111 protein-coding genes (2 of these 111 cut by a window edge) are annotated in these 112,919 nt (G+C 61.6%); 64 read left to right on the top strand and 47 right to left on the bottom strand.

What is annotated here, in order from left to right:
• The 7 genes from ABID19_RS01355 to ABID19_RS01325 form a co-directional block, all read right to left on the bottom strand.
• Positions 1 to 143, bottom strand: partial view of an ImmA/IrrE family metallo-endopeptidase gene (locus tag ABID19_RS01355; protein ID WP_354487384.1) — the 5' end (the start) only. It extends 958 nt beyond the left edge of the window; 143 of the gene's 1,101 nt are visible here — the first part of the coding sequence; the start codon lies at positions 141 to 143; its stop codon lies off the left edge, out of view.
• Positions 143 to 466 (bottom strand): hypothetical protein, encoded by a 324-nt coding sequence (locus ABID19_RS01350; protein WP_354487381.1) that lies wholly within the window; start codon positions 464 to 466, stop codon positions 143 to 145. Before ABID19_RS01350 ends, ABID19_RS01355 begins: the two co-directional genes overlap by 1 nt.
• Positions 467 to 540: 74 nt before the next feature.
• Complete coding sequence (locus ABID19_RS01345) at positions 541 to 906, bottom strand: hypothetical protein (protein ID WP_354487380.1); 366 nt, start codon at positions 904 to 906, stop codon at positions 541 to 543.
• Between the two features lie 278 nt (positions 907 to 1,184).
• Positions 1,185 to 1,775: a DUF447 domain-containing protein gene (locus ABID19_RS01340; protein WP_354487379.1), complete on the bottom strand. Its 591-nt coding sequence runs from the start codon at positions 1,773 to 1,775 to the stop codon at positions 1,185 to 1,187.
• A 3-nt stretch (positions 1,776 to 1,778) separates the two neighbouring features.
• The gene (locus ABID19_RS01335) at positions 1,779 to 3,173 is read right to left on the bottom strand and encodes a DUF6513 domain-containing protein (RefSeq protein WP_354487377.1); all 1,395 of its coding nucleotides are present in this window, start codon (positions 3,171 to 3,173) and stop codon (positions 1,779 to 1,781) included.
• Positions 3,166 to 3,717, bottom strand: coding sequence for a flavoprotein (locus ABID19_RS01330; RefSeq protein ID WP_292637872.1), 552 nt, complete (start codon positions 3,715 to 3,717; stop codon positions 3,166 to 3,168). Before ABID19_RS01330 ends, ABID19_RS01335 begins: the two co-directional genes overlap by 8 nt.
• A gap of 3 nt (positions 3,718 to 3,720) precedes the next feature.
• Positions 3,721 to 5,559 (bottom strand): (5-formylfuran-3-yl)methyl phosphate synthase, encoded by a 1,839-nt coding sequence (locus ABID19_RS01325; protein ID WP_354487374.1) that lies wholly within the window; start codon positions 5,557 to 5,559, stop codon positions 3,721 to 3,723.
• Between the two features lie 223 nt (positions 5,560 to 5,782).
• On the opposite strand from ABID19_RS01325, the gene ABID19_RS01320 reads away from it, so the two are divergent.
• From ABID19_RS01320 to ABID19_RS01295, 6 genes are all read left to right on the top strand, one after another.
• Positions 5,783 to 7,033, top strand: coding sequence for an ABC transporter substrate-binding protein (locus ABID19_RS01320; protein WP_354487372.1), 1,251 nt, complete (start codon positions 5,783 to 5,785; stop codon positions 7,031 to 7,033).
• On the top strand, positions 7,002 to 8,027 hold the full coding sequence (locus ABID19_RS01315) for a YVTN family beta-propeller repeat protein (protein WP_435528672.1): 1,026 nt from the start codon (positions 7,002 to 7,004) through the stop codon (positions 8,025 to 8,027). Before ABID19_RS01320 ends, ABID19_RS01315 begins: the two co-directional genes overlap by 32 nt.
• 52 nt (positions 8,028 to 8,079) lie before the next feature.
• Positions 8,080 to 8,583 (top strand): cupredoxin domain-containing protein, encoded by a 504-nt coding sequence (locus tag ABID19_RS01310; RefSeq protein ID WP_354487370.1) that lies wholly within the window; start codon positions 8,080 to 8,082, stop codon positions 8,581 to 8,583.
• 139 nt (positions 8,584 to 8,722) lie between these two features.
• On the top strand, positions 8,723 to 9,511 hold the full coding sequence (locus ABID19_RS01305) for an ATP-binding cassette domain-containing protein (protein ID WP_354487368.1): 789 nt from the start codon (positions 8,723 to 8,725) through the stop codon (positions 9,509 to 9,511).
• Positions 9,512 to 9,543: 32 nt separating this feature from the next.
• The gene (locus ABID19_RS01300; RefSeq protein ID WP_354488262.1) at positions 9,544 to 10,383 is read left to right on the top strand and encodes an ABC transporter permease; all 840 of its coding nucleotides are present in this window, start codon (positions 9,544 to 9,546) and stop codon (positions 10,381 to 10,383) included.
• Positions 10,383 to 11,018, top strand: coding sequence for a hypothetical protein (locus ABID19_RS01295; RefSeq protein ID WP_354487366.1), 636 nt, complete (start codon positions 10,383 to 10,385; stop codon positions 11,016 to 11,018). Before ABID19_RS01300 ends, ABID19_RS01295 begins: the two co-directional genes overlap by 1 nt.
• Before the next feature lie 27 nt (positions 11,019 to 11,045).
• Here ABID19_RS01295 and ABID19_RS01290 read toward each other — a convergent pair whose 3' ends face one another.
• Together ABID19_RS01290 and ABID19_RS01285 are read right to left on the bottom strand one after the other, a co-directional pair.
• A complete protein-coding gene (locus tag ABID19_RS01290) occupies positions 11,046 to 11,246 on the bottom strand; it encodes a hypothetical protein (RefSeq protein ID WP_352931147.1) in 201 nt (66 codons plus the stop codon).
• 172 nt (positions 11,247 to 11,418) lie between these two features.
• Positions 11,419 to 12,375, bottom strand: a complete 957-nt coding sequence (locus ABID19_RS01285) for a LysR family transcriptional regulator (protein WP_354487365.1) — start codon at positions 12,373 to 12,375, stop codon at positions 11,419 to 11,421.
• Positions 12,376 to 12,498: 123 nt separating this feature from the next.
• On the opposite strand from ABID19_RS01285, the gene ABID19_RS01280 reads away from it, so the two are divergent.
• Genes ABID19_RS01280 through gph form a run of 10 tightly spaced genes read left to right on the top strand, consistent with a single transcriptional unit; the run spans position 12,499 to position 22,520 of the window.
• Positions 12,499 to 13,560, top strand: coding sequence for a class 1 fructose-bisphosphatase (locus ABID19_RS01280; protein WP_354487364.1), 1,062 nt, complete (start codon positions 12,499 to 12,501; stop codon positions 13,558 to 13,560).
• A 5-nt stretch (positions 13,561 to 13,565) separates the two neighbouring features.
• On the top strand, positions 13,566 to 14,438 hold the full coding sequence (locus tag ABID19_RS01275; protein WP_354487363.1) for a phosphoribulokinase: 873 nt from the start codon (positions 13,566 to 13,568) through the stop codon (positions 14,436 to 14,438).
• Between the two features lie 10 nt (positions 14,439 to 14,448).
• Complete coding sequence (gene tkt, locus ABID19_RS01270) at positions 14,449 to 16,470, top strand: transketolase (RefSeq protein ID WP_354487361.1); 2,022 nt, start codon at positions 14,449 to 14,451, stop codon at positions 16,468 to 16,470.
• A 30-nt stretch (positions 16,471 to 16,500) separates the two neighbouring features.
• Positions 16,501 to 17,580: a class II fructose-bisphosphate aldolase gene (gene fba, locus ABID19_RS01265; protein ID WP_095489014.1), complete on the top strand. Its 1,080-nt coding sequence runs from the start codon at positions 16,501 to 16,503 to the stop codon at positions 17,578 to 17,580.
• A gap of 21 nt (positions 17,581 to 17,601) precedes the next feature.
• Positions 17,602 to 19,095 (top strand): ribulose-bisphosphate carboxylase large subunit, encoded by a 1,494-nt coding sequence (locus tag ABID19_RS01260; RefSeq protein ID WP_127209844.1) that lies wholly within the window; start codon positions 17,602 to 17,604, stop codon positions 19,093 to 19,095.
• Between the two features lie 18 nt (positions 19,096 to 19,113).
• Positions 19,114 to 19,548 carry a ribulose bisphosphate carboxylase small subunit gene (locus tag ABID19_RS01255; protein WP_127206186.1) on the top strand — a complete coding sequence of 145 codons (435 nt, stop codon included), beginning with the start codon at positions 19,114 to 19,116 and terminating at the stop codon, positions 19,546 to 19,548.
• 7 nt (positions 19,549 to 19,555) lie between these two features.
• Positions 19,556 to 20,494: a CbbX protein gene (cbbX, locus tag ABID19_RS01250; RefSeq protein ID WP_354487359.1), complete on the top strand. Its 939-nt coding sequence runs from the start codon at positions 19,556 to 19,558 to the stop codon at positions 20,492 to 20,494.
• A 60-nt stretch (positions 20,495 to 20,554) separates the two neighbouring features.
• Positions 20,555 to 21,241: a ribulose-phosphate 3-epimerase gene (gene rpe, locus ABID19_RS01245; RefSeq protein ID WP_354487358.1), complete on the top strand. Its 687-nt coding sequence runs from the start codon at positions 20,555 to 20,557 to the stop codon at positions 21,239 to 21,241.
• 23 nt (positions 21,242 to 21,264) lie between these two features.
• Positions 21,265 to 21,822, top strand: a complete 558-nt coding sequence (locus ABID19_RS01240; RefSeq protein ID WP_354487356.1) for a thioredoxin family protein — start codon at positions 21,265 to 21,267, stop codon at positions 21,820 to 21,822.
• On the top strand, positions 21,819 to 22,520 hold the full coding sequence (gph, locus tag ABID19_RS01235; RefSeq protein WP_354487354.1) for a phosphoglycolate phosphatase: 702 nt from the start codon (positions 21,819 to 21,821) through the stop codon (positions 22,518 to 22,520). The genes ABID19_RS01240 and gph overlap by 4 nt, the downstream gene beginning before the upstream one ends.
• Before the next feature lie 86 nt (positions 22,521 to 22,606).
• On the opposite strand, the gene ABID19_RS01230 is transcribed toward gph, so the two are convergent.
• Positions 22,607 to 22,987 (bottom strand): c-type cytochrome, encoded by a 381-nt coding sequence (locus ABID19_RS01230; protein WP_354487352.1) that lies wholly within the window; start codon positions 22,985 to 22,987, stop codon positions 22,607 to 22,609.
• Between the two features lie 263 nt (positions 22,988 to 23,250).
• On the opposite strand from ABID19_RS01230, the gene ABID19_RS01225 reads away from it, so the two are divergent.
• The 6 genes from ABID19_RS01225 (at position 23,251) to ABID19_RS01200 (ending at position 28,406) form a co-directional block, all read left to right on the top strand.
• Positions 23,251 to 23,493 carry a hypothetical protein gene (locus ABID19_RS01225; protein ID WP_354487350.1) on the top strand — a complete coding sequence of 81 codons (243 nt, stop codon included), beginning with the start codon at positions 23,251 to 23,253 and terminating at the stop codon, positions 23,491 to 23,493.
• 373 nt (positions 23,494 to 23,866) lie between these two features.
• Positions 23,867 to 24,871, top strand: coding sequence for an ABC transporter substrate-binding protein (locus ABID19_RS01220; protein ID WP_354487348.1), 1,005 nt, complete (start codon positions 23,867 to 23,869; stop codon positions 24,869 to 24,871).
• The gene (locus ABID19_RS01215) at positions 24,868 to 25,689 is read left to right on the top strand and encodes an ABC transporter permease (RefSeq protein WP_354487346.1); all 822 of its coding nucleotides are present in this window, start codon (positions 24,868 to 24,870) and stop codon (positions 25,687 to 25,689) included. The genes ABID19_RS01220 and ABID19_RS01215 overlap by 4 nt, the downstream gene beginning before the upstream one ends.
• Positions 25,658 to 26,416 (top strand): ABC transporter ATP-binding protein, encoded by a 759-nt coding sequence (locus ABID19_RS01210; protein ID WP_354488260.1) that lies wholly within the window; start codon positions 25,658 to 25,660, stop codon positions 26,414 to 26,416. Before ABID19_RS01215 ends, ABID19_RS01210 begins: the two co-directional genes overlap by 32 nt.
• Before the next feature lie 37 nt (positions 26,417 to 26,453).
• Positions 26,454 to 27,425, top strand: a complete 972-nt coding sequence (locus ABID19_RS01205) for a quinoprotein relay system zinc metallohydrolase 2 (RefSeq protein WP_354487344.1) — start codon at positions 26,454 to 26,456, stop codon at positions 27,423 to 27,425.
• Between the two features lie 117 nt (positions 27,426 to 27,542).
• Positions 27,543 to 28,406: a quinoprotein dehydrogenase-associated SoxYZ-like carrier gene (locus tag ABID19_RS01200; RefSeq protein ID WP_354487343.1), complete on the top strand. Its 864-nt coding sequence runs from the start codon at positions 27,543 to 27,545 to the stop codon at positions 28,404 to 28,406.
• Positions 28,407 to 28,432: 26 nt separating this feature from the next.
• On the opposite strand, the gene ABID19_RS01195 is transcribed toward ABID19_RS01200, so the two are convergent.
• Positions 28,433 to 28,786 (bottom strand): hypothetical protein, encoded by a 354-nt coding sequence (locus tag ABID19_RS01195; protein ID WP_352931115.1) that lies wholly within the window; start codon positions 28,784 to 28,786, stop codon positions 28,433 to 28,435.
• Positions 28,787 to 29,474: 688 nt separating this feature from the next.
• On the opposite strand from ABID19_RS01195, the gene ABID19_RS01190 reads away from it, so the two are divergent.
• The 4 genes from ABID19_RS01190 to ABID19_RS01175 all read left to right on the top strand — a co-directional run bounded on the left by ABID19_RS01190 (position 29,475) and on the right by ABID19_RS01175 (position 33,526).
• Complete coding sequence (locus ABID19_RS01190) at positions 29,475 to 31,376, top strand: methanol/ethanol family PQQ-dependent dehydrogenase (RefSeq protein ID WP_354487341.1); 1,902 nt, start codon at positions 29,475 to 29,477, stop codon at positions 31,374 to 31,376.
• A 174-nt stretch (positions 31,377 to 31,550) separates the two neighbouring features.
• Positions 31,551 to 32,075 carry a c-type cytochrome, methanol metabolism-related gene (locus ABID19_RS01185; protein ID WP_354487339.1) on the top strand — a complete coding sequence of 175 codons (525 nt, stop codon included), beginning with the start codon at positions 31,551 to 31,553 and terminating at the stop codon, positions 32,073 to 32,075.
• Between the two features lies 1 nt (position 32,076).
• Positions 32,077 to 32,940: a quinoprotein dehydrogenase-associated putative ABC transporter substrate-binding protein gene (locus tag ABID19_RS01180; protein ID WP_354487337.1), complete on the top strand. Its 864-nt coding sequence runs from the start codon at positions 32,077 to 32,079 to the stop codon at positions 32,938 to 32,940.
• A gap of 28 nt (positions 32,941 to 32,968) precedes the next feature.
• Positions 32,969 to 33,526: a PQQ-dependent catabolism-associated CXXCW motif protein gene (locus tag ABID19_RS01175; protein WP_354487335.1), complete on the top strand. Its 558-nt coding sequence runs from the start codon at positions 32,969 to 32,971 to the stop codon at positions 33,524 to 33,526.
• 58 nt (positions 33,527 to 33,584) lie between these two features.
• Here the strand turns inward: ABID19_RS01175 and ABID19_RS01170 are convergent, their stop codons facing one another.
• A complete protein-coding gene (locus tag ABID19_RS01170) occupies positions 33,585 to 33,722 on the bottom strand; it encodes a hypothetical protein (protein ID WP_164547143.1) in 138 nt (45 codons plus the stop codon).
• A 220-nt stretch (positions 33,723 to 33,942) separates the two neighbouring features.
• On the opposite strand from ABID19_RS01170, the gene pqqB reads away from it, so the two are divergent.
• Genes pqqB through pqqE form a run of 4 tightly spaced genes read left to right on the top strand, consistent with a single transcriptional unit; the run spans position 33,943 to position 37,047 of the window.
• Positions 33,943 to 34,881 carry a pyrroloquinoline quinone biosynthesis protein PqqB gene (pqqB, locus tag ABID19_RS01165; protein ID WP_354487333.1) on the top strand — a complete coding sequence of 313 codons (939 nt, stop codon included), beginning with the start codon at positions 33,943 to 33,945 and terminating at the stop codon, positions 34,879 to 34,881.
• Positions 34,878 to 35,636: a pyrroloquinoline-quinone synthase PqqC gene (gene pqqC, locus ABID19_RS01160; protein ID WP_354487331.1), complete on the top strand. Its 759-nt coding sequence runs from the start codon at positions 34,878 to 34,880 to the stop codon at positions 35,634 to 35,636. Before pqqB ends, pqqC begins: the two co-directional genes overlap by 4 nt.
• The gene (pqqD, locus tag ABID19_RS01155; RefSeq protein ID WP_352931103.1) at positions 35,633 to 35,929 is read left to right on the top strand and encodes a pyrroloquinoline quinone biosynthesis peptide chaperone PqqD; all 297 of its coding nucleotides are present in this window, start codon (positions 35,633 to 35,635) and stop codon (positions 35,927 to 35,929) included. Before pqqC ends, pqqD begins: the two co-directional genes overlap by 4 nt.
• Positions 35,926 to 37,047, top strand: a complete 1,122-nt coding sequence (gene pqqE, locus ABID19_RS01150) for a pyrroloquinoline quinone biosynthesis protein PqqE (protein WP_354487329.1) — start codon at positions 35,926 to 35,928, stop codon at positions 37,045 to 37,047. Before pqqD ends, pqqE begins: the two co-directional genes overlap by 4 nt.
• Before the next feature lie 9 nt (positions 37,048 to 37,056).
• Here the strand turns inward: pqqE and folP are convergent, their stop codons facing one another.
• Positions 37,057 to 37,890 carry a dihydropteroate synthase gene (gene folP / locus ABID19_RS01145; RefSeq protein ID WP_354487327.1) on the bottom strand — a complete coding sequence of 278 codons (834 nt, stop codon included), beginning with the start codon at positions 37,888 to 37,890 and terminating at the stop codon, positions 37,057 to 37,059.
• 104 nt (positions 37,891 to 37,994) lie between these two features.
• On the opposite strand from folP, the gene ABID19_RS01140 reads away from it, so the two are divergent.
• Positions 37,995 to 38,471, top strand: coding sequence for an SRPBCC family protein (locus ABID19_RS01140; protein WP_354487325.1), 477 nt, complete (start codon positions 37,995 to 37,997; stop codon positions 38,469 to 38,471).
• A gap of 23 nt (positions 38,472 to 38,494) precedes the next feature.
• Positions 38,495 to 38,911, top strand: a complete 417-nt coding sequence (locus tag ABID19_RS01135; protein ID WP_354487323.1) for a GFA family protein — start codon at positions 38,495 to 38,497, stop codon at positions 38,909 to 38,911.
• A gap of 185 nt (positions 38,912 to 39,096) precedes the next feature.
• On the opposite strand, the gene ABID19_RS01130 is transcribed toward ABID19_RS01135, so the two are convergent.
• The 8 genes from ABID19_RS01130 to ABID19_RS01095 all read right to left on the bottom strand — a co-directional run bounded on the left by ABID19_RS01130 (position 39,097) and on the right by ABID19_RS01095 (position 48,169).
• Positions 39,097 to 40,284, bottom strand: a complete 1,188-nt coding sequence (locus tag ABID19_RS01130; protein WP_354488258.1) for a DUF930 domain-containing protein — start codon at positions 40,282 to 40,284, stop codon at positions 39,097 to 39,099.
• A gap of 271 nt (positions 40,285 to 40,555) precedes the next feature.
• Positions 40,556 to 41,299 carry an aspartate/glutamate racemase family protein gene (locus ABID19_RS01125; RefSeq protein WP_354487322.1) on the bottom strand — a complete coding sequence of 248 codons (744 nt, stop codon included), beginning with the start codon at positions 41,297 to 41,299 and terminating at the stop codon, positions 40,556 to 40,558.
• A gap of 65 nt (positions 41,300 to 41,364) precedes the next feature.
• Complete coding sequence (locus ABID19_RS01120; protein WP_354487320.1) at positions 41,365 to 42,336, bottom strand: ABC transporter ATP-binding protein; 972 nt, start codon at positions 42,334 to 42,336, stop codon at positions 41,365 to 41,367.
• On the bottom strand, positions 42,333 to 43,352 hold the full coding sequence (locus ABID19_RS01115) for an ABC transporter ATP-binding protein (protein ID WP_354487318.1): 1,020 nt from the start codon (positions 43,350 to 43,352) through the stop codon (positions 42,333 to 42,335). Before ABID19_RS01115 ends, ABID19_RS01120 begins: the two co-directional genes overlap by 4 nt.
• A gap of 4 nt (positions 43,353 to 43,356) precedes the next feature.
• The gene (locus ABID19_RS01110; RefSeq protein ID WP_354487316.1) at positions 43,357 to 44,553 is read right to left on the bottom strand and encodes an amidohydrolase family protein; all 1,197 of its coding nucleotides are present in this window, start codon (positions 44,551 to 44,553) and stop codon (positions 43,357 to 43,359) included.
• Between the two features lie 10 nt (positions 44,554 to 44,563).
• The gene (locus tag ABID19_RS01105) at positions 44,564 to 45,520 is read right to left on the bottom strand and encodes an ABC transporter permease (protein WP_354487314.1); all 957 of its coding nucleotides are present in this window, start codon (positions 45,518 to 45,520) and stop codon (positions 44,564 to 44,566) included.
• The gene (locus ABID19_RS01100) at positions 45,510 to 46,493 is read right to left on the bottom strand and encodes an ABC transporter permease (RefSeq protein WP_354487312.1); all 984 of its coding nucleotides are present in this window, start codon (positions 46,491 to 46,493) and stop codon (positions 45,510 to 45,512) included. Before ABID19_RS01100 ends, ABID19_RS01105 begins: the two co-directional genes overlap by 11 nt.
• Positions 46,494 to 46,588: 95 nt before the next feature.
• The gene (locus ABID19_RS01095; RefSeq protein WP_354487311.1) at positions 46,589 to 48,169 is read right to left on the bottom strand and encodes an ABC transporter substrate-binding protein; all 1,581 of its coding nucleotides are present in this window, start codon (positions 48,167 to 48,169) and stop codon (positions 46,589 to 46,591) included.
• A 255-nt stretch (positions 48,170 to 48,424) separates the two neighbouring features.
• Here ABID19_RS01095 and ABID19_RS01090 point away from each other — a divergent pair, with 255 nt between their 5' ends.
• The 3 genes from ABID19_RS01090 (at position 48,425) to ABID19_RS01080 (ending at position 51,431) form a co-directional block, all read left to right on the top strand.
• Positions 48,425 to 49,150, top strand: a complete 726-nt coding sequence (locus ABID19_RS01090; protein WP_354487310.1) for a GntR family transcriptional regulator — start codon at positions 48,425 to 48,427, stop codon at positions 49,148 to 49,150.
• Between the two features lie 99 nt (positions 49,151 to 49,249).
• Complete coding sequence (locus tag ABID19_RS01085) at positions 49,250 to 49,906, top strand: flavin reductase family protein (RefSeq protein WP_354487309.1); 657 nt, start codon at positions 49,250 to 49,252, stop codon at positions 49,904 to 49,906.
• A 22-nt stretch (positions 49,907 to 49,928) separates the two neighbouring features.
• Entirely contained in the window at positions 49,929 to 51,431 is a 1,503-nt protein-coding gene (locus ABID19_RS01080; protein WP_354487307.1) for an amidohydrolase family protein, read from the top strand.
• 90 nt (positions 51,432 to 51,521) lie between these two features.
• Here ABID19_RS01080 and ABID19_RS01075 read toward each other — a convergent pair whose 3' ends face one another.
• Positions 51,522 to 52,427, bottom strand: a complete 906-nt coding sequence (locus ABID19_RS01075) for a LysR family transcriptional regulator (protein WP_352931050.1) — start codon at positions 52,425 to 52,427, stop codon at positions 51,522 to 51,524.
• 135 nt (positions 52,428 to 52,562) lie between these two features.
• Here ABID19_RS01075 and ABID19_RS01070 point away from each other — a divergent pair, with 135 nt between their 5' ends.
• The 10 genes from ABID19_RS01070 (at position 52,563) to ABID19_RS01025 (ending at position 61,761) form a co-directional block, all read left to right on the top strand.
• The gene (locus tag ABID19_RS01070) at positions 52,563 to 53,285 is read left to right on the top strand and encodes a LamB/YcsF family protein (RefSeq protein ID WP_354487305.1); all 723 of its coding nucleotides are present in this window, start codon (positions 52,563 to 52,565) and stop codon (positions 53,283 to 53,285) included.
• A gap of 66 nt (positions 53,286 to 53,351) precedes the next feature.
• Positions 53,352 to 53,585, top strand: a complete 234-nt coding sequence (locus ABID19_RS01065) for an acetyl-CoA carboxylase (protein WP_013533152.1) — start codon at positions 53,352 to 53,354, stop codon at positions 53,583 to 53,585.
• Entirely contained in the window at positions 53,585 to 54,949 is a 1,365-nt protein-coding gene (locus ABID19_RS01060; RefSeq protein ID WP_354487303.1) for an acetyl-CoA carboxylase biotin carboxylase subunit, read from the top strand. Before ABID19_RS01065 ends, ABID19_RS01060 begins: the two co-directional genes overlap by 1 nt.
• A gap of 9 nt (positions 54,950 to 54,958) precedes the next feature.
• Positions 54,959 to 55,834, top strand: a complete 876-nt coding sequence (locus ABID19_RS01055; protein ID WP_126103558.1) for a 5-oxoprolinase subunit B family protein — start codon at positions 54,959 to 54,961, stop codon at positions 55,832 to 55,834.
• Positions 55,824 to 56,795: a 5-oxoprolinase subunit C family protein gene (locus ABID19_RS01050; RefSeq protein ID WP_354487301.1), complete on the top strand. Its 972-nt coding sequence runs from the start codon at positions 55,824 to 55,826 to the stop codon at positions 56,793 to 56,795. Before ABID19_RS01055 ends, ABID19_RS01050 begins: the two co-directional genes overlap by 11 nt.
• A 242-nt stretch (positions 56,796 to 57,037) precedes the next feature.
• Complete coding sequence (locus ABID19_RS01045) at positions 57,038 to 57,790, top strand: ABC transporter ATP-binding protein (RefSeq protein WP_354487300.1); 753 nt, start codon at positions 57,038 to 57,040, stop codon at positions 57,788 to 57,790.
• Complete coding sequence (locus ABID19_RS01040) at positions 57,787 to 58,521, top strand: ABC transporter ATP-binding protein (RefSeq protein ID WP_027036290.1); 735 nt, start codon at positions 57,787 to 57,789, stop codon at positions 58,519 to 58,521. Before ABID19_RS01045 ends, ABID19_RS01040 begins: the two co-directional genes overlap by 4 nt.
• 1 nt (position 58,522) lies before the next feature.
• A complete protein-coding gene (locus tag ABID19_RS01035) occupies positions 58,523 to 59,428 on the top strand; it encodes a branched-chain amino acid ABC transporter permease (protein ID WP_095483664.1) in 906 nt (301 codons plus the stop codon).
• A 4-nt stretch (positions 59,429 to 59,432) separates the two neighbouring features.
• Positions 59,433 to 60,524, top strand: coding sequence for a branched-chain amino acid ABC transporter permease (locus ABID19_RS01030; RefSeq protein ID WP_354487298.1), 1,092 nt, complete (start codon positions 59,433 to 59,435; stop codon positions 60,522 to 60,524).
• Positions 60,525 to 60,567: 43 nt separating this feature from the next.
• Positions 60,568 to 61,761 carry an ABC transporter substrate-binding protein gene (locus ABID19_RS01025; protein ID WP_354487297.1) on the top strand — a complete coding sequence of 398 codons (1,194 nt, stop codon included), beginning with the start codon at positions 60,568 to 60,570 and terminating at the stop codon, positions 61,759 to 61,761.
• A gap of 156 nt (positions 61,762 to 61,917) precedes the next feature.
• On the opposite strand, the gene ABID19_RS01020 is transcribed toward ABID19_RS01025, so the two are convergent.
• From ABID19_RS01020 to ABID19_RS00930, 19 genes are all read right to left on the bottom strand, one after another.
• Entirely contained in the window at positions 61,918 to 62,586 is a 669-nt protein-coding gene (locus tag ABID19_RS01020) for a nuclear transport factor 2 family protein (protein WP_354487295.1), read from the bottom strand.
• Positions 62,583 to 63,965, bottom strand: coding sequence for an aspartate aminotransferase family protein (locus ABID19_RS01015; RefSeq protein WP_354487293.1), 1,383 nt, complete (start codon positions 63,963 to 63,965; stop codon positions 62,583 to 62,585). The genes ABID19_RS01020 and ABID19_RS01015 overlap by 4 nt, the downstream gene beginning before the upstream one ends.
• A gap of 94 nt (positions 63,966 to 64,059) precedes the next feature.
• Positions 64,060 to 64,791 (bottom strand): LamB/YcsF family protein, encoded by a 732-nt coding sequence (locus ABID19_RS01010; RefSeq protein WP_354487292.1) that lies wholly within the window; start codon positions 64,789 to 64,791, stop codon positions 64,060 to 64,062.
• Positions 64,792 to 64,803: 12 nt separating this feature from the next.
• Positions 64,804 to 67,152 (bottom strand): xanthine dehydrogenase family protein molybdopterin-binding subunit, encoded by a 2,349-nt coding sequence (locus tag ABID19_RS01005; RefSeq protein ID WP_354487290.1) that lies wholly within the window; start codon positions 67,150 to 67,152, stop codon positions 64,804 to 64,806.
• The gene (locus ABID19_RS01000; RefSeq protein ID WP_354487289.1) at positions 67,145 to 67,642 is read right to left on the bottom strand and encodes a (2Fe-2S)-binding protein; all 498 of its coding nucleotides are present in this window, start codon (positions 67,640 to 67,642) and stop codon (positions 67,145 to 67,147) included. Before ABID19_RS01000 ends, ABID19_RS01005 begins: the two co-directional genes overlap by 8 nt.
• Complete coding sequence (locus ABID19_RS00995; RefSeq protein ID WP_354487287.1) at positions 67,639 to 68,490, bottom strand: FAD binding domain-containing protein; 852 nt, start codon at positions 68,488 to 68,490, stop codon at positions 67,639 to 67,641. Before ABID19_RS00995 ends, ABID19_RS01000 begins: the two co-directional genes overlap by 4 nt.
• 155 nt (positions 68,491 to 68,645) lie before the next feature.
• Positions 68,646 to 70,613, bottom strand: a complete 1,968-nt coding sequence (locus ABID19_RS00990) for a hydantoinase B/oxoprolinase family protein (protein ID WP_354487285.1) — start codon at positions 70,611 to 70,613, stop codon at positions 68,646 to 68,648.
• Positions 70,614 to 70,616: 3 nt separating this feature from the next.
• Positions 70,617 to 72,644: a hydantoinase/oxoprolinase family protein gene (locus ABID19_RS00985; protein WP_354487283.1), complete on the bottom strand. Its 2,028-nt coding sequence runs from the start codon at positions 72,642 to 72,644 to the stop codon at positions 70,617 to 70,619.
• A gap of 104 nt (positions 72,645 to 72,748) precedes the next feature.
• A complete protein-coding gene (locus tag ABID19_RS00980; protein ID WP_354487282.1) occupies positions 72,749 to 73,729 on the bottom strand; it encodes an AraC-like ligand-binding domain-containing protein in 981 nt (326 codons plus the stop codon).
• A gap of 707 nt (positions 73,730 to 74,436) precedes the next feature.
• Positions 74,437 to 75,198, bottom strand: coding sequence for an SDR family oxidoreductase (locus ABID19_RS00975; RefSeq protein ID WP_354487281.1), 762 nt, complete (start codon positions 75,196 to 75,198; stop codon positions 74,437 to 74,439).
• Positions 75,195 to 76,208 (bottom strand): zinc-dependent alcohol dehydrogenase, encoded by a 1,014-nt coding sequence (locus ABID19_RS00970; protein WP_354487279.1) that lies wholly within the window; start codon positions 76,206 to 76,208, stop codon positions 75,195 to 75,197. The genes ABID19_RS00975 and ABID19_RS00970 overlap by 4 nt, the downstream gene beginning before the upstream one ends.
• A 79-nt stretch (positions 76,209 to 76,287) precedes the next feature.
• Positions 76,288 to 76,998 (bottom strand): PIG-L deacetylase family protein, encoded by a 711-nt coding sequence (locus tag ABID19_RS00965; protein WP_354487277.1) that lies wholly within the window; start codon positions 76,996 to 76,998, stop codon positions 76,288 to 76,290.
• Positions 76,995 to 77,759 (bottom strand): SDR family NAD(P)-dependent oxidoreductase, encoded by a 765-nt coding sequence (locus tag ABID19_RS00960; RefSeq protein WP_354487275.1) that lies wholly within the window; start codon positions 77,757 to 77,759, stop codon positions 76,995 to 76,997. The genes ABID19_RS00965 and ABID19_RS00960 overlap by 4 nt, the downstream gene beginning before the upstream one ends.
• A 47-nt stretch (positions 77,760 to 77,806) precedes the next feature.
• Entirely contained in the window at positions 77,807 to 78,643 is an 837-nt protein-coding gene (locus ABID19_RS00955) for an amidohydrolase family protein (RefSeq protein ID WP_354487274.1), read from the bottom strand.
• On the bottom strand, positions 78,640 to 79,479 hold the full coding sequence (locus ABID19_RS00950) for a sugar phosphate isomerase/epimerase family protein (RefSeq protein WP_354487272.1): 840 nt from the start codon (positions 79,477 to 79,479) through the stop codon (positions 78,640 to 78,642). Before ABID19_RS00950 ends, ABID19_RS00955 begins: the two co-directional genes overlap by 4 nt.
• 5 nt (positions 79,480 to 79,484) lie before the next feature.
• Positions 79,485 to 80,270, bottom strand: a complete 786-nt coding sequence (locus ABID19_RS00945) for an ATP-binding cassette domain-containing protein (RefSeq protein ID WP_354487270.1) — start codon at positions 80,268 to 80,270, stop codon at positions 79,485 to 79,487.
• Positions 80,267 to 81,178: an ABC transporter permease gene (locus ABID19_RS00940; protein ID WP_354487268.1), complete on the bottom strand. Its 912-nt coding sequence runs from the start codon at positions 81,176 to 81,178 to the stop codon at positions 80,267 to 80,269. Before ABID19_RS00940 ends, ABID19_RS00945 begins: the two co-directional genes overlap by 4 nt.
• Before the next feature lie 152 nt (positions 81,179 to 81,330).
• Entirely contained in the window at positions 81,331 to 82,404 is a 1,074-nt protein-coding gene (locus ABID19_RS00935) for a sugar ABC transporter substrate-binding protein (RefSeq protein ID WP_354487266.1), read from the bottom strand.
• A 63-nt stretch (positions 82,405 to 82,467) separates the two neighbouring features.
• Complete coding sequence (locus ABID19_RS00930; RefSeq protein ID WP_354487264.1) at positions 82,468 to 83,157, bottom strand: RraA family protein; 690 nt, start codon at positions 83,155 to 83,157, stop codon at positions 82,468 to 82,470.
• Positions 83,158 to 83,313: 156 nt separating this feature from the next.
• Here ABID19_RS00930 and ABID19_RS00925 point away from each other — a divergent pair, with 156 nt between their 5' ends.
• The 12 genes from ABID19_RS00925 to ABID19_RS00870 all read left to right on the top strand — a co-directional run bounded on the left by ABID19_RS00925 (position 83,314) and on the right by ABID19_RS00870 (position 96,935).
• The gene (locus tag ABID19_RS00925) at positions 83,314 to 84,348 is read left to right on the top strand and encodes a LacI family DNA-binding transcriptional regulator (protein ID WP_354487263.1); all 1,035 of its coding nucleotides are present in this window, start codon (positions 83,314 to 83,316) and stop codon (positions 84,346 to 84,348) included.
• 185 nt (positions 84,349 to 84,533) lie between these two features.
• The gene (locus ABID19_RS00920; RefSeq protein ID WP_354487262.1) at positions 84,534 to 85,565 is read left to right on the top strand and encodes a LacI family DNA-binding transcriptional regulator; all 1,032 of its coding nucleotides are present in this window, start codon (positions 84,534 to 84,536) and stop codon (positions 85,563 to 85,565) included.
• A 96-nt stretch (positions 85,566 to 85,661) separates the two neighbouring features.
• The gene (locus ABID19_RS00915; RefSeq protein WP_354487260.1) at positions 85,662 to 87,425 is read left to right on the top strand and encodes an IlvD/Edd family dehydratase; all 1,764 of its coding nucleotides are present in this window, start codon (positions 85,662 to 85,664) and stop codon (positions 87,423 to 87,425) included.
• Between the two features lie 30 nt (positions 87,426 to 87,455).
• Positions 87,456 to 88,337, top strand: a complete 882-nt coding sequence (locus ABID19_RS00910) for an amidohydrolase family protein (RefSeq protein ID WP_354487258.1) — start codon at positions 87,456 to 87,458, stop codon at positions 88,335 to 88,337.
• A 109-nt stretch (positions 88,338 to 88,446) separates the two neighbouring features.
• Positions 88,447 to 89,121: an RraA family protein gene (locus ABID19_RS00905; protein WP_354487257.1), complete on the top strand. Its 675-nt coding sequence runs from the start codon at positions 88,447 to 88,449 to the stop codon at positions 89,119 to 89,121.
• 124 nt (positions 89,122 to 89,245) lie between these two features.
• Entirely contained in the window at positions 89,246 to 90,820 is a 1,575-nt protein-coding gene (locus ABID19_RS00900) for an ABC transporter substrate-binding protein (protein ID WP_354487255.1), read from the top strand.
• Between the two features lie 56 nt (positions 90,821 to 90,876).
• Entirely contained in the window at positions 90,877 to 91,830 is a 954-nt protein-coding gene (locus tag ABID19_RS00895) for an ABC transporter permease (protein ID WP_354487253.1), read from the top strand.
• Positions 91,831 to 91,904: 74 nt separating this feature from the next.
• Positions 91,905 to 92,717, top strand: coding sequence for an ABC transporter permease (locus ABID19_RS00890; RefSeq protein WP_354488256.1), 813 nt, complete (start codon positions 91,905 to 91,907; stop codon positions 92,715 to 92,717).
• Positions 92,714 to 93,703, top strand: a complete 990-nt coding sequence (locus tag ABID19_RS00885; protein WP_354487251.1) for an ABC transporter ATP-binding protein — start codon at positions 92,714 to 92,716, stop codon at positions 93,701 to 93,703. The genes ABID19_RS00890 and ABID19_RS00885 overlap by 4 nt, the downstream gene beginning before the upstream one ends.
• The gene (locus ABID19_RS00880; RefSeq protein ID WP_354487249.1) at positions 93,700 to 94,704 is read left to right on the top strand and encodes an ABC transporter ATP-binding protein; all 1,005 of its coding nucleotides are present in this window, start codon (positions 93,700 to 93,702) and stop codon (positions 94,702 to 94,704) included. The genes ABID19_RS00885 and ABID19_RS00880 overlap by 4 nt, the downstream gene beginning before the upstream one ends.
• A 9-nt stretch (positions 94,705 to 94,713) precedes the next feature.
• Positions 94,714 to 95,901, top strand: coding sequence for a mandelate racemase/muconate lactonizing enzyme family protein (locus tag ABID19_RS00875; protein WP_354487247.1), 1,188 nt, complete (start codon positions 94,714 to 94,716; stop codon positions 95,899 to 95,901).
• Positions 95,898 to 96,935: a M14 family metallopeptidase gene (locus tag ABID19_RS00870; RefSeq protein ID WP_354487246.1), complete on the top strand. Its 1,038-nt coding sequence runs from the start codon at positions 95,898 to 95,900 to the stop codon at positions 96,933 to 96,935. Before ABID19_RS00875 ends, ABID19_RS00870 begins: the two co-directional genes overlap by 4 nt.
• Before the next feature lie 135 nt (positions 96,936 to 97,070).
• Here ABID19_RS00870 and ABID19_RS00865 read toward each other — a convergent pair whose 3' ends face one another.
• A complete protein-coding gene (locus ABID19_RS00865) occupies positions 97,071 to 97,541 on the bottom strand; it encodes a winged helix-turn-helix transcriptional regulator (RefSeq protein WP_354487244.1) in 471 nt (156 codons plus the stop codon).
• Between the two features lie 137 nt (positions 97,542 to 97,678).
• Here ABID19_RS00865 and ABID19_RS00860 point away from each other — a divergent pair, with 137 nt between their 5' ends.
• Together ABID19_RS00860 and ABID19_RS00855 are read left to right on the top strand one after the other, a co-directional pair.
• Positions 97,679 to 99,085, top strand: coding sequence for an MFS transporter (locus ABID19_RS00860; RefSeq protein ID WP_354487243.1), 1,407 nt, complete (start codon positions 97,679 to 97,681; stop codon positions 99,083 to 99,085).
• 99 nt (positions 99,086 to 99,184) lie between these two features.
• Positions 99,185 to 100,051 (top strand): alpha/beta hydrolase, encoded by an 867-nt coding sequence (locus ABID19_RS00855; protein WP_354487242.1) that lies wholly within the window; start codon positions 99,185 to 99,187, stop codon positions 100,049 to 100,051.
• 740 nt (positions 100,052 to 100,791) lie between these two features.
• On the opposite strand, the gene ABID19_RS00850 is transcribed toward ABID19_RS00855, so the two are convergent.
• Positions 100,792 to 101,598 (bottom strand): helix-turn-helix transcriptional regulator, encoded by an 807-nt coding sequence (locus ABID19_RS00850; protein ID WP_354487240.1) that lies wholly within the window; start codon positions 101,596 to 101,598, stop codon positions 100,792 to 100,794.
• A 94-nt stretch (positions 101,599 to 101,692) separates the two neighbouring features.
• On the opposite strand from ABID19_RS00850, the gene ABID19_RS00845 reads away from it, so the two are divergent.
• The 5 genes from ABID19_RS00845 (at position 101,693) to ABID19_RS00825 (ending at position 108,650) form a co-directional block, all read left to right on the top strand.
• Positions 101,693 to 102,058: a DUF1127 domain-containing protein gene (locus tag ABID19_RS00845; RefSeq protein ID WP_354487239.1), complete on the top strand. Its 366-nt coding sequence runs from the start codon at positions 101,693 to 101,695 to the stop codon at positions 102,056 to 102,058.
• A gap of 42 nt (positions 102,059 to 102,100) precedes the next feature.
• On the top strand, positions 102,101 to 102,835 hold the full coding sequence (locus ABID19_RS00840) for a class I SAM-dependent DNA methyltransferase (RefSeq protein WP_354487238.1): 735 nt from the start codon (positions 102,101 to 102,103) through the stop codon (positions 102,833 to 102,835).
• A gap of 240 nt (positions 102,836 to 103,075) precedes the next feature.
• A complete protein-coding gene (locus ABID19_RS00835) occupies positions 103,076 to 103,321 on the top strand; it encodes a hypothetical protein (protein WP_354487236.1) in 246 nt (81 codons plus the stop codon).
• A 161-nt stretch (positions 103,322 to 103,482) separates the two neighbouring features.
• On the top strand, positions 103,483 to 106,635 hold the full coding sequence (locus ABID19_RS00830; protein WP_354487234.1) for a Calx-beta domain-containing protein: 3,153 nt from the start codon (positions 103,483 to 103,485) through the stop codon (positions 106,633 to 106,635).
• A gap of 1,490 nt (positions 106,636 to 108,125) precedes the next feature.
• Entirely contained in the window at positions 108,126 to 108,650 is a 525-nt protein-coding gene (locus tag ABID19_RS00825; protein ID WP_354487233.1) for a hypothetical protein, read from the top strand.
• Between the two features lie 200 nt (positions 108,651 to 108,850).
• Here ABID19_RS00825 and ABID19_RS00820 read toward each other — a convergent pair whose 3' ends face one another.
• The 4 genes from ABID19_RS00820 to ABID19_RS00805 all read right to left on the bottom strand — a co-directional run.
• The gene (locus tag ABID19_RS00820; protein ID WP_352938689.1) at positions 108,851 to 109,138 is read right to left on the bottom strand and encodes a hypothetical protein; all 288 of its coding nucleotides are present in this window, start codon (positions 109,136 to 109,138) and stop codon (positions 108,851 to 108,853) included.
• A gap of 399 nt (positions 109,139 to 109,537) precedes the next feature.
• Entirely contained in the window at positions 109,538 to 111,754 is a 2,217-nt protein-coding gene (locus ABID19_RS00815; RefSeq protein ID WP_354487231.1) for a glycosyltransferase family protein, read from the bottom strand.
• The gene (locus tag ABID19_RS00810; protein ID WP_354487229.1) at positions 111,751 to 112,206 is read right to left on the bottom strand and encodes a hypothetical protein; all 456 of its coding nucleotides are present in this window, start codon (positions 112,204 to 112,206) and stop codon (positions 111,751 to 111,753) included. The genes ABID19_RS00815 and ABID19_RS00810 overlap by 4 nt, the downstream gene beginning before the upstream one ends.
• Positions 112,207 to 112,859: 653 nt before the next feature.
• On the bottom strand, positions 112,860 to 112,919 hold the end of the coding sequence (locus ABID19_RS00805; RefSeq protein WP_435528671.1) for a caspase family protein. Its footprint extends 2,121 nt past the window's final position; the window shows 60 of its 2,181 coding nt (coding positions 2,122-2,181); its start codon lies off the right edge, out of view; it ends in the stop codon at positions 112,860 to 112,862.

The following is a 112,919-nucleotide window of genomic DNA, read 5'->3' as shown; positions in this document are numbered from 1 at the left end:
TCTATGAGGCTGCGGACAGCGTCAAGTCCATCGTCGAAGCGCTCAGCGAGGTCATACGCGGAAATATTGCGTCGTTGCATTATCGCGCGGATCGAGTCGCCGGGTTTCGAAAACCAGTTGGCTGTGGCGTGCTCGTCGATCATCATACTTCCGATATGGCTGTCAGCTTCACGAATTCAACGCTGGCCCAGTCAATCCGTCCAGCGTCCGTCAGTGTGACGTTCTGATCCACGCTTACGAAGGTTGCCGTATAACTCGAACCGATGGCGACTTCAAAGCTGTCATCGTTATTGATGGTCACGTTCCCCCCCAGGATCTCATGCCACTCATGGACATTCTCGAAAGCTTCCGCGTCCGCAAGCTCAGTGACCAGGCGGTCCGCATATGTTCTTCCAAACCGTTGTTCCGCCACGTCACGGTTGAGGCAACAATGCTTTAGGTCGGCCGTCCCATACGAAATCTGCATCCGCGCGAGTCAGCGTCCGCTTGCGCGATACTGCGTGGCAAGGCTTGCGCCACGCTGATCGGCTAAGTTTGTTTTCATTGAGGAAGAGCCGATCCCTGAGGTTTGGCGGCTTGCTTGGCGCGGATTCGATTAATGCGGGACCAGTTCCTGTCCAGTTCCTGTTCGGCGGCCTCATTCATGTCGACGCCGGTGGCGTTGCACAGAGCTGCGAGCGTCACGAGGACACCCCCAACTTCGTAGCGCACGTCACCTTTCGCCCTACCGAACACGTATTCCACCAGTTCAAGTGCCTCCGCCTTTGTGCAGGAGTTCGCCTGAGCGAGTTCGAGCGCCTCCTCAAGGAATCGATGATTACGCTCCTGTACATTGAGATGCGCCGATGTCGGAAAGCACGCCACAACCCATTGCCACACGCGGTGTTGAAAAGAGCCTGAAGACATGTCTACTCCCAGCAGTTGCCCTCAGAAGACACTGAGTCTGAGATTGGTTCAAGTTCCAGGGAAACAACTAAGCCTGCTGGCCAACAAAGGCTGTGCATAAGCCGTGGCTTGTCTTGCGGCCGGCGTAGTTCTCGTCCGGCAGAAATCTCAATCTCGTCACGATTCCCTCCAGACCGGATGCTGAATGACAGCTTGTCGCCAACAACAATCGAAAAGCGGACAGACCGCTCCGGCCCACGCGTCAGCCTGGACGCTTACCCAGGTTCAACCTATCCGGTTCAGCCCCGCGCATCCTCGCCGCTGGCATCCTCGCTCGCCAGGTGATCGCCGACGCGCTGCATCAGCCAGCCCCAGGCTTCCTTTTCGCCCTCGCCTGCGGTCTTTTCGACGGCAATGGAAAGATAGGCGATTTCCGCCTCGATCTTGTCGCGTGGCAGCATGCCGAGCCGGCTGACCAGGATGGCCAGTTCCAGCACCGCCGCCTTGGCGCGGTTGAGGCCGGTGAACGGCGCATGCGTTTCCTCCCGCACCACGCGGCAGAAATGGCGAGGTCGCATAGCGTCGTCATCGACACTTTCGACTTCGAGAACCGAATGCGCCAGCGCCGCTGCGAGCCGCGGCACCGCATACCCGTCGACCGCAACCGTTGGCCAATGCTTGCGGCCGGTCAGGCAGCCGGCAAAGATACGCACGTCGTCGGTGTAATTGGCGATGGCGAACGGCACTTCGGCGAGATTGTCGAGCGTCACCGACGGCCGGAACGGCGCGATGACCCAGCCGTCCTTCTCGGCGATGATGCCGATCGGCGCGATGTGGACGTCGCCGGTCTTGTTGACGGTGGTGATGATCGATTCGCGAATGAAGGGCATGGTTTAGCGCTCTTTCTTCGCGCGAAGCGTGTGGCCCGCTTCGGCAAGGCGGGTGCGGTCGGTTTCGGGAGCCGGCGTGGCCACGCCCCATGCGAGCGGCTCGTCCTGCACATAGCGCTTGCCGAGGCGCCACGCGATCTCGGCCTTCATCAGTTCCGCGCCGAGATAGAACGCGTGCGCGCCATCCGCCTCAACGCCAAGCCCGGCAAAGAGTTCGAACGCATCCGTGGCAACCGCATGCCCCTTGCTGTTGAAGACATGGATGCCGTCGTCGGCGGTCATGATGCGGAAGTTGGCGTCGCGCACCTCGGCCGCCAATGCATCGATATCCCCGGTCGAGGCCGTGAACGGCTTGCGGTCGTGAACCTGCAGGAGCCCCGGATGGTAACTCCGCGGCAGCGCACCGTCGTTCTTCGCGGCAAACAGGATGCGGCGGGCAATATCGTGCTCCTCGATCGTTCGCAGCGTGTGCGGGCTGACATGCACGGCAAGCACGTTTCGGATCTGAAGTTCCGAGCAAAGCCCGGCCAGAACGGCGGTAACGCCGGAACTGTCGGCGTCGGTCAATTCAGTGAGATTGCCGGTGCCCATCAGCAGTTCGACCTCGGGCCAGCGGCGGCGCGCCTCGATGAAGCGCCCGAGCGAGGCGGCAAAGCCGAAATGGATCGGGTCGAGCACGGGATCGGCGATGAAGGCGATGCCGGCCTTTTGCGCAGCTTCGATGGCCCGGCCGAGCGAATCCAAATCGCCTGGCGTGGAAGGGATCAGCACCGGTACAGCCTTGTGGTCGAAGGCCAGCGGCAGCGTGTTCTCATCGAGGCTGAGAAGATAGTCCGCGCCGGCGCGTGCGCCGATCGACAGTTCGTCCATGCTGGCGGAATCGACGCTGACCCGGAATCCCTGTGCTTTCAGCTCGAGCACGGCCTGTTCCAGCAATGGAAACGGCGTTTCCGGCAGGCAGCCAAGATCGATGACGTCGGCCCCGGCCGCAGCCAGCGTCCGTGCCCTCGCCACCAGCGCCTCGACCGACAGCATCGGTGCATCGACGATTTCGGCGAAGATGCGCATGTCGTGACGCGAAAGATCAGGCGGCTCGCCCGCCCGGCCGAGAAAGCCCGGCAGATCGGCGATCTCGTCGGGGCCGCGCACGAAGGGCACGCCGAAATGGTTCGACAGATGCTCGATGTCCCCGCGATAGCGGCCGGGCAGGATGACGCGGTCGGTGCCGCCGGTCAGGGTGAGCCGCCGCTTGATGATGTCTTCGCTCATCAGCGCCGCGACCTTGACGCCGATGTCGATGATCTCCCACGCAAATTCGGTTTCGCCCAGTCCGGCCAGCAGCCTTTCCAGCCGGACCTTGGCCAGATGGCCGGTAAGAAAGGCCAGCCGCTCAGCCATGGCTTGCGAGTTCGGCGTGGCGCCGTCTGACCGAGGCTTCGAGTTCGGCGAGCGACTCGACCACCTCGGTTCGCTCGAAGCTCTTCAATTGTCTGGTATTCTCCAGGTCGATGCTGCGCGGATAGACCTTGACCAGCCCATGCGGCGCCATGGTTTCGAGCTCCGGCGCGGTGTCGCAGGCAAAGACGATGGCCGGCACCCGGCATTTTCCCGCCTGGGCAAAGACGTTGGTGGCGAGCGTGTCGGAAATGCCGTGCACGCATTTGGCGACCGTGTTGGAACTGGCCGGCGCCACCACGACCGTGTGATAGACGCCGTGATAGAATTCGCCGACCGGGATCGCGCTCGCCGTCTTGTCGTGCAGCACGCGCGTCGTCTCCGGAAAATCGAGCTTGAGCTTGTACATGCGCAGCACTTCGTTGGCGGCTTTCGACACGAAGACATCGCAATGTTCGAGTTGGTGAATGAGTGCGAAGCTCTCCGTAAAAAAATGACCGGAACCGGTCAGAACCCATGCCCAGCGCGGCGTATGCAGCTTCGCCATCGCCTACCCTGCTTTTCTTGCCGGCCGGGCCGGGGCCGCGATCGCCATGCCGGGCAGATTGCCCGCCGCGAGCAGCGCCCCGGCTTCGGCGGCATCTTTCGGACCGGCGAGATGGACATCGACGCCGTCGGGCAGCATGGCGGCAAAGCCGGCGTCGACGATGCCTCTGACTGCCAGGCTGTCGATCGTGTCGCTGCCGAAGAACGCGCCGGTCTGCTTGATCAGCAGCAGCGCCTTCGCGCCGAGCTTGCCGGCAAGCCAGGCGGCAAGGGAATCGGAGGTAATGTCCCAGGACGCCGGAATGTCCGGCGCCGGCAGGGCCAAGGATGACGGCAGCCACACCGGGTTCTGCCCGGCGTCCAAGGCTTGCACCAGTTCTTCCAGCGACCGAGCCGGCACCAGCCTATCGTCCCGGTCGAGGATGACTTGGCCGAACTGCTCCATGGCGAGAATCGCCATGGCGTGGGCGGCGGTGTCGGAAAAATCCATGCGCATCTGCGTCTCGCGCACCTGGTCGGCGAAGAGGCCGCCGCCGGGCACGATGACGATCGGCAGCGTGGAACCCGCCAGCGCCGCGATCCAGCGCGCCATTTCCGCCGCATGGACCGTGCTGCCGCCCAATTTGACGACGATCGGCTTGACCACGGCACGCCTGGCCTCGGGCCTTTCCTGTCGCGGCTGGGAAACAGCGCTTTGGTCTTTTCGGCTGGCGGGGCCGGAAGCAACGCCGCGGCCTGCCGACTGGCGCTTGCGTTCGATCTCGACGCCGACGCCGCCGGGGCCGAGTTCGAGTTTTTCAACCCTGACCGTGACGCGCACGACACGCGGGTTCTCCAGAATGTACGTCGCCACCTGCTCGGCCAGGGCCTCGCTAAGCTGGATGTGGCCCCGCGCGACGATGGCGCGAATGCCGTCCATGATGATGTCGTAGGAGAACACATGGCGCATGTCTTCGGGATGGTCGGTGACCTGCAGCACGTCGGCGGTCACATCGAAACGCACCTTCTGCGTATGGCCGTGCTCGAAGCTGTAAGCGCCGATCTGGACCGGCAGGACAAAGTCCCGCACGAAGATCTTGTCGGTGCCCAGCGTCGGGTCGGTGCCCGGCGAATAGCCTCTCGCCGCCAGCAGCCGGTAGTCGACGCTCGACGGCCCGCCGGCGCGGGATTCTTCCGGAACCAATTCGCGGATCTGCGAAACCGCCTCGGCGCTGATCGAACCCGCGCGGCCGGAGTGACCGCACAGCGCCCCGCGAAAACCGAGAAAATCGGGAGCGAAAGGCAACAGGCGCGGAATGTCGGGGGCTTCCAGCGATCCGCTCAGGCCAACCATCAGACCGAGCGATTTGGCTCGATCGACGAAGGCAGGGATATGCTCGGGCGGCAGATGGTCGAGCAGCCGGCCGTTTGCCTTGTTCGCGGTATCGACCATGGCGCCATGGAAGCGATGTTTGGCAAACACCGGCAAAAGCTCGAAATCCGGCGCCAGATCGGCGAAAAGCACGGCGATCAGCTTCGTTCGCGCGGCGAGCGGCGCCAGCGCTTCCGCACAGGCGGCGGCATTGGCCGACGGAAAGAAGCCTATCTTGACGTAATCGACGCCGGTGGCAGCGATCTCCTCGGCCTTGGCGCGGATCGTCTCGGGTTCCATCGGCAGATCGCCGCAGACCGCGCTGACCGGCGCCCGGCCGGCAATCAGCGAAATCGTCCGGCGGATGGTTTGGGTGGGTACCGCACCCAGCGCTCCCGCCTTCGGATTCTTCAGGTCGACGATATCGACGCCGCCTGAAAGCGCGATCTCCGCCTCGTCGGCGCCGGTGACGCTGCCCAGCATTCTGGTCATTGGATTTTCTCCGGCAGGAGGGATAGGACGCTTTCGGGCCCGAATACCGAAATCCGCCCGGTTGCCGTTCCGGCGACAAGGCATGGCACTAAAGCAGACGCGAAAAGTCCACTTTCGGGGTTTGATAAATTTTGCCGGTCAGCTAAGCTCATCACGGGCACCTTGACTTCGCGCCGGTCCGACAACAATCGGACTTTAGCGCAAGAACGGGTAATTTTTATCGATGACGAGCGCGGTGCCGGGCACTCTCGCGGCCTTTTTGTGCTTTTTTTCCCTGACCGTCAACGTTCCGGGGGCGCTAGCCCAGGAGGCGACCGGCGAGCAACCGGCAGCAACGGCCAAGCCGGAAAAAAAGATTACCGAAATCAAGATAGGCTATTTGCGCGCCTATGCGCCGCAGCTGGCCTTGTCGGTGCTCGACGTCCCGCCGCGCGATGAGGGCGTTGCCGGCGGCAGTGTGGCGATTGCCGACAACAACACGACCGGCAGCTTCCTCGGCCAGAAATTCAGCCTCGACGTAACCGAGGTAAAGCCGGATGCGGATGTCGTTCCGGCCTTTAAGGACATGATCGCCAAAGGCGACCGCTATGTGGTCGCGGACCTCTCGGCCAGGCAATTGCTGTCGATCGCCGATCTGGCCCGCGACAACGGTGTGTTGATCTTCAATGCCGGCGCCACCGACGACAGTCTTCGCGAGGAGGAATGCCGCGCCAACATCTTCCACACCATCCCGACGCGCAGCATGCTGGCCGACGGGCTGGCGCAATATCTCATCTGGAAGCAATGGCGGCGCTGGGTGCTGATCTACGGCTCGCACGAGCGCGACCAGCTTTTTGCCGAGGCGCTGCGCCGGGCAGCGACGCGCTTCGGCGGCGAGATCGTCGGCGAAAAGGAATTCAAGGACACCGGCACGGCACGGCGGACCGATTCCGGCGTCGTCCAGATCCAGCGGCAGATGCCTGTCTTCACCCAGGACCTGCCGGAGCACGATGTGTTGCTGGTCGCCGACGAAAGCGAGGTGTTCGGCACCTACGTGCCGTTCCGCACCTGGATTCCGCGGCCGGTCGCCGGCACCGCCGGCCTCACCCCGTCGGCCTGGCATCCGGCCAGCGAGCAATGGGGCGGCACCCAGATCCAGAACCGCTTCGCCAAGGCAAACGGCCGCCGCATGGTGTCGAAGGATATGGCGGCATGGACCGCGGTGCGCATCCTCGGCGAGGCGGCGACCCGCACGCAGGGCGCCGACCCCAAGAAGATGGCCGACTTCATCCGCTCCGACGGTTTTTCGATCGCTGCCTTCAAGGGGCAGAAACTGACCTTCCGCAAGTGGAACCAGCAGTTGCGGCAGCCGATCTTCCTCGGCGACAACAGGTCGGTCGTCTCGACATCACCGCAGGAAGGTTTTTTACACCAGGTCTCCGAGCTCGATACGCTCGGGGTCGATGAGCCGGAAACGAAATGCGTGCTTAAGTAGAACCAATCGGGAGGGAATTTCAGTGCACAGAGGAGCTTACGCGCTCGCCATTCTGGCGACCGGCTTCATGGCCGGTCCAGCGTCGGCCTACATGGCCTATGTCTCGAACGAGAAAGACAACACGATGACCGTCGTCGACACTGCGACGATGCAAGTTGTGAAGACCGTCAATGTCGGGCAGCGTCCGCGCGGCATCACCATCTCGCATGACGGCAAGCACATTTATCTCTGCGCCAGCGACGATGATTCGATCGAGGTGATCGACACGGCAACTCTAGAGATCGTCGATACTTTACCTTCCGGGCCCGACCCGGAGCTCTTCGTGCTCTCGCCTGACGGCAAGACGCTCTACGTCGCCAATGAGGACGACAATCTCGTCACCGTCATCGACATAGAAGGCAAGAAGGTGCTGGCCGAAATCCCGGTCGGCGTCGAACCGGAAGGCATGGGCATCAGCCCGGACGGAAAGACCATGGTCAACACGTCGGAAACGACGAACATGGCGCATTTCATCGATACGTCGAGCCACGAGATCACCGACAATGTGCTGGTGGATGCGCGCCCGCGCTTCGTCGAGTTCACGCCCGACGGCAAGCAGGCCTGGGTGAGTGCCGAGATCGGCGGCACGGTTTCGGTGATCGACAATCAAACGCGCGAAGTCGTCCAGAAGATCACCTTCGAGATATCAGGCCTGAGGGCAGAATCCATCCAGCCGGTCGGTGTGCGCATCACCGCCGACGGCAAGAAAGCCTATGTGGCGCTCGGACCGGCCAACCGCGTCGCGGTGATCAATACGCAGACATACGAGGTCGAGAAATACGTGCTGGTCGGCCAACGCGTCTGGCAGCTCGCCTTCACCCCGGACCAGAAGACCATCATCTCGACCAACGGCGTGTCGAACGACATCACCTTCATCGACGTGGCGACGGACGAGCCGGTGCAGTCGGTCACCGTCGGCGCGCTACCGTGGGGCGTCGTCGTCTCGCCCAATTGAATCAACCCGATTGAATCAAACAGACAGAAAAGCAGCAGAAGGGCAGGAAATCATGCGGAAATTTCGGGCAGTCGCTTTCGCGGCATTGGTGGGCATGGCACTCACGCAGGGCCAGGTCTGGGCACAGGATAACGACGGCGATGACGATGACGCAGCCGCCGCCACGGCGACCAAAACAGAGGCCAGCCCCGAAGCCGAGAAGGCGACCCGGGCCAGCAAGGACGTGCCGGAACTTATCCTCGGCACCAAGGAAGACCAGTTCACCGCCAACCAGAAGGATTTCCAGCTGATCGCCGGCCAGGGCTATCGTTGGAAGATCACCGCGGCGGGCGGGCTGGAGTACAAATTCCATACCGACCTGTTCCGCAATGTTTGGAACAACCAGATCGTCATCAATGACCTCGAGGTGCACATGAACGGCGCGCCCGCATGGCTCGAATTCGATGCTGACGGCACCATCCAGGTACAGTTCACCACCGTGCGGCCCGGCATCTACACATGGTCGGTACCCGACCTCGCCGACAAAGGCATGAAAGGCACGATCACGATCAAGTAGGGTGACCGGAAAGCAGGACCTGCGCGATCGAGGCCGGTGCGCCAGACTGTCGGTGTGCCCGACTCCCAGTGTGCCAGACTTCCGGTGTGCCAGATTTCCGGTGTGCTAGACTATCGTCGACGATAAGGAGCGAGCCGGCGTGCAGCATGTGAGGACAAGCGGACAAGGAGATGGGGTGGCGGCGCTCGAAATTGCTGGCGTCGGCCATTCCTATGGTCCGAAGCGGGCGCTCGCCGACGTCTCGTTCTCGATCGCGCCGGCGACCTTCACCGTTCTTCTCGGCCTCAACGGCGCCGGCAAGACAACGCTGTTCTCGCTGATCAGCCATCTCTACGACACGCGCCGCGGATCGATCCGCATCTTCGGCCATGACGTCAGCCGCGCTTCGGGCGAAGCGCTCAGGCGTGTCGGCATCGTGTTCCAGGCCCGCACGCTCGACCTCGATCTCAGCGTCCACCAAAACCTCTCCTACCACGCCTCGCTGCATGGCATCGGCGGACGCGAGGCGAGGCAGCGCATTGCCGCGCTGCTCGACATAGTCGACATGCCGGGCCGTCAGCATGACAAGGCACGCAGTCTTTCCGGCGGCCAGATGCGACGCATCGAGATCGCCAGGGCGCTGCTCCACCGCCCTGCCCTGCTGCTGCTCGACGAGGCGACCGTCGGTCTCGACATCCAGTCGCGCGCCGGCATTCTCGCCACCATCCGCAAGCTCGTCGAAACCGAGGGCATCGGCGTGCTGTGGGCGACGCACCTGATCGATGAGGTTGACGACGGCGACCATGTCGTCGTCTTGCGGCAGGGCGAGCTGGTCGCCAAGGGCAAGGTGGCCGATGTCGTCAGAACGAGCGGCGCCAATTCGATCCGCGACGCCTTTTCGAGGCTCAGCCGCATCGAGGCGGCCGGCGCCGCGGAGATATCGCCATGAGCGCTCCCGCAATGCCTGGAAAAGTCGCCGCCATGATGCCGGTGAAGTTCGAAAAATTCGGCCTTCGCCACTATCTCATCTGCCTCAAAGGCGTCGTCCTGCGGGAGTGCCTGCGTTTCCTGCATCAGCGCGAGCGCTTCATATCCTCGCTGGTTCGGCCGCTCATCTGGCTGTTCATTTTTGCAGCCGGATTCCGCCAGGTGCTCGGTGTATCGATCATCCCGCCCTACAAGACCTACGTGCTCTACGAGGTCTACATCACGCCGGGCCTGTGCGGTATGATCCTGCTGTTCTCGGGCATGCAGTCTTCGCTGTCGATGGTCTATGACCGCGAGATGGGCAATATGCGCACCCTGCTGATCAGCCCCTTCCCACGCTGGTTCCTGCTGGTCTCTAAGATGCTCGCCGGCGTCGCCGTATCGATCGCTCAGGTCTACGCGTTCCTGATCGTTGCCTGGTTCTGGGGCGTCAAGGCGCCGCCGATCGGCTATCTCATGGTGCTGCCGGCGCTGTTCCTGTCGGGCATGATGCTTTGCGCGCTCGGCATGCTTTTGTCCTCGATGATCAAGCAGCTCGAGAACTTCGCCGGCATCATGAACTTCGTCATCTTTCCCGGCTATTTCGCCTCTCCGGCGCTCTATCCCTTGTGGCGTATCCAGGAGGCGAGCCCGCTGCTTTACAAGATCTGCCTCGCCAATCCGTTCACCTATGCCGTCGAACTGATCCGCTTCGCCTTTTACGGCCAGATTGACTGGCTGTCGCTGGGCGTCGTTGCCGGTTGCACGGTTCTGTTCCTTGCCGCCGCCATCATCGCCTACGACCCTTCGCGCGGCCTGATAAGCCGAAAACAGGACACGGGAGGAAATGCCTGATGGCACGAATGAGCCTTGTTCGCAGCCTGGCTGTGGCTGCCATGCTCGCGCCGAGCATGAACGCCAAGGCGGCGGCGAATACCGATCCGGACTGGCCCTGCATACAGCGCAAGGTGCCGCAACTCTCGCTCGGCCAGATATGGAACGGGCCGGAACTACCCCCAGCGGCGAAGGATTTGTCGAAGGATCCCGCCGTTTCCGCTCTGGTCGCGGAGGTGGCGGCTCGGCGGTTGCCGATTGCCGAAGCCCAGAAAAAGATTAGGGATTTCGCCGCCGCCCTGCCGGCCGAACAGCTTGCGCCGAAAATGGCGATGCTGGTGCAAGGCATGTTCGATCACATGGACACCGAGCGTTCGCACGTGATCTCAGGCATTGCCCGCTACGCCCACAAACAGCTCGAAATGGCCGCCGCCTTGCGCAAGGAAGCGTCCGACGTCGATGCGTTGCGGGAAAAACCGGGTGCGGATCCCGACGAGGTCGAGCGGCGAACCGAGCAGCTGAAATTCGCAACGCGAATTTTCAACGAACGGGTCCAATCGCTGACTTACGTCTGTGAGGTGCCGACGATAATCGAGCAGCGGCTTTATCAACTGTCCAAGGTCGTCTCGGAAACGCTCGCCGCGACGAAGAAGTAGAACCTCATTCGATCTCCGCGGCGGATCTCACGATTCCCGGCCGGGCAGCACGCGCCAGCGCCGCACGAAATAACCGGGATGCGTCTCGATCCACTGGGCGACCAGCGGCTGCGCCTGCATGAAGGCGGTCCCAGGATTCATCGCCAGGCCGTCCACCATCTGTTCGCGTTGTTCGCAGCTCTGCGGCACATCCGTCAGGCAGACCATCATAACGAGCGTGTAAAGCATTACCCCTTGTCCCCATCGAATTCCCGAACCCCATGCCCGGGAGGTTTCCGAAATACCGACCAGTCTGCAGGGGTCGCACATACAGATCGCTTACGGGTGGAAAGGACGTGGCCCCTGTTCTTTCGCACTGCAACATAACATGTTCTTTTCGCACTGCAACATAACAGATCGCTTATCTAACGCCAACGATCTCCGGCTCGTCGTGCGGGTAGAGCTTGCCGAACAGGGGCAGGTACATCGCTCCCTTGCGCATCAGGAAATCGTGGAACGTCGCCATAGCCGGCGAGATCGCGTGATCGCTGCGCATTACCGAAAACCATTGCCGGCGGATCGGCATGCCGACGACGTCGAGAATGACAAGCCGGCCGGCTTCGGTTTCGGCGGCGATGGTGTGGGCAGAGATGAAGGCGATGCCGAGCCCGGCCATAACCGCCTGCTTGATGGTTTCGTTCGAGCCCATCTCGACGCCGAGATCGTCGATGCGGCCGGGCACGTCGCTCAGGAATATTTCCAGCGAGATGCGCGTGCCGGAGCCGGGCTCGCGAATGAGGAAATGCTCTTCGGCGATCCGCTCCTTGGATATCTCGCGGGCCGATGCCAGCGGATGGTCGGGCGGCGCGATGATGACCAACGGGTGATCGCCGAAGACCGAGGCCCGCACCGGGACTTCCTTCGCCGGGCGTCCCATAAGCGCGATGTCGATGTCGTGGTTCTTCAGCCTGTCGATGGTTTCGGCGCGGTTGCCGATGGCAAGCCGCATGTCGATGTCGGGATGCTCCTTCATGAAACCGGCCATGAGCCGCGGCGCGAAATATTTGGCGGTGGAAACGACGCCGAGCCTCAAGCTGCCGATGCGCACGCCTTTGATCGCATCCATCTTGTCTTCGAGCAGACGAAGCCGCTCTTCGATCGCCTGCGCCGTCTCGACGAAGGCCAGGCCTGCGGCAGTGGGACGCATGCCATCAGAGGTCCGGTCGAACAGGGCCAGCTGGAACTCCTCCTCCACCTGCCGCAACTGGATCGTCACAGCTGGAGGAGACAGGCCTAACACCTTGGCCGCACTGACGATTTTCCCATGGCTGATGATTGCTTGAACAGTCTTGAACTGCTTGAGCGTGAGGTTTCTCATATGCCATACTAAAATTTTTTTATCGAGGAAGTAAAGTTATTGAATTTTACTTATCCGGTGTCGTTTGTTCTCATTCCCCAATCCGGCCGATCCGAGGAGATGCGGCTGGATCGGGAGGTTACGATGCCAGCGGCAACGCTCGACGCTTTTCTGAATTCCTATCTCGGCCCACCGGACGAACTGCGCTCGGCAGTTGTAGCAACCATCCGTCAGCTGACGCAGGCTGCCACCAAGATCCGCAACACCATCAATCAAGGGGTGCTCGGCACCGCCTTTGCCGGGACCCGCGGCGCCAATGCCGACGGCGACATCCAGAAGGATCTCGACATCTTCGCGGACGACATTTTCCTCGACGCCATGCGCCACGCTCCGGTCGCGTTCTACGCGTCCGAGGAACTGGAGCAGCCGGTCCTGCTCGACAGCAAAGCGCCTCTCGCCATCGCCATCGACCCGCTCGACGGCTCTTCGAACATCGACACCAATGTGTCGATCGGAACGATCTTCTCGCTCCTCCCAGCAACTGGCCTCCCTGCAACTGGCGCGCCGGACGGAAATCCGGCCGCCTCTTTTTTGCAGGCAGGCGTGAACCAGCTGGGCGCCGGCTTCTTCATCTACGGGCCGCAGCTGGCGCTGGTTCTGTCGCTCGGCAGCGGCACGCATGTTTTCGTTCTCTCGACCAGGCTCGGCACCTTCGTCCAGGCCTATGAGAGCCGGATCATCCCGCAGCGCACCCAGGAATTCGCCATCAACGCCGCCAACTACCGGCACTGGGACGAGGCGGTGCGGCTCTACATCGACGACTGCCTCGAAGGCACCGAAGGCCCACGAGAGAAGGACTTCAACATGCGCTGGATCGCTTCCCTGGTCGCCGACTGCTACCGCATACTGATGCGCGGCGGTGTGTTCCTGTATCCCGGCGACAAGCGCAAGGGTTACCGCCAGGGACGGCTGCGCCTCGTCTATGAGGCCAACCCGATCGCCTATCTCATCGAACAGGCGGCCGGCGCCGCCACCGATACGATCACCCGCATCCTCGAAATCGAACCCGAGAGCCTGCATCAGCGCGTGCCGATGGTGTTCGGATCGGCGCGGGAAGTCGCGCGCATCACCCGCTATCACACCGAGCCCAGCGCCATCGGCGAGCGTGCGCCGCTGTTCAGCCGCCGCGGCCTGTTCAGGGCCTGAGCACCATGTCGGCAAAGCACCCCATCATCACCATCACCGGGTCGTCGGGCGCAGGCACCACTTCGGTCAAGCGCATCTTCGATCTGATCTTCCGGCGCGAGAATATCGAAGCCGCCTTCATCGAAGGCGATGCCTTTCACCGCTACGACCGCGCCACGATGAAGACAAAGGTGGCCGAGCAGGAAAAGGCCGGCAATCCGAACTTCACCCACTTCAATGCCGAAGCCAACGAACTCGCAATCCTCGAAGAGGTGTTTGAGGAATATGGCCGCCGGGGAACCGGAAAGACCCGCACCTACATCCATGACGAGGACGAGGAGAAGCAGTACGGCACGCCGCCGGGGCATTTTACCGAATGGCGCGAATTCCCGCCGAGCGACCTGCTCTTCTACGAGGGGCTGCATGGCTGCGTCGTCACCGACAAGATCAACCTGGCCAGGCACGCCGACCTCAAAATCGGCGTGGTGCCGGTGATAAACCTCGAATGGATCCAGAAGATCCACCGCGACCGTGCAACGCGCGGCTATTCCACCGAGGCGGTGATGGACGTGATCCTGCGGCGCATGCCGGACTATGTCCGCTATATCGTCCCGCAATTTTCGCAGACCGCCATCAACTTCCAGCGCGTGCCGATCGTCGACACGTCCAACCCATTCATCGCGCGCTGGATTCCGACGCCGGACGAATCGATGCTGGTCATCCGCTTCGCCAATCCGCGCGGCATCGATTTCCCCTACCTGCTTTCGATGATCCACGACTCGTTCATGTCGCGGCCGAATTCCATCGTGGTGCCAGGCAACAAGCTCGACCTTGCCATGCAGCTGATCCTGACGCCGCTGATCCTGCAATTGATCGAACGCAAGAACCGTGTGTCGTGAGGAGGACGCCATGAACAGCCAAGCCGCAGCTTTGAAGCCTGTCGCCGCCGTCTCGGAGCGCGACATGGCCAATGCCATTCGCGCACTGGCGATGGACAGCGTCCAAAAGGCCAATTCCGGCCATCCGGGCATGCCGATGGGCATGGCCGATGTCGCGACGGTGCTGTTCAGCCGCTTCATCAATATCGATCCGTCGGCGCCCAGCTGGCCCGATCGCGACCGCTTCGTGCTTTCGGCCGGGCACGGCTCGATGTTGCAATACGCGCTGCATTACCTGCTCGGCTTCGAAGACATGCCGATCGAGGAATTGCAGCGGTTTCGCCAGCTGGGCAGCCGCACCGCCGGACATCCCGAATATGGCCATGCGCTCGGCATCGAGACGACGACCGGCCCGCTTGGACAGGGCATTTCGACCGCCGTCGGCATGGCGCTGGCGGAGCGTATGCTTGCTGCCCGCCACGGCGCCGATCTCGTCGACCATTTCACCTACGTCATCGCCGGCGACGGCTGTCTGCAGGAAGGCATCAGCCACGAGGCGATCGACCTTGCCGGTCACCTGAAGCTCTCCCGGCTGATCGTCTTCTGGGACGACAATGCGATCTCGATCGACGGACCGACCTCGCTGTCGACATCGATGGACCAGCCGGCCCGGTTCAAGGCCGCCGGATGGCATGTCCAGTCGGTGGACGGTCACGACATGGAGGCCGTCGCTGCGGCAATCGAAGCAGCACAGCAGTCGGATCGGCCGTCCCTGATCGCCTGCCGCACGGTGATCGGCAAGGGCGCGCCCAATCTGGGCGGTTCGGAGAAGACGCATGGCGCACCGCTGGGCGATGCCGAGATCGCCGCGACGCGCGAGAACATCGGCTGGGCCCATGCGCCGTTCGAGGTGCCTGACGACATCCTTTTCACCTGGCGCGAAATTGCCGGCCGCGGGCAAGCCGCACGACGCGCCTGGGAGCAGCGGCTTGCCGCCTCGCCGCAACGTGAGGCCTTCGAGCGCGCGGTCGCCGGCAACCTGCCCGACGCGGTCTTCGAAGCGCTCGGCGCCTTCCGCAAGGAGCATGCCGAGAAGGCGACCAAGGTCGCAACGCGAAAGGCCTCCGAAATGGCGCTCGGCGCCATCAACGCCGCAACCGACCTGACAGTCGGCGGCTCCGCCGATCTGACGCATTCGAACCTGACGATCACCAAGCGCATGGATCGCATAGCGCCTGATGACTATGCGGGCCGCTACATCCACTACGGCATCCGCGAGCACGGCATGGCCGCGGCCATGAACGGCATCGCACTGCATGGCGGCTTCGTGCCTTATGGCGGCACGTTCCTGTGCTTTGCCGACTATGCGCGCGGCGCGATGCGGCTCTCGGCGCTGATGGGCCAGCGCGTGATCTATGTGATGACGCATGATTCCATCGGTCTCGGCGAGGACGGCCCGACCCACCAGCCTATCGAGCACCTGGCGATGCTGCGGGCCACGCCGAACCTCAATGTCTTCCGTCCGGCCGACATCATCGAAACGGCCGAGTGCTGGGAACTGGCGCTGAAGAGCAAGAACCGCCCGAGCGTGCTGGTGCTCTCGCGCCAGAACCTGCCGATGCTGCGCCAAGTACACAACGAGGAGGCACACAGCGACGAGAACCGGTCGAGCCAGGGCGCCTACATCCTACGTGAGCCGGCCGAGCACCGGGCCGTGACGCTGATCGCCACCGGCTCGGAGGTCGAGATCGCGATTGCCGCCGCCGAACGGCTGGAGACCGAGCACGGCGTCGCCACCGCGGTCGTCTCGATGCCGTGCTGGGAGCTATTCGAGGAACAGGATGCGGACACCCGCAAGGCCGTCCTTGGCTCGGCGCCGCGCATTGCCATCGAAGCCGCAGCACGGCTCGGCTGGGACCGCTGGATCGGCGACACCGGCGCTTTCGTCGGCATGGCCGGTTTCGGCGCCAGCGCCCCTGCCCCGGATCTCTACCGGCATTTCGACATCACGCCCGAAGCCGTCGCCGCAGCGGCGCTGAAGCTCATCATCTAGCCCAACTTCCGCAGCTAAGAGGACCCGACAATGGCCCGCATCACCCTTCGCCAGCTTCTCGACCATGCCGCCGAGCACGGTTACGGCGTGCCCGCATTCAACATCAACAACATGGAACAGGGCCTCGCCATCATGGAGGCGGCCAAGGCCTGCGACGCGCCGGTCATCATCCAGGCCTCGCGCGGCGCCCGCTCCTATGCCAACGACATCATGCTGGCCAAGATGATGGAGGCGTTGACCGAAATGCATCCAGCCATTCCGCTATGCATTCATCAGGATCACGGCAACAACGAAGCCACCTGTCTTTCGGCGATCCGCCACGGCTTCACCTCGGTGATGATGGACGGCTCGCTGATGGCGGACGCCAAGACGCCGGCGAGCTACGATTACAACGTCGCCATCACCGAGCGTGTCGCACGCATGGCGCATTGGGTCGGCGCTTCCGTCGAAGGCGAGCTCGGCGTGCTCGGCTCGCTGGAAACCGGCCAGGGCGAGGCCGAGGACGGCCACGGCGCCGAAGGTGCGCTTTCCCACGACCAGCTTTTGACCGATCCCGATCAGGCGGTCGACTTCGTCACCGCCACCCAGGTCGACGCGCTGGCGATCGCCTGCGGGACCTCGCACGGCGCTTACAAATTCAGCCGCAAGCCAGACGGCGGCATTCTCGCCATGCAGGTGATCGAGGCGATCCACGAAAAGCTGCCCAACACGCATCTGGTCATGCATGGCTCTTCTTCGGTGCCGCAGGAATTGCAGGACATCATAAACAAATATGGCGGCGAGATGCCCCAGACCTTTGGCGTTCCGGTCGAGGAGATCGAGCGCGGCATCCGCTACGGCGTGCGCAAGGTCAACATCGACACCGATTGCCGTATGGCCATGGCCGGGCAGTTCCGCCGTGTCGCGACGGAGGACCCGCGCGAATTCGATCCGCGCAAATTCCTGAAACCGGCCATGGACGCCTTGCGCGACCTCTGCCGCGATCGTTTTGAGCGCTTCGGCACCGCGGGCAACGCTTCGAAGATCAGGGTCATCGCCATGGACGAGATGGCCAAACGTTACGCCGCGGGAAAGCTCGACCCGCAAATCGCAACCGCGAAAGCCGCCTGAGCGGCAAACAGGAGACCTGTCATGAACAAGATCGACATGCCGTCAGCGGGCACGCTCAAGGAAGGCAAGGAACGCTACAAGTCGGGCGTCATCCCCTACAAAAAGATGGGCTATTGGGAGCCGGACTATCGGCCCAAGGAAACCGACCTGATCGCCATGTTTCGGATCACGCCGCAGCCCGGCGTCGACCACGAGGAGGCGGCCGCCGCCATCGCCGGTGAATCCTCGACCGCGACATGGACCGTGGTGTGGACCGACAGGCTGACCGCCTGCGAGCTCTACCGCGCCAAGGCGTTCAGATCCGAGCCGGTGCCGAACACAGGTCCCGGCACCAAGACCGAGCAGCAATACTTCGCCTACATCGCCTACGACCTCGACCTGTTCGAGCCGGGCTCAATCGCCAACCTGACGGCATCGATCATCGGCAACGTGTTCGGCTTCAAGGCGGTCAAGGCCTTGCGGCTCGAGGACATGCGCATCCCGGTGGCTTACCTCAAGACCTTCCAGGGCCCCGCAACCGGCATCGTGGTGGAGCGCGAGCGGCTCGACAAGTTCGGCCGGCCGCTGCTCGGCGCGACGACGAAGCCGAAGCTTGGCCTGTCAGGCCGCAATTACGGCCGCGTCGTCTACGAGGCGCTGAAGGGTGGCCTCGACTTCGTCAAGGACGACGAGAACATCAACTCGCAGCCCTTCATGCACTGGCGCGACCGCTTCCTCTACTGCATGGAGGCCGTGAACAAGGCGTCGGCCGCCACCGGCGAGGTCAAGGGCCATTATCTCAACGTCACCGCCGGCACGATGGAGGAGATGTACGAGCGCGCCGAGTTCGCAAAACAGCTTGGCTCCTGCATCATCATGATCGACCTGGTCATTGGCTACACGGCGATCCAGTCGATGGCCAAATGGGCACGCCGCAACGACATGATCCTGCACCTGCACCGCGCCGGCAACTCGACCTATTCGCGCCAGAAGAACCACGGCATGAATTTTCGCGTCATCTGCAAATGGATGCGGATGGCCGGCGTCGATCACATCCATGCCGGCACGGTGGTCGGCAAGCTGGAAGGCGACCCGCTGATGATCAAGGGGTTTTATGACACGCTGCGCGAGGAGCGCACGCCGCAGAACCTCGAAACCGGGCTGTTCTTCGATCAGGAGTGGGCCTCGCTCAACAAGGTGATGCCCGTCGCCTCCGGCGGCATCCATGCCGGCCAGATGCACCAGCTGATCCATTATCTCGGTGAGGATGTCATCCTGCAGTTCGGCGGCGGCACGATCGGCCATCCGGACGGCATCCAGGCAGGCGCGACGGCCAATCGCGTCGCGTTGGAGGCGATGATCCTCGCCCGCAACGAGGGCCGCGACTATCTGCGCGAAGGGACCAAAATCCTCGAACAGGCGGCCAGATGGTGCACGCCGCTGAAGGCGGCCCTGGAGACCTGGAAGGACGTCACCTTCAACTACGAATCGACCGACACGGCCGACTTCGTGCCAACCGCAACGCCCAGCTTCTAGACGAAAGGAACCGTCGCCATGATGACCAATCCGGGAAACAAGGTCACGCAGGGACAGTTTTCGTTCCTGCCCGACCTGACCGATGAGCAGATTTCGGCGCAGATCAAATACGCGCTGAAAAACCACTGGGCGGTCAGCGTCGAATACACGGACGATCCGCATCCGCGAAACACCTATTGGGAAATGTACGGCAACCCGATGTTCGACCTGAAGGACCCGGCGGGCATCCTGCTTGAAGTCAACAATTGCCGCAAAGCCATGCCCAACATGTATGTTCGGGTCACCGCCTTCGATTCGACCAAGGGCTGGGAAGCGCCGCGCATGTCGTTCATCGTCAACCGGCCGCCCAACGAACCCGGCTTCCGGCTGCTGCGCCAGGAGCGCGACGGCCGCAGCCAGGGCTACTCGATCGTGCCTTATGCGACCGACAGGCCCGAAGGCGAGCGGAGCTAGGCGAACCATGCTGGACGCGATAGCAAAGGGCGCTGCCGCGCAGGACGAATCGGTCGATCTGCAGGCCGAGTTCGAGGCGTCCAACATCGACGAGGTGATGGACAAGCTCGACCGCGAACTCGTTGGCCTGAAGCCAGTCAAGACCCGCATCCGCGAGATCGCGGCGCTGCTCCTGGTCGACCGGCTTCGCCGCAGGTTCGGGCTGACCTCGGGCGCGCCGACGCTGCACATGAACTTTACGGGAAATCCCGGCACCGGAAAGACCACCGTGGCGCTGAGGATGGCCGAAATCCTGCATCGTCTCGGCTATGTCCGTGAAGGCCACATGGTTGCGGTGACGCGAGACGATCTCGTCGGCCAGTATGTCGGCCACACCGCGCCGAAGACCCGCGAAGTGATCAAGCGGGCCATGGGCGGGGTACTTTTCATCGACGAGGCCTACTACCTCTACAAGCCCGAGAACGAACGCGACTACGGTCAGGAATCGATCGAAATCCTGCTGCAATGCATGGAAAACAACCGTGACGACCTGGTTGTGATCCTCGCCGGCTACAAGGACAAGATGGACCGCTTCTTCGACAGCAATCCCGGTATGCGCTCGCGCATCGCCCACCACCTCGACTTTCCCGACTACGGCGTCGGCGAGCTCAAATCGATCGCCGAGATCATGCTGGCGGAACAGAATTACCGTCTCAGCGAGGCGGCGGCCAAGGCGCTCGAAGAGTATTTGCCGATCCGCATGCGGCTGCCGCATTTCTCCAACGCGCGCTCGGTCCGCAACGGGCTCGACCGAGCGCGGCTTCGCCAGGCCAACCGGCTTTTCGCGTCGCGCGACCGGGCGTTGACGAAGACCGACCTTATCACCATTGAAGAATCCGATATTCGCGGCAGCCGCGTGTTCGCGGAAGGCAAGCTCGAAGGCGAACCGGAGACGAAGGCGCGCTGACAAGAGAGCCGGTTGGCGTGCAGCGACTGCAAACGGAAGACAGAATGGGAGCCGACGACCATGGGTACTAAGACAATCATCGCGCCCTCGGTGCTTTCTGCCGACTTCTCGCGGCTCGGCGACGAGGTCGAAACGGTCGTCCGGGCCGGTGCCGACTGGATCCATCTCGACGTGATGGACGGCCATTTCGTGCCCAACATCACCTTCGGTCCGCCAGTGATCAAGGCGATCCGTGACCGGACGGACAAGGTCTTCGACTGCCATTTGATGATCGCGCCGGCCGACGCCTATCTCGCCGCCTTCGCCGATGCCGGCTGCGACATCATCACGGTGCATGCCGAGGCCGGGCCGCACCTAGACCGTTCGCTGCAGGCAATCAGGAATCTCGGCAAGAAGGCCGGCGCATCGCTGAACCCATCGACGCCGGAAAGCGTCATCGAATATGTGCTCGACCGGCTCGATCTGGTGCTTCTGATGACGGTCAATCCGGGCTTCGGTGGCCAGGCGTTCATTCCAGCGGTCGTCGATAAGGTCAGGCGGGTCAAGGCATTGATTGGCAACCGCCCGATCGACATAGAGATCGACGGCGGCGTCACGCCGGAAACCGCTCCGCTGGTCACCGCGGCCGGCGCCAATGTGCTGGTCGCCGGCTCGGCCATCTTTAGGGGTGGCATCGAGGCTGCCTATCGCGCCAATATCGGCGCCATCAGACAGGCGGCCGACGGAGCGATCCGGAAAGCCGCGTAAAACCATCTCATCGGAGGGCAAATATGGCGGCAATCCCACCTGTCTGCGATTTCGGCTGGCAAGCCGTCGATGCCGTTTTGCCCGGCGTCGACGGCAAATCGCATTCGATCTTCAGTCACGCCGGCCCGAACGGGCTGGTCGTGGCCTTCATCTGCAACCACTGCCCTTATGTGAAGGCGGTGATTTCACGCATCGTCCGCGACGCCAACGACCTCAAGGCGCAAGGCATCGGCTTTGTCGCGATCAACGCCAACGATGCCGACGCCTATCCGGATGATTCCTTCGACAACATGAAGCTCTTTGCCAGGACGAACGGCTTCTCGTTCCCCTACCTCCACGACGAGCGCCAGACGGTGGCGCGTGCCTATGGAGCCGTTTGCACCCCGGATTTCTTCGGGCTCAACAGCGAGTTGACGCTGCAATATCGCGGCCGGCTGGACGCGGCGCGGCGCGAGGCCGGACCGCCCGGACTGAGACGCGACCTGTTCGAGGCGATGAAGCAAATTGCCCGAACCGGCGACGGACCGCTCGACCAGATCGCTTCGATCGGCTGCTCGATCAAATGGAAGGACGCCGCATGAACGTTGGCATGGGCAGGCCGTTTCGATCGCCCAAGGCGATCCTGTTCGACCTCGACGGCACGCTGGTCGATTCGGCGCCTGATATAACGGCCGCCGTTAACGAGTTGCTGGCCGGCCGCGATCTGCCGCCGCTGCGCCTGGAACAGGTCAAGGCCATGATCGGCGGCGGTGTCAGGAAACTGATCGAGCGAGCCTTCGCGGCTTCCGGAACGCCGCTCCTCGGCAGCGCACTTGATGAGGCCAACCGCGTCATGGCGCCGATCTACCGCAGACATCTGACCGGCCTGACGAGGCTGATGCCTGGCGTCAGGGAGGCTCTCACGCATTTCCACTTGAGCGGGATAGCCATGGGCGTGGTGACCAACAAGCCGCAGCTGGCGGCTCGCGAAATCCTGCTGCATTTTGGGTTGACGGACTATCTCGGCGCGATCGTCGGCGGAGACGCGGTGACATCATTGAAACCGGCGCCCGACGCTTTGCTGCTGGCGCTCGACCAGCTTCAGGTCGAACCTCGCGACACGCTGATGGTCGGAGACAGCAGCGCCGATGTGGCCGCCGCGCGCGCCGCCGGCATGCCCGTCATCCTGCTGCGTGGCGGCTATACCCAGATTCCCGTCGAGGAGCTTGGCGCCGACCTTGTTTGCGACAGCCTGTTCGACCTGCCTTCCGCGATGCAGAGACTGCAAGACGCCGCTTGACCGGCGCCAACCACCAGGGCGGGCGCCGGCCGAACGCAGTTTCGAACGGCCGGCGAAGCCGGGTTATATCCTGCGGAAAAACCGGGTTATTTGGAGAATTGCTTCAGATAGGCGATGACGTTGGCGAGATCCTCGTCCTTCTTGAGGCCGGCAAACGCCATCTTCGTACCTTTGATCATGGCCTTGGGGTCGCGAAGATAGGTCGTCAGGGTGGCTTCATCCCATTTGACGCCGGATCCACCCGCCTCGGTCATGGGTTTGGAATATTTGAACCCCGGATGCGTGCCGGCCGTCCGGCCGATAACGCCGCTCAACGACGGACCGATCTTGTTCTGGTCCTTGTCTACGACGTGGCAGGCCTTGCATTTGGCGAAGACCTTCTCACCCGCAGCGGCATCCTGTGCCTGGGATTGGTTCGTGATGAACGTCGCAGCGGACACGACGGCGAAAAATGCGATTGCACGCATGGCATTTCCTCATTGATCGTCAAGGTGCCCTAGACGATTTGCGCAGGCCGTTGTTTGTTCATCGGCATGCGTCGTTTTATGGCAGAGCGAGAACTTCTCCCTTGTGGAGTTGCGGCGCCTGCATGATGGAAGCTACCCGGCAGACGAGGGATGTCAACCATACTGAAGTCCGGAGAGCGCAATCGCTTCAGACCAATTGCCGATGGTGGCGCCTTAGGCGCAGTCGGCGAAGCTGCCGATCTCCCACCTTGCGGAGAGATTGGATGCCGCTTCGGCTTTCGCCAACCACCAACGCTGGAAGACTGGGCAAGCGGCAGGCAACCGAAGCGATCGCCCTCATATTTTCATTGCTTTGTGACGGCAGTTATGCTAGGAATTTATTCATGGTGCTGATTTGCGCCACCGACCCGCCCGCCGAGGCGGGTTTTTGTTTTCGGCGGATTGGCTCCGGTAGAACGCCGTCTTGTCCGTTCGCCTTTGTTGACGGCCATCAGGCGAACGCGTAGCCTCGAACCATTCCGGTTTTCCATGGGCACCTCGGGACTCCGGCAATCGGCGATTTTGTCCAGGCTCGCAGAGCGGGCCGGATCTCGCCGAAGCGGGCGTCTTCAAGCGCGCAAGAGGTGCTGAATGGATATGGTCGACCTCATATTGACGGTTTGCCTGATTGCCAATCCGGGCAACTGCCGAGACGAACATCTCTATTTCGAGAGCCGTGGCTCTCTCGTCCAATGTATGGTCTTGGCGCCCAGCGAAATCGCAAAATGGTCGCAGGAACACCCAAACCTCAAGGTCAAGCGCTGGAAATGCGCTTTCCCGAACAAGGACCGTGCGATCTGACCGGCGCCCTGGCTTGTTACGGCTCCGGGAGGAGACATCATGATGATTTCGCGTCGAGGAACGCTTCGTCTGGCAGTTCTTGGAGCAGCCGCGGCGCTTGTCTCAAGACCCTCCTTCGTCACGACCCCCTCCTTCGCTATGGGCAAAGTCCGCATCGGCGTGCTGAAATTCGGCACCGTGAGCTGGGCGCTTGACACCATGAAGCATCACCAATTCGACGCAGCCAACGGCATCGATGTGGAGGTCATCGATTTCGCCGGCGAGGATGCAACCAACGTCGCCATGCTGGCCGGCGCGATCGACATGATCGTGACCGACTGGCTGTGGGTCTCGCGCCAGCGCTCGGAAGGCGTCGACCTCGCATTGGTCCCCTATTCGACCGCTGTCGGGGCGGTCATGGTGAAAGAGGGAGCGCCGATCCGCACGATCGCCGACCTCGAGAGAAAAAAGATCGGTGTCGCTGGCGGCCCCCTCGATAAAAGCTGGCTGCTGATCCAGGCGCTGGCCAGGCGCGATCACGGCCTCGACCTGCCGGTAACCAGCGACATCGTCTTTGGCGCGCCGCCGCTGATTTCGGAAAAAGCGATGCAAGGCGAACTCGATGCGGTGCTCAATTTCTGGCATTTTTGCGCCCGGCTCGAGGCCAACGGCTTTCATCGGCTGATCGGCGCGGATGATGCGGCGAAAGCGCTCGGGGCCTCGGGCGCGGTCTCGGCGCTCGGCTATGTCTTTCACGACAAATGGGCGAACGAGAATCCGGACGCTATCAGGGGCTTCATCAAGGCTTCCGCGCAGTCCAAGGACTTGCTGGCCAGATCCGACGATGAGTGGCTGCGCCTTGCGCCGATCATCCGTGCGCAAGGCCAGGAATTGGCAAAGCTGCGTGACCGCTATCGCGAGGGCATTCCCAGACGCCCCGTCGCCGAGGATGCGGCCGACGCGGGCAAGCTCTATCGCGTGCTGGCCGAGATCGGCGGCGAAAGGCTGGTCGGCCGCGCGCCGGAGATGGCGCCCGGTACGTTCTGGCGGGAACTCCTGAAATGAGCGCCCCTGACACTGGCGATCGCACGCCTGGCGCGGTGGCCGACGGCCAATCCAGCTTTGCGACGGTGCTGACACCTGCGCTGACGGTCGCGGTCTCTCTGCTCGGGCTTTGCCTGCTGTGGGGTTTTGCAGCAAATGCCTGGCCGAGCCGCGCCTTTCCAGGGCCGGGACAGGTCTGGCAGGTGTTGCTCGCGGAGGCGGCGAGCGGCGACCTTTTTTACCATCTCGGCGCCACACTCGGCCGGGTTGCCGCGGCATACGTCATTGCCATGGTCGTCGGCTCGGTCATCGGCGTTGCCCTCGGCAGTTACCGCAGCGCAGACCGATTCTTCAGTCCCTGGGTGATCCTGTTTCTCAACATTCCCGCGCTGGTGGTCATCGTGCTTGCCTATATCTGGTTCGGCCTCAACGAAGCGGCCGCGATTGGAGCGGTTGCCGTGAACAAGATCCCGAACGTCGTGGTGACGATGCGCGAAGGCGCCAGGGCGCTTGATCCGAGTTATGCCGAAATGGCCGCCGTCTACCGCTTCGGTCTCCTCGACCGCATCCGCCACGTCCTGCTGCCGCAATTGCAGCCCTATCTTGCCGCCGCCTCACGATCCGGCATCGCCCTCATCTGGAAGATCGTGCTGGTGGTCGAACTGCTCGGCCGCTCCAATGGTGTCGGCTTCCAGATCTATCTCTATTTCCAGCTCTTCGACGTCGCCGCCATTCTAGCCTACACCTTGGCTTTCGTGGCGGTGATGCTTGTCATCGAACTCCTTCTGGTGCAGCCCGTTGAACGACATGCAACCCGTTGGCGCCGTCGTCCCGCTTAGGGTCGACATCGCCGAAAAGACTTTCAGGTCCGCGCAGGGCGTCTCGATTACGGCGCTCCAAGACCTTTCCTTCGAGGTCCGGCAAGGCGAGTTCGCCTGCTTGCTGGGACCGTCGGGCTGCGGCAAGACCACGACGCTGCGCATCCTGCTTGGGTTGGACAAAGACTTTTCCGGCTCCTTCCAATTGCCTGAAGGCGGCCAGTTACCGGAGGGAAGCTTGAGCCGCATCGCCGCCGTATTCCAGGAACCGACCTTGCTGCCGTGGCGGACGGTGGAACAGAATGTCAGGCTGGCGTTGCCGAAAAGCCTGAGAACGAAGAACCTCGACGGGCTGTTCGACACGCTCGGTCTCGCCGGCATGCGCTCGCTCTACCCGGCGGAGCTTTCGCTCGGCCTTGCGCGCAGGGCAGCACTCGCCAGGGCCTTCGCCACCGAGCCGGCGGTGCTTTTCCTGGACGAACCCTTTGCCTCGCTCGACGAACAAACCGCCGAGCGGCTTCGGCACCTGCTTTTGACCGTGTGGTCGGCGCGGCCTACGACCGCCCTCATGGTGACGCACAATCTACGCGAGGCCTTGATGCTGTCGGATCGCATCATCGTACTCGCGCAGCGGCCGGCCCATGTGCTCGGCATGTTCGACGTAAGGCTGCCGCGGCACTATCGCAATCCACAGGTGATGAGCGACCTCTCGCGGTCGTTCCATCAAAAATTTCCGGGCGTGGCCTGATCGCCCAACAATTCGCAACGCATATCGGGGGAACGCCATGCCGATCGACAGGATACGACGCAAGCTTGTCAGCGGCTTCGCCTGCACCGCAGTCAGCGCCGCGATGCTGCCCTGTTGCCTCGGGCGGGCAGCTCTCGCCGCTGCCGGTGACCTTGAATTCAAGGTCAGGAAAGTCGCCGACGGCGTCTTCGCCCTCCAGGGCGTGGATGAATTGATGAACGCCGCCAACCAAGGCGCGATCTCGAATCTGGGCGTCGTCGTCGGCACCGACGCCGTTGCCGTCATCGACAGCGGCGGCAGCCTGGTCGAGGCGAACGCGCTCATCGCCGCAATCGGCAAAATAAGCACCAAGCCGGTTCGCTACCTGATCAACACCCACATGCATCCCGACCACATCTTCGGCAATGCGGCGTTTCGGGAGATCGGCGCGGCCATCGTCGGCCATCGCAATCTGCCGCGTGCGCTCGAGGCGCGCGGCGCGTTCTACCTGCAAAGCTTTCGCCAACAGATCGGCGATACGCTCATGAAAGGGGTCGAGATCATACCGCCGACGATGCTGGTCGATGATCGTCTGCAGCTCGACCTCGGCGGGCGCGTGCTCGAATTGCGGGCATGGAAGGCGGCGCACACCGACAACGACCTGACCGTTTTCGACAGCGCGACCCAAACGCTGTTTGCCGGCGATCTCGTTTTCATCGGCTCCTTGCCAACGCTTGACGGGTCGCTGCTCGGCTGGCTGCGCCAGATGGATGCACTTGCCGCGATCGGCGCCGCGCGCGTCGTGCCGGGCCATGGCCCGGTGCCGGCCGACTGGCCGGAAGCGCTGACGGCTGAACGGCGCTATTTCGAGGTTCTGGCGGGAGATCTTCGCAAGGCGATCGCCGACGGGATGCCGCTCAGCGAGGCAGTCAAGACCGCCGGCGCAAGCGAACGGGGCAATTGGCGTCTGTTCGACGACTATAACGAGCGCAATGCGACGGCCGCTTTTGCCGAACTCGAATGGGAATAGACCCCACCGACAAGCGCTGGACGCGACGAGGTGGATCGATTTGCCAAGGCATCGTCAAAGGCTTATCCTCGACGCCAGCCTGGGCACCACCTCTCTGACATTGGTGGAGGCATTGGAATGCAAGACCACGCTTATCGGAGCCGGCAGCTCGCCTTGCCGCTCGCAGCTATCTTTGCCGCGATCATCCTGTCCGTCGGTACGCTCCTCGGTTCCTCTGGAACCGCCAACGCACAGCAGACAACCGCGTCTTCCGACAGGGTCTGGCAGGATCTGAAAGGCGACGTGTTCGGCGATCGGGCAATTCTGGTCGATAGCGGCGTCGTCAGGATCGAGGCGCCGAAGCGGGCGCAGGATGCCGCCATCGTCCCCGTCGACATCTATATCGACCCCGCCAAGGCGCCCGACGGCATCAAATCCGTCACCTTGATCATCGACGTCAATCCGGCGCCGGTGGCTGCGACGTTCCAGATCGGCAAGGATGCCGGCGTGACGCATCTGTCGACGCGCGTGCGCGTCAACGACTATTCCTATTTGCGCGCCATTGCAGAAACGCAGGGCGGCGAACTCCATATGGCTCAGACCTTCGTCAAGGCGTCAGGCGGATGCTCGGCTCCGGCGGTCAAGAACCAGGATGAGGCGAAGGCGACGATGGGGCAGATGAAGCTGCGCCAATTCCCGCCTCAAGAGACGATGACGAAGGCACAGGAATTGCAACTGATGATCCGGCACCCGAACAATTCGGGCCTGCAGCGAAATCCGCTGACCCAGTATTTCATCCCCGCGCATTTTGTTCAGAAACTGTCGATCTCGCAGGCAGACCGGCCGATCCTCTCGATGGAGGGTGGAATATCGATTTCGGAAGACCCCAATTTCCGGTTCGATTTCAAGGCGCACGGCGACGGCGAAATCCAGGTCGAAGCGATCGATACGGATGGCAAGGTGTTTCGCAATCAATGGCCGCTAGAGGCTACGGGACTCTGAAGTCTCGAAGCCGTGCGCAACGCATTTTAAAAGCAGCGCACGTCGGCTTCCGCCTGCGCGCGCTTCAGTTCAGTGCCGGCGGCTTTCGCCGGCGCGCTTTCGCGAAACAGTCCCGAACGCTCCCCCGTCGTCAGGGACATGCTCTTGAAGGTCTCGGCCCTTTCATAATGCTCGAAGGGAACGATCGAGGCGATGACATCGATCGAGCAGGAACAGCTCTCCAGCGCCCGACGGGTCTGGCCGTTCGTCTGCATGCAGCCGAGTACATATTCGACAACCGTCGCTGTCGGATAATCGCCGGCGGCGCCGGCCGGATTTGCGAATGCCAGGGCCGATGTAAGCAATAGCGGCAAGGCCGAAAAGCCGACATGTCTGATCATGAGGAATCCTCCGCTTGGCCTGGACGCGATTTATCGAGCCCGATGGATCGGCCCCCATCGGTCGAGACAGATCCACCACACCAGTTGGCCTCGTACCACCACCCCGGTCAAGCTCTCATGCCCGGCGTATAGTACCAAAGGAGCAATGCCTTGCCGGCCGGCAAAAGGCCTCTCAGATGACGCGTTCATCCGCTCCGAATCCTGGTGTTGGCGTTCATTTCATGCCGCTCTTACTATCGCCACCCGGAGCGACGGGCGCATACTTAACGCCATAGGCTCTAGTGAATATTACTAAATAAAAATCGATACATTTGGCCAAAAAAATACGCAAAACATGGCAAGTTATATAAATCCTCCCTTTGTCACAGTCGATCAATAGCTTTATGTATGAGTTTTTTTATATTTATTTCTCTATATTGCAGTGCAACATAGACGGAAGTGATTTTTCTTGCCATCCGCCTGGGGATGACATAGCTTCATCCTGTTTCCGGCTTCAAGGGCGTCACCGTCATTAGGGAGCGGCGACAGTCTTTCGTAGGCCAAGTGGGATGGGCAGTAACGGTGCCCTCTGCTCATTCGGCTTAGGTCGTGACACGCTGCCGGAAATACTTCCCCCACATGAATCGCTTGGGCAAGCCCTCGTGGGCTCAACGGACGATTCGTCATTGTGAACCCTGGGAGGACTTTGATGCGTGTATTTGCGAAAACTGCCTACCTACTAACGACCGCGGCGCTCATGTCGTTCGGCGCGGTCCACATGACTTCGGCCAACGAAGAACTAATGAAAATGGCCGAAAATCCCAAGGACTGGGTGATGCAGACGGGTGACTACGCCAACACCCGTTTTTCCAAGCTTAACCAGATCACCAAGGACAATGTGAAGAACCTGCAGGTCAAGTGGAGCTTCTCCACTGGCGTGTTGCGCGGCCATGAAGGCGGGCCGCTGATCATCGGCGATGTGATGTATGTCCACGCGCCGTTCCCCAACACCGTCTACGCTCTCGATCTCAACAATGACGGAAAGATCCTCTGGAAATACGAGCCCAAGCAAGACCCCAATGTTATTGGAATCATGTGCTGCGACACGGTCAATCGTGGCGTCGCCTATGGTGACGGCAAGATCATTCTCAACCAGGCAGACACCACCGTCGTGGCGCTCGATGCCAAGACCGGCAAAGTTGTCTGGTCGGTCAAGAACGGCGAGCAGACCGATGGTGGAAAGGGCGAATCCGGTACGTCAGCACCCGTAGTCATCAAGGACAAGGTGCTCGTCGGCGTCTCCGGCGCTGAATTCGGCGTTCGCGGCTGGTTGGCCGCCTACAATCTGGCAGATGGCAAGCTCGCCTGGAAAGCCTATTCGGAAGGTCCGGACGCAGACACCCTGATCGATCCCGAAAAGACCACCCATCTCGGCAAACCTGTCGGAAAGGATTCCGGCACGAACACCTGGGAAGGCGAACAGTGGAAGACAGGCGGCGGCACGACATGGGGATGGTATTCCTATGATCCCAAGCTGAACCTGGTTTATTATGGTACCGGCAATCCCTCGACATGGAACCCGGTTCAGCGCCCAGGCGACAATCGCTGGTCGATGACGATCATGGCTCGCGATGCGGATACTGGTGTTGCCAAATGGCTCTACCAGATGACCCCGCATGACGAGTGGGACTTTGACGGCATCAACGAAATGATTCTCGTTGATGGCATGGAGGTCGGCGGCGCCAAGCGCGACGTGCTGGTGCATTTCGACCGCAACGGCTTTGCCTACACCATGGATCGCGCCACTGGCGAGCTTCTCGTCGCCAAGAAATACGATCCGGCAGTGAACTGGGCGACGGAAGTCAACATGGACCCCAGCAGCGACCAATATGGCCGCCCGCAGGTCGTGGCCAAATATTCGACCCAGCAGAACGGCGAAGACACCAACACGACGGGCATCTGCCCGGCGGCGCTTGGAACCAAGGACCAGCAGCCGGCGGCCTATTCGCCGAAGACCGGCCTGTTCTACGTACCGACGAACCATGTCTGCATGGACTATGAGCCTTACAAGGTGAGCTACACCGCCGGCCAGCCCTATGTGGGCGCCACCGTGTCGATGTATCCTCCCCCTGGAGGTGAAGGCAACATGGGCAACTTCATTGCCTGGGATGCTGCCAAGGGCGAGATCGTCTGGTCGAAGCCCGAGCAGTTCTCGGTATGGTCGGGCGCGCTGGCAACCGACGGCGATGTCATCTTCTACGGCACGCTCGAAGGCTACATCAAGGCGGTCGATCATGACGGCAACGAACTCTACAAGTTCAAGACCCCGTCCGGCATCATCGGCAACGTCACGCCCTACGAGCATAACGGCAAGCAGTACATCGCCGTTCTGTCCGGCGTCGGCGGATGGGCCGGTATCGGTCTGGCAGGTGGACTGCTGTCGCCTGATAACGCCGCTGCCTGGCATGGCGCCGTCGATCAGGGCCGTGCGCAAGGCGACGAGGCCGCGGTTGTTGGGACCGCTGGTCTGGGTGCGGTCGGTGGCTATGCAGCACTTGCCGACTACACGACGCTGGGCGGCCAGCTCACCGTCTTCGGTCTCCCGGACTGATACACGGGAACCTTAGGCATGCCTCGGGTCATCGACCCAAAGGCTTGAAAACCGAGAGCCCGGATCACCGGGAAGCCAGGACCGGGCTCTCGATTTCGCCGCGCCCCAAACATCGATCAATGCTGCTTCACGACAGAAAAATCCGTGTGCGTGGCAAATGAAGGAAGACACTGAATGTCCGTTCGCATTGTAATTTCCGCTCTCGCCCTGACTCTGCTGCCTCTTGCAAGCTCAAATCTCGCACAGGCCCAGGACAGCGCGGAAAAGGCCAAGGTGGTGACGGAAGAGAACGGCAAGTATTTCGACGCGGAGGGAAATCCGACTTACAAGATCGAAAACGGAACCGTGGATTGGTACACATTCAGCGGTTACCGCCGCTATCATTCCGATTGCCATGTCTGTCACGGACCGGACGGTACAGGTTCAACCTATGCGCCGGCCTTGGTCAACAGCCTGAAAACCATGGATTACGCCACGTTCCTCTCGATCGTTGCCGAAGGCCGCAAGAATGTCGGCGGCGGCAAGGAGAATGTCATGCCTGCCTTTGGCGACAACAAGAACGTCTATTGCTACATGGACGATCTCTACGTCTATCTCCGTGCCCGCGCCGACGGTGCGGCGCCCCGCGGCAGGCCACCGAAGAAAGCAGACAAGCCACAAGCAGCGAAGGATGCCGAAGCATCCTGTATGGGTGGATGATATGATTGGCCGTGACGCGTTGAAGCTGCGTTTTGTCCTGCCGGTCCTCGGCGCGCTCGCCTTGCTGCCTTCGAACGCCCAGGCGCAAGGCGCCGGGCTTGGTGCGGCGGGAGAACTGGTCGATCCCGACATTCTTCGCGTCTGCGCCGATCCTTCGAACATGCCCTTCACCGACAAGAGCGGCGAAGGCTTCGAAAACAGGCTGGCCGAACTGGTTGCCGCGAAAACCGGTCGGAAGTCCGTCGCCTACACATGGTTTCCTCTTGTTGCCGGCTTCGTGCGCAACACGCTGGCCGCCAACCGATGCGACATCATCATGGGCTATGCCCAGGGCGATGAACTGGTGCAGAACACCAACGCCTACTATCGCTCCTCCTATGTGCTGGTGCACCCGAAGGGCAACGGCATGGAAGGCGTCGAGACGATCGAAGATCCGAAACTCGCCGGCAAGAGGATCGGCGTCGTCGAAAGCACGCCGCCGACTGCCAACATGGCCGCCAACAAGCTCTTGCGAACGGCAAAAATATATCCGCTGGCCGTGGATACACGCCTCACCCCTTCCATGGGCGAGGTCATGATCAAGGACATGCTCGCCGGCAAGATCGACGCGGCGGTCATTTGGGGACCGATGGCAGGCTACTATGCCAAGCAACTCGGCGCCGATCTCACGATCGTTCCGCTGGTGAAGGAAAAGACCGGCTCGCGCATGTCCTACCGCATCACCATGGGCGTGCGTCTATCCGACCAGGAATGGAAGCGGACGCTCAACCGGGTGATCCGGGAAAACCAGGCGGAGATCACGAGGATTCTACTGGACTACAATGTGCCGCTGATCGACGAACACGACAATCCGATCACGCAATGACGATACCGGTATAGGGGACGATATCGGTATGAAGGGAAAGGAGACGATTTTGCTGGTCGCTGCGGGCCTCCTGGGTCTGACCCAACCGATGTGGGCTGGCGATATCGCCGAGCCCGGCGGCTATCGGATGGACGATTATCGGGCGCCGGTGCCGCGGACGCTGCAAGGCGCAAGGGTAGTGACGACGGCAGAGGCGGAGGCGCTGTGGCGGGAGAAGAAGGCGGTGTTCTTCGACGTCATGCCGAACACGCCGAAGCCGACCAATTTGCCGGCAGGAACGATTTGGAGAGAGGCGACCAGAAAGGACATCCCGGGCAGCATCTGGCTGGCCAATGTCGGTTACGGCGCTATTTCCGAGGAGACCGCCAGCTATTTTCGCCAAGGCCTCGCGGCCGAAGCCGGCGCCGACAACTCGCGCGCTATTCTGTTCTATTGCATGACGAATTGCTGGATGTCCTGGAATGCCGCGAAACGGGCCATCGAATGGGGCTACAGTTCGGTAATCTGGTATCCGCTCGGCGCCGATGGATGGGAACGCGCAAACCTTCCGCTGGAGGAGAAGAAGCCTTACGTGATTAGCAATTGAAGCATGAACATTGTTATTTTCGATCGTCTTGTTTTTCGACTTTTCAGAACCTACCGTTTCATTTGTCCATTTTGAGAGCTGATGGACGAGCCATTGCAATGGTGCCCAGCAATGGTTGACTGAGAAAAGGATCGGCCCCTTCGGGCTGGTAGAAGAGGAGAAATGCCATGAAGAAGAGCTGGACGAAACCGACCATGTGCCAAGTTGCTGCGGGCTTCGAAATTTCGCGGTATCTGCCTGCTGAAATTCCTCCCAAGAAGTAGGCCGCAGAGGTGCGTGCCCCTGGCAACAGGGGCACGCACTCCCTTGCCGCGCGAGGCCTTCGTGAAAGGCTTTGACGCGTTCAATGCGGGTGCGAAGCGATTCGCAGCCGAGGATTTCCTGCCGGTTGAACGAGCCGCAGAGCGGGCATTGCAATGCGCTTGAAGATCATCGGCTCGGCGGCAGGCGGCGGCTTTCCGCAATGGAACTGCAATTATCGCCTGAGCCGCGCGGCTCGCACCGGGATGGGTGGCGTACATTCGCGAACCCAATCGAGCATCGCCACGTCAGTGGATGGGGCCGGCTGGGTTCTGTTCAACGCCTCGCCCGACATTCGCCAGCAGATTGCGCAAACGCCTGAATTGCAGCCCGCGCACGATGCGCCGCTGCGCTCGACGCCTATCCGTGCGGTGGTGCTGACCAATGCCGATGTCGATCATGTCGCCGGCCTGCTCAGCCTCCGCGAGCGGCAGCCTTTCGCTATCTATGCAACGACACAGGTTCTGGCGACGCTGGAGGCGAACACGATCTTCAATGTTCTCGATCCGGCGCTCGTGCCGCGGCGCATCTTGCCGCCGGCGGAAGAACTGGCGATCCGCGACGCGGACGGCCACGACACCGGCGTGGCTGTCGAGAGCTTTCCCGTGCCCGGGAAGATCGCCCTCTATCTCGAGGAAAGAAGCCGGCCAGATGCCGATTTCAGCTCCGACGCCGGCGACACGATCGGCGTCCGTATCACCGGCGCCGGCAGTCGCGGCTCCGTCTTCTATATCCCGGGCTGCGCGCGCATCGATGCGACGCTACGCACGCGTCTAGCCGATGCCGCCTGCCTTCTGTTCGACGGCACGGTCTTCACGGACGACGAGATGATTGCTGCCGGCGTCGGCCAGAAAACCGGTGCGCGCATGGGGCACCTAGCAATGTCGGGAGACGAGGGCTCTATCGCCGGCTTGGCCGATGTGAGGATCGGCCGCCGTGTCTTCGTCCACATCAACAACACCAACCCTGTCCTGGACGAGAGTTCCGCCGAACACGCAGCGGTCAAAGCGGCCGGCTGGGAAGTCGCCCACGACGGGATGGAGATGGAATTTTGAGTGATTTCCACGACGCGGCCAGGAACGGCCTGTCCTCCAGCGAGCTCGAAGCCGTGCTGCGTCAGGTCGGTGCCGAACGCTATCACAACCGCCATCCTTTCCATCACAGGATGACCAGCGGTGCGCTGTCGAGGACCGAGATGCAGGCCTGGGCGCTGAACCGCTATTGCTACCAGGCCGTCATCCCGCGCAAGGATGCGATGATCCTCGCACATGCCGAGGACCCCGCGTTTCGCGCCGCCTGGCGCAAACGCATCGAAGACCATGACGGCGAGGACGGCTGGAGCGGCGGTATTGCGCGCTGGCTGCATCTGGCAACCTCGCTCGGTCTCGACGCCGATGCGGTGAAGAGCGAAAGGCTGGCGCTGCCGGCGACGCGTTTCGCTGTCGGCGCTTACCTCTCCTTCTGCACCAACCGGACACTGTTCGAGGCGGTCGCGTCGTCGCTGACCGAGATGTTCTCGCCGCTCATCATCGGTGAGCGGGTGCCGGCGATGCTGGCCAAATACGATTACATCACCGAGGATACGCTGGCCTATTTCACCCGCCGGCCCGAACAAGCCTCGCGCGATGCCGACTTCGCCCTCGCCTACGTGCTCGGCCATGCCGACACGGCGGAACGCCAGCAGCAGGCGATCGATGCGCTGGTGTTCAAATGCGATATACTGTGGACCATGCTCGACGCGCTTCAACACGCCTATGCCGAGCCGGAGAACATCCCGCCCGGCGCCTTCCGTCCGGAGGCTGCCCCATGATGGCGCTGCGCGAAAGAGTTTTAGTGTCGCAGCAGTCGGTGCCTTCGCTGCCGAAACACGTGCGCATACAGTACGACCCCGTGCGTCAGGCCTTCGCCGTGCTTTCGCCGGAAAAGGTATTTTGGCCGAACGACATCAGCCTCGACATATTGCGCCGCTGCGACGGACGGTCCACGGTCGGCCACATCATTGCCGACCTTGCCGCGGAATATGACGCCGAACAGGAGGCCGTGGCCGCCGACGTCGTCGCCTTCCTGCAGGAATGGTCGGACAAGCTGCTGGTGAAGCTATGAGCGAGCCCCTTCTCCCTCCGATCGGCATGCTGGCGGAATTGACGCATCGCTGCCCGCTGCAATGCCCCTATTGCTCCAATCCGCTCGAATTGCTGAAGGCCAATCGCGAACTCGATACGCAGACCTGGCTCGACCTGTTCTCGCAGGCCGCCGATCTCGGCGTTCTCCAGGTGCATCTATCCGGCGGTGAACCGACGCTGCGCCGCGACCTCGAACAATTGATCGCCGGGCTCTCGGCGCGCGGCGTCTACACCAACCTGATCACCGCCGGCGTCGGCATTGCCGAAGGCCGCATCGAGGCGTTTGCCGAAGCCGGGCTCGACCATCTGCAACTGAGCTTTCAAGGCGCACGGCCGGCGACCACCGACCGCATCGGCAACCACAAAGGCGGCCATGAAAAGAAGCTGGAGACGGCACGCCGCGCCCGCGCGGCCGGCCTGCCGCTCACCATCAACGCGCCGATTCATCGCCACAACATCGAGGAAGTGCCTGAGTTCATCGATCTGGCGCTTTCGCTGGGCGCGGAGCGGCTTGAGATCGCCAACGTGCAGTATGCCGGCTGGGCGCTGACCAATCGCGATCAACTGATGCCCGAGCGTGATGCGGTCGACCGGCAGGCGGAGATCGTCGCGGCGGCGCGCGAACGGCTCACCGGCATCATGAACATCGATTTCGTCACGCCGGATTATTTCGCTATCTATCCCAAGCCGTGCATGGGCGGCTGGGCCCGAGACGCCTTCATGGTGACGCCGGACGGCACCTTGCTGCCATGCCATGCCGCACAGACCATCCCATCGCTCAGCTTCGAGCGTTTCGGCCAACGCAGCCTGGCCGAGATCTGGACCGATTCGCCGGCATTCAATGCCTTTCGTGGCACCGACTGGATGCAGCAGCCTTGCCACAGCTGCGAACGGCGTGAGATCGACTGGGGCGGCTGCCGTTGCCAGGCGATGGCGATCGCCGGCGACGCCGCCGCGACAGACCCGGCTTGCGCGAAATCGCCGATCCATGCGCGCATGGCAATGCTGATCGACGAAGCCCAGCGTGCCGCGGCAGTTCCTTCGCAGGACGAGCCATTCGTCTACCGGCGGATCGGTGTCGTGACCGAGCCCGCCTGACGCGCTTTTCTATTCCACGGTCTCGCGCTCGCGCACCGCGTCGGCGAAAGCCAGCGCATCACGATTGACCGCGACGTTGTGCACGCGAAAGATCGAAGCGCCCTTCAACCGCAGGATGACGCTGGTCGCCGCTGTGCCGACGTCGCGCCCCTCGTCACTTTCGCCGACCAGGTGACGGGCAAGACGCTTGCGCGACGTGCCGACGAGCAGTGGAAAACCGAGAGCGCGCAATTCACCGAAGCGAGCCATCAGCTCGAGGTTTTCCTCACCGTCCTTGGCAAAGGCGAAGCCCGGATCCAGCACGATCCGGTCGTCCGGAATGCCGGCGCCCCGCGCGATCTCCAGCGATCTGTTCAGGAACAGGAACTGGTCGGCGATCACATCCGCCAGTTTTTCGCGGCCGCGCCCGGTGTGCATGATGACGAGGCCGGCGCCGGTTTCCGCCGCGACATGCGCGATGTCGGGTTCGCGCTGCAGACCATGCACGTCGTTGACGATATGGGCGCCGGCCGCGACCGCCAGCCGCGCCGTCTCGGCCCGGTAGGTGTCGACCGAAACGAGGCTGCCGCCCTCGGACGACAGCGCCTCGATGACCGGGAGGATGCGCGACTGTTCCTCGCGCGCCGAAACAGCGCCGGCGCCGGGCCGGGTGGACTCGCCGCCGACGTCGATGATCGCAGCGCCCTCGCCGATCATGCGCCGCGCCTGCTGGAGCGCCCGCTCCGGCCGATCGAATTCTCCCCCGTCGGAAAAACTGTCCGGCGTAACGTTCAAGATCCCCATCAGCAGCGATCTCGCGCCAAGATCGAGATGCCGTCCATGGGCAAGCTGCCAGCGCGTCATGCATCAACCTTTCGTCTACTAGAAACCATTCGCGACACGATTGTCACTCACACGGGTACTGTTTTCCCATTTACCTACACCCATGAACAAAAAGGAACGCAGCAATGACCAAGGAACGGACCAGCTTTACTTATACTACCTATATCGCCTCGACCCCGGCAAAGGTGTTCGAGGCCATAACGAAACCAGACCTCGCACGGCGCTACTGGGGCCACGAAAACGTCTCCGACTGGAAGCCCGGTTCGAGATGGGAGCACATCCGCGCCAACGATGAACGGACCGTCGAACTTGTCGGCGAGGTGGTCGAGGTCTCCTCGCCGACCCGTCTCGTCATCACCTGGGCAAACGCCTCGCAGGCGTCCGATCCGGCGAGCTACAGCCGGGTAACCTTCGAGCTCGAGGCGTATGAGGCCATGGTCCGGCTGACCGTCACCCATGACGAACTCGAAGCCGGCAGCGGCATGGCGAACGGTATCAAAAAAGGGTGGCCGGTCGTCCTCTCCAGCCTGAAATCCTTCCTCGAAACAGGCCAGGCGATCGATGTCTTCGCGAAGCCGCGCGCGTCCGAACTGGCGGCCTGATCCGCGAATAAGGAACCAAGCAGATGAGCACTCTCTACACCGGCGGATGCGCATGCGGCGCGGTTCGCTACGAGGCAAAGGCAGCCCCGATCTTCGAGAACCACTGCCACTGCCGCGATTGCCAGAAAAGAAGCGGCACCGGTCATGGATCCTATCTGACGTTTTCGTCGCGAGCGGACGTGACGATCACCGGCACGACGACGGAATGGCGTGTCGCGGCGGACAACGGAAACGTGAAAATCCATTCCTTCTGCCCGGTCTGCGGAACCCCGGTCTACCTGACTTACACCGCGATGCCGGACCCGATCACGGTCCATGCCGCAAGTCTCGACGATCCGGGCCGGTTCAATCCGACCGTGGTGACCTACGGTATCCGAGCCCTCCCCTGGGACAAGATGGAGACCGGCCTGAAGACCTTCGAGAAGATGCCATCAGGCTGACCGGCATCGGAGCTGACGGCTCCACGGCAATTCCGGTGGAGACCACCGGTCCGCGACTGGCCACACTCGAATCACGGTGACAGTGCATTTTTGCCATGCTTGCTCGGCTGTGTTGGTGAGCGGAGCGTCGACAATGCGAACGACCCTGTTCCCCGGGAATGCTCTAGTAGCTTCCCCGGAATGCTCTAGTGGCGAATAGGTAGTCCAAGGCGGGCCCATTCGTCAGGCGGGATAGCAGGTCCGACACGGAAGGTGAAGGACGAGACACTTGTCGCATTGGTGTCGACCTCACACCGGAAGCTCAGACGGTACCATGTTGTTCGCGCGTGGAAAGCGGCTTTCGGGACGTCGAGGACATTACCCTTCTTCAGCGGAACAAGTGGCACGAGGTCGGGAACATAAGAGGCGTCCAGCAGTTGCTGCTGCAACGCGCTGGCGCAAAGTTTGGCGGCCCGCTGATCGCGAGGCACGTCGGCCATCGAGGTCGTGGCGATTGCATCGCCTGTAGCGCCTTGCGAATAGAGCCTGCGGACGCCCGGAAGGTCCGAAAACGCCCGCGATGCAGCAACGGCCACGTCTGTGGAGCTTGGCCTCCTGGCGCTCCCGCTTCCGGACCTCGATGCCTTTGCAGGATTGGATTTCGGCGTATTTTCGGGTCTGGGCTTCGGCGCTTCCGCCAACGCGGGAAGCTCGATCTCGCCGTTGCCGCCGGAAGCAGCCAACGGCGTCGCGGCCGCGGCTGTTTGTTTGTCAGCGTCGGAAGCTCCCGCCTTCTGTTTGTCTGCTTGCTGGTTGTCCTGGCTTGAAGTTGCCTGCTTTCCCACATCCTGTGTGGGCTCCGTGTCCTTCGCTGCAGTTACCGACTTCTCGCCGACCTTGGTTGAATTTGCCCGTTCGTCGGAGTTTGCCGACCCGGCAGATTTGTTCTCTGCATCCTTAGGCACGACAGGCGGCTTCGAATCGTTATCCTTGGCCGGCGGTGGAGAGTTGTCTTGAGCGCTGCCGCCATCCAGAGATTTCCTGGGGCCGGTATCCTTGTCGCCGAACTGAAAAACAGGCTTCAGCACCTCGATTGTCGACGGCTTTTGCGGCGGAGGTGGCTTTTCAACATTCTGCTCGGGCGGTTTTTCTACCTTCGCTTCCGGCGGCTTTTTGGCCTCGGGCTTCTTTGGAGACGGCGCGGGAGCAAGTTTCGGTTTTGGCTGATCGGGCGGAGGCACGAGTGCGACATTTACCGCTTGCTCCTCCTGCGGCTGTTGGGGGTAACTGGGCAGGCCGTAGACCAAGAGCGCGGTGATGAGCGCATGCAGGATCAGCGATGCGGGAAACCCCCACAGCAAAGTCCAACGCCGCTCACCTATCTCGTCCTTCATCCTGACCGATGTGGGATAAAATAGCGGCGGCATCAAGCATAGCCGCCGGATAGGTGCAATTTAGCCGCTGGACAGGTTAGTCAACCACGCGCAGGCCGTCAAAGCGCGCGCACGGTCGGACTTAGGTTGTGTCCATGAAGCTGCCACTGTTGCGACACGCGCACCCTCGAGGAAAACTTCTGGCACCAAGCTCGATCCAGGCGAACCCGGGTTGCGGCCGAACGTCGAGCCGCCATACTGTCCAGTGGGGAGTGCTCCGTCTCTGTGTCCATCACAGAGCCAAAACTGCCGGCGCAAAGGACGCAAGCGCACCAATATAGGGTTTCGCCAAGGGATAGGCATATGCCCCTCGTTTTGACGTGCTCAACCCCAATGCCACCAAGGCCTCGGCCTGTTTCACAGCAGCCGCCACCCCATCGATCACAGGCACGCCGAATTCATGGCTAAGTTCCGATACAAGGTCGGCCATACCGGCGCAGCCGAGCACGATCGCCTCAGAACGATCCTCTGAGAGTGCGCGGGCGATCTCGCTCCTGAGTTTCGATGCTGCGCCCGATGTGGGATCCTCAAGCGACAGCACCGGAATGTCGGCTGCGCGCACCTTCGCTTTGCCATGCATGCCGTAGCGCTGCACCAACCCTTCGAGCGGTATTCGAGAACGCTCCATGGTTGTCACCACGGTAAAACGCTGGGCAATGAAAGCTGCGGTCACCAAGGCGGCTTCGCAGATGCCGATAGCGGGAATGGTGGCGAGTGCTCGTGCAGCATCAAGGCCGGTATCGTCGAAACAGGCGATCACCGCGGCGTCGGCGCCATTGCGCTCACCATGTGCGATTTCCGCGAGCAGACCCGGCACCGCAAGTGCCTCGTCGTAATAACCTTCGATCGAAGCTGGGCCCATGCTGGACGTGGCGGCCAGTATTTCGGTCGGACCGGCTGCGACCGCGGATGCAGCCCTGGCGATCGTCGCGGTCATGCTGGCGGTGGTATTGGGATTGACGATAAGAATACGCAAGGCGTTACCCCACTTCCATGCGGCGACAGTCCAGGCGGCTTTGGTCCTGCTGAGCGCGCATCATGCTAGGCGATTGCATGATGGCAGCGCACCAAAGTGGAGCCGACGGGTCGCGGCTCAGGTGCGGCAGCCCGGCAGATATCCGTAACCAGCGGACAGCGCGGATTGTAGGCGCAGCCAGGCGGCGGATCGATTGGGCTCGGCAGGTCGACTGTCGCCGGCACGCGATCGCGGTTTGGGCGATCGAGATTGGGCACGGTATCGAGCAGGAAGCGCGTGTAAGGATGTTGCGGCCGTTCGAAGATCTCATCGGTTGCGGCTTCCTCCACGATCCGGCCGAGATACATGACGGCAACGCGGTCCGACACGTGGCGCACGGCCGCCAGATTGTGGCTGATGAACAAATAGGTGAGGCTGAGTTCGCGCTGCAGATCTTTGAGCAGATTGAGGATCTGTGCCTGCACCGACACGTCGAGAGCCGAGGTCGGCTCGTCGCAGACCAGAAACTCCGGTTCGGCGGCCAATGCCCGGGCGATCGAGATGCGCTGGCGCTGGCCGCCGGAGAATTCGTGCGGATAGCGGTTGGAATCTTGCCCGGAAAGTCCGACCGTCTCCAGCAATTGTCTGACGCGTGCCTGCGTCTCGGCGCCCGAGCGGCGCAACCCCATTTGTTTGATTGGCTCGGCGATGATAGCGCCGACGCGCCAACGCGGATTGAGACTGGCGAACGGATCTTGGAAGATCATCTGAGTGCGCACGAAGCCATCGCGCCCGCTGCCGCTCGCAAACGAGAGCGCGCCGCGCGTCGGCTGGTACAGCCCGACCACCAGGCGCGCCAATGTCGATTTCCCACAGCCGGATTCGCCGACGATCGAAAACGTAGTGCCGCGCTCGATGAGGAAACTCAGGCCGTCGACGGCCTTCAGCGTGCGTCTGGGTTTGCGCATCACCGTACGGTCGAACCAGGAGGGCGAGACATCGAAGAAGCAGGCGACGTCATCGACGCACAGGGTTGGTTTGGCGAGCGCGTTTGTCATGCTGCCTCCACGGCATTGCCGGCAGCGAGGTTCCAACAGGCTGCCATGCCGGAGCCGTTTTTCTGCAAAGGCGGCAGATCAGTACGGCAGCGCGTATCCGCCAGAACGCAGCGTGGATGGAAAGCACAACCGGGCGGCATGGAATTCAGCCGCGGCATCGCGCCGTCAATCTGAACGAGACGCTCACGGCGCGTCACCAGGCTCGGGATCGAGCCGATCAATCCGCGCGTATAGGGATGTTGCGGCCGGCGGATGATGTCATCGACTGGGCCGATTTCGACGATGCGGCCGGCATACATCACCGCGACGCGGTCGGCGGTTTCGACGATCACGCCCATATCGTGGGTGACCAGCATAACGGCTGTTCCCCTGTCGCGGCAGATGCGTTTCAGAAGCGCGGTGATCTGTGCCTGGATCGAGATATCCAAAGCTGTGGTCGGCTCATCGGCGACGACAAGGTCCGGCTCGCCGGCGAGCGCCAGCGCGATCACCACGCGCTGCCGCATGCCGCCTGAAAACTGGTGCGGATACTGCTGGAGCCGCAGTTCCGCGGAAGGGATGCCGACCTCGTTCAGCAGATCGATAGCGCGCCTGGCGGCCTCGGCTCGCGACAATGGCAGGTGGCAGCGTATCGTCTCGACCAACTGGTCACCGACGGTGAGCAATGGGTTAAGCGAGGTCAGCGGATCCTGGAAGATCGCGCCGATGGTCTTGCCGCGCAGTGCCATCATGTCGCTTTTCGGCAGATTGTCGATGCGGCGACCGCCGACGCGGATTTCGCCGCTGGCAATGCGGCCTGGCGGCTCGAGAAGACCGATGACGGCAGCGCCGGTGAGCGACTTTCCAGCGCCGGATTCGCCGACGATACCCAGAATCTCACCGCGTCCAACCGTAACAGACACCCCGCGGATCGCGGTCAGAACACCATGGCGCGTGGGGAACTCCACGACGAGATCGCGAATGTCGAGCACTGGTCCGGTGCCCGGCCCGTCATTGGGAAGCGGCGCGGCGTTCATCTTGCTACTCCATTGCGAAAAGTATCGCGCCGTCGCGGGCGACGACTTTGCCGCGCTTCATGACCAGCGGCCGGGTTCGGCGCGAAACCACGGCCTCGGCCAGCGTTTCACCGTCGATCAGCACGAGGTCGGCGTTATCGCCGACGCCAAGTCCATAGCCTGCTATGTTCATGACGCTAGCGCCGCCGGTGGTGACCACTTCAACGGCGCGGCGAAGGTCCGCGTCGCGGTCGAGATCATTGCGCATGCCAAGGAACATTGCGCGCTCCAGCATGTCGGCATTGCCATAGGGGCTCCAGCAGTCGCGGATGCCGTCCGAGCCGGAGCAAACCGCAATGCCGGCATCGAGCGTGCGGATCAGGGGCGGGCATGGATAGCCGGACGGGCCGGTTGTCATGATGGCGATGCCGGCCTCGGCCAGTTGGTCAAGCAGCCTGCCAACGGCAAGGTAATCATTGTGGCCGAGGCAGAAAGCGTGGCTCACCGTCACCTTGCCGCTCATCGCATGCGCGCGCGTGCGGTCGATGATGAGCCGCATGGAGAACGCGCCGAGCTCGCCAAGCTCATGCAGATGGATGTCGATCGGCTTGCCGTGCTTTTCGGCAAGGCCGAAAATTACGTCGAGGTGACCCTTCGGGTCGAGGTCCATCGAACAGGGATCGAGGCCGCCGACGACTTCGGCGCCAAGCGACAGCGCCTCGTCCATCAGTTCCTTGGTGCCTTGCCGGATCAGCATGCCCGACTGCGGAAAGGCTACGATCTCGAGGTCGATGACGTCGGCATATTTTTCGCGCGTTTCCATCACGCCGAGCACGCCCTTCAGACCATGTTCGGTGTCGATGTCGACATGACTGCGGATGTGGGTCGAGCCATGTGCGACCGACAGCGCCACCTGCCTTGCCGACTGGCGCGCCGGGTCAAGGCCAAGCCGGCTCTTCGAATGGCGCTCGTTGGTGATCTTCTCGACCAGCGTCGAGCCGACGTTGTTCGGATTCCACGCCATGCCGTAAAGCGTTTTGTCGAGATGGGTGTGCGCCTCGACGAAGCCCGGCAGCAGGATCGCGCCGCCACCGTCGACGGCCTTCGCGCCGTTCCAAACCGTTGCTGGCCCAACTTGCGCAATGCGGCCGGTGGCGACCGTCACGTCGGTTGCTGCCTCGCCCCACGGCCGGACATTCTTCAGGATGGTGGTTTCGGTCATGTCGGGCCTTTCAGCGAAGTTTCGGGTTGAGGGCGTCGCGCAACCAGTCGCCGAGCAGATTGACGGCTAGAATGATCAGGCTGAGTTGCAACGCCGGGAAAAGCACCACCCACCAGCTTCCCGAGAAGAAGTACTGGTTGCCGATGCGGATCAGGGTGCCGAGGGAGGGCTGCGTGACCGGCATGCCGACGCCCAGGAAGGACAGGGTCGCCTCGGCGAGGATGGCAAGGCCGAGATTGAGCGTCGCCGTCACCAGCACCGCCGTCATCACGTTTGGCAAGATGTGCGAGATCATGATCTTGCTGGAAGGCAATTGGAGGATACGGGCCGCAAGCACGTATTCCTTTCGCGCTTCCACCATTGTCGATGCCCGCACGATCCGGGCGTATTGCACCCACGATGTGATGGCGATCGAGGTCGTCAGGATGGCCGGTGTGAAGGCATCGCGCATAGAAACAGGCAGCAGCTGACGAAAGATCGCGCTGACCAGGATGGCGACGAGCAGTGTCGGGATCGACAGGACGAGGTCGCCGAGGCGCATCAGGAAATTGTCGATGCGGCCGCCGATATAGCCGGAGATGAGCCCAACGGTGATACCGATAACCACTGAAACGACGACGCTGGCAAAACCGATCATCAGCGAGATTCGCGAGCCGTAGAGGATGGCGGAGAAGATGTCGCGTCCTTGCACGTCGGTGCCGAGCAGGTATGGCACTTCGCCCCCGGCCGACCAGATCGGCGGCAGTTCGGCCTTGTCGAGATAGAGCTGCGTCAGGTCGTAGGGGTCTTGTGGCGACAGCAGCGGTGCGGCAATCGCAGTCAGCGCAATGGCCAGAAGCACCAGCGCGGAGATAACCGCCGATGGTGTGTGGAAAAAGCCGTGGGCAAGGTCGCCATTTAGAAAGGCCCTCACGCGCGCAAATCGTGGCACATCGGGCGTTTTCGTCATCTGCGTTTCAACGGACATGGCTACCCCCTCCGCTTCCCGCCTGCCGCAAGCGTGGATCGACGGCGAGATAGACGAAATCGACAATCGTGTTCAGCGTGATGAAGATGACGGAGACGATCATCAGATAGGCCGCCATGACCGGGATATCGATGAACATGACGGCCTGCACGAACAGCAACCCCATGCCCGGCCACTGAAAAACGGTTTCCGTCACCAGCGCGAAGGCGATCAGGTCGCCGATCATCATGCCGGTCATGGTGACCACCGGCATCATGCAGTTCTTCAATGCGTGGCGGAAATACACGCGGCGGTCGGGCAGGCCGCGTGCCCGGGCGAATTTGATGTAGTCGGTCCGCAGGACTTCGAGCATTTCGGCGGTGACCAGCCGCATGATGAAGGAGATCTGGAACAGCGCCAGCGAGATGCTCGGCATGATCAGTGCGAGCCGTCCCGATGGCGTCAGCAATCCGGTCGACCAGGTGCCGAACTGCACCACCTCGCCCCTGCCGAAGGCGGGCAACCAACCGAGTTGGACCGAGAAGATCAAAATGAGCACGATGCCGATGACAAAGGCCGGGACCGAGATGCCGATCATCGAGACCACGCGCGCTGCCAGGTTCTTCGGTTTGATCGCGGCAAATACCCCAAGCGGAATGCCGATGAGGAGCGCCAGAACGGTTGACACCATGACCAGCTCGAAGGTTGCCGGGAAGCGCTCGGCGATCAGCGACATCACCTCTCGCTGGTTGCGAAAGGAGACGCCGAAGTCACCCTGCAAGGCGCGAACGACAAAGGTGAAGAACTGCATGATGACCGGCTGGTCGAGGCCAAGCCGGATACGCAACGCATCGCGATCTTCCTGTGTCGCCTGGGAGTTCAGCATCAACTGCACCGGGTCACCCAGGAACTGGAAGATCATGAAGGCGATGAAAGCGACCACGAGCATGACCAAGGCCGCGTTGCCGATGCGCTTGACGATGATGGCGAACATGACTGCCGTCTCCCGACGCGGTTTAGGAAACTCCGGGCACAGCCCGGAGTTTTCTATGCACGATCCATGCCGGATTCCCGGCGAGGCGCTTCAGATCACTTCATCATCGTCAGCCAGAAGCGCGGCTTGTTGTCGGTGAGTTGGACGATGCTCTCGATGTTGGGACCCATCGCCCATGCCATTGGCTGCTGGTGCAGCGGCATGAAGGCGATGTCTTCCTTGACCTTCATCAGAGCTTGCGTCTGGAATCCGAGACGTTTTTCGCGATCCAGTTCCTTGCCGGCGCTGTCGATCAACGCGTCGACCTCAGGGTAATTCCACCCACCCCAGTTGAACACGCCCGAAGTGCCGACTTTGGAATGGACCACCTGCACGAGGATCGAGAAGCTGTCGATCATCGGCTCGTTGGCCCAGCCGAGAATGCCGACATCGAACTTGCCGCTTTCGAATTTCGCGGTCTGCAGGCTAGTCGGTGCGACGTCGAGATTGGCCTTCAGGCCGACGCGGGCCCACATTGAAGATACCGCCTGGCAGATTTCCTCCTCGTTGACGTAGCCGTCATTCTCGCAGACGAAGGAGAAAGAAAAGCCGTTCGGATACCCGGCCTCCGCCAGCAGTTTCTTGGCGGCATCCGGATCATAAGGCAGGCGCGAATCCAAGGCATCGGCATAGCCGGGAATGGCAGGCGCCACCATCGACCCGGTGTTGCGCGACAATCCGCGCATCACCTTCTTCTGCAAGGCGTCGATGTCGATCGACTGGTACATCGCCTGACGAACCTTGATGTCGTTCATCGGATTCTTGTCGGTGACGTCGGATGCGATCGTCTTGTCGGTCCGGTTGAAGACGAAGAACACGGTCCGCAATTCATTGCTCGCCAGCACCTTGATGCCTGACGATGCCTGCAAACGGGGAATGTCCTGCAGAGGAGCCGAGTTGGTGAAGTCGATCTCGGCCGACAGAAGGGCGGCCACGCGCGTCGCCGAAGACGCAATCGGGGTGAAGATAATCTTGTCGATATTGTGCTTCGGCTTGTCCCACCAATCCTTGCTGACCTCAAACACGGTCTCGGCGTCAGGCTTGCGCGACACGACCTTGAAGGGACCGGTGCCGTTTGCATGGGATGTCGCATAGCCCTCGACACCCTTGCCTACATCCGTCGGTGCTTCGGCATGGTTGGAGACCAGCCACTCCTTGTCGAAGATGACGATGTTTGTGAGATCGTTCAGTAGCAGCGGATAGTTCGGCGTCGTGTTGATCTCGACCGTATGGTCGTCGACCTTGGTCGCCCCCTTGTAAGCAGGCAGGTTGCCGCGCAGCGGCGAGGCCGGATCGCTGACACGGGTCAGCGAGGCTATTACGTCGTCGGCCGTGAACGGCGCGCCGTCGTGGAATTTCACCCCATCGCGCAGGTGAAAGCGCCAGACGGTCGGCGACACGACTTCCCATGACGTGGCGAGCGCCGGCGCGATCTGCAGCTTCTCGTCGTACCGCACCAGCCCTTCGTAGACGTGGTTCAGCACGGCAATGGTGAAGGTGTCACCATATGAATAGGGGTCGAGCGAAACGACGTCGCGCTGCGCGCCCCACTTCAGCACGTTTTCGGCGGCTGCCGAGAAGGTCGTCAGCGTCAGCGCCACGACTGCGGCGACCGACGCCCTCAAAAGCGATTTCATGCGGGCCTCTCCATTTTTTATCCGGAACTTTTCTGTTCACGAATTCCGTTGATGCCAATTCTCTTGGCGTTTCCCTCGATTGCACTCGCTTTAGGCAGCTTGTGATTATTTAATATGCAATCTGTATCCACTTGATTTACGGTAGTGTATACTGTTTAGTGGCGCAAGAGAAAACATCTCAGGCTCTCTTCTGTCCCGACTTCGAGAAAACCATGATTGACACCCACTCATGCCAAGTTGATAAATCGGCCGGCCATGACCATTCAGAATTCCCTGCCAATCAAGCGCCCCAGCCGTGCCGGCAACCTCGCGGACGGCGTCTATCAGGCGCTGCGGCGCGCGATCATCGAGCAGGCGTTGGCGCCGGGAACGAAGCTTCCCGAGGATTCGGTCGGCGAGAGTTTTGGGGTCAGCCGTACGGTGGTGCGCAGCGTTCTTGGCCGGCTGACCGTCGAAGGCCTTGTTTCGCAGCAGCCGAACAAGCGCGCGGCCGTGGCCTCGCCAAGCATCGGCGAGGCGCGTGGGGTCTTTCAAGTAAGGCGCGGCCTGGAGCGGACGGTGATCGAAACGCTGGCGGGTCGTTTGACCTTGGCGCAGGCGGAGAAGTTGCGTACCCATGTCGCGGCCGAGGAGCAGGCCCAGAACCGCGACGGGCCGGAGTCGATCCGGTTGGCCGGCGAGTTCCATGCCTTGCTGGCAGACATGACCGGAAACGAACTCCTCATCCGCTACGTGGCCGAAGTTACCTCACGCTGCTCGCTGATACTCGCGCTTTATGGCCGGCCGCATTCGTCGGAGTGCGCGGTCAACGAACACCAGATGATCATCGACGCACTGGTGCGCGGCGACGAAGCGACTGCTGTAAGGATTATGGACGAACACTTGATGGCAGTGGCAACCCGCGGCCTGCTCGACCTCAAGCCGGCGCGCGAGCGCGATCTGAAGGATCTCCTTTCCGGCTACCGGGCGGCGGCGAAATAGACAAAACGCCCGGCGCACCTGCCAGCATGTTGCGCATCCACGCCGGATGGCCGGGTTTCGGCCCTGCCGCCACCCTCTTCCCATGCCGTGAGAACCGTCATGACAACTGAGACGACGTTCGATTTCACGCGCCTCACGGAGCGCGAGAAATACAAGATCCTCATCGGCGCCGTGGTGCCGCGGCCGATAGCGCTGGTAACCACCGTCGATGGTGAAGGGCGTATCAATGCGGCTCCGGTCAGTTTCTTCAATTGCCTTTCCGCTGAACCGGCAATCCTCGCGTTAGGCGTCGAAAACCACGACGACATGTCCTTCAAGGACACCGCATGGAACGTCAGGGCGACCGGTGTCTTCACCGTCAACATCGTATCGAGTGCCATGCTGGGCGCCATGAACGTCTGCGCGGTGCCATTCGCCCCCAATGTCGACGAACTCGCCGAGGCCGGGCTGACAGCCATCGCCGGCACGAAAATCGCGGCACCGCGCATCGCCGAATCGCCGGCCGCGTTCGAGTGCCGGCGGCACACGACGTTAGGCTTCGGGAACTCCCGCGAAATCATACTCGGTGAAGTCGTCGCAGCCCACATCCGCTCCGACATCATCAACCAGCGCCTGCACATCGATCCGATGGGTCTCGACGCCATCGGCCGCATGGGCGGACACGGATATTGCCTGTCGCGCGAAACCTTCGACCTTCCGACCATGACCGTCGCGCAATGGGAAGGGCGCAAACGCATGCCCGGGGCCGCCGAATGAGACCGACAACGAGGTGTCAGCCATGACCGCAGCCGGGAAACGCACGCTGATGACTGCCGACTGGGTGGTCGGCCACGAAGCTGGCCGGCACACTCTGTTGCCATCGGGACAGGTGGTCTATGAAGGCGGAACGATCCTGTTCGTCGGCCATGATTTTCCGGGCGAGATCGACGAGCGCGTGGACTGCGGAGAGGCGCTAATCGCGCCGGGTTTCATCGATCTCGACGCGCTGTCGGACCTCGATACGACGATCCTGTCATTCGACAACCACCCGGCCTGGCGCAAGGGCCGTGTCTGGCCCAAAACCTACATGGATGCCGGCCCTTACGAGATGTACTCGCCGGAAGAGCTGGTGTTCCAGAAACGCTACGCCTTTGCGCGGCTTATCCGAAATGGCATCACGACGGCGCTGCCGATCGCTTCGCTCTACTACCGCCAATGGGGCGAGACGGTGGAGGAGTTCGAGGGCGCCGCCGACGCTGCGGCAGATCTTGGGCTGCGCGTCTATCTCGGCCCCGCCTACCGCACCGGCAATCCCTTCATCGTAGAGGAAGGCAAGATCGAGCTTTTCTTCGACGAGCCGCGTGGCCTTGCAGGCTTCGATGGCGCGGTCGCCTTTTGCGAGCGGTTCGAAGGCCGGCATGGAGGCCTTGTCCGCACCATGCTTGCGCCCGACCGCATCGAGACCTGCACCGCTGAACTTCTGCGGCGTACCGCTGCCGCCGGCCGCGATCTGGGCGTGCCTGTCCGGCTGCATTGCTGCCAGGGCGGCTTCGAGCGCGAAACCGTGCGCCGCCTGCACGGCATGAGTTCGATCGAATGGCTGCAAAGCCTCGATTTCCTCACCGAGAAGACACTGCTGCCGCATGGCACGTTCGTCAGCCCATCGCGTTTCGTGCAGGAACCGGGCCGTGATCTCGATATCATCGCGCAAGCCGGCTCAGTCGTCGTGCATTGCCCGCTGGTCGCGTCGCGTTTCGGCGACGGTCTTGAAAGCTTCAAGTCATACCGTAAGCGCGGCCTCCGCATTGGACTGGGCACAGACACGTCCCCACCGGACATGCTCCTCAACATGCAGACGGGCCTGATGATCTGCCGTTTCATCGAAGGCGAGGCGGAGGCGTGCCGTGCCGAGGATTATTTCGATGCCGCCACACTGGGCGGCGCGGATGCGCTTGGGCGCGCTGATCTAGGCCGGCTTGCACCCGGCTGCCGTGCTGACATGGCGGTATGGGACCTCTCCAATCCCGATCTCGGCCAAGTGATCGACCCCATTCAGACCCTGATGATTTCGGGCTCCGGACGCGATGCGCGAACGGTGGTCATCGACGGCCGGACGGTGATGAGTGATCGCGAGATTCCAGCCATGGATTTCACCGCTGGGGCAATTCGCGCGCAGCGCCAGTTCAATGGATTGATGGCGAAATATCCGGAGCGGACGCTCGGCAATCCGCCGGCCGATGAAATCTTTTCATCCGCGTACCGGGTGGTCCCGAGTGCGCCCCAAGGTCTTGGCAAAGGATAGTTTTTTGGGATCGGCCCGCTGCTGCAACCTAGGCTACCCGCTGCTCAACCAGCCAGCCTGAGGTAAAGCGCCTGTCTGACGGGCCGGCGGTTAGCCGCCGCCGCCCATGGTCACTGACATGAAGGCTCGAAAGGCCGCCGCCGCCGGGTCGATTGGTCTGTCACGCGACCAGGCCAGGCCAACATCCATAGTGGGGATCGGCTCGACAAGCCCGCGCACTTCGATGCGCTGCCCCTCCAAGGACCAGGGGCGGTAAACCATGTCGGACAGGACAGTGACCCCCATGCCGGCAGCCACGAGCGACCGCACGGCCTCGACCGAACTGGTGGCAAGGACGGCGCGGAGCGAAAGGCCCGCGGCATCCCAGTAACGGGCGGCCGTCGTGCGTGCCTCGTCCACCGTCAGCATCACATAATCTTCCGCCGCCACATCGGCGAGGCTGATTTCCTGTCGCGCAAGTAGGTGATGATCAGCCGAAAGCCAGAGCCGGCGGTTCGACCGCATCAAGACCTCCTGCGCCAATTCCTCGGTGTGCTCCAGGTTGGACACCAGCATCACGGCCATATCGATGTCCCCGCACATCAAGCCGCTTTCGAGAGCGTCTCGGGGCAGTTCCAGCACCTCGACCTCGATCTCGGGATAGGTCTTTCGAAACCGCGCGTAGTGGCGCGACATGTAGTAGCCGACGACCGTGTAGGTCATGCCCAGCCGCAGCTTGCCCGCCAGGCCTTTCCTATCGCGCAACGGGCTTCGGACGGCGGCTGCGACGGCTCCGGTGATAACACGCGCATGTTCAAGAAACCGCGCGCCCTCCATCGTCAATCTGACGCCAGCGTGGTTCCGCTCCAAAAGCCGTACGCCCAGGTCAGCTTCAAGCGTCTTTATCGCCGCAGTGACCGCCGATTGTGAGATGTTGAGTTCCACCGCGGCATGACTGACCTGTCCGCTCTCGGCGGTCGCGATAAAATAATCAAGCTGTTTCAAGGTGATGGTCATGGTGCGCTCCGGCCCAGAACCATTATCTGTTTTTTTGATATGACAATCAATAAACTACTATTTCACAAATGGCCTCGCATGCGCAAAAAATGCTGCAACGCCGCAAAGACGGCAGCTTCGAGGGGTAACAATGCGATGGCGGTAACGCTAAACTGTGACATGGGCGAGAGCTTTGGCCTCTACAAGGTCGGCGATGATGTAGGCATGATGCCGATCATCGACGTTGCTAATGTCGCATGTGGTTTTCATGCCTCCGATCCGGATCACATGCATGCCGCCGTCCGCAGCGCCAAGGCGAGTGGCGTAAAGATCGGCGCCCATCCAGGCTTGCCGGACATTCAGGGTTTCGGCCGGCGCGAGATGCGGCTGACCCGCGACGAAGTCAGGAACACCATCATTTACCAGGTGGGAGCGCTTGCCGGCTTCCTCAAGGCCGAGGGTGTGGAACTCCACCATATCAAGCCGCATGGCAGCCTTTACTTCATGGCCATGCAGCAGGAGGCAATCGCCCATGGCGTGTGCGACGCGGCAGAGGTTTTCGGCGTACCCCTCTTCGGCATGACGGGCACCTTGCACGAGAAGATCTATCAAGAGCGCGGTATCCCATTCGTCGCCGAGTTCTATGCCGATCTCGACTACGATGCCTCCGGCAAGCTGATCTTGACACGCGTTCATGACGCCAAGGACCCCGCAGAGATGGCCGAGCGTTGCGTCCGCGCCATCAGCGAGGGCGAGGGCACGGCAGAGGACGGCAGTTTCTTCCCCGTACGCTGCGAAACCATCTGCGTGCATTCCGATACGCCGAACGCCATCGAAATAGCCAGGGCCGTGCGCACCGCAATCGCCCCTTGGCACTGAACTCGACCGAACCCGCCTGCGCAGGCGGTTCCAAAATAGTCCGCCTGCAGTTTTCCGGAGCTTTTTATGGCCCAGATTCTTTCGCCTCTTCCCGGCACTTTTTATCGGAGCGCTTCGCCCGACCAGCCGCCCTACAAGGCGGATGGCGACGCGGTTTCCGCCGGAGACGTAATCGGTCTCATCGAAGTGATGAAGTCGTTCCACGAAGTGAGGGCCGAGACGGCCGGTACGAACATCCGCTTCATTGCCGACAATGAGGACCCCATCATGGCCGGCGCACCTATTGCGGACCTCGACTGATGCTGAAAAAGCTTCTGGTTGCCAACCGGGGCGAAATAGCGGTCAGGATCATCCGGGCCGCACAAGATCTGGGCATCCCTACCGTGGCGGTGTACTCGGCCGCAGACGCGGGATCGCTCCACGTCCAGCTTGCGGACGAAGCGGTCAACATCGGCCCACCAGCAGCAAAGAAGTCCTATCTCAACGTCGAAGCAATTCTGAGGGCTGCCGGCGACACCGGTTGCGACAGCGTTCATCCTGGCTATGGTTTCCTTGCCGAGAATGCCGTGTTTTCCGACGCGGTAACAGGCGCTGGATTGGTCTTCGTCGGCCCGTCGGGAGATGCGATCCGGATGATGGGAGACAAGGTCTCGGCGCGATCGGCCGCTGCCGCTGCAGGTGTCCCTGTGGTGCCTGGCTCGGCTGGCCGGGTCGAGGGCCTCAAGGCTGGCCACGAGGTGCTGACCGAAACCGGTTTTCCGGTGATGATCAAGGCTGCGGCGGGCGGCGGCGGGCGGGGCATCCGCATTGCGAACTCGCTCGCCGAGTTCGAACAAGCCTTTCCTCAGGCCGAAGCAGAAGCCCTCGCCGCCTTTGGCGACGGTGGTCTCTACATGGAAAAGGTTATCGGTAAGGCCCGCCACATCGAGGTGCAGGTGCTGGCGGACGGAAGCGATGCCATCCACTGCTACGAGCGGGAGTGCTCGCTGCAGCGGCGACGCCAGAAGGTTTGGGAGGAGGCGCCGTCGCGCGCACTTTCCGACAGGCTGCGCGAGGAGCTCTGCGCTTCGGCGGTCGCTTTGGCCAAGGCGGTCAAATACTCTGGTGCCGGCACGGTGGAGTATCTTTATGACGATGAAGCAGACCGCTTTTACTTCATCGAGATGAACACCCGTATCCAGGTTGAGCACCCGGTCACCGAGGCGATCACCGGCATCGACCTCGTTGCGGAGATGCTTCGCATCGCCGGCGGCGAGAAGCTGCGGATTCGGCAAGGCGATGTCTCCGTCAAGGGGCATGCGATCGAAGTCCGGCTCAATGCCGAAGACCCGGCGAAGGAGTTCGCTCCATTCCCCGGGCAGGTGGCCGAGCTTCGCATTCCCGGCGGTCCGGGCGTACGCTTCGATTCGATGCTCTACCAAGGCTATCAGGTGCCGCCCTTTTATGACTCGCTGCTTGCCAAGCTGATCGTGCATGCAGAGACGCGCGAGGCGGCGATAGTGCGCCTGATCCGCGCGCTCAACGAGTTGAAGATCGGCGGGCTCAAGACCACCAAGCCGCTGTTTCTTGCGCTGGCCGCCGATCCGGCGGTGCGGGCGGGAGACGTGCATACCCGCTGGCTGGAAGGCTGGCTCATCGAAAACGCCGCAGCATTAGCGGCTTAAGGAGGACCGATGTCGATACGATTCAACTTCGGCGGTGACGAACATATCTTCGGCGAGGTGTCCGAGGAAATGTCGCTCACCTCCTTCTTTACCGGCCTTTCGATGACCAACGCGGTGCGTACGGCAGGCATTCGAGGTGTCACCGAGATCTGCCCAGCCAACGCCAGCTTCCAGATTCGCTTCAACCCCGACATCGTCAAGCCGCAGGATTTGCTCAGCGAACTGAAGTCGATGGAAGAGGCGGCCTCAAAGGCGGACCCGGTGCTGAAGACCCGGATCATCGAACTGCCGGTTTATTTCCAGGATCCGTGGACGCGTGAAACCTGCTTGCGCTTCCGCGAGCGCCATCAGGACCCGTCCTCCACCGATCTTGAATATTCGGCACGCATCAACGGCTACGCCACGGTGGAAGAGTTTATCGCGGCCTATTCCGGCCAGCCCTGGTTCGTATCCATGGTCGGCTTCGTCGCTGGACTGCCCTTCCTGTACCAGATGGTCGAGCGCAAGAAACAGATTCAGGCGCCGAAATACTTGCGCCCACGCACCGACACTCCCAAGCTCACCATTGGCCATGGCGGCTGCTTTGCAGCGATCTATTCGGTGCGCGGCGCTGGCGGCTACCAGATGTATGGCATAACCCCGGCCCCGATCTACGACCCGACCAGGAAGGTGCGCTACCTCTCCGATGACATGTGCCTGTTCAAGCCAGGCGACATCGTCAAGTTCAAGGCCATTGGCCGCGATGACTACGACGCCACGCTGGAGGAAATCGAAGCTAATCGGTGGCAGCCGACGGTTCGCGAGTGCACCTTCAGCCTGAAGGACTTCAACAGCGATATTTACGGCACCAATGCAAAGCTGATGGAGCTCATCAATGGCCGTTAAGGTAATCTCTCCCGGCCTCTCCACTTCCGTGCAGGACCTTGGCCGACCAGGCCACTATCATGTTGGCATTCCCGAAGGCGGTGGCATGGACCGCTTTGCCACACGCATCGCAAACCTGCTTGTCGGCAATGATCCGGGTGCTGCGGTGCTCGAAGCCACCTTCATGGGCCCCGAACTCGAATTCACCCAATCCGCAGTCGTCGCCGTCACGGGAGGAGAACTCCCACCCAAACTTAATGGCGAGGAACGGCCGACCTGGGAAAGTTTTCCGGTGAAGGCGGGTGACCGGCTTTCCTTTGGCTTCCTCAAGGGCGGCGCGCGCGCTTATCTGGCCGTCTCCGGCGGCGTCGACGTACCGATGGTTCTCGGTTCGCGCTCGACTTATATTCTGGGCGCACTCGGCGGCCATCAGGGCCGCACGCTGAAGGCGGGTGATGAGCTTCCCGTCGGCGAAGGTTCTGGCAAAGCCGGTCTTTCACTGCCTGCAAATCTGCGCCGCGCGCGGAATAGTTTGGCGGAACTCAGAATGCTTCCCGGCATGTACTGGCATCGGATCACTGAAGCTGCCGGCAATCGGTTCTTTGAGGAAACCTGGAAGGTCGCGCCCGAAGCTGACCGCATCGGCTATCGCTTCCGTGGCGGAACGCCGCTGGAGTTCGTTGAGCGCGAGCAGCCTTTCGGTGCGGGCTCCGACCCCTCGAACATCGTCGACGCCTGCTATCCTTACGGATCCGTCCAGGTGCCGAGTGGCACAGAGCCGATCGTTCTTCACCGGGACGCGGTTTCGGGTGGCGGGTACATGATGCTGGGCGTGGTAATATCGGCCGATATGGATCTGATCGCCCAGCTCCAGCCGCACACCCCGGCGCGCTTCGTTCCGGTGACGCTGGAAGACGCGCTTGCCGCGCGAACCGAACAGCGCGCCGCGCTGGCGCGTGCTGAAGGGCATCTGGCCGGCTGACGTCAGCCGGGAAAAATGCCGGCGGAGGAGCCGGAGATCGGTCGGCGAAAACCGACCGCGCGTGGCGGAAGACAAAATCCGGTGCGCGAAACGACAAGACGACGCCGGGCAACGGCGTGAATTTGGCATCCGAGCAGTCCGCTAGAGACCGCCGGAACCGACAGGGGAAGACATTTGCAACGTGACTGGCCGCAAGGCCGGATGCTTCGCGCCTTTCCGTCGGTAAAAAGAAGGAAAGGGACATGAGTCATCTGAGCGCGGAGAACGTCTCGGTATCGTTTGCGGGGCTGAAGGCCCTGTCATCGGTAGACCTCCGAATTACGCCCGGCCGCATCAGTGGCCTCATCGGCCCGAATGGCGCCGGCAAGACCACGCTCGTCAACGTGCTGACCGGCTTCCAAGCACCGACGGAAGGCACCATCAAGCTCGACGGGGCAGCACTCACGGGTCTCAAGCCGCATCAGGTCCGGCGGCGCGGCATCGCCCGCACCTTCCAGGGTGGGCGGCTCTTCCGCGACTTGCCTGTGCTGGACAATTTAGAGGTAACCGGCGTTGGTCTGGGAATGAGCCGGCGCGCTGCCGTCGCCGAAGCGGAAGCGATGCTCGACTGGATAGGCATCGGTGCGCTGGGCACCCGCATCGCCGGAACGTTGCCATATACGGACGAGCGGCGCGTCGCCATTGGCCGCGCCCTGATGGGACGGCCCGCATACATCCTGCTCGACGAGCCCGCGGCTGGCATGAGCGCGCTGGAGGCGCGGGAGCTGTCGGCCCTGATAAGACACATCGCCGCTGATCTCGGCTGCGGTGTCCTGCTCATCGAGCACAATGTCGGGTTGGTGCTCGGCCTTTGCGAGCATATCGTCGTGCTCGATTCCGGAGCGATCATCGAGGAAGGCCCGCCTGCCGCGATCCGCGACAGCGAGAAGGTGCGCCACGCCTATATGGGCACGGCCGCGAACACCGACCTGCCTGTGCTGGAGGCGATGGAATGAGCCTGCTCGCCCTTTCCGATATCACCATCCGCTACAGCCGTCTCACGGCGGTCCGCAATGTCTCCTTCTCCATGGACGAGGGAGAAATCCTGTTCATCACCGGCCCGAATGGAGCCGGGAAGTCTTCACTGCTGCGCGCGATCGCCGGTGTTACGCCGGTTGCGGGCGGCCGGATCGACCTTGCAGGTCATGAGATCACCGGCCAGGCACCGGAGAACATCGCCCGGCTCGGATTCTCCATGGTGCCGGAGGGGCGCGATGTCTTCGGCTCGCTGACGACCGAAGAGAACCTTCTGGTCGGAACTGGCATGCACGCCCGCGAACGCGGCTGGCGCAGCCGAGCTGCCGACGAACTCGAAGCCGTCTACGCAACCTTCCCGATGCTGAAAGAGAGGCGGCACGGGCAGGCGGGATTGCTGTCCGGCGGGCAGCAGCAAATGCTGGTCATCGGGCGCGCGCTGATGACCAATCCGCGGCTTGTTGCCATCGACGAGCCTTCGCTGGGCCTCGCCCCCAACATCAACGACCAGGTCTACGAGCGGCTGATCGCGCTGCGTGCGCAGCGCCAGCTCACGCTCCTGATCGTTGAGCAGAGCTCGGCCCGGGCGATGATGGTGGGCGGGCGGATGATCCTGATGCGTGGCGGACAGATCGTGCTCGATGGCGACGCGCGGACGCTCGGCAACGGCGAGGCGATCCAGGCTGCTTATTTCGGTTACGAGGACCACTGAGATGCTCCAGATCCTGTTCGACGCACTCTCGCTTGGTTCGCTCTACGCGCTCGGGGCGCTTGGCATTGCCCTCATCTTCGGCGTCATGCGGCTCGTGAACTTCGCGCATGGCGACGTCATCGCCTTCTGCGTCTTCGCGCTGCTGTGGCCGTCTACGGACGCCATGGCCATCGTCTTCGCTGGCCAATTGCCGTGGTATCTGCTGGTGCCCTTCGTGCTCCTCTGCGGGGCCGGACTGTCGGTGCTGTGCGAAATCGTCGTCTTCAGGCGGTTCCGCCAGGCAAATCCGGCAACCATGATGATCGCCTCCTTCGCGCTCGGTTTCGTAATTCGCTACTTCCTGCTCATGCTTTTCTCCAGTCGGCCGAAATCGATCTCGCTGCTGCCCGAACTGTCCCAACCGGTGGAGATCCTTGGTGCCAGGCTTCCCCTCCTCCAGCTCATAACGATCGTCACTACGATGGTCATCCTGATCGGCCTGACACTGTTTCTGCGTCAAACCCGCTTCGGCCTGGAGATGCGGGCGGCGGCCGAGAACTTCTCGATGGCCCGCATGCTGGGTGTGCGTGCGAACCGGGTTATCATGGGCGCGTTCGCCCTCTCCGGCGCGTTGGCCGCCGCCATTGCGCTGATCTTTGGTGCCCAGACAGGCACGCTGGACATCCAGATGGGCGCCTCGATCATGTTGATGGCCTTCATCGCCACCGTCATTGGCGGCCTCGGCAGCCTCGGGGGGGCCGTGCTAGCCGGCTTCCTGCTGGGTGCCGCCTCGGTGATCATGCAGGTCATGTTGCCCATCGACGCCCGGCCATTCCGCGATGCCTTTGTCTATGGAGCGGTCATCCTCGTTCTCCTCTTCCGCCCGCAAGGGCTCATTGCCGCGCGCGGCACAAAGGAAAGGGTCTGATTTCATGGCTGTCGCCGCCTCCCTTGCCAACTCTACCGCTGCCGGTGCCGCGGCTGCCGAGCGAAAGCCTGCCCGCTTCGCGCTTGCCCGCCGCACGATCCTGACACCGGTCCTGCTTTCTCTGCTGCTGCTGGCCATCGCGCTGATCACGGTGATGACCGGATCGCGGCCCTTGAACCAGACGGTGATCGACGTGTTCGTCCGTGTCATCCTCGTCGTGGGCCTATACATCTTTATCGGAAATTCGGGCGTTCTCAGCTTCGGCCATATCGGCTTCACCTGCCTTGGCGCCTACGCTGCCGCGTGGCTCACCATCAATCCGATGATGAAACGCGGTTCGCTGCCGGGACTGCCCGAATGGCTGCTGGCGACCCGTTTGCCGTACTGGCAATCGGCTGTGCTGGCGGCGTTGTTCGCCGCCCTCGCCGCTCTCATTTTCGGGCGGGTGCTGATGCGGCTATCGGGCATCGCAGCATCGATCGCGACCTTCGCGATGCTCGCCATGATCAACACAATTTATTCCAACTGGGAGAGCGTGACCGGAGCGACCTCATCGGTCGTCGGCATTCCGATCGTGCGCGTGATCTGGCCGTATCTCATCGGCGCCGTGGTCGCAATCTTCATCGCCTGGGCGCACGCGATCTCCCGGTCCGGCCTGGCCCTTCGTGCTGCCCGCGACGAGTCCACCGCCGCCGCGGCTTCCGGAGTCGACATTCCCAGGGAAAGACTGGTGGCGTTCGTCATATCGGGCGCGGTGATGGGGCTGGGCGGTGCGCTCATGGCTCATTCCATCGGCGTGGTCACACCCGATACATTCTATCTCGGTCTCACCTTCATCACCCTTTCCATGCTCGTCGTCGGCGGCATGGGCAGCCTGTCGGGGGGTGTGGTGGGTGTCGTCCTGCTGTCCGCCCTCATCCAGGCGCTGCGCTGGCTGGAGGCAGGCGTATCGCTCGGCGAGTCCACTTTCGCCCTCCCGAAAGGGGTTCAGGAAATAGCCCTCGGCGTCATCATGATCGTGATCCTCGCGCTTCGCCCATCCGGACTCATGGGCAACCGCGAGCTCACCTTACCCCGCAGCAGTCGCAACAAGTGACCGGCGGCACAAGCCCGACCGGAAAACAAAAAAGGAGACGTGCATGACATACAAAATGAGAATTGTCGCAACCGCTCTGGCCTCGATGTCCATTGCATACCCGGCCCTGGCCGACGACGAGACTATCGTCATTGGCTTCGCCACCGCGGAATCGGGCTTCATGGAAGCCTATGACAAGCCTGCCCAGGAGGCCGCCTTGATCCGCATCGACGAGATCAATGCGGCTGGCGGTCTGCTTGGAAAGCAGATCAAGGTTGTCAAGGCCGACACCAAGTCCGACCGGGCCGAAGGCGCCAAGGCGGGCCTCTCCGTGCTCGACCAGGGCGCCGATCTCGTGGTCGTCTCCTGCGACTACGACTTCGGATCGCCGGCTGCGCTCGCGGCCGAGGACGCGGGCAATATCTCCTTCTTCCTGTGCGCGGAATCGGTCAAGGCCGGTATCCAGGGTGTCGGCCCGCACAGCTTCTCTGCGTCGGTGCTGGCGGCCGTACAGGGAGCGACCATGGCCGAGTGGGCATTCAAGGAAAAGGGCGCAAAGGACTTCTACCGTCTGCTCGATACCTGGACGGCCTACAACAAGGGCATCTGCGACGGCTTCGACTGGATGATGCCGAAGCTCGAAGCCCAGGGCGCGAAGCTTGTCGGTGAAGACACCTTCAAGAACGAGGACGCCTCCATCGCCGCGCAGGTCACCCGCATCAAGTCTCTGCCGAAGGAGCCGGATGCGATCATGCTTTGCACGATGATGCCGGGCGCTGTCTCGGCTATCAAGCAGCTTCGCGCCGCAGGTATCAACTCCATGATCCTGAACGGCTCGGGCGTCGACGGTAGCTATTGGCTCTCGGCTGTGCCCGATCTGACGAACTTCTACGTCCCCGTTCAGGGATCGATCTATGGCGACGATCCCAATCCGGCCGTGTTGAAGTTCAATGCCGCGTACAAGGAGAAGACAGGCGCCGATCCCTCGAGCCAGTATGTTTTTCCGGGTTACGTCATGGTCGACGTCTGGGCCAAGGCGGTGGAGCGTGCAGGCACGGCCGATGCCGACGCGGTCGTCGCGGAACTGGAAAAGATGAAGAATGAGCCGACGCTGTTCGGGCCTCGCACCTTCACGCCCGAACTGCATCACCAGAACCAGACGCGGTACCTGATCGTCGAGACCAAGGCCGGCAAGCCGGGTGTTGTAGGCAACTGGACGATTTCCGAGCCGGTACCGATGGAAGCCTTGCTCAAGTAGGAGAAGATGGGCCGGATAAGTCCGGCCCTTCATACGCGAAAGGTCCTCTTCCTTTGGGACGACCGGGGCCTCTCGTCTTTTGAGGATCTTGCCTTTGGAAAAAATGAGGGCGGTCCGCTTGGACCGCCCTTGTCGCTCGATGAATTCAGATTTTCGCTACCCTCGGGCTTTGCGGTAGGAGTCCTTGAGCGCTATGAGCTCCCCCGAGAAAGCGAAGATATCGCAGCCGTCGACTTCGATTTGCTGCCCCGCTGCCGTGGTGCCGACGAAGCGCCATGATGAAAGCCCGGTATCGCCCGTCACGACGTGTCGTCCCCTGGTCCACACGGCTTTCGGGAAGGCATCGAACAGCGCTTCATAGGCGACGCGCACGGCGTCACGCCCCCTATGCTTGCGCCCTTCGGCATCGGGGCCGGCCGAGCCGTGGAAAGTGCAATTCTCAGCCATGCAGTCCATCAGCGCGCCGACGTCGCGGGCGTTCCAGGCCGCGAGGAACCGGTCGAGCACGGCGAGCCGCCTGGCTGCGAGGTTACCAGCCTCAACGACCTCGACCTCCAGGAAGGCGAGCGGCGCATCGCCGGCATTGATAACGTTATGAGCCACACCCGTCCGCCGCGAATAGGGCACCCCTTGGGTGAGAGCGGCTTGCGATTGCGCGCCGTCCGGGCCTTCGAGACCGAGCTTACCGTCCGTAAGCGGCACGATGACGTAGTCATGGCCATGGATGTGCCAGCCGGTCTCGGCCCCGGTGGCAAACCGCCATTCGGTGACCCGGAAGCGTTCGTCGTCGATATGGACGACCGGTTCGGCTTTCATACGGGTCATTCAAGTCCCTCCTTGGCAACCGCACCGGTCAGGCGCTCTAGCGTCCGGCCCATGCGCGTCATGATTTCCTTCACATCGTCTTCTGTCGAGATCATCGGCGGGCAGAGCGCGAGCTGGTCGCCGATGGCGCGGAAGATGAGGCCTTCCTCATGGCCGATCCCACCTGCGATAGTCCCTGCGCGCCCAACCTTGGCGAAGGGCCGTTTCGTCGCCTTGTCTGCCACCAGCTCAACGGCGCCGATAAGACCGGTACCCCGCGCTTCGCCAACGAGCGGGTGATCGGCGAACGAGCGGATGCCGGCCTGGAACGACGCCTCAAGGCGGGCCGCGTTTCCGATCAGGTCGCGTTCCTCGAAGATGGCGAGGTTTTCGAGACCCACCGCCGTAGCGACCGGATGACCCGACGCCGTGAAGCCGTGGCCGAAATTGCCGATCGTTGCGGTGTTGTCGGCGATCGCCTGATAGATCGCCTCCGAGAACATCACCGCGGCCAGTGGCATGTAGGAGGAGGTGATCTGCTTGGAAAGCGTCATGATATCAGGCGTGAAGCTGAATTTCTGACAGCCAAAGGGCGTGCCGAGCCGCCCGAAACCACAGATCACCTCGTCTGCTATCAGCATGATGTCATTTGCCCGGCAGATTTTCTCCACGCCTTCCCAGTATCCGACCGGCGGTGGCAGAACGCCGCCGGCTGCCATAAGCGGCTCTCCTATGAAGGCTGCGATGGTGTCGGCCCCTTCTTCGGCGATCACCGCTTCCAGCTCGGCGAGCAGACGCGCCGTGAAGGCGGCTTCGTCTTCACCTTCCATGCCGAAACGATAGAAGTGCGGGCAGGTCAGGTGGCGAACGGGAATCGCCGGCAGATCGAAGTCGCGATGGTTGATCGGCAGGCCCGTCAGGCTGCCGGAGGCGACGGTGATGCCGTGATAGCCCTTGGTCCGCGCCAGGAATTTCTTCTTTTTGGGCCGGCCCAGCGCGTTGTTCATGAACCACATCATCTTGACGATGGTGTCGTTGGCTTCCGAGCCCGACGACGTGAAGAAAACACGCGTCAGGTTTTCCGGCGTCATCTCCACGAGTTTCTCCGCGAGTCGGATGGACGGCTCATGCGCCTTGGAGGAGAAGGTGTGGTAGTAAGGCAGCTTCAGCATTTGCTGATAGGCAGCGTCGGCCAACCGCTTTTCCGAAAAACCGACGGCCACCGACCATAGCCCCGCGAGCCCTTCGATGTATTCCTTGCCGCGCTCGTCATACACGCGGATGCCGTCGCCGCGGCTGATGATCAACGGCCCGGTTTGTTCGTGCTGACGCAGGTTGGTGTAGGGGTGCATTGTGGTGGCGATGTCGGCGGCGGCGAGAGAGTTGGAAAGCGCGTCCATGGAAGTCCTCAGCGGCTTGTGGAATGGTTTGGGCAGTGAGTTCGAGATGGTCCTCGATCCCGTGTGTGGAGCTTTCACGATCCGGAAAAATGAATCATGGGAGGCTTGTGGAATGGGTGTCGATGATCCGCCGCATCAGCGCGGCGACGTCGCGCGCATTCGGCGGATCGGAGTGGATGCAGACGGTGTCGAAGTCGACCGGGCGGGTCGTGCCGTCTGTCGTGACGAGTTCGCGTCGGGTAAGCGCCCCCACCATTCGGTGCTCGGCAAGCGTTAGGTCGATCGCCGACTGTACGCGCGGGATGATCAGGCTGCCGCCGGGAGCGTAGGCAAGATCGGGAAAGAACTCGCCCACGAAGGCAACGCCGAGTTCAGCTGCTGCCGTCTCGTGACAGGTTCCCGCCATGCCGAAGAGCGGGATGCCGAACGGCTTGACCGCCGCGGCGATCGCCCGGGCAGTGTCCATGTCGTGCGCGGCCATGCCGTAGATGATGCCATGCGGTTTGACATGGCTGAGTTGCCCGCCCTCGGCCGCCAGCATTCCTGTCAGCGCACCGATTTGGTAGACGAAGGCGGCTGTCAGTTCCTCCGGCTGAAGTTTCATTTCGCGCCGACCGAACCCCTCGCGATCGGGAAGGGAGGGATGCGCGCCAACCTGCTTTCCATGAGAAAGCGCGAGCCGCACGGTCTTTAGCATCGTCCATGGATCGGAGGCGTGGAAGCCGCAGGCGATGTTGGCGCAATCGATATGAGGCATGATGCCGGCATCGTCGCCGAAGCGCCAGTTGCCGTAACTTTCCCCCATGTCGCAGTTCAGGGTGACCATGGTTTGCTTGCCTCAGCCCAGAGTGTTTGCTGCCCAGCCGGGGGCGATGTGCGGGAATTCCGGCGGTGGTTCGCGCTCGTGCAGCAGTCGAAGCACGCGCGGCGGCGTCAGTGGCAGTTGCTGCACCGGCTTGCCGATGGCGCGCGCCACCGCACAGCCGATCGCCGCGCCCACGGCCAGGATCGGGACCTCGCCCGCGCCCTTGGTGCCTAGAGGCCCCATCGACGGTGCGCCCTCGTAGAGGTCGGCGGCGACTGGAACCACGTCCTGCACCAGCGGCAGGCGATAGGTCTCGAAATCGTCCTGCGCGATGCGTCCGTCGGCGGTGAGCGTCACCTCTTCATGCAACGCATAGCCCAGCCCCTGCACCACGCCGCCCTGGATCTGGCCCAGGATGGCGCGTGGGTTGAGCGCGCGGCCGACATCTTGAACCACGCGATAGGCCAGCACCTCGACATGACCGGTGTCCTGATCAACCGCCACCTCGGCCTCGTGAACGACGAAGACGGGGATGTCGAGCGCATCGATGAAATGCCCCATGGCGCAGCCGGACATTGCCGGAGTGTTCCTGGCGGTAAAGGCTCCGCTTCCTGTGATCGGGCCGGTGGTGGCCTGTGCTTGGGCGGCGACGGCGGGGATCGACATGCCGGAACCGGGACGTCCGGTGATCTCGACACGACCGTCCCGCAGCACCAGGTCTTCCGGTCGGGTCTGGAGCACCTCGCCGGCGGTCCGCAGCAGCTTCTCCCGCACCTCTGCACAGGCAGCGATGCTCGCAGCACCAATGGACACGGTGGTGCGCCCACCGCCAACGCCGACATCGAGGCCGGCGGCATCTGTATCGGCTTCGCGCACGATCACCTGGTCGGGAGCGAGGCCAAGCTGCCCAGCCACCATCTGCGGCAGGGATTGCACCATCGTGCCCGATCCGATCTCCACACCCGACGTGACCAGCGTTGCGCTGCCGTCGGCGTTCAAGTTCACCGTTGCCGCCGAGGGTCCGACAAACACGAACCATGTGCCGACCGTGGTCGCAATTCCATAGAGCCTGCCGTCGGCCTTCGCTTCTGATGTGCCGGTACTGGCACGCAACGCCTCCATACGGTCGAGCATCGGACCCAGCACGTCGGCCTCGAAAACCTGGCCCGTGGCACCGAGATCACCATCTCCCAGGACATTTTTCTTCCGGAACTCCATTGGGTCGAAGCCTAGCGCATCGCAGATTTCGTCGGTGTGTCGCTCCAACGCGAATGTGTTGTAGACGCCGTTGCAAGCTCGGAAAGCACCGTTGGGTGGTGTGTTGGTGTATACGGCGCGGCTGACGAGCCGCGTTGCGCCAACCCTGTAATTGCCGCCCAGCGTGTGCGCCGTCATCGTCGTCAGGAAAACCTGCTCACCGCCATACGCACCGCAATCCATCAGCACGACCGCCTCGCGCCCGGCGATGTATCCTTCGGCGGTGACCGCGGACCGAATGCGTATTTCCGCATTCTCGCGGCAGAGGCAGGTTGCCATCTCTTCCTGCCGGGTGTTTTCCAGGACCACCGTACGCCCGGTCATCCGCGCCAGAAGTGCCGTGATAGGCTCGATCGATGCATCGAATTTCAGGCCGAACCCGCCACCGACGGGGGGTACAGTGACCCGCACACGCCCGGGTGGAAGCTGCATGACCCTTCCGGTGACGTTGCGCACAGTCCAAGGCACCTGCGTCGAGGTCTGGATGTGAGCACGGCCGTCCTCCCAGGAGCCGATGGCAACGCGCGGTTCGAAGGGCACATGGCTCTGCCGACCGACGGTGAAGCTGCTCTCGACAATGCGTATATCGGGACGGGCGAAGGCCGCATCGACGTCACCGCGGCTGGATTTTGCCTCCCATGCGATGTTGCCGGCACGTGCGCCGCCCTCCGTGATCACCTCATAGCCGCGCCAGCCCTCGTGGACGAGGCGGGCGGCGGGCTGGAGCGCTTCGGCCATGGTGAACACCGGTGCCAGCGGCTCGACCTCGATCATGATGGCGGCAAGTGCCGCACGCGCCTGCTTCTCCGTCTCGGCGGCGATGACGGCGATTGGCTCGCCGTGATAGCGGATCGTGTCGATCGCCAAGAGCGGATGATCGGCAATGCCGATGCCGTAAAGTTCTGGCGCATCGGCGCCGGTCGCCACCGCGCGCACGCCAGGACAGCGAAGTGCCGCCGAAACGTCGAGCTTGCGGATACGCCCCGCGGGAACGGTCGACCGCAGCAGCACGGCATGCAACATGTCGGGGCGAATCCGGTCGTTGGTGTATTTCGTCCGCCCGCGCAGCTTGTCCTGCGCATCGCGGCGGGGAAGATTCATCACCGTGGCGGACAGCTCAGACATGGATGCCTCCCACCAACTGGCCAGCCTTCCGCGCTTGGTCGAGGCATTCGGCCACGGCGTCGACGATCCGCTCATATCCCGTGCAGCGGCAGATGTTGCCGACCATCGCCGCTTTGATTTCAGGACGGCTCGCATGCGGATTGTCACGCACGAAAGCCGAAAAGCTCATGACCATTCCCGGAAAACACATGCCGCATTGCACGGCATCGGCCGCCTCGAAAGCGGCCTGGACCGGGTGCAGCGGCTGGTTTCCGGAGCTCAATCCCTCGATGGTCGTCACCGCGCATCCATGGACGAGTCCAACCGGCTTCAGGCAGGACGGCACCGCTTCGTCGTCGACATGCACCGTGCACGCGCCGCAAAAGCCTTCGCGGCACACGGCTTTGGTCCCCGTCAGGAATCGTTCGTGCCGCAAGATGTCGACGAGCGGCGTCATCGGATCGCCATCAAAGCGGCAGCCCTCGCCATTCAGCTGGAATGTCACGGTCATGCCAGGCCCCCGGTCTTGAGAAGTGCGGCAACACCGCGCTTGACCAGGGGCGGAAGAACCTGGCGCCGGTACCAACCCTCCGCTTCCTTGCCGTCGCGGCCCTGAAAATCATTGTGCTCCAGTGCAAGCTCGGCGGCGCGTTCCGGATCGAGCGCAGAGGCCTGGCCTGCCCTCATGGCCTGTTCGAGCCCCGTCCAGCGCCGCGCCACCGGCTCCACCGAGCCGACGGCGATGCGACATCGTTTGTCCTTGTCCACCCCGAGGGAGACGATGGCGACCGGATAGTCGCCGGCTTTCCGAAGCGGCAGGCGGATATGAGCACTTGCGACCAGGTCGCGGCGCAGATGAATTCTCGTCACAATCGCTTCGGCCAGCAGCGTATGCCTGTCTTTGAGGAAATCCGAAATACCGAGGAGTTTTGGGCCTTCGAACGTCTCCAGTTCCACCGTCGCCTCACAGACGAGAAGCGCAGGGGCGAGATCGGCGGCGGCAAAGTCGAGGGCACAAAGGTTGCCGCCCACGGTGGCGACCCTTCGGATGCCGGGATTGGCCGCACCGTCCGCCGCGGCAACCAGACCTTCGAAGCCCACTGCCCCGTGCAACGCGCGGCCAAGGACTGCATGGGTAACGGCTGCGCCTATCACGACATGGTCCGGTTCGATTTCGACTTTGGACAAGGCCGGTATTCGGTGGAGTGCGACCACCGCCTCGGGAAGGTCGACCCCGCGCCGTGGATCACGCATCATCCAGGTGCCGCCGGCAAGCACCGCCGCACCTTGCCGGCGTGCGGCCATTGCCTCTTCAAGTGTGCTGGCTGCGGTGAACGATCGATCCACGCTTGGTGCCATCTGTCATACCCCTCGGAAGCAGCCAAATTTCGCGGCGCTGCAGCATTGTTGCTCCAGCTTTAGGCTCCTGTGAAATAGTAATTCTTTGAATATCGTATCGAGAAAACAGATAACTCCATGCGCGCCCGCAAGGTTTGCGGCACGCCCTTTAGCGCTCAGGCCCAGTAAGCGACCGTCCGCTTCTCAAAGCTCTCACGGAACTGGGCGGTGGTTTTAGGGAGGAGTTCGCCAGTCTCCCAGTCGAGGATCACGGCATAGTGCCGAACCGCATCGAGCGTATCGATCTCGCCGGAGCGGTATTTGCGCGCGACCTCCTCAGGATCCATACGTGCCCAGTCCTTCCGTTTCGCCCGGATGTCGGCACGGCAGGCTTCGGTTGCCGCCTCGTCGATTTCGTACTGGCACAGGTCGCGGTCGATTTCGCGGATCACCACGCCGTAGTCAGTCTTGGCGCGCTCCAGAGAAACGTAGTCGTCGATCACGTCCTCCATCACCTTGCGGGGCTTGCGCTCCAGTGGATCGCCAAAACCGCCGCCGCCGGCCGTCGGACGAGCGAACTGGTCGCCTGTGTGGACGGAGTAGTCGGAGAACACGGAACCGAGCCAGATCTCGGTCTCTTCTCCCGCGCGCTTCATGGTCAAGCCGTGGGGCATCGACGGTAGGCCTCCTTCGACACCCCAGACGACAGCGCGCTCGCGGTCGCAAATATAGGACATGACGGCATTTTCAGCCTCGAGCAACAACGAGGTTTTCTGCACGCCGACGCCGCCCCGCCACTTGCCCGGCCCGGCTGAATCCTGCTTGATCTGGAACTCGATCGTCCGAGTCGGGTTCACCCGCTCGTTGCCTTCGTTGGGTTGCGACATCAGCCCGGTTCCGAAGCAGGCGGTGGTGACATCTGCACCATCCTTGCCGTTACGCCCGCCCCAGCCGCCGGGCAGCCATTCGTAGAACATGAAGATCGGCTTTTCGGGTTTGCGCGCGTCCCGTCCCCCGGCCAGCAGATATTCGAGGTTGAAGGCGCAGGCGATAGCGCGTTCGGGCATGATCTTCGACCACATCTCGAAGATCGCGTTCATGATCTTTTCGAACGGCATCAGGAACCCGGTCACCGCCACCGGCCATTCCGCACTGACGATGCTGTTCTTTGGCGCGGTCACCTCGATCATCCGGTAAAACCCACTGTTGAGTGGAAGGTCCGGGAAGAAGGTCTTCATGCCGGCGACCACGGCCGAGAAGGTCGCGCCCGGGGCCGAATTGTACATCGAGGCAATGGTCGAATGGCTTCCCGTAAAATCGTAGTGGATCGCGTCGCCTTTGATCGTCATCTTGATGCGGATCGGGATCATGCCTTCGCCGGCGCCGAGATCCCGGTCGATGTAGTCGACCGTCTCCCAGGTGCCGTCGGGCAGCTCCGCGAGACGCTTTCGCACGGCACGTTCGACGTAGTCCTGAACCTCCTCCATACCGCGCATGACCTGGCCGCGCCCATACTTCTTGACCAGCCGCAACAGTTCGCGCTCGGCAGCCTGCGTCGCCTGCGCCTGGGAATGGATGTCGCCAATGATCGATGCCGGATCGCGCGTGTTGGCCGCAATCATGTTGGCGACGTCGGAGCAGAAGCGGCCGCGCTGGAAAAGGCGCAACGGCGTGATCCGCAGGCCTTCGCGGAACATGTCTCGGGCGGTGACGTCGAAGGAACCCGGCACCGAGCCGCCAAGATCCGACCAGTGTCCGTTCGACTGAGAAAAGCCGATCAGTTTGTCTTCGTCGAAGATCGGCCGGACGAGCCGAACATCGCTGAAATGCGTACCGCCGGCATAGGGATCGTTGATTGCGTAGACGTCGCCGGGTGCCATATCGCCTTCGAAGACTCGGATCACCTCCTTGCACGTGTTGTGCAGTGTACCGACATGGACCGCGATGTCGTAGTTGCCCTGGGCGACCGAGTTGCCATCGGCGTCGTGCAGTGCGTTAGAAAAGTCTCGGTTGTAGATGACGAAGGAATAGCAGGTGCGAAGCATCTGTTCAGCCATCTGGTCGACGGTGGTGATGAAGGAGTTCTTCAGCACCTCGAACGTTACCGGGTCGAGGCCAGGGCTCGTTTCAATCAGCTTTGTCATGTCTCAGCCTTTCGTCACGATGAGAATGTTCAGGAAGCCATCGACGGTCGCGCTCATTCCCGGCGGAACCACGGTGGTGGAATCGAACTGTTCGACAATGGCAGGCCCTGTGAAGGCAGCGCCGGCGCTGAGTTGCTCACGCTCATACACGGCCGCGTCATGAGATACGCCGTCGAACCAGACGCTGCGGCGGCCGACCGGCTGTGGCTTATGCGGCAAGACTTCATGCCGCGGTATCTCGGCTTTCGGGACGATGCCGATCGCCTTGACCGCGATGCGGAAGATCGACACCGGCGCCTCTTCGCGGCGGTAGTTGAACTCACGCTCATGCTCGTTGTGGAATGCCTCGATCAGCGAGCAGATGCTCTCGATCCGCGCCGGAGCTGACACCGCAAGCGAGCGCCACTGGCCCTGGTACATCATCTCGACCGTACGCTGCAGCGCCATGTCTTCCTGCGCCACGCCCTCATGGGCCAGGCGCTCGACAGCCTGTTTTTCCATCAGGACAAACGCCGACTGCATCTCGGCGGGCGAGACAGTCGAAGCATCGGCCATGAAGCTTTCGGAGAAATCGTGCTGCACGTCGACGAGAAGGCAACCGAGCGCGGAGGTGACGCCGGGATTGGGCGGCACGATCACGGTTGGAATCGAAAGCTCCTTTGCCACGGCCGCTCCGTGCAAAGCGCCTGCACCGCCGAATGCGACGAGTGCAAAGTCGCGCGGGTCATAGCCTCGGCTGATGGAGAGAAGCCGGACGGCATTGCTCATATTGGCGTTGGCGACGGCGACGATCGCCTCGGCCGCCTGGTGGAGCTCCATGCCGAAGGGTGCCGCCACCGTCTCCTGAACCGCCTGGGCGGCCAAGGCAGGGTCGAGCGTGATCTTGCCGCCTGCAAGGCTGGTGCCGAGACGGCCTAACACGACATTGGCATCGGTGTTGGTGGCGGTGCGGTTGCCATTCTTGTAGCAGGCCGGGCCTGGAAAGGCGCCGGCGGACTGCGGTCCGTTGCGCAAGCTGCCGCCCTCGTCCTGCCATGCCAACGATCCGCCGCCCGCGCCGATGGTCAGCACCTCGATGGAGGGGAAGCGGATCGGATATCCGAATTCGATGTACCAGTCTTTTGTGATGCGCGACTCCCCGTTCCATGCGAGCGAGACGTCGGTGCTGGTGCCGCCCATGTCGAAGCCGATCGAATTTGGGAAGCCACAGAGATTTCCGATGAAGCGACTTGCGATCGCGCCGGCAGCAATGCCCGATCCTGCGAGCCGGGCTGAGAAATCCCTGACGCTTGCGGGTGTCATGACCCCGCCACCGCTGTGCAGCAACAGGAGATCTCGCTTGTATCCAGCCGCGGCAAGCTTTTCTCCGAGACGCGACACGTAGTCGACGACGACCGGGGCGCAGACGGCGTTCGCCATGGTGGTGGAAAAACGCTCGTGCTCGAAGATTTCCGGCATTACCTCCGAGGAGATCGAGACCGGCAGATCCGGCATGGCCTCCTTCAGGATCTCACGCATGCGGCGCTCATTGGCGCCGTTGACATAGGAGTTCATGAAGCAGACGGCGATGGACTTGACCTGCCGTCTCTTGAGAATGTCCGCGACACGGCGCGCAGCCTCTTCGTCCAGCGCTTCCAAGATCGTGCCCTCGGCACTGACCCGTTCCCGGACGGTCAGCCGGTCGCGGCGCGGGATATAGGGCTTGGCGACATCCTTGTAGGTATCCCAGAGATCTTCCTTGTTGGCGCGACGGATCTCGACAACGTCACGGAAACCCTCGGTGCAGACCATTGCGGTGCGCGGCAGGCGGCGGGTGATCAACGCATTGGTGGCGACCGTCGTGCCATGAGAGAACATCGTCACCTCAGAAAGATCGATGCGGCCCTGCTCCACGCCATTCATGATGGCCTGCATGGGATCGTCAGGCGTGGAGGCGGTCTTCTCGATGCGGATCGCGCCGCTGTCTTCGTCCATGATGCAGATGTCGGTGAAGGTCCCTCCGACATCGACGGCAACTCTTATTCTGCTCATGACAGTTCCTTCGCAGGGTCTTTGCGGGCAAGGCCCGGCTTTCGCCGCCCCTTTGCCGGGATGACGTCGTAAAACATGGTGGATTGGCCCGGATTTCGTCGGGTCTAGTGCCGCTGCCTCGAGATCGAAGCGCGGCCTGCCCGGTTCGCTGCTTCGCGACGGGTATCCGTCGGTGCGCAGCCGAATCGCGTCCGGTAGTGCTTGCAGAACTGAGACTGGTCGGCAAAGCCCCAGCGGTAAGCAATCTCGGCAACGCTGCTGATGTTGGTCACCGACATCAGTTCCTCGGCGCAAAGTTCAAGCCGGGCGTCCCGGATGAAGCCGTTGATCGACTGGTTACTGTCCTGAAAAAGAACCTGCAGGTAACGCAGGGAGATGCCGCAGGCATCGGCCACCGCCTGCGGGCCGAGGCCGGAATTCTTCAGGTTGTCGCGAATATACTGCTCGGCGCGATGCAAATGGCCGGCCCGGATCGACGAGATGCTGCTGTCCAGCACGCGATCGTCGCTCACGATCGACAGGCACAGCATTTCCAGGATGTGCCTGCCCATCATCTCGCGAGCGACTTCAGTGATCTCATCGAGATGGCCGATCGTGGTTCGCACCGTGTCGAGGAAGAGCGCGGCGACGCCCTGGGTTGCGTCGAAACTGAGTGCACTGAGCCGTTCGGCAGACCCGATCCGCGCCCGAACGCTCGATGACGGCACCTTCAGGACCCACAGCGCGTTTGGTTTGCCGTGCCAGAATTCGTAGGGCGCATCTCCCCTCTCAACGAGGAAGCCCCCCGGACTGCAATTGACGGTTCTCGACCCTTGCGAGAAATTCACCTCCGACATCTCCGGGATGGTGATGAGCAGGCTGGCGTCACGCTCGTTGAGGAAGTGGCGGCGATGGCGGCGATAGCTCACGGCATCGCAGCGCATTTTAGACACGCTGACGAGCCCGAGAGAGAAGGTTTCCAGCGTGCCTGAAAATTCACGACGGTTCCGATACTCGGTGTCGAGCGGAAAATAGGCTTCGGTAACAGCGGCTTGCCAGGCATCACCGCCGGCGGGACCGCCGATTGAATCGACGACGTATTTCATTCCCCGACCTTTCTGGTTGGCCCCCGGTTAGCCCGGTGTTTTCTGAAGATTACAGGAATCCGTCCGCGTGTATTGGTCAAAAACGAACAAATTTATGTGGTCGTTGGCAGCTGGCTCTATTCGCCGGCTGGCCAGTCCGTGCCCAAGCCGGGGCTGATCGACGTGCAAAGGTCCAACTGTTTTCTTTCAAAGGCCATTGAGTTTAACCAAGTTAAATAAGTTTTAGGATGAAGGTTTTGGCGTAAAGCATTGAGATTTATTATTTGGTGGGCCCGGAGGTTGTGCCAGGAAGCTTGATTTTATTGGCTTTTTCGTGGGCCAGAATGGGAGATCTTCCCGTATTGTTCCGTATGGTTCGCGTCCCGCTAATGGCACCGTCTCCATGAGCCATTGCAGCACGTCAAGAGCTCTGCAGAAAGCCGGCCCAACGCAGTGACGAGATGATAGTGAGGTTCGATGGCACGGCCTCGACAAAGCTGCGCGCGAGCGCCGTGCGCATCAGTAAAGGAGCTCCGGAGGCAATGCGTCGCCCGGACGGCATTTATCAGACTGATTGCGGCAGGTTGGATATACATCTCCAGAACACCGCGCTCACCTTCCTTGGGATCTCCCGCCTCCCGCGCAAACAGAAGCGCAAAGGGCCGCGTTTCAGGATAGTGCGCAAGCTGCAGAGGAGCCCGGAAGAACAGGTCCACCAGCCCGGGAGCTTAGCGGCCGAGCCAGCCGCCGTCGACGGCAAGAAGGGAGCCGTGAACATATGATGCGGCATCCGATGCGAGGAAAACCGCCGGCCCGGCCAAGTCTTCCGCGGCAGCCCAGCGTCCTGCCGGTATGCGTGATAAAATGGCTGCGTTCCGGTTCACGTCAGCGCGTAGGTCAGCTGTGTTGTCCGTTGAAACATAGCCTGGGACGATGGCGTTGACGTTCACGCCTTTGCCGGCCCATTCGTTCGCCAAGGCCTTGGTAAGTTGCGCCACACCGCCCTTGCTCGCCGCATATGAGGGCACATTTATGCCTCCCTGGAAGCTGAGGAGCGACGCGACGAAAATGATCTTGCCTCGGCCCACGGCGACCATGTCGCGCCCGAACTCGCGGGCTAGCAGGAACTGCGCGGTCAGATTGACCTCGAGCGTCTCGTCCCAGGCTTCGTCCGGATGCTCGGCGGCCGGTGCTCGGCGAATGGTGCCCGCATTGTTGACCAATATGTCCACCCGGCCATGCCGGGACCGGACCTCGGCGATGAGCGCTGTGACCGATTGGCGATCGGCCAAGTCGCATCGGTAACCGGTAAAGCTGCGGCTCTTGGCATGTATCGCCGCCTCCACCCCACTTCCGGGCTCCAGGTTGGCGCTGGTGCCGACGATGTCGGCCCCGGCCTCTGCCATGGCCTCGGCGATGGCGCGGCCGATGCCACGACGGCAGCCGGTTACCAGCGCGGTCCGGCCAGCCAGTGAAAAGTCTATGCTCATGATTGCTCCCCGATAGCCAGTATCGTCTTCATTCCCTTGTGGGCGCCGGCAAAGGCATCCGCGATGTAATCAAGATCGACCGTTTCCGTGATGATCAGATTGGCCGGGATGGTGCCGTCACCGAGCAGGTGGATCGCCTCGTCGAAATCCTCCGGTCGGTAGACACGCGCTCCGATCAGTTCGACCTCGCGCCAGAAAAAGCGGAACAGATCGATCTGAGCCGGCTTGGAGTGGATGGCAACCATCACCACCCGGCCGCGGGCGGCGGCGACCGCGACAGCCAGATCGGTGGCCTGCTGGACGCCTGCGACCTCGAAGACTACGTCGAAACCCTTGCCGCCCGTCGTCTCCAGCAATGCCTCGCTGCTGGTGGTCTGGGGGTTGCATACCGGGAAGCCGAGTGTCGCAGCGATCCGGCTTCGGTCCTCGTTGACCTCGGCCACCCGCACATTGGCGCCCGTATGCCGGGCCACCAAGGCGACGAGCATGCCAATTGGGCCGAAACCGACGACCAGCACATCTTCGCCCGGGCTCACCCGGCCGCGCCGGACGTCATGGCATGCCACTGCCACCGGCTCTACCAGTGCGGCATGCCGCAGGTCCATGGATGGTCCGACACGGTGCACAAGCGCGGCAGGAACGGTCCAGGAGGTCTGCATGGCCCCATCGCTGTCAAGACCGAGGAATTTCAGCTTGTGGCAGATATGGTCGTGACCGGCCTTGCATGCCGGGCACTCGCCGCATGAGCCCAGCGGCCGCACAACGACACGCTCTCCCACCGCAAGGCTGGTGATGCCATCGCCCAGCGCGCCCACCACGCCGGACATTTCATGCCCTATGATCCGGTGGTCGCCGACCCGCCGGTCCATGGCGCCATGATAGACATGAAGATCGGTGCCGCAGATGCCGCAATAGGCGACGTCGATTCGCACTTCCCCCGCTCCGGGCGGGACGGCATTGCCGGGTTCGATCTGGAAGTTCTTGTTTCCGATATAGTAGGCGGCGCGCATGGGAGAACCTCTGGAATGAGCGTCGTCGTTCGCGCCACGGCAGGTGGCGTGTTCGGACGACTGGGACGGTGCGAATGAACTAGGGAAGCAGGTTGCTGAGCGGAGTACGCCTCTCCAGCAGGCAGGGGCGAAAGCTTTCGGCAAAATTACGCATCACCCGTGCGCCCTGCCGCCGGGCGTCCTGCTCCATGATGTCCGCATAGTCATAGCCGCGCAACTCGCGCATCACTGCCATCTGGCTGGCATGGAGGCGCAGCACGCGCAGTTTCTCTGTGAGCGTATCGTCATCGAGTTCAACGAAATGGGACGGCTCGAAGCCATAGCCGTCGCCCGGGTTCATGTAGAAGATGGCAGGCGCCGCGCTCAGGGCCGGAATGGCGGGCAGCACGGAATCGATCTGGGCATAGAGCGCGGCATATTCGACCACCGAAGCGACCACCGAGTGATCGGGAATGTAGTCGGAGGTCCAATGGGTGAAGATGACATCGGCCCGGACCCGGCGGATCGCGTCGATCATCTCCCGCCGCAGATCCGGGCTGTCGAAGATGAAGCCATCGGGCCGGTCGAGGCAGATATAGTCGGCTCCGAGGGCAGCGGCGACATCGTCCATTTCCTTCTGCCGAAGCGCGGCGATTTCGTGGGGCTTGGATGCATTGTCCCAAGATGCGCCGAGTTCGCCATTGCTGACGCAGATGAAGGCAATGTCATCTCCCCGCTGGCGGTATTTCAGCAAGGTGCCCAGGCAATGCATTTCGTCATCCTGGTGGGCGGCTATGCAGGCAATCTTCATGACGGCTCCAATCCCGGCAGCCTCGCCATCGACACGCCCATCGCACCATCGACGCGCAATGTGGCGCCACTGATGTAACGGGCGGCTTCGGACGTCAGGTAGGCGACTGCCGCACCGATTTCTTCGGCCGCTGCGCGCCGGCCCCAGGGCAGCTTGCTGGCAGATTCCGCCAGAAATTCTTCCGTATAGAGCAGCCGTTCGCCCGGCGTGTCGGTCCATCCCGGTTCGACGAGATTGACCGCAATCCTGAACCTGGCCAATTCGTGCGCAGCAGTCAGTGCCAGCTGGCGCAGCCCCGCCTCGGCGATATTGTAGGCAAGCGCGCCGGCAAAAGGTCGGATGGCGTGGGGCGAACTGATGACGACGATCTGGCCGCCTGTTTGCTGCATATGCGCGGTGGTCGCGGCAAGCAGGGCATAGGCGCCCACCACCGTGGTCTGGAACGATGCGTGGATATCGGCCTCGCTTGTTGCGAACAGTCCGCCGTGCCGCTCAAGGGCGACCGCGGAGACCACGACATCGGGCGGGCCGGCATCGGCCATGAACCTTGCCACCGCGCCACGCAACCCGGCCGTGTCGCCGCAATCCACCTCGTAGGCCTCGCCGCTGCCGCCGGCGGCCTCGATGTTCCGCAGCGTCCGCATCGCCGCGTCTTCATCGATGTCGAACAATCCGACATGGCAACCTGCGGCAGCGACGGCACGGGCGCTCGCGCCGCCTATGCCACCCCCTGCCCCGGTGACGATCGCGTACCGGGTCATTGCCTCACCCGCCAGGCGCGGAAACTGTCATTGACGATTCGCATCGCCTAGAATCCCACGGTCTCGAAGGGGTCGGCCGAGCGCACATGCTCGACAAGGCGCGCCAGATCGTCCGGCGGGTTGTCGCCAAGCGTGCGCTCCAGCGCTCGATCGACGACTTCGGCCGTGGCGAAGGGATAGTCGGTGCCGAAAAGCAGCTTCTTGCCAACGCCGTATTCGGCCGCGTTGAGCAGCGCGTTGCGGAACAGCCGCGGGCGCCCTTCGAGCCCGGACACATCTGCAAATACATTGGGGTGCTTGCGGACGACCACGATGCATTCGTCGATCCATGGCTGGCCCATATGGGCAATCATGATCCGCATCTTGGGGAAGGTGCGAGCGATCTCGTCGATCTGGTAGGGCAGTGCGTATTTCAGCACCGAATTGCGCACGAAAGTCGCGCCTTGATGCCAGATGATGGGCAGGTCGTAGGCTTCGATCCGCGCATAGAGCGCGAAGGCTTCCGAGCAGAGCGGATCAAAGCCCTGGTAGGTCGGCGCGAGCTTGACGCCACGCAGGCCGAGGCCCTCCACGCCATGGGTCAGCCGGTCCAGCGCATCAGGGCGCATGGGATCGACTGACGTGAACCCGACGAGGCGGCCGGGATCACGCTGTACGTACTCGGCCACATATTCATCGGGCACCATTATGCCGGCATGCCGGGCGTCGAAGGCCAGCACGACCGACCGCCTAGTCGTGCCCACGACCACCCGCCAATGCACGTCGGGGGAGGCGTCGACGCGGTCGACATCGGGCCATACACGGCGCAAGTCACTGGCGAAGCTATCTGACATGTGCTCGCGCAGCCATATATGGGTGTGGATGTCGCCGGGATACTGGCTCATTGAACGCGTCCTTGGTGGAAATGGCTCGAGATCATCGTCTCGAATGCTGTCTTTGTCTCTGCAATGGCGGTCAGAACATCCATCCGGTCGCACCGCCACTGTCGCATCGGAGTGTATTCAACCGTAATGTGACCGGTAAAAGCGTGCGCCGCGAGGCTCCCCAACAGCGCCGTGAAATCGGTCTCGTTGCGATCCCAAGGCACCTGTATCTCGCCTGGCCGGGCGGCGCGGACATGCACCTGGCTGGCATGGGCCGCCAGAGGCAGGATGCGCTCGATGGAAATGGACTGGACGACGAAATGGGACGCGTCGAGGACCAGACCCAGCCGGGGCAGGCCGGCCAGAAGGTCCAAAACCAATTCGGGCGTTGAGGCAATCGAACCCAGATTGGGTTCGATCTGCAGACGCAGCCCGCGCTCTCCAGCCACCTCGATCCGATAGCTCAGCTCGTCGCGGCAGCATTGCCAGGCGCCTAGCCTGTCTTCCGGCCAGGGCGTGCCCGGCAGGATCGTGATGGCCGGCAGACGCGAGGCGGCGGCGAGGTCCGCCGCCCGCTGGAAGAGGGCCCGAGCCCGTCGACGCCGCGCCGGATCGGCCGCGTTGATGGCACCGCCAGGGAAATCGCCACCCCGCAGGATGACGAAGAGGTCCGTGCCATCCAGTTCGTCGCGCGGAAACGGTTCTGGCACTTTGCCCCGTTCGAACTCGGCTATCGCCCCGTCATCGTCAAGAAACAGATGCGTGCCCGCCGCAGGAAATCCGAGCATGCCGATCAAGCGCCACCGGTCTTGGGCGCGCAGCGCGGGAAACGAATAGTCGCTGCAAGCCAGCCGCATCTTGCCTACGCCGTCGCTGCAGGGCCGTTGGGGCGCACCCGGTTGAGATCGAATCCCACGATGAGGCGGATGAGCTGTTCGGTATCGGTTTCGGCGGCGGGCTGGTCGGCGATGATGCTTCCCTGCTTGAGCACGACGACGCGGTCGGCGACTTCGACGACATGGGGCAGGATATGGGTGATCAGCACAACGGCTACACCCTTTTCAGCAACGCGCCGCGCGAGATGAAGCACCGCCTGCGACTGCTCAACGCCAAGCGAAGCGGTGGGCTCGTCCATGAACAGCACATCCTTGGCCCAGGCCGCGGCTCGCGCAATGGCGATGGCTTGCTGCTGGCCACCGGACAGGTGTCCCACCGGCACCCCGGTGATGGAGTTGATCTTGGCGCCGAGCTCCCTGAGCAGCGCGCCGCTGGCCTGGACCATGGCGTTGCGGTCGAGGAAACCGAAAGGCTTCAGCCAGCCCTGCATGACCATTTCGCGGCCCAGATAGAGGTTGGCGACGACGTCGCGGTTGGGCGCGAGGGACAAATCCTGGTAGATGGTCTCGATGCCCCGCGAGCGGGCGTCTTGCGGGCTGGAGAAGGACACTTCCTGCCCGGCGTGCACAATCTGTCCCTCGTCCGGCTTGATGACGCCCGAGAGCATCTTGACCAAGGTGGACTTGCCCGCCCCGTTGTCACCGACCAGAGCGACCACCTCGCCACGGGCGATCGAGAAGTTGAGGTCATGGGCGGCAATGATGGGACCGTAGCGCTTGCTCAGCCCACGTGCCTCGAGAATTGGGATCATCGTCTTTCCCTCGCCTTGCGGCGCAGTTCGTCGGCAAGCACGGCCAGCAACAGCGCGAGCCCTTGCACGATGATCTGCCAGTAATTGGGAACGCCCAGCAAGGTCAGTCCATTGTTGAGAACGCCCAGCATGATGACGCCCAGCACAGTGCCACCCACGGTGCCGCGCCCGCCCATGAGGCTGGTGCCGCCCAGAATGACGCCTGCGACGACGGTCAGTTCCGACCCCATGCCGGCCACCGAGATGCCAGCCCCGGTGATGCCCACGAGAACCACGCCGGCAATGGCGGCGGAAACCGACGATGTGCAGTAGACGATAGTGCGCACCCGGCCCACAGAGACGCCCGAACGAGAAGCGGCGGATTCGCTGCCGCCAATGGCGTAGATATGGGCGCCGAGCCTGGTAAAGGTCATCAACACATAGACGGCCAGCAGAACCAGCAGCATGATGTAGATTGGCATGGGCAGGCCAAGGAAACGCCCATTACCGAGGAAGGAAATCAGCTCGTCCTGCACCAGGATCGCATTACCGCCGCCGCTCGACCAGGCATGCGCCAAGCCGCGAAACAGGAATTGCGTGCCGATGGTGACGATGAACGGGTTGATGCCGACGCCGATGATGAGCGCGCTATTGAGCAGGCCGCAGCCGAGCCCGACCCCCAAAGCGGCAAGGATCGCGATCTCGCCGGAAAAACCCGCCGCGGTCGCCTGGCCCAGCGCGATGCCGCTCAGGGCGACGACGGAACCGAGCGACAGGTCTAGCCCGCCGCTGACCAGCACGATCGTGGCGACGAAGGCCATGATCGCGGTCACCGAGACCGCGACGCCGATATTGGCGAAATTCACGGGTGACAGGAAATATGGCGTGAGCCAGGACAGGGTGACGATCAGGACAAGGATAGTGGCCACGAGGCCGCCCTGTTCCGGAAAAGCAAAGCGCCGTCCGGGCCTTTCAACTTTATCTGGGGTGGCAGCCACCATCGGCCCAACCTTTCATGCGCTGCTTCGACCGCCTTCCGGCAGGAGCGGAATGGAGGAGGGAGTTGCCTCCCTCCCGGCTGCTATGGATGCACGACGACGGGTTCGGAGAACACTTCGAGCGGCACGGGCAGGCCTTCGGCAATGTCGAGGGCCAACGAAATCTCGTAGACACCGCGCAGTTCGGGGGCCTGGCTGACGTCACCCACGAAGATCGGGTCGCCGCTATTGACGATTTCCATCGCGCCTGGATCGACGTCCGTTCCGATCAGGATGGCCCGCTCGCCGAAGTCCGCAGCCTTGAAGGCGGCGTACATGCCAAGGGCCTGAACGTCGGTGATGGCGTTGGAGATGATGTACTTTGCGTCCGGGTGAGCGGTGAGCCAGTCGGTGACCTTGGTCCGCGCATCGAGCGGGCCCTCGGCCTGGCGGCAATCGAGCAGGGTGGCGTGATCGGCGGGCATATCCGGGAAGGCTTCGAGCACCTTCTGCTGGAAAGTCGCGACCCTGGCGTGAGGGCCATTCTCCGAACTGCCGACTTCCGTGTTAGCGCAGGAAACTGCCCACATGTCGGCACCGGTCCATCCGCGTTGCCTCGCCACCTCGACCGCATATTCGGCACCGACCCGGCCGACGTCGGCCTGCTGGGCGGCAAAGAAAATCGCATTGGGCGGCGGCACCAGGTCGGCGAGAACCACCGGCAGGCAGGCCTTGTTATATTTGTTCATGAGAGCGGGCAGAACCGCGTCGACCTCGGTTCCCTCCAGCACGACGTCAGGTGCATACTGCACGACGGCATCGGCTACAACGAGGGGCTGCGTGGTGCTCGGATACTGGGAATCGAACAGCCTGAGCTCAATTGCCGCCTGCTCGGCCGCCTTTTGCATGCCGGGCGTCCACAGGGCCATGAACGGTCCGGTGGTCAGCGGCTGGATGAAGGCTACCTTCAACGGCTTCTTTGCCTTGCGCAGTACTGCCTTATAAGACGCGGGATGCTCGACCGCCGGCACGAACTTGCAGCTATCGTGATCGTAAACGACCCACTCGTCGCCGTGGCTGGCATAAGGTGTGGCAGAGATGACGTCCTGCGCCTGTGTCGGCAAACTAGCCAGCAAGGCAACTGTTGATGCAATTACTGCAACATGCGCTTTAGTCACGACCTATTCTCCCCGTATGGTTGGGGCCAGGTCGAGACCTGACGCCCCATTCCTAGAATTTTCCTAGAGAATTCCGTATTTCTCGAAGACCACGGCCAGCGGCGTTCCCTTGAGCAGTTCGGCCTTGGTATTGTCCTCGCCATCCACCTTGTCAAAGGCGAGGCGCAGCACTTCGTCTTCGATCTGGCGGGGAATGACGACGACGCCGTCGGCATCACCGAAGACGATGTCACCGCTGCGCACCAGTACGCCACCGCACTCGATTGCGGTGTCGGTCGACGTCATCTTACCGCGGCCACGGCTATCCAGCGGGCCGATGCCGCCATGAAAGACCGGGAACTTCGACTCGATGATGTTGCGCGTGTCCCGAACCATGCCGTCGGTAACGCAGCCGATGGCCCCGCGAGCCCGCGATGCGGTGCTCAGCAGGTCGCCCCAGGGAGCGATACGCCCGGAGGCTCCACAGCCGATGACGGCAATTTCCCCCGGACCCAGATCGTCCACGAAAGTGATTTCGGTTTCGTAGGGATTCTCGCCCTCGATGACCTCGAAGACGTCGGAATAAAAGCCGGTGCGGGCACGGCCAACCATGACGAGCGCCGAGTCAAGCGGGCGGACCTTGACCGACATGGCCTGGGACATGTGCCCCATGCGATCCATCACATCGGACAGAACGGCGGAAAACAACCGCTCCTTGATCCGGTCCAGATTCGCGATGATTGGCGTTGAAGACGACTTGCCATTACCAGACACCTGATTCTCCTGTGGGCCTTTTGCTGTGTTGATTTAACGTTACATCAACTTGAGGCCCTGTCAATGGGCCGAGTTGATTTCTGGCGGTCTTGTCACTCGCAACAAGAAAGGCGCAAAAGATAGTTGTCGGGCAGCAGCCCAGGGTGGAGAGGCAAATTGGCGAAGACCAACAACAAGCCAACGGTCAAGGACGTGGCCCGAATTGCTGGTGTCTCGCCCATGACTGTGTCCAATGTGATCAATGCCTCCGGGCGCGTGGGCGAGGAGACGGCGGACCGGGTGCGTGAGGCTATCCAGCAACTCGGCTACCGCCAGTCGACTACTGCCCGCCGCTTCAGGCTTTCCAAACAATGGGCAATCGGTCTGCTCGTGATTGATGAAAACCCTAATTTTCTCAGCGATCCCTTCACTGCGGAATTGATCTCCGGGCTCACGAATTACCTCACGAATATCGGATATAGCCTCACTATCAGAGGTATCAGGCCATCCCGGTTCGATGCACGGAACGCGTTCAAGGGCATCGAAACAGACGGCCTTGTCCTACTGCTGTCAGGTAAGCAGAACGCAAGACTTAAGTACGTTAGGGCGACCCAGGAACTTAAGGTTCCCACCGTAATGGTTCAGGAGCCGCCGTTTGCGGGCATGGCCGCGCTGGCAAGCGTTCGGCAGGACGACTATGGCGGTGGGGCCCTTCTTGCGAGGCACTTGCTGGAGACCGGGGCGCGGGTATTCTGGATGCTTGTTACCAAAACGATCTGGCCGGCCCTCGAAGCTCGCGGCGACGGCTTCAAGTCGATACTGGATAGCATTCCAGGTGCTCGTCTCGAGCTACTTATGTGCGAAAATGAGAGTTTTGAAGTGGTATACAAAACCACCTCCAATGCGCTGCTGCTTGGCAGGCCGGACGCATTGGTGGGTCTAAACGATCAAATGGCGATAAGCGCATTGCGGGCAGCGCAGGATCATGGGCTAGCTGCACCAGACGACATCCAAATCACGGGATTTAATGGCTTGGCGTTCTGGAAACTTACCAATCCTCGACTGACCACCGTGCAGTCCTGCGGCCACGACGTGGGATACCAAGCTGCGAAAAATCTCGTGGATGCTCTGAATACCGGAACCTTCTCTCAGAACGACATGGTCCTTCCCGTCAGGCTCTATCTGGGTCAAACCACATCCAGCCGGAAATAAATCCCGGACACTGACGATTGGCCGCAACTTGGCCAACAAGGACCAGAGGCTGCCCCGCCCCCGAATGTGAACGACACATGTGGAGCGACCACGACATTTAAAGCAATCCCACGCGATCTTTGCTTGATATCGAAATCCATTCTGTCCATTTATCGTGAAATGTACGGCACAGATTGGTGATGAACTTGAACAAGTTGAAACAGCGAGCGACGATCAAGGATGTGGCACTAGCGGCGGGGGTTTCTCCCATGACCGTGTCTAACGTCCTCAATGGCAGAATGCAGTACGTTGGTGTAGCGACCCGAAAACGGGTAGAGCACGAAATCGAGCGTCTCAACTATCGCCGCTCCACCACCGCGCGCAATTTGCGGGTCGCCGAACAGCGGTCCATTGGAATGGTAATAGTCGATGAGTCTCCGGCGTTCCTGGCAGACTTCTTTACCTGCCAGGTCGTGGCTGGCCTCACCAATGTGCTGAACGTCGCCGACTATACGTTGACGCTGCAGGGCGTACCCATGGCTTCCCTGGCCCGGTCGATGATCGTCCGAAATTACGAAGTGGCCGGTTTTTGCGCCATGATTTCCGGACCATCCACAGAGCGCAATGGCGTGATCCAGCTCTTGGCGGGGCTAGAACAGCCGCTCATTGTGTTTCAGGAAGAATTGGCCGGTCCGTCAACCGACATATGCACCGTTCGGCAGGATGACAGGGGCGGCGGCAGACTGATCGGTGACCACCTGCTTGCCCGCAAGGTGCGCCGACCGGTAATGATCGTGCCCATGCAGCATTGGCCGGCCGTGGAGAACCGGGTAGCCGGCGTGCGGGACGCCATCGCCACGAGCGGCAGCGAAGCCGAGCTGACCATTGTGCATGCGAACAGCGAGTCCTTCGCCGATGTGCAGGCGGCCATGGCGGGATATCTCGACAGCCATCCAATGCCTGACGCCGTGATCGGCGCCAATGACCAGATCGCCGTCGCGGCCATGCTCCTGCTGAACGAGCGCGGCGTGAAGGTGCCTGATCAGGCGCGTGTCATCGGATTCAACGGCTTTGAGTCCCATCGTTATTCTCAGCCGCACCTGACGACGGTGCTCTCGCCGGCGTATTCGATGGGCGAGTGCGCCGGCCGGGCGATGCTCCACCGGCTCAAGACCGGCGCGTTTGCAAGGAAGGACGAAGTCCTGCCGGTAGTGTTTGAAAACGGCGTCACTACTTAGTTGAAATGGATGGTTGACGGCACCTCGCCATTTAACGTTAAATAGGATAATGGAGATCCTGACAGCGACGAGCAACGGTGACCGGATGGAGCTAGCTTGACCACGCAGGGATCCGGCACGACCAATGCATATGGGGATGGGGGAGAACCGCGCGTATATCGGAGCGCCGAGTGGTTCGCCCGTTCAGGCAAGTATGGATTCGTTCCCCGGAGTTGGATGAAGAGCCAGGGCTTTTCCCAAGAACTGCTCGACGGCCGGCCGGTTATCGGCATCTGCAACACATGGTCGGAACTGACCAATTGCAACCGCCACATGCGCGAGTTGGCCGAACATGTGAAGCGCGGCGTGTTGATGGCCGGCGGCTTTCCGCTGGAATTCCCGGTCACCAGCCTTGGCGAGCCGCTGATGCGGCCGACCACAATGATGTTCCGTAATCTCGTCTCGATGGATGTCGAGGAAACGATCCGCGGCAATCCCATCGACGGGGTCGTGCTGCTGGCTGGCTGCGACAAGACAACGCCGGCCGTCCTGATGGGCGCGGCCAGCTGCGCCGTGCCGACCATCCTGGTATCCGGCGGGCCGATGCTCAACGGACGCTTCCGCGGTCGCTCGCTGGGCTCGGGCACCGACATGTTCAAGCTCGACGAGGAATACCGCACCGGACGCATCTCCCGGTCGGAACTCGACGCAGCCGAGGCGGCGATGAGCCGTTCGGCAGGCTCCTGCATGACCATGGGCACTGCTTCGACCATGGCGTCGCTCGGAGAGGCGATGGGCATCGGCTTACCGATGAACGGCTCCATTCCCGCCGTGGACAGCCGCCGGGCTGTGCTGGCCGAGGCTTCGGGCAAGCGCGCGGTCGAGCTGGTGCGGCAGAACATCACCATATCCAGCATCCTGACACGCGCCGCTTTCGAGAATGCGGTGCGCGTGAACGGGGCCATCGGTGGCTCGACCAATGCCGTGGTGCATCTGTTGGCGCTTGCTGGCCGGCTTGGTGTCGATTTCACGCTGGAAGACTGGGACCGTCTTGGGCGCGACGTGCCCACGCTGGTCGACCTTAAGCCATCGGGCCGGTTCCTGATGGAGGAATTCTTCGATGCCGGCGGCCTGCCTGTGGTGATGAAGCGAATAGAAAACCTGCTCAATCTCGATGCTCCGGCCGTCGAAGGCGGGACGATCGGCGAGCGGATCGTCGAGGCGCGGTGCTGGAACGACGAAGTCATTCGCACGCTCAGCAATCCGCTGACGGCCCAGGGCGGCATCATGGTGCTCAAGGGCTCCCTGGCGCCCGATGGCGCGATTATCAAGCCTTCGGCCGCTTCGCAGCACCTGATGCAGCACCGGGGCCCCGCCATGGTTTTCGAGAATGCCGAGGATATGCGGGCTCGGATTGACGACCCCGATCTCGACGTCGACGCCGACACCATCCTCGTCCTTAAGAACGCCGGGCCGCGAGGCTATCCCGGCATGCCCGAAGTCGGCACGATGTCGCTGCCCAGGAAGCTGCTCCAGCAAGGCATAACCGACCTCATCCGAATTTCCGATGCCCGTATGAGCGGCACGGCCTTCGGCACGGTGATCCTGCATGTCTCCCCCGAGGCGGCGATAGGCGGCCCCCTCGCCTTGGTGCGGACCGGCGACATGATCATCGTCGACGCCGCCGGGCGCAGGCTCGATCTCGACGTGTCCGCCGCGGAAATCGAGCGCAGGCGCAGCGCCTTCGTCCCGCCACCGCCTCGATACCATCGCGGCTATGGGCGTTTGTTCATCGACCACGTGCAGCAGGCCGACAAGGGTGTCGATTTCGACTTCCTGGTGGGGGGCAGCGGTACGCCCCCATCGAAGGTTTCATTCTAGCAAACGACACAGGAACAAGGGAGAAAACCGATGACCGGGCGCGCTTATTGCGACTGCCACGTGAACATCTGGAACGAAGAGCACGTGCTCCCGCTCTACAATCAACTGCTCGGCCGGGTCCGTGCCGGTGAGCTCGCGCCCAAAGCAGATGCCGAGACGCTGTATGACGAGATGGCCAATGTGGAAAAGGCCATCGTCTTCACACTGCGTTACGGCGACGCTATTGGCATCGAGGGCGACGATGCCACCACCGCCGCCGCAGTGCGCAAATATCCTGACAAGTTCGTCGGATTCGCCTATGTCGATCCGCGCCGTGCCGACTGCATGGAAATGCTGCGGCATGGCATCGAGGACCTTGGCCTCAAAGGCGCCAAGTTCGGCCCGATCTACAATGGCGTGCATCTCGCCGATCCGCGGCTCGAGCCGGTCTACGAATATCTGCAGAAGTACAACCTGCCGCTGACCATGCATATGGGCACCACCTTTGCCCGCAATGCGCCCGTGGAGCTAGGCCGGGCGATCCATGTCGAGCCCATCGCGATGAAATATCCCGATCTGACCATGGTGATGGCCCATATGGGGCATCCGTGGTTCGACGAGGCGATTGTGGTGGCGCGCAAGCAGCCCAATGTCTGGCTCGAAAACTCGGCGCTGTTCTACCGGCCATGGCAGTATTACAACATGCTGGTACTGGCCGAAGAATACCGCGTCGCCGACAAGATTTTCTTTGGCACCGACTTCCCCTTCGCGCGCGTCGATGAATCGGTGGCGGGGCACCTGGCGGTCAATCGTCTCGTCGAAGGCACGCCCATGCCGAAGGTCAGCGGCGAAACCATCCAGCGGATCCTGCGCTCGAACCCGTTAGAACATTGGTGGAAGGGCGACAACCCGCTGCAGCCCGCGCGCGGATAGCGGGTCACCAAAGCGGTTTGCATAAAAGCCAGGCCATCATACCAGAGCGGCCTTGACGGGGGCGCTAGAAATTGCATCATACATTTAACGATACATGGCGGAGGCTAGAATGACGGCAGGTTCAGATGGTGCGCTGTTCAAAGAGATGAGGGAGCGCTTTTTCTGCGCCCTGATATCGGACGTACTCGATAATCTGGGGCACATGAAGCAGGCGCTGCCGGCCAGCATTCGACCTGTCGACGAAAGCGTCGTGATGGTCGGGCGGGCTCGCACGATGCTGTATTCGGACGTCTATGCATTTCCCGCCCCGGGTGAAAATCCCTACGAGCTCGAGATCGCCCTGGTCGACAGCTTGCAGCGCGACGAAGTTGCCGTCTGCGCCTGTGGCGCGACGGGGCGCATCGCGCCCTGGGGCGGGCTATTGAGCACCGCATCCAAGGTGAGCGGCGCGGGCGGCGCACTGATGGATGGCCTCGTGCGTGACATCAAGGATATCCGCCTGCTCGGCTTTCCGGTCTTTGCCGCAGGCATCGGTCCGCTCGACAGCAAGGGCCGCGGAAAGGTGATCGCCATCGACGTACCGGTGGAATGCGCCGGTGTGCTGATCCATCCCGGCGACATCCTATTCGGCGACGCGGATGGCTGCGTGGCGATTCCACAGGCGGTCGAGCAGCAGGTGCTGATCGCAGCGCGGGAGAAACTGAAAGGCGAGAACAAGACACGCGAGGCGCTTCTCGCCGGCCGGCGGCTTGGCGACGTGTTCGCCGAGTTCGGCATCCTCTAGGGCACTGGCTTGAACGCCCGGTATCGCGCCGGACGGGAATGTCTTGACCAGACTATCGAACACGATGGCCCTGCTTCCAAAAGCTCCTGCCGTCGCAAGATTCACACTGAGTGGGAGACTATGCATGCCAAGACATAATGAACTTCTGCTTCGATCCGCTTTAGCCGCCGCAATCCTGGCCACCGCCGGAACGGCCTCCGCGCAAGAGGCTTTTAAGTGCCCCAAAACGGGCGGCAATCTGGTCGTAGGCCTTGAGGCCGCCGTGCCGACGCTCGACCAGCATACTGGCTCATCCTCGGCGACCCGCAATGTTGCGATGAACATCTTCGAGACACTGGTCATCCGCGATGCCGAAATGAACCCGGCACCCGATTTGGCGCAAAGCATCGAACAGAGCGGGGACGGCCTCACCTATACGTTCAAGCTGCGCGAGGGGGTCAAGTTCCACAACGGCAAGGCGCTGACCTCGGCCGACGTGATCGCTTCATTCGACCGCTACAAGCAAATGGGCGTCAACCGCGCCACGCTCGATATCGTCGAGAGCTGGGCCGCCCCCAACGACGCCACCTTCGTCATCACGCTCAAGAAGGCGCAGCCCACCTTCCTCGAGGCACTCTCCTCCTACACCGTTCCCATCGTCATACTGCCTTCCGAAGTCGCCGCGGCCCCGGCTGGCCAGATCGAGCCGATCGGCACGGGTCCGTTCAAGTTCGTCGAGTTCATCCCCGACAGCCACGTCACGATCGCCCGTTACGAGGAATATGTGCCCAACACAGCCCTCGCGGGTCTCAGCGGCTTTGCTGGCAACAAGCAGGCCTGCGTCGATACCGTCACCTTCCGCATGCTGACCGAAGTCGGTGCGCGCATGGCGGCGCTGGAAACCGGCGAAGTCTCGATTGCCGAGAACGTACCAACCATTTCCCACGAACGCCTGCGCGCCACCCCGGGGATCGAGCTGGTGAGCCTCAAATATCACTCGCTCAATGTGGGCTATCCCAACTGGTCGGCTCCCCCGACGGACAATCCGAAAGTGCGCGAAGCGATTCTGGCCGCCATGAATATGGAAGAGATCATGGAGGCAGCGACCGACGGCGCCTATGAGCTCAACTCGACCTTCCAATTCCCCGGCACGGCTTACCATTCCGAGGCCGGCAAGGAGTTCTACAACCAGAACAATATTGAAAAGGCCAAGGCGCTGCTGGCAGAAGCCGGCTATAATGACGAGCCGGTGGTGCTGCTGACCAACCAGCAATTTCCCAGCATGTATAACAGCGCCCTGGTGGTATCCGAACAGCTCAAGGCTGCCGGCATCAATGCGGAGTTGCGCGTCCTCGACTGGCCCACGGCGCTCGCGACAAGCGAGAACGAAGTCCAAGGCTGGAATTTCTTTTTCACCTACTGGGCCACGGTGACGGCGCAGGGTGGCGCGGCCTCGCTGCGCAATATCGCTAATCATGTCTACAAGCCGGTCGACAATGCCGCCGACGCGGCCTTTGACAAGGCCTTTGCGGGCGTACAGTCCGGCAGCACGGTCGAGGAACGCCGGGATGCCTTCGCACAGGCGCAGACGATTGCGCTCCAGAAGGTCATGGCCATTCCCTTTGGCTCGATGTCGAACGTTCAGGGTATCCGCAGCGATGTGGAGAACTTCGATCCGTTCTACAATACGCGGCTCGCCAACGTCTGGCTCGACCGATAGTTCAATACGGACGGGGCCGGGTCCAGCCGGCCCCCTCGACTTACCAGGGGCATTCAGTGATACGCTACACCGTCAGCCGACTGCTACAGGCCATACCGATCCTCATCCTGGTGAGCCTGATTGCCTTCGCCATCATCTACATGATCCCTGGGGATGCCGCGACGGTGATCGGCGGGCCTACGGCGACGGCAGCCGATCTCGCCCAAATCCGGCGCAACCTGGGCCTCGACCAGCCGCTGCATTCACAGGTACTGACCTTCTACGGCAACCTGCTGCAGGGTAACCTTGGGCGCTCGCTGCTGCTCGGCATACCAGTGACCGAGGCGCTGCTGGCGCGCTCGCCGGTAACGATCAGCATCGCCATCTATTCGCTGGTGCTGACCATCCTGCTGGGCCTCACCACCGGTATCATCGCGGCGCTGAACCACAACAAGTGGCCCGACCAGATCGCCACAGTATTCGCCCTGATCGGCGTTTCCCTGCCTAATTTCTGGCTGGCGCTGGTAATGATCATCCTGTTTTCGGTGCAACTGCGCTGGCTGCCCACCGGGGGCTATGTCCCGTTCCTGCAAGATCCGCTCGGCTGGCTACGCACTGCCACCCTGCCCGCCGTGTCGCTGGCCCTGCTGCAGGCCGGGCTGCTCACCCGCATCACACGCTCGACCATGCTCGAAGTTCTCAACCAGGACTATATCCGCACGGCGCGCGCTAAGGGCCTGAGCGAGTGGGTGGTGATCGGTCGGCATGCGCTGGCCAACGTCATGATGCCGGTGGTGACGGTGATCGGCCTCATTCTGTCGGTGCTGCTGTCCGGCTCGATCGTCATCGAGGCCATCTTCGGCATACCGGGAATCGGGGCGCTGCTGGGCAATGCCATCATGAGCCGCGACTACCCAATGATCCAGGGTGGCCTGCTCTTCGTGACGGCCGCGCTGCTGCTGCTCAACATCGTCGTCGACATCGCCTATACGGCGCTCGATCCCCGCATCCGCGTCAATGGAGGCAAGTGATGACTGCGACGATTCAGGTCGAGCGACATCTGGCGCCCGCAAGGTTCGTCCATACCCGGGCCCTGCTGCGGCGCATGCTGACAAACCGGTCCTTCGCGATCGGTGGCGCCATCTTTCTTCTCATCTGCCTGGCGACGGTGCTGGCCCCGCTGATCACCGCAAACGACCCCAATGCCCTCTCGGTCCGCAACCGCTTCAAGCCGCCACAACCCGGCTTCCTGCTTGGCACCGACAATCTGGGCCGCGATATGCTGGCCAGAGTGCTCTACGGCGCCCAGCTCAGCCTAAGCATCGGCTTTGCCGTCGTGATGCTGAATGGTCTGTTTGGCGTCATCCTCGGGGCGGTCGCGGGTTATTATCGCCGGCTTGACGATATATTGATGCGCATTGCTGATGCATTGATGGCCTTCCCCGCCGTCCTGCTGGCAATTGGCATTTCGGCGGCGCTGGGGCCATCGCCGGTGACGGCGATCGTTGCCCTTGCGGTGGTCTATATTCCCCGCACCGCTCGCGTCGTACGCGCCTCCATCTTGGTCATCCGCGAGCTCGACTATGTGCAGGCCGCCCGGGCCGCTGGCGCCACCGACAGGCGCATTCTTTGGCACCATATCCTGCCCAATTGTATGGCGCCACTGATCGTGCAACTGAGCTTCGTGTTCGCCTATGCTATTCTGTCCGAAGCGGTGCTGAGCTTTCTCGGCCTGGGCGCACCGCCCACCGTGCCCAGCTGGGGCGTGCTGATCGCCGAAGGCCGTGCCTTTATGCGCGAAGCGGCCTGGCTCACCGTGGTGCCGGGCGTCGCCATCGCGCTCACCGTACTGGGTCTCAACCTGCTCGGGGATGGACTGCGCGACGTTCTCGATCCGCGCATGAAGGTGGAACAATGAGCACAGGTCCCATCCTCAGCGTCGAACATCTCAGCGTCAGTTTCCCTATGGGTCGCGAGCGACTGGTGGTGGTCAACGATGTCAGCTTCGATGTCCGGCCGGGCGAACTAGTCGGCCTTGTCGGCGAAAGCGGTTCGGGCAAGAGCGTCACCGCGCTTGCCATTATGGGCCTGCTGCCAGAAACCGCCCATGTAATCGGGCGCATCGACTTTCAGGGCGAGGACTTGCTGACACTGCCCCGGCGGCGAATGCGGGGCCTGCGCGGGCGGCGGCTCGGAATGATCTTTCAGGAGCCGATGACGTCGCTCAATCCCATATTCACGGTGGGCGACCAGATCTGCGAGGCCATTCGCGCGCATGAGGCGATCAGCCGGAAAGAGGCGCTCGACCGGGCCGTCCTGCTGCTCGAAAAGGTCGGCATTCCATCCCCGCGCTCACGCCTGTTCGACTATCCGCACCAATTGTCCGGCGGCATGCGCCAGCGCGTGATGATCGCCATCGCCCTGTGCCTCTCGCCCAAGCTGCTGATCGCGGACGAACCGACCACCGCGCTGGACGTCACCATACAGGCGCAGTTGCTCGACATGCTCCAAGCGCTGCGCGAGGAGTTCGGCACGGCCATCCTGCTCATCACGCATAATATGGGGGTGATGGCCGAAGTGGCGGACCGGGCGGTCGTCATGTATGCCAGCCGCGTCGTGGAACAGGCGGCCATCGAGGATCTCTTCGACCGGCCGCAGCACCCCTATACCGAAGGCTTGCTCGGAAGCACGCCGGAAATGGGCAGCGGCGCGAGGCGGCTGCGAACCATTCCGGGTGGCATTCCTAACCTGGCGGACCTGCCCGAGGGCTGCCTGTTCGCCCCTCGCTGTCCCAAGGTCACAGAGGCCTGCCACGAGGCGCACCCGCCGCTGTTGGCGGTCGGCCCTGCTCAGCATGCGGCCTGTATCCATGCTCCGGATCTGGAACTGGCGGCGGCAAGATGACGGAAACCATCCTGGCCGTCCAAGGTCTCAAGAAACACTTCCCCGTCAATCCCAATGCCTGGCTTACGGGGCGTCTCAACCGCGTCCTGCGGGCGGTCGACGACGTCTCGTTCGACATAGCGGCCGGCGAAACGCTGGGGCTGGTGGGCGAGAGCGGCAGCGGCAAGTCGACTACGGGCCGGCTGGTCCTACGACTGATCGAGCCGACGAGCGGCGCGGTGAAGTTCCAGGGCGAGGATCTCGCCCGCGTCGAGCAAGAACATTTGCGACGCATGCGGCGCAACATGCAGATTATCTTCCAAGACCCTCAGGCCTCACTCAATCCGCGGCACCGGGTCGAGGACATCATCCTCGAGCCGCTCTATGCGCAGGGCGAGCGGCCGAGTGCCCGCCTGACCAACTACGCGGGCGACCTGCTCGACAAGGTCGGCCTGCGGCGCATTCACGCCCAGCGCTTCCCGCACGAATTCTCGGGCGGGCAGCGACAGCGCATCGGCATTGCCCGAGCCATCGCACCTCGTCCCAAATTCATCGTCTGCGACGAGGCCGTCTCGGCATTGGACGTGTCGGTGCAGGCGCAGGTAATCAACCTGCTGCAGGACCTGCAGGAGGAACTCGGCATGAGCTATCTCTTTATCGGCCACGACCTGGCCGTCGTCCGCCATATCGCCGACCGCGTAGCGGTGATGTATCTGGGGCGGATCGTTGAACTGGCGCCCAAGAGCGATCTCTATAACAGGCCGCACCATCCTTATACCCAGGCCCTGCTGGCTGCAGTGCCGGTTTCCCATCCGCGGATGCGGCGCACGCGAAGCCGCTTGCATGGTGAAACGCCAAGCCCGCTGGACCCGCCTGCCGGCTGTCATTTCCACCCGCGCTGCCCTTTCGCGCAGGATGTGTGCCGAAGCGAGACGCCACCACTCCGGCAATTCGCGTCAGGCCATCAGGCCGCCTGCCATTTCGCGGAGACCGTCGTCTCCGTTGCTCCGCCCCTCGTCTAGAGATCAGCCATGAAGATTACGCGCATAGAGCCCATCCTTCTCAAGGGCGACCAGAAATACACCTCCTCAACCAGTGGCGCCGAGGCCACCGACAATGGCGACTGGCAGTTGCTGGTGCGCGTCGAGACCGACGAGGGCTTCGAGGGCTGGTCGGATGCCGAAACTCTGGCTCCGGCCGCGGTGGCCATCATAGCCGGCCAAGGCATGGGCACGCTGGGCTTCAGAACGCTGTCCGACATCCTGGTTGGCGAGAACCCGCTCGATGTCGAACGACTGTGGGACAAGCTCTATGTTGGCAGCGCCTATTACGGCCGCCGCGGTATCGCCATGCAATGCATCTCGGCCATCGACCTCTGCCTCTGGTCGATCCGCGCTCAGGTGGCCGGCATGTCGATTGCGCAATTGCTGGGCGGACGGCGGCATGACCGGGTCATGGCATACGCCTCGACGCTTTTCCGCTCGACGCCAGAGGGCATGGCCGAGGCCGCCCGCGGCTATATCGACAAGGGCTTCAAGGCCGTGAAGTTCGGCTGGGGGGTGTTTGGCGAAGACAAGGGTCGCGACCGCGAACTGGTGGCGGCGGCGCGCGAGGCGCTAGGCCCCGACCGGCATCTGCTGGTCGATCCGGGCTGGTATCCGGCCGGCTGGAGCAAGCCGGGTCCGTCGCGCAGCCGGCGCGAAGCACTCGAACTCTGCGAATGGCTCGCCGATTTCCAGGTGGGCTGGATCGAGGATTTCATTCATCCCGAGCGAACCCGCGAATATGCCGAAATCCGACCGCTGAGCCCGACTCCCGTCGCCGCAGGCGAGCAGTTGTCGACCATCTGGGAGTTCGAGCGGTTCATCGGCGATGGCTGCGTCGATGTCATCCAACCGGACCTGACCCGCTGTGGCGGGCTGACCGTGGCGCGCCGCGTGGCCGAGATGGCGGTGAGCGCCAATATCGACCTGGTGCCCCATTCCTGGCTGACGCACCTGCTGACCGGCTATAGTCTACAGCTCATCGCCAGTCTGCCTCGGGCGCCATTCCTGGAATTCAACGTGAGCCAGAGCAAGCTGACTGGGGGCGTCGCCATTTCGCCCTTCAAGCTCGATACCAATGGCATGGTCGCGGTACCCGACGGCGTAGGCACCGGCGTCGAGGTGGACCGCGACTTTGTGGCGGCGCATCGGATCGAGACAGGCAGCGTGCTATGAAGCGCACCATCGTTAATCCAGCGCAGCTCGACCTCGAATCCCGCGGGCGCCGCGACTATTTCGTGGCCCTCGAACATGACTCGATTTGGGGCGATCATCTCATCCCGCTGACCGTCATCGTCGGCCCCGAAGCACGACACGGCCAGGGTCTCGTCGCCTTCGGCTCGAACCACGGCAACGAGTATGAAGGGCCAATGGTGCTCAAGCATCTGCTCTCCGAGATTGACACCGAGGCGGTGCGCGGGCGCATCATCCTCGTTCCGGTGCTCAATCCCGCCGCGTTCCGCGCCGGCACGCGGGATTCAACGCTCGACGACGGCGTCAACCTCAACCGTGCCTTTGTCGAGGGGGCCGGGGCCACGCCCGCTCTCGGTCGAATCACCCATCGCATCGCCCGCTTCGTGCGCGAAGCAATATGGCCGCATGTGCATGTCGTCATCGACCTACACGCCGGGGGCGAGGTGGCGCGCTTCGCGCCGGCAACGAGCTTCCACCCGATCGACGATCCGGAACAGGGCCGACACATCGAGAGTGCGGCGCGCTGGTTCGGCACGCCCGTGGTGATCGTCTATCAGAACGAAACGCCCGGTCTGCTACCAAGCGAAGCGGAGGCGCTGGGCAAGATCACCATCGGGTCCGAGCTTGGCTGGGGTGCGGCAGCGCAGCATCTGGGCATACGCTGGGGCCGCCAGGGGGTAATCGCGGCCGCGATCCACAGCGGCCAACTCAAGGGTAGCATCGCGCCAATCGACCATCATCGCGACAATTCTCAGGTCAAGGCGGCGATGGTCGCCCGCGAGTGCTTCACCACCTCGCCGGTCAGCGGACATTACGAACCACTGATGGCCTGCGGAGTGCGCGTCAAGGTGGGCACCGTGGTCGGGCTGGTCCACGATTTCGAGCGTATTGACGCCACGCCATGGGAGGTGCGGGCCGGAGTAGACGGAGTCGTCATCGCCCAGGCCTGGGGCGCGAGAGTGCGTCAAGGGCAACATGTGCTTGTCACGGGCATCATAGTGCCCTGGCTGGACTAAGTTCTGTAACAACAATGACGCGTCATCGCACAAAGCGGCTTTCGCGGCGACCGGAGGCCTCGATGTAGGTGGAAGATCATCTCGTCGCCTTCCTGCAAGAGACACGCGATAGCCCCCCAATTACGACGCCGCCGATCAGCGCTCCGAAGCGTCGTTGCGCTGCTTTCCATTCACTTCCAGATCGCGAGACGTCAAACGTTCGCCACAAGCGCGGCAATGCACCCGCGCCACGACTTCGTGATCACACTGTCGGTGGATAAGGCGGACCGAGTCCGGTTGTCCGTCCCGAACATGATCCTGGCCCCACTGCTTTAAGGTGAGCAGTACAGGCAGAAGGGCGCGCCCTGCGGCGGTAAGCCGATATGTGTAGCGCAATGGATGATCGCTATACGGCTCACGGTCCAGGACACCGTGCTCTTCCAACTTGCGAAGCCGGACGGCGAGAATATCCCGCGCCGCTCCGGTGTTGTTGACGATCTCATTGAATTTCTGCTGCCCGTAAAGCAACTCCCGAACGACCAGAAGACTCCAGCGATCGCCCACGACCTCAAGGGCGGCTGCGATATTGCACAGGCGTGGGGTTACATCGGGGGCCTTCGATTGCATTCCAGACCTCATACCAAGAGAAAGTTGGAAAATCAAACCATAGTGGGTTGTGATATCAAACCTACTGTGTAATTTTCAGAGTTTGAATATCCAACTGACCGTTGCGCGATGGCAGGGTTGAACTGCCTAAAGGGTAGATGACAACAATGGACACACAAACGCACGCCGCATTCTCCAGCGAAATCTCAGATCAGAGATCGCTGCTGACAACTTTCGTCCTATGTGGGGCGGCATTCATGGCAATGATTGACGTATTCATCGTCAATGTCGCCTTCCGTCGAATAAGCGCCGAATTTCCCCAAGCCAGCTTTGCCGATCTCAGCTGGATTCTGAACGGCTACACCATAGTTTATGCGGCCTTGCTGATTCCGTTCGGCGGGCTCGCCGACAAGTGGGGACGCAAGCGTGCGTTCCTTGCGGGCCTGACCATATTCACGCTGGCCAGCGTTGGCTGTGCGCTTTCGGGCGCGATGTGGTCGCTCATACTTTCCCGCGTGTTGCAAGCAGCGGGAGCCGCGATGCTCACTCCGAGCAGCCTTGGCCTTATATTGACGGTTCTTCCTGCGCAAAAGCGGGCGGGGGCGGTCAAGATCTGGGCGACGACATCCGCGCTTGCTGCGGCCGTTGGCCCGGCCCTTGGCGGGGTTCTTGCAGAATATTCATGGCGATGGGTTTTCATCATAAATCTGCCCGTCGGAATTATTGCCGGCATCGCAGCCGCATTGTTGATACCAAGTATCCAGCCGGCCAGTGTCTCGACCAAAAATCTCGATCTATTCGGCGCCTTGCTCGCTGCAATCGCTGTCGGGTCACTGTCTCTCGCCGTAGTCGGACATGAACAATCAACGAGCTTGGAAATCATAGTCTACTATGCCTTCGCCATTCTGGCTGCGGCCTGGCTCGTAGGGCGAATCCTGTTTCACCAGGCGCCGATCGTGGATCCGGACCTCTTCAGGGTTTCGACATTCACCTGGGCGAACATCACCATCATTCTGTTCTGCACGGCCTTTGCCGCTATGTTTCTGAGCGTCGCAATCTGGTTGCAAACAGTTGCCGGCCTTTCCTTGATCGAAACCGGATTTGCGATCGTCCCTGGCCCTGTTTGCGTGCCCATAGCCGCTTATTTCGTTCAGAAGTTTGCGTCTACCGCGTCACCGCGGGTGCTTGTGATCGTCGGGAATGTCATTTTTGCAATTGGAGCGTTGAGCCTCGCCTTCATGGCGTCAATCGCTCCCCGCTACAGCATAGATATCATGCCGGCATGGATGTTGGTCGGCATCGGCATCGGCATCGCCATGCCGACCATGATTGGGAGCGCATCGCGCGATCTTCCAGCAAACATGACAGCTACGGGTAGCGCGGTGGTCAATACAAGCCGCCAACTTGGCTATGTGCTGGGCGTGGCGCTGCTGGTGTCGGTTACGGGCTCTCTCAGTCTCGCCCCGAACCAGGCATTGCCCGCCTTTCAAGTAAGTTGGCAACTCATCGCCCTCGGCGCGGCGATCAGCGCGTTAACGGCGCTGGGTATGCGAAGGACAGCTTGATCTCCAGGTTTCCAAAACGTGCGTCCGCCTCGTTTGACCAGGCGAAAACGACCGCGACGCGGTTCCACACATCGATCGAACAGCAGGAAAGGTTTTGCTATGCGACAGAAAAAAGTGAGCGACGCCGAAAACCGACCTGCAGGGTTTGCCGACAAGCTGCTCCGTGTCAAGCGACCGCCTCTAGACCAGCAGTTTCAGGAACTGTCGAACACGGAATCCTTAACACTGCAAGTCGAGGCGCCGGGCGACTGGCCAGACGGTCGGCAGATCGAGGTGCGAGTCCATCGCTGGGGATCCGGGCGCAATGCGCTGCTTGTGCATGGATGGCAGGGACGGCGTTCCGACCTCATGGGCATCGGCCAAAAGCTCGTTGAGGCCGGCTACGCGGTCTGGCTTCCAGACCTTCCCGGGCATGGAGATTCGGCCGGCGAACGATTGTCCATTCCGTTGGCCGCCGCTGTTCTGCAAGCTCTCGATCGGATCGCTGGACCATTCGCTCTGGTATTGGGACATTCTATCGGAGGCGCCTGCGTGGTTCAGGCTCTGGAGCAAGGTCTTTCAGCTGAGCGGGTCGTCCTCCTCGCCACACCGACGCACTACGGCCACTGGGCCCGGTTCATGGCGCGCAAGGCTGGGCTTGAAGGAGACGAAGACGCGATCTTGCTGCGGTTGGAACGTTTGATCGGGCTCCATCCGGATCGCATCGACATGCGGCGACAGGCGGCGAAAATGTCCCAGCCTGCCCTGTTCATTCATTCATCCGATGACCCGGTTGTTCCTTACAAGGGTGCGGAGGCTGTTGCCTCCATTTGGCCGGGCGCTGAGTGGCTGCTCGTCGACGGCTTGGGCCACCACGGAGAGTTCCTGAGCGACAAGGTTGTCCTAGAGCGTGTCTCCGCTTTCGTAGGCAGCGCCCCCACGCATCTCGAAACTTCTCCGGCAACCGCGCAACGCGCGAACCTCTGAACTCGATCTCATCATCCGGCTTGGCCACGGCAGGTCTGGCCCGGGATCATCTGTATCAGGCCTCCGCCTTCAGTTGCCGCAGCTTTGCACGTAAAGGACAGGATCCGCCGATGCAATGACCGATTGTCACGGGTGTGGCGTTGATTGAGATCGTTGCCTGGCTGTGGCGGCGGCTGCAATGGTTGGCGTCATCGTATCGCGAGCGACAGCTCTTGCGACCTGAGTGCCGAGGCCATCACCAGACTCCGCCCACCGCGCATAATCTCGACCTTGAATTGCGGGTTGCCCGTGAAGCCTGCGACAGGCAAGAACATAGTTTCAGCGCCTGCGGAGACAATCTGTGTTCCCTCCGGTCTCCACGGGCCCATAATAGGCCCAAAACGTTTTGGGCCGATGGCAATTTTCATCAATGAAATCAAAGGTTTCGGTGGGCCCGGAGGATGTTTGGAAAATAAATCAAATCAAGCGGTTAGAGGTCGGTGGGACCGCGCAACATTGCAAATCTGTTCCAATGTTTTTCAATGTTTTTGTCCCACCACATGACGCCCGTAGGATCCAGAGCGACCTGTGTTCAGCTGCACGAACTCGGATGCCGACAAGGTCAAAGTTGCACCAAAAGCGGTTCTCCCTCAGGCCATCTCTAAATGTCGGGTTTGGGGCCGGAAGGAGACTGGCAGGTTCTGAAAAGCGAGGCCAAGAAGGCAGACTTACGCGGTAAGGCGCGCCGGGCATCCGGTGAATCACAGCTTCAGAGGCGTGTCTTGGAAGTATTTTCCGGGAGAGGTACCGAAGGCCGCCCGAAAAACCGCGATGAAGGCGCTGGGGCCTGAGTAGCCGAGTGCAAAAGCGATGTCGCCGACGCTTCGGCCACCGGCGAGCCACTCCACCGATTTCAGCAGTTTCGCCTGCTGTCGCCAGGCGCGGAAACTCATCCCTGTCTCAGACTGGAAGTGACGCTGGAAGCTACGTGGGGACATGGCCGCACGTGACGCAAGCTCATCGAGGGGCCAATCTGCGCCCGGCTCATTCCGAATGTCTGCGGCGATGTCCCGGAGGCGTTCGGATGCCGGCAACGGGAGAGACAACGGTGCGACCGGACTCGTCTGGAGCTGGTCGAGAATGACTGCCACAAGTCGTTCGGCGCGGAGGCTGCCCGCATCCGCGCGAGGTATTTCCAGAAACGCCAGGATTAGCTCGCGCAGGAGCCGCGTCGTACCGATCACGGAGACTTCCGGTGACAGGCTCGCCACCGCGTCGGGGCGGAAAAAGAGATAGCTGCGCTCCGTCTCCTGCAGGTAGGTCACCTTGTGGAGGACCCCGGACGGCACGAACACCGCGCGTTCGGGCGGGATGATGAAGTAACCCCGCTCGGTCTCCAGCCTCAACGATCCCCGCACGATCTGGAAAAGCTGCGCCCGGTGGTGCGTATGAAAAGCGTAGGTCCGCCCGGCGGGCTCTGCTCCGCCCTGAGCGACAGCGGTATGCGGATAATCTCCGAACCCGTCTTCCGGCAAATGAACGTTGATCAGGTTGTCGCGGGCAATCATGGCGGCTCAGAGACATAATTTGTCATACTGCCGATAACACGTCTGAGGGCAGTTCACTAGGTTGGCAATACTCAGCACAACTTGGACGAAAGTCATGACACTGGAATTCCAAATAGCCGAAATCCCGGAGCGCCTTGCCCGCGGCCTTCTGACGAAGCTGCCAGCTTTGAGGTTCGGAGCCTGCTGGTGGCAACGGAGCGAGACCGAACACGCACTACACCGACTATCGGATCGTGATCTGGCGGACATAGGTATTGCGCGTCGCGATATTCGCGAGTTCGCTTGGACTGGCACCGTCGCAGCCAGCGAGCGACGAAACAGATCACCGGCCGCTGCCATGGATGCGGTTGCCTGCGGGGAATCCCATGCCCCGAGCGGATGGGTGGAAGCCCTCGCTGATCCCTTTCGCGACGGCTCACGAATTAATGCGATGTCCACGAAGCCGCGGTCAACGCGATAGCGCCGCCGGTCTTGAAACAAGCGTACCAGAGAGGCAGACAGAATGCATGATGACGGGCTTTTCGACGAGAAGATCGCTGCGACCTACGATGATGATAAAGGCATCTCTGCGCCAGAGGTGATCGAGCCGGCCGTTGATCTCCTGGCCGAGCTCGCAGGAGGCGGGCGCGCCTTGGAATTCGCGATCGGAACCGGACGCATCGCACTTCCTCTTGGGCGGAAAGGGGTGCAGGTGGAGGGCATCGAGCTTTCGAGGCCGATGGTGTCTCGCCTTCGCGCTAAAGAAGGAGGCGCGGAGATCTCGGTAGCGATCGGCGATATGGTAACGACGGATGTCGCGAGACGGTTCTCACTCATCTATCTGGTTTTCAATACGATAAACAACCTGACATCGCAGGACGCTCAGCTCGCCTGCTTCCGGAACGCAGCCGCGCATCTCGAACCTGATGGACACTTCCTGATTGAGGTCGGCGTGCCACCGCTTCAGCGGCTGCCGGTCGGCGAGACGATCCTGGCGTTCGACCACGGCGAAACGCATTGGGGCGTCGACGAGTACGACGTGGTGAACCAGAATTTCTCGTCCCATCACATCTGGCTCCGTGACGGAAGCTATGAGCGATTCTCAGTACCGTTTCGTTATGCCTGGCCAGCAGAATTCGATCTTATGGCGCGACTGGCTGGTTTAAGGCTCAAAGAGCGTTGGGGCGGCTGGAAAAAGGAGCTGTTCACGCGGGTCAGCGATAAACATGTCTCCGTCTGGCAAAAGGTTGAAGGTTAGGACGCGTGGGGCGAAACGTCCTCGTCCGCAACGCGCCGATGGGAAGCCGGCCGCTTTCAACGCCATGCCGCTCATTCCGGTCACGCAGCAGGCAACGAGCATCTCCTGCATCTTGGCTTTATCGTTGGCGGGTCCGCTTTCAGGATCTGTTGAAGCCAGCCCAAACGACCGACATGCGGCGCAAAGCTGGCGCCGGTTGGATAGTGCCGCGATCCGAGTGCAATCTTCGGCGAGACGCCGATGAGCGAACTGACCTTGCTCGCCCGGCTTAACAAGCGCGTGCTGCACGTGAACATCCGCATCGGCATAGGAGTGGACACAGACAAAACGCTGGAAGGACGTCGGTCGGAGTCCTCGGTGAAGCGCGAACGTTTTCGCAAGATCCAGGCCGAGTCTGCTCAAGCTGAGGCATCCAGCCGGTCGCGAAAGCTACGGAGCTTGCTAGAGAGCTATGCAAATAGCGCGGACTGGCGCCCGCAATCTTAGTTCAATACTTACGCACCGCTGCTCCTAGCTGCAGCCAAAGGTGATCGGGGCATGTTGCGCGATTGCCACATAACTTCAAAATCCAACAATTTTTATCGGCGATGGCTGGTGATGGGCCTGTCACTAGATTTAATGCGAGTCGCTCTCGGGGGGGGTGGCCGTTGCAGTTTTATTTGATTTATTCATGGTTACTGCGCGTGTCTCGGTCACGCTTCACTGTTCCATTGTGCGTTCTGGTATTCGCAGCGGCCGCGGCTAACTCGGCTTTTGCACAAACGATCTCGGTCGGCGACGTTGCCATTGTCGAGGGCAATGCGGGGACCACGTCAGCCCAGTTAACGGTGACACTGAGCAGCGCGAGCGCTAACACTGTCAGCGTGCAGGTGGCGACGGCCGACGGTACAGCGACTGCAGGTTCCGATTATGTAGCTCAGTCTCTGGGTCTTACGTTTCTGCCTGGTGCCACGACGGCGACAATCAATATCCCGGTAAATGGCGACACGATTTTGGAGCCGGATGAGACGTTTACGCTCAACCTGAGCAACCCGGTCAATGTCACCATCGCCGATGGTCAGGGGCTTGGCACGATCCTCAACGACGATGCCGCTCCGCCAACGATCTCGGTCGGCGACGTTGCCATTGTCGAGGGCGATGCGGGGACCGCGTCAGCCCAGTTAACGGTGACACTGAGCAGCGCGAGCGCTAACGCTGTCAGCGTGCAGGTGGCGACGGCCGACGGTACAGCGACTGCAGGTTCCGATTATGTAGCTCAGTCTCTGGGTCTTACGTTTCTGCCTGGTGCCACGACGGCGACAATCAATATCCCGGTAAATGGCGACACGATTTTGGAGCCGGATGAGACGTTTACGCTCAACCTGAGCAACCCGGTCAATGTCACCATCGCCGATGGTCAGGGGCTTGGCACGATCCTCAACGACGATGCCGCTCCGCCAATGATCTCGGTCGGCGACGTTGCCATTGTCGAGGGCAATGCGGGGACCACGGCAGCCCAGTTAACGGTGACACTGAGCAGCGCGAGCGCTAACGCTGTCAGCGTGCAGGTGGCGACGGCCGACGGTACAGCGACTGCAGGTTCCGATTATGTGGCTCAGTCTCTGGGTCTTACGTTTCTGCCTGGTGCCACGACGGCGACAATCAATATCCCGGTAAATGGCGACACGATTTCCGAGCCGGATGAGACGTTTACGCTCAACCTGAGCAACCCGGTCAATGTCACCATCGCCGATGGTCAGGGGCTTGGCACGATCCTCAACGACGATGCCGCTCCGACAACGATCTCGGTCGGCGACGTTGCCATTGTCGAGGGCGATGCGGGGACCACGTCAGCCCAGTTAGCGGTGACACTGAGCAGCGCGAGCGCTAACACTGTCAGCGTGCAGGTGGCGACGGCCGACGGTACAGCGACTGCAGGTTCCGATTATGTGGCTCAGTCTCTGGGTCTTACGTTTCTGCCTGGTACCACGACGGCGACAATCAATATCCCGGTAAATGGCGACACGATTTTAGAGCCGGATGAGACGTTTACGCTCAACCTGAGCAACCCGGTCAATGTCACCATCGCCGATGGTCAGGGGCTTGGCACGATCCTCAACGACGATGCCGCTCCGCCAACGATCTCGGTCGGCGACGTTGCCATTGTCGAGGGCGATGCGGGGACCACGTCAGCCCAGTTAACGGTGACACTGAGCAGCGCGAGTGCTAACACTGTCAGCGTGCAGGTGGCGACGGCCGACGGTACAGCGACTGCAGGTTCCGATTATGTGGCTCAGTCTCTGAGTCTTACGATTCTGCCTGGTGCCACGACGGCGACAATCAATATCCCGGTAAATGGCGACACGATTTCCGAGCCGGATGAGGCGTTTACGCTCAACCTGAGCAACCCGGTCAATGTCACCATCGCCGATGGTCAGGGGCTTGGCACGATCCTCAACGACGATGCCGCTCTGCCAACGGCACCGAACTTGACGGCCACTGTTTTGGCAGGTGCGACTGTCACTGTGCCATTGACTCCCGGCGCGACCGGGGGGCCGTTCTCGGCGGCAACTATCGTGTCCAGTCTTCCTGTGGAGGGCGGTGTCTCAACCATCGTTGGCGCGCCCAATTACGCTCTGCAGTTTGACGCAGCACCTGTGTTCGAAGGGGTCGTAGTCGTTAATTACACGCTAACGGGGCCGGGTGGCGTATCCGACCCCGCAACCGTGACGATTACCGTGCAGGCGCGGCCCGATCCATCGACCGATCCAGATGTGCGCGGATTGTTAACGGCGCAGGCGCAGGCTGCGCAGCAGTTCGCCCAGGGCCAGATGGACAACATCAACCGGCGCATGGCGGCTCTGCACGACGAGAGCTGCCGCCAGTTTCTTGCCAACACTGTTCAGCTTTCCGGTCCTGACAGTGATGGCGGCACCGAGAGACTGTCAACGCCGCAACCTAACGAACTTTGTGAAGACGGCGCACAGAAGCTCGGCCTGTCGATGTGGACGAGTGGCTCGGTGGATGTTGGCAGTACTGATCGTGCAGGCGAGGCTGGGCGTGACTCGATCGCTTACAATCTCACGGCTGGTATCGACTACCGTTTCAGCCAGCGTTTCGTTGGCGGCATTTCTTTGGGCTACAGTACCGACAGCAGTGACATAGGTACAAACGGCACGACTAGCGACGGCGAAGCGATAAGCGCGGCTATCTACGGAAGTTTTATGGCAACACCGAGTGTCTTTGTCGATGCGTTGATCGGCTATGGCTCATTTGACTTCAACTCAAGGCGTTTTGATACGAGCTCAGGTGCGTTTGGGAGCGGCGACCGAGATGGTGACCAGTTTTACGCATCGCTTACCGCGGGGTATGACACGCAGCTGAGAGCGTGGAAGCTGACGCCGTTTGCTAGGTTATCGGGCTCGTCGTCGATCTTGAACGGCTTTTCGGAAACAGGGGCCGGCGAATACTCGCTTGCATATGGCAGGCAGCAGGTTGACAGCTTTGGTGGCTCGCTGGGCTTTGCGGCATCTACCGATTTAGCACTTGAAGTCGGCACACTGACCCCGCGTCTAAGGCTTGAATATGTGCACGAGTTTGAGGGCGACAGCTCCGTTGATATCCGTTACGCAGATCTTTCGGAAGGCTTGATTTATAATGTTCAAACACAAGCTTTTGCGCAGAACCAGGTCACGTTAGGGTTGGGTGCAGATCTTCACTTGAATAACGGCATGCGGTTGGGGCTGGACTACACCGGCAACTTCGGCTTCGAGGACAGCCGTAGGCACGGCGTGAGAGCCAGTGTCGGCGGGCAGTTCTAGCCGCTAGTGTATTGAGGTTTGCGCGGACTTTCACAGGCTACACTTGCGCGGCCGAGTAGAATATAATGTCCCACGAGTTTCTACTAACCGCCCTGATAGTCGTCGCTTCTTAGATCGTGGCGATTAACACTATTGCCGCCCGGCTCACGCCGATCCAACGTCCGTGGATCGGGCGCCTTTTGCGCGCGTCGCCGGACTCGTGCCGCATCGCGACCTCGGATTTTAGAGAGACCTCATTGCAAAGGCCGCCTCTGGGAGATTGCGCCTCAGTTAGGAATGACCGGAAAGACGGCGCCAAGCTGCCGTCCGCCAGAAATGGAGATCTGTGTCCAATCAAAACCCGCCTATTCGCACGTCGTTGCCGCCAATCACCGCACTCATCACTCGGAGATCTTTCAGAGTAAGAGCATCTGCACTACGTGTTGCTGGTGTTAACAAGCAGGAGAATTTAGCTCCCGGATGAGGATGAGCGTTTGCCCTTGCGCTGCACCGCTTCCGGGAAACGATCAAATGTACGAATAACTAACAACTAGCTCTAGATAGGCCCACTTTTGCGGCGAATTCGGGTTAATCCGCTGAAATCAAAGGTTTTGGTGGGCCCGGAGGATGTTTGGAAAAGAAGCTAAATCAAGCAGTTAGGAACTGGTGGGACAGCAAAGAATTCAAATCTGCTCCAATGTTTTTCGATGTTCTTGTCCCACCTACAACGCTGCATTTCGCCCGACGAACGCCTCACTCGCCCTATCTCGCGAAGAAGGATCGTGACGGTGTTTCAGTCTCATTGGAAAGTCGCGGTAGCACCATTAACGACGTTCTTCGACGCGCAAGGAGCGTCTCGATTTGGGCCGATAGCGGACCGGCAGCATTTAGGCCTAGATGACTGCGAAAGCGGACATCGCTTCAGCACCCAAAGGGATGGTCGGTCAAGTGTGGTCTGATGATGCAAAAGAGGTATCGATACCGACGCTACTATGGTTTTGAGGTAGAGTTTTGAAACCATCAAGAAGCACAGGAGGCGCGATTCCGCATTGCTGTTGGACCTTCCGAAACGCGCCCTGACACCGCAGCAAGCAGCAGCGAACCATGACCCGTATTGTCTACCTTGATCAGAACGCATGGGTGGCGTTGGCACGAGGCGCCTGGGACAAGGCCGAGTTCCGGAGGGAACATGCGACCTATCAAAGGTGGTCGAAGACATCCGCGCTCAGTCGATCATCGTGCCTCTGAGCTTCTCCAACATTTACGAGACGACCAAAATCAACGATCCGATCAGGCGCGCGAATATGGCGCGCACCTAAGCGCTGGTCAGCGGCGGCCGCGTATTCCGGGGACGGCGCCCCATCCTCGAAGAGACGCTCGCCGCGTATCTAGCTGGCCGCTTCTCGATCACTCGTCCAGAGCCGAAACGGCATTGGTTCCTGTCCGACCTCTGGTTCGAAGCCGTCGGCGACTACTCTCCGGATGTCTACGGCTTCGAGATTTCGCACGGAGTGCTTGATGCCATCCGCCGGGATCCCGCCTACGCTCTCTTCGATTATCTCACCTCCGGTGAAGAGGTGATCCGGCTAGCGGCCGTGCGACTCAACAGCGCGAGCTCGGCCGACCTTATCGCTGGGATCGAATCCCGCCGCGCGGTCGCGGCTGGCCAGCCATTGGCCATGAGGAAGCGTGCCTACGGAGCGAGGCTGATCGTCGATGAGCTGGACTTCATCCTCGCAACCGGTCGACAGCTGGGATTGGATTGGCGCACCGTCAGCGATGTGAGCTCGTCGCTGGTGCGAAGCATCCTCGTCAACATTCCGGTCCTGAACGTCGAGCGCGAGCTTGTACTGCGCCTGGAGGATCAGTCGCGAGCGGTCGTCGAGAACGACCTTCGCGACATGTCTGCATTCACGACGGCAATTCCCTTCTCAGACGTCATTGTTGCCGAGAAGCCGTTCGTGAATCTGGCGCGGCAGGCTCGTCTCGACGAAACCTATGGGACAACATTGATGACGTCGGTTTTCGATCTCTGAGCGGTTTCTCGTCCCGATACCCGTCACCTATGGCTAATGTCCTCTCGCGCGGAGCACGTCGATCATAGTGGCTAGCCGCCGAATGGCATGATTTGGCCGAAAACGGAACGTCCGCTGTCAGGGCGCTGCACCACGGCGGCGACGAGCCCGATACGGTGTCGCAGGCGATCGACGCGACGAGGCAAGGCCGTAACCTGACTCTAAGCTCTCTTCACGATTCTCGGTTTAGTCGTTCGGCGGGGTTGAGCAGCGCCCTCAAGGGCCAAGGCCAACCGCTTCTCGTCTTCGATGGCGCGATCGACTGCCTCAATTTCCTCCTGGAGCGCCTTCAACTCGGCTCCGTAGCTGGAGCCGTCGCTGTCCCCGATCTGAAAGCCACTTGCCCGCATTGCGTCGCGAGTATGGTGGACGTTACGGACACCTTCGCGTCGAGTTGTGACCAGGATTTCCCTGAACTCTCCAAGACGTTCAACGTGATTGCGAGTCATTGCGTTCTCCTATTTCGCCGTCAGAACGACTAAAACTTACGGAGATACTCTCGACAAAGCATGAGTGCGGAAGCTCAAATTTGAACGTCTTGCAATGACGTGGAGCGCGGCAGGCAGAAAATTGGCTTGGGACCGACCGCCGACCAGGTGCTAGGCTCTTCGGCCGAGCGCGTCTGCTGCTCGGCACGCTTGTTGGTCCATCCAGCTGACGATTCTGGCTCGCGAGGTCCGTTTTGAGCGCACAGCTACGCTGGTCTCAATGTCCGATAGGCGGCGCAAAGCTGGACTGCAGCCTTGGACCGAAAGCGCAAGCCGTTCGGCGACGGCAATTTGGCGGGTCAGACGGCCGACGACGACACCGTTGGACGACACTAACAGAATATTTGCTCAGCCGCGACGTCAGGCACCTTTGGTGATGTCCCAGTCGGTTCGCAGAATCCTGGCGTGGTCTTCGATGAAGTCCGCGATCTGGTCGGCGCCGTTGGTCCATATGATAGAACTGCAGCGCGCTGCCATGCTGTCGCGCTCGGTAGGGTCGAGCAGCCGCTCAACGAAGCTATCAACATGTGGGAGGCCATGGTCGCGCCGCATCAGTAGACCAAAACCGCCGAGCTCGGCCCAGCGTGCGCGATTGAGCTGCAGGTCCATCTCGTCGGCCTCGTTGGGCACAAACAAAGTCGGGACTGCGCCAAGGATATTCTCATGGAAAGTGTTGTAGCCAGGCGCGACGACCGCGGCGTCGAATGCGCGACTATAGCGGAAACTCGGGAACAGCTCGACGATCCGATGCCTCGGACCGACCGGCTCGTCGGGTGCGAGATCGGCGCGGATCGGCGAGCGGATATCTAGCACCAGCGTATCGGGACGGTCGAGCAGAGCTTTAAGAACGCCGTTGCGGACGCCGCGCATGTCGAAATTGCTGCCTGAGCCGAGTTGCAGAGCGACGACGGTCACGCCTTCCGGCAGGTCGAGGAATAGGCGCGCAGCAGTGCGCTCCAGGCGCTCGTTGGGTTCCAGATGCAGGACCGGCGGGACCAAAAAGACCTTGTCGCGCATCTCCTTGGTCGGGCCGTGATCGAACTCGTCCGCCAACTCTCCTGGCTCTATCACGGCGTCAAAGGCGTTGGCCATCTCCAGGAACCCTCGGTGCGATTCCCTCCACATCGGCCTGCGCACCCAGATCGAAAAAAGGTTGGGGTCCATGGCAAGCGCTGCGGCGACACCGTCGAACACGGCTGTCGCGTCATAGGCAAATACAGCGGGGCGCAGATGGCTGATCAGGTCGAATAATTCCTCGGCAAGCACGTCGTTCCAGTCCTCGGGCGCGGCATCGATGCCGCGGTGATAGGTTAGGAAGTGGGCGTGATAACCCTCATTGGCTGCAATTCTCATGGCGTAGGACATCGTCGCAAAGACGGGTTTCAGCCCCTCCGGCAACCGCTGAGCGACAGCCATCTGCTGTGCAAGATGCCCCATTCCGATGCCGTTGGTGGATGCAAACAGCACGTGACGTGTCGGCAATGGCTGGATCATCGACGCTCGCTCGACTGCCGAATCTCGCGGTCTGGCAATGCCGAACAACCTCTCAAGGCGTTGCTGGAAGAGGTCGGCTGAATGGTGCCGAGAAACGAAATCCTTGGCCAAGGCCGATTGCTGAGCGTAGGCCTCTACGTCGTTGATGAATTTGTCGATGACCCGCTCAACATCTCTCGGCGCCGCATAGACTGCTGCGTCACCGAATAAAGGCTGGAAGTGTATGGGGAGAATCGTGACGAGCCCTACCGCGAGCGCTTCGAGGATGGTGCGGCCAAAAGCCTCCGACCAGGAATCGCTATGATAATAGACATAGAAATCGAGCCCTTGGAGAAACTCGGGGATGCCGGTCCATGCAAAGGGTAGTATTTCCCAGTTGGCCGGCAGCTGGCCATAAAGTTCTTCGAGGAAGGAATCGCCACCCAGGATCCTAATAGTGTAGCGTGATTGATCTGCAGGGTAGATGCGCAGCGCATCGGCGATGCTGCTTGGCCATTTCAATTTGTCCGGACGGGCATGGCGGCCAATGACCACTGGATTATGCGGTGGGCCGTCTGCCCTGCGAGGCCAGTCGTCGAGATCGATCAGATTGGTCCAGTCTTCCGACAACAGTTCGGCGCCCGTAGGCAAACGACGGGGTAAAGCATCGCGAACGATGGCGCTGACGGGGGCGAGCAAAACATTGACGCCAAACGTCCAACGACAATTGTTGATGATGCGCGCTAGGTCATACTGCAGCTTGCCTAGCCGGTCGACCATAGGATGATGGAGAACCATGACCAGGTGTTTGGCCCGGATGCTGATCCGCCTGGTGACGCAGTTGGACATTATCGTCGGGTGGTGGAGTAGGACAAGATCGGCCTCGACCTTCGTTTCCGGGTCGATCCGTTCTGTAGCGCCGCCATCGAGCAGCGCCCGCAAGTCGGGATGCATCGGGTAGGGATGATCCAGCAATGGTCCCTTCACTGCCAGCAAGCCGGTCTTGAGACCTGCGCGGGCGGCCGCTTGGATTTCCACCGCAAGCGCCGTGGACGTGCCGCCTTCGAAGCGGACATCGGCGATGAACAGAATGTTCAGCTTCATGACTTGGGAGTATCCGGCGCCTTGCGGACGGTTGTCGCTGGCGCCGCTTCCAGGAAGGTGTCGATTGTCATGCCGTATGCCAGGACACGGCGGGGGCGCCATTTTGCAAGAATGAGCCCCCAGCGCCCCCGCAAATAAGCCTGCCAGGGCATGTCGGTTGCGTGCAGCCGCTGTTCTATTAAAGGGGGCAGATACTCGAAAATTACGCCATGACGGCGGAACACCGTGAAGTCCGGATTGTTGGTCAGATAAATGAGCTTATCGTTCTTTCCCTGAAGCCTGCGCTTGGTGGTGACGATTATTTCATCAAGCAGGTCTGGATTTACATCAAAAGTTGTTATAATAATAGTCGAAATTTCTTCTTTAGATTTGTATATGTGAATATTACCTGGGTTTTCAACTTCCGTCTTTTGCTTACCTCTTCGAAAGAAAAATTCTGTGAGTTTTCTCATTGATTGGCGCTCACTTTAGGGATGCTTAGCCTAGCAATGACGATTTATGCGTGTCAAACGTTCAAGTTATGCGCGCGCCTGTCTGGTGTTCGCTGTCTCGAACCCAGTCTAGCAGCATATGCAACGGGGCGAAAAGCCCTCGCAACGGCGGCACACTCCAGTTACATGCCTTCGCCAAACTCCGTCGACGGCTTCGTCAATTTGCAAGGCTGGCGCATTCGCCCGCGTGGCCTTGACTGTAGGGCAGTTCACGTATTTCTTGTTCTGGTGTGCCGTTGGAACTTCCTGATGCTGGGCAGCGGCCGTTTTACTTCGGCCAAGTCTTGAGGAGCGACGCAGATGGCAAGATCGCTACTGTCACGGTTGGCTTCGGCTGCCGCTCTGGTTTCCACTTCAGTCATGCTGAACGGCTGCGGGACGATTGCAGGGAGGCCCATTATCTGCGTCTTCGTCTCGGACGGACGGTGCGCTAAGGTCACCAAGGCGAATGCGCCTCGACGCGACCAATCAGCGTCGGAGCGCCGCAATTCTCAATATTGATCAACCGCCTTTTTCGGCGGCGTTGCCGGGAGCCGTTATAAATGTTGGGTTTTGGCTTCTGACAATCGGTAGTGACGCAAGAATTTCGAATTTCGTGTAATATTAGTCAGATGTTACGGTCCATTCTGTTTGATAAATAGTTCAACTTCTGTGTCTATTTTTTCTCGAGTTAC

Origin of the sequence: Mesorhizobium robiniae, assembly GCF_040545535.1 — a bacterium.
Classification (GTDB): domain Bacteria; phylum Pseudomonadota; class Alphaproteobacteria; order Rhizobiales; family Rhizobiaceae; genus Mesorhizobium; species Mesorhizobium robiniae.
Note: the sequence above shows the minus strand (reverse complement) of the source record. Positions and strands in the feature narration are given on the sequence as shown.

What these genes read in the sequence shown, in the direction of transcription:
- ABID19_RS01350 (WP_354487381.1), bottom strand. Translation starts at nt 466, where the DNA reads ATGCAGATTTCGTATGGGACGGCCGACCTAAAGCATTGTTGCCTCAAC.
- ABID19_RS00810 (WP_354487229.1), bottom strand. Translation starts at nt 112,206, where the DNA reads ATGAGAAAACTCACAGAATTTTTCTTTCGAAGAGGTAAGCAAAAGACG.
- ABID19_RS00845 (WP_354487239.1), top strand. Translation starts at nt 101,693, where the DNA reads ATGACACTGGAATTCCAAATAGCCGAAATCCCGGAGCGCCTTGCCCGC.
- ABID19_RS00870 (WP_354487246.1), top strand. Translation starts at nt 95,898, where the DNA reads ATGAAGCGCACCATCGTTAATCCAGCGCAGCTCGACCTCGAATCCCGC.
- ABID19_RS01005 (WP_354487290.1), bottom strand. Translation starts at nt 67,152, where the DNA reads ATGTCTGAGCTGTCCGCCACGGTGATGAATCTTCCCCGCCGCGATGCG.
- ABID19_RS01325 (WP_354487374.1), bottom strand. Translation starts at nt 5,559, where the DNA reads ATGACCAGAATGCTGGGCAGCGTCACCGGCGCCGACGAGGCGGAGATC.
- fba (WP_095489014.1), top strand. Translation starts at nt 16,501, where the DNA reads ATGGCCCGCATCACCCTTCGCCAGCTTCTCGACCATGCCGCCGAGCAC.
- ABID19_RS00880 (WP_354487249.1), top strand. Translation starts at nt 93,700, where the DNA reads ATGACGGAAACCATCCTGGCCGTCCAAGGTCTCAAGAAACACTTCCCC.
- ABID19_RS01190 (WP_354487341.1), top strand. Translation starts at nt 29,475, where the DNA reads ATGCGTGTATTTGCGAAAACTGCCTACCTACTAACGACCGCGGCGCTC.
- ABID19_RS01200 (WP_354487343.1), top strand. Translation starts at nt 27,543, where the DNA reads ATGCAAGACCACGCTTATCGGAGCCGGCAGCTCGCCTTGCCGCTCGCA.
- pqqE (WP_354487329.1), top strand. Translation starts at nt 35,926, where the DNA reads ATGAGCGAGCCCCTTCTCCCTCCGATCGGCATGCTGGCGGAATTGACG.
- ABID19_RS00965 (WP_354487277.1), bottom strand. Translation starts at nt 76,998, where the DNA reads ATGAAGATTGCCTGCATAGCCGCCCACCAGGATGACGAAATGCATTGC.
- ABID19_RS01045 (WP_354487300.1), top strand. Translation starts at nt 57,038, where the DNA reads ATGAGTCATCTGAGCGCGGAGAACGTCTCGGTATCGTTTGCGGGGCTG.
- ABID19_RS01290 (WP_352931147.1), bottom strand. Translation starts at nt 11,246, where the DNA reads ATGCTTTACACGCTCGTTATGATGGTCTGCCTGACGGATGTGCCGCAG.
- ABID19_RS00835 (WP_354487236.1), top strand. Translation starts at nt 103,076, where the DNA reads ATGAGCGAACTGACCTTGCTCGCCCGGCTTAACAAGCGCGTGCTGCAC.
- ABID19_RS01195 (WP_352931115.1), bottom strand. Translation starts at nt 28,786, where the DNA reads ATGATCAGACATGTCGGCTTTTCGGCCTTGCCGCTATTGCTTACATCG.
- ABID19_RS01000 (WP_354487289.1), bottom strand. Translation starts at nt 67,642, where the DNA reads ATGACCGTGACATTCCAGCTGAATGGCGAGGGCTGCCGCTTTGATGGC.
- ABID19_RS01055 (WP_126103558.1), top strand. Translation starts at nt 54,959, where the DNA reads ATGTCGATACGATTCAACTTCGGCGGTGACGAACATATCTTCGGCGAG.
- ABID19_RS01180 (WP_354487337.1), top strand. Translation starts at nt 32,077, where the DNA reads ATGATTGGCCGTGACGCGTTGAAGCTGCGTTTTGTCCTGCCGGTCCTC.
- ABID19_RS00985 (WP_354487283.1), bottom strand. Translation starts at nt 72,644, where the DNA reads ATGAGCAGAATAAGAGTTGCCGTCGATGTCGGAGGGACCTTCACCGAC.
- ABID19_RS01135 (WP_354487323.1), top strand. Translation starts at nt 38,495, where the DNA reads ATGAGCACTCTCTACACCGGCGGATGCGCATGCGGCGCGGTTCGCTAC.
- ABID19_RS00905 (WP_354487257.1), top strand. Translation starts at nt 88,447, where the DNA reads ATGACGGCAGGTTCAGATGGTGCGCTGTTCAAAGAGATGAGGGAGCGC.
- ABID19_RS01100 (WP_354487312.1), bottom strand. Translation starts at nt 46,493, where the DNA reads ATGTTCGCCATCATCGTCAAGCGCATCGGCAACGCGGCCTTGGTCATG.
- ABID19_RS00820 (WP_352938689.1), bottom strand. Translation starts at nt 109,138, where the DNA reads ATGACTCGCAATCACGTTGAACGTCTTGGAGAGTTCAGGGAAATCCTG.
- ABID19_RS01085 (WP_354487309.1), top strand. Translation starts at nt 49,250, where the DNA reads ATGACAACTGAGACGACGTTCGATTTCACGCGCCTCACGGAGCGCGAG.
- ABID19_RS00840 (WP_354487238.1), top strand. Translation starts at nt 102,101, where the DNA reads ATGCATGATGACGGGCTTTTCGACGAGAAGATCGCTGCGACCTACGAT.
- ABID19_RS01260 (WP_127209844.1), top strand. Translation starts at nt 17,602, where the DNA reads ATGAACAAGATCGACATGCCGTCAGCGGGCACGCTCAAGGAAGGCAAG.
- ABID19_RS01105 (WP_354487314.1), bottom strand. Translation starts at nt 45,520, where the DNA reads ATGTCCGTTGAAACGCAGATGACGAAAACGCCCGATGTGCCACGATTT.
- ABID19_RS00850 (WP_354487240.1), bottom strand. Translation starts at nt 101,598, where the DNA reads ATGATTGCCCGCGACAACCTGATCAACGTTCATTTGCCGGAAGACGGG.
- ABID19_RS00970 (WP_354487279.1), bottom strand. Translation starts at nt 76,208, where the DNA reads ATGCGCGCCGCCTACTATATCGGAAACAAGAACTTCCAGATCGAACCC.
- ABID19_RS01185 (WP_354487339.1), top strand. Translation starts at nt 31,551, where the DNA reads ATGTCCGTTCGCATTGTAATTTCCGCTCTCGCCCTGACTCTGCTGCCT.
- ABID19_RS00995 (WP_354487287.1), bottom strand. Translation starts at nt 68,490, where the DNA reads ATGGCACCAAGCGTGGATCGATCGTTCACCGCAGCCAGCACACTTGAA.
- pqqD (WP_352931103.1), top strand. Translation starts at nt 35,633, where the DNA reads ATGATGGCGCTGCGCGAAAGAGTTTTAGTGTCGCAGCAGTCGGTGCCT.
- ABID19_RS01275 (WP_354487363.1), top strand. Translation starts at nt 13,566, where the DNA reads ATGTCGGCAAAGCACCCCATCATCACCATCACCGGGTCGTCGGGCGCA.
- ABID19_RS01035 (WP_095483664.1), top strand. Translation starts at nt 58,523, where the DNA reads ATGCTCCAGATCCTGTTCGACGCACTCTCGCTTGGTTCGCTCTACGCG.
- ABID19_RS01175 (WP_354487335.1), top strand. Translation starts at nt 32,969, where the DNA reads ATGAAGGGAAAGGAGACGATTTTGCTGGTCGCTGCGGGCCTCCTGGGT.
- ABID19_RS01015 (WP_354487293.1), bottom strand. Translation starts at nt 63,965, where the DNA reads ATGGACGCGCTTTCCAACTCTCTCGCCGCCGCCGACATCGCCACCACA.
- ABID19_RS01130 (WP_354488258.1), bottom strand. Translation starts at nt 40,284, where the DNA reads ATGAAGGACGAGATAGGTGAGCGGCGTTGGACTTTGCTGTGGGGGTTT.
- ABID19_RS01090 (WP_354487310.1), top strand. Translation starts at nt 48,425, where the DNA reads ATGACCATTCAGAATTCCCTGCCAATCAAGCGCCCCAGCCGTGCCGGC.
- ABID19_RS01170 (WP_164547143.1), bottom strand. Translation starts at nt 33,722, where the DNA reads ATGGTCGGTTTCGTCCAGCTCTTCTTCATGGCATTTCTCCTCTTCTAC.
- tkt (WP_354487361.1), top strand. Translation starts at nt 14,449, where the DNA reads ATGAACAGCCAAGCCGCAGCTTTGAAGCCTGTCGCCGCCGTCTCGGAG.
- ABID19_RS00980 (WP_354487282.1), bottom strand. Translation starts at nt 73,729, where the DNA reads ATGAAATACGTCGTCGATTCAATCGGCGGTCCCGCCGGCGGTGATGCC.
- ABID19_RS00855 (WP_354487242.1), top strand. Translation starts at nt 99,185, where the DNA reads ATGCGACAGAAAAAAGTGAGCGACGCCGAAAACCGACCTGCAGGGTTT.
- ABID19_RS01220 (WP_354487348.1), top strand. Translation starts at nt 23,867, where the DNA reads ATGATGATTTCGCGTCGAGGAACGCTTCGTCTGGCAGTTCTTGGAGCA.
- ABID19_RS01075 (WP_352931050.1), bottom strand. Translation starts at nt 52,427, where the DNA reads ATGACCATCACCTTGAAACAGCTTGATTATTTTATCGCGACCGCCGAG.
- ABID19_RS01240 (WP_354487356.1), top strand. Translation starts at nt 21,265, where the DNA reads ATGGCGGCAATCCCACCTGTCTGCGATTTCGGCTGGCAAGCCGTCGAT.
- ABID19_RS01295 (WP_354487366.1), top strand. Translation starts at nt 10,383, where the DNA reads ATGGCACGAATGAGCCTTGTTCGCAGCCTGGCTGTGGCTGCCATGCTC.
- ABID19_RS01345 (WP_354487380.1), bottom strand. Translation starts at nt 906, where the DNA reads ATGTCTTCAGGCTCTTTTCAACACCGCGTGTGGCAATGGGTTGTGGCG.
- ABID19_RS01330 (WP_292637872.1), bottom strand. Translation starts at nt 3,717, where the DNA reads ATGGCGAAGCTGCATACGCCGCGCTGGGCATGGGTTCTGACCGGTTCC.
- ABID19_RS01040 (WP_027036290.1), top strand. Translation starts at nt 57,787, where the DNA reads ATGAGCCTGCTCGCCCTTTCCGATATCACCATCCGCTACAGCCGTCTC.
- ABID19_RS01335 (WP_354487377.1), bottom strand. Translation starts at nt 3,173, where the DNA reads ATGGCTGAGCGGCTGGCCTTTCTTACCGGCCATCTGGCCAAGGTCCGG.
- ABID19_RS00990 (WP_354487285.1), bottom strand. Translation starts at nt 70,613, where the DNA reads ATGACAAAGCTGATTGAAACGAGCCCTGGCCTCGACCCGGTAACGTTC.
- ABID19_RS01025 (WP_354487297.1), top strand. Translation starts at nt 60,568, where the DNA reads ATGACATACAAAATGAGAATTGTCGCAACCGCTCTGGCCTCGATGTCC.
- ABID19_RS01300 (WP_354488262.1), top strand. Translation starts at nt 9,544, where the DNA reads ATGATGCCGGTGAAGTTCGAAAAATTCGGCCTTCGCCACTATCTCATC.
- ABID19_RS01140 (WP_354487325.1), top strand. Translation starts at nt 37,995, where the DNA reads ATGACCAAGGAACGGACCAGCTTTACTTATACTACCTATATCGCCTCG.
- ABID19_RS00885 (WP_354487251.1), top strand. Translation starts at nt 92,714, where the DNA reads ATGAGCACAGGTCCCATCCTCAGCGTCGAACATCTCAGCGTCAGTTTC.
- ABID19_RS01060 (WP_354487303.1), top strand. Translation starts at nt 53,585, where the DNA reads ATGCTGAAAAAGCTTCTGGTTGCCAACCGGGGCGAAATAGCGGTCAGG.
- rpe (WP_354487358.1), top strand. Translation starts at nt 20,555, where the DNA reads ATGGGTACTAAGACAATCATCGCGCCCTCGGTGCTTTCTGCCGACTTC.
- cbbX (WP_354487359.1), top strand. Translation starts at nt 19,556, where the DNA reads ATGCTGGACGCGATAGCAAAGGGCGCTGCCGCGCAGGACGAATCGGTC.
- ABID19_RS01070 (WP_354487305.1), top strand. Translation starts at nt 52,563, where the DNA reads ATGGCGGTAACGCTAAACTGTGACATGGGCGAGAGCTTTGGCCTCTAC.
- ABID19_RS01115 (WP_354487318.1), bottom strand. Translation starts at nt 43,352, where the DNA reads ATGAACGCCGCGCCGCTTCCCAATGACGGGCCGGGCACCGGACCAGTG.
- ABID19_RS01280 (WP_354487364.1), top strand. Translation starts at nt 12,499, where the DNA reads ATGCCAGCGGCAACGCTCGACGCTTTTCTGAATTCCTATCTCGGCCCA.
- ABID19_RS01080 (WP_354487307.1), top strand. Translation starts at nt 49,929, where the DNA reads ATGACCGCAGCCGGGAAACGCACGCTGATGACTGCCGACTGGGTGGTC.
- ABID19_RS01230 (WP_354487352.1), bottom strand. Translation starts at nt 22,987, where the DNA reads ATGCGTGCAATCGCATTTTTCGCCGTCGTGTCCGCTGCGACGTTCATC.
- ABID19_RS00955 (WP_354487274.1), bottom strand. Translation starts at nt 78,643, where the DNA reads ATGAGCCAGTATCCCGGCGACATCCACACCCATATATGGCTGCGCGAG.
- ABID19_RS01340 (WP_354487379.1), bottom strand. Translation starts at nt 1,775, where the DNA reads ATGCCCTTCATTCGCGAATCGATCATCACCACCGTCAACAAGACCGGC.
- pqqB (WP_354487333.1), top strand. Translation starts at nt 33,943, where the DNA reads ATGCGCTTGAAGATCATCGGCTCGGCGGCAGGCGGCGGCTTTCCGCAA.
- ABID19_RS01215 (WP_354487346.1), top strand. Translation starts at nt 24,868, where the DNA reads ATGAGCGCCCCTGACACTGGCGATCGCACGCCTGGCGCGGTGGCCGAC.
- ABID19_RS00910 (WP_354487258.1), top strand. Translation starts at nt 87,456, where the DNA reads ATGACCGGGCGCGCTTATTGCGACTGCCACGTGAACATCTGGAACGAA.
- ABID19_RS00875 (WP_354487247.1), top strand. Translation starts at nt 94,714, where the DNA reads ATGAAGATTACGCGCATAGAGCCCATCCTTCTCAAGGGCGACCAGAAA.
- ABID19_RS00865 (WP_354487244.1), bottom strand. Translation starts at nt 97,541, where the DNA reads ATGCAATCGAAGGCCCCCGATGTAACCCCACGCCTGTGCAATATCGCA.
- ABID19_RS01120 (WP_354487320.1), bottom strand. Translation starts at nt 42,336, where the DNA reads ATGACAAACGCGCTCGCCAAACCAACCCTGTGCGTCGATGACGTCGCC.
- ABID19_RS01110 (WP_354487316.1), bottom strand. Translation starts at nt 44,553, where the DNA reads ATGACCGAAACCACCATCCTGAAGAATGTCCGGCCGTGGGGCGAGGCA.
- ABID19_RS01225 (WP_354487350.1), top strand. Translation starts at nt 23,251, where the DNA reads ATGCCGCTTCGGCTTTCGCCAACCACCAACGCTGGAAGACTGGGCAAG.
- ABID19_RS01020 (WP_354487295.1), bottom strand. Translation starts at nt 62,586, where the DNA reads ATGACCCGTATGAAAGCCGAACCGGTCGTCCATATCGACGACGAACGC.
- ABID19_RS01095 (WP_354487311.1), bottom strand. Translation starts at nt 48,169, where the DNA reads ATGAAATCGCTTTTGAGGGCGTCGGTCGCCGCAGTCGTGGCGCTGACG.
- ABID19_RS01030 (WP_354487298.1), top strand. Translation starts at nt 59,433, where the DNA reads ATGGCTGTCGCCGCCTCCCTTGCCAACTCTACCGCTGCCGGTGCCGCG.
- ABID19_RS01315 (WP_435528672.1), top strand. Translation starts at nt 7,002, where the DNA reads ATGAGCCGGAAACGAAATGCGTGCTTAAGTAGAACCAATCGGGAGGGA.
- ABID19_RS01065 (WP_013533152.1), top strand. Translation starts at nt 53,352, where the DNA reads ATGGCCCAGATTCTTTCGCCTCTTCCCGGCACTTTTTATCGGAGCGCT.
- ABID19_RS01210 (WP_354488260.1), top strand. Translation starts at nt 25,658, where the DNA reads ATGCAACCCGTTGGCGCCGTCGTCCCGCTTAGGGTCGACATCGCCGAA.
- ABID19_RS00890 (WP_354488256.1), top strand. Translation starts at nt 91,905, where the DNA reads ATGCTGACAAACCGGTCCTTCGCGATCGGTGGCGCCATCTTTCTTCTC.
- ABID19_RS00860 (WP_354487243.1), top strand. Translation starts at nt 97,679, where the DNA reads ATGACAACAATGGACACACAAACGCACGCCGCATTCTCCAGCGAAATC.
- ABID19_RS00975 (WP_354487281.1), bottom strand. Translation starts at nt 75,198, where the DNA reads ATGAGCATAGACTTTTCACTGGCTGGCCGGACCGCGCTGGTAACCGGC.
- ABID19_RS01050 (WP_354487301.1), top strand. Translation starts at nt 55,824, where the DNA reads ATGGCCGTTAAGGTAATCTCTCCCGGCCTCTCCACTTCCGTGCAGGAC.
- ABID19_RS00815 (WP_354487231.1), bottom strand. Translation starts at nt 111,754, where the DNA reads ATGAAGCTGAACATTCTGTTCATCGCCGATGTCCGCTTCGAAGGCGGC.
- ABID19_RS00950 (WP_354487272.1), bottom strand. Translation starts at nt 79,479, where the DNA reads ATGCGGCTGGCTTGCAGCGACTATTCGTTTCCCGCGCTGCGCGCCCAA.
- ABID19_RS01255 (WP_127206186.1), top strand. Translation starts at nt 19,114, where the DNA reads ATGATGACCAATCCGGGAAACAAGGTCACGCAGGGACAGTTTTCGTTC.
- gph (WP_354487354.1), top strand. Translation starts at nt 21,819, where the DNA reads ATGAACGTTGGCATGGGCAGGCCGTTTCGATCGCCCAAGGCGATCCTG.
- ABID19_RS01320 (WP_354487372.1), top strand. Translation starts at nt 5,783, where the DNA reads ATGACGAGCGCGGTGCCGGGCACTCTCGCGGCCTTTTTGTGCTTTTTT.
- ABID19_RS01285 (WP_354487365.1), bottom strand. Translation starts at nt 12,375, where the DNA reads ATGAGAAACCTCACGCTCAAGCAGTTCAAGACTGTTCAAGCAATCATC.
- ABID19_RS00945 (WP_354487270.1), bottom strand. Translation starts at nt 80,270, where the DNA reads ATGATCCCAATTCTCGAGGCACGTGGGCTGAGCAAGCGCTACGGTCCC.
- ABID19_RS01310 (WP_354487370.1), top strand. Translation starts at nt 8,080, where the DNA reads ATGCGGAAATTTCGGGCAGTCGCTTTCGCGGCATTGGTGGGCATGGCA.
- ABID19_RS01205 (WP_354487344.1), top strand. Translation starts at nt 26,454, where the DNA reads ATGCCGATCGACAGGATACGACGCAAGCTTGTCAGCGGCTTCGCCTGC.
- folP (WP_354487327.1), bottom strand. Translation starts at nt 37,890, where the DNA reads ATGACGCGCTGGCAGCTTGCCCATGGACGGCATCTCGATCTTGGCGCG.
- ABID19_RS00900 (WP_354487255.1), top strand. Translation starts at nt 89,246, where the DNA reads ATGCCAAGACATAATGAACTTCTGCTTCGATCCGCTTTAGCCGCCGCA.
- ABID19_RS01010 (WP_354487292.1), bottom strand. Translation starts at nt 64,791, where the DNA reads ATGGTCACCCTGAACTGCGACATGGGGGAAAGTTACGGCAACTGGCGC.
- ABID19_RS00960 (WP_354487275.1), bottom strand. Translation starts at nt 77,759, where the DNA reads ATGACCCGGTACGCGATCGTCACCGGGGCAGGGGGTGGCATAGGCGGC.